Genomic DNA, 115,343 nt, shown 5'->3' with positions numbered 1-115,343 from the left:
TCACGTCCTATTTGCGGTTTCACTACCCAGAAAACACTGTCTTTATGCAGCAGTTTTCCCATACCCGCATTAAGACGGGCCTTAATTTCTACATGGTGGAGATCGTCGCTTAACACCGCGCTCTCCACGATACCGACATCCACGCTGCGACTTTTAATTGTGGTTTTACCCGCAACAATGCCTTCGGCGTTTTCGGTGATTAAGGTGACTTCAGGCCCCTGATGGCTGAAATGGTAGAACAGGATCCACCCGCCAATTAACAGCGTAACGATGGGGACAATCCAGACCGGCGACCAGCGCTTAATCTGTTCCACCTTTGCATGGCCGTGGTTAGTTTCCGTCAAGGCGCGACTCCTTCATATTGTTTTCGCGTACACGATCCCAAGTTAATCGCGGGTCAAAGGTCATGGCAGCAATCATGGTGATAATCACCACCATCGCAAACAGTACTGCCCCCCACGCGGGATAAACATTCATTAATTGCCCCATACGCACCAGCGCAGAGAGCACGGCAATCACAAACACGTCAATCATTGACCAGCGGCCAACAAATTCAACCACTTCATAAATTTTGTGCATCCTGTGGCTGTCACGCCGTCCGCGCCCGCTGGCATCCCAGCAGAGCCAGCCAATCGCCAGCATTTTTAGCGTAGGCACCATAATGCTGGCGATAAAAATCACCAGCGCTACCGGATAAGAACCGTCATCCCACAGCACAATCACCCCCGCCATAATATTAGAGGGATACGCTGTGCCGAGGGTTTCCGTCACCATGATCGGCAACAGGTTGGCGGGGATATAAAGCAGTATGGAGGTAAACAACAGCGCCAGCGTCCACTGCAGGCTGTGCTTTCGTCGCGCCTGCGCCGTTACGCCGCAGCGCGGACAGGTATGCTCAGCTTCAGGCAGAATGGCCGTACAGCATGGGCAGGAACGCAGGCCCTGCTCTAAACCACTGATGCCCACTTCGGGCAGATGAGGTAGCGCGGGTCGGGGGGAGAGACTCTCCCACAACTCGCGCCGGTCAACGCACTGAAAGGCCCGAAGTTGTAACAGACAAAACAACACCCACGGCCAGAAACTGGTCTCCAGGCCAATCTCACCGTAGGCCATCAGTTTGACGAAGCTGACCAGCACGCCCGCCATAAAAATTTCTGCCATGCCCCAGTTACGCAGCTGAAACAGGATGCGTGCCAGACCAATTTTAAGTCGGGTTGGAAAAGGAACCGGATTGACCAGCAGTATAATGGTGATCATGCAGAAAGCCGGGACCGCCTGCACAAAGAGCAGGAACAGCGTCGCCAGGCTGCTGTAATCTTCCGTCACCATGACCTTGGGGATCTGCGAAAGTGTAATCTGGCTGGTCAGCCCCGCAACTTTCATTGAGACGAAAGGAAACAGATTCGCCAGCAGCAGCATAAAGAGTGCTGCCAGCGCATAGCCCGTCGGTCGTTTGCGCGGCTCGTGCCAGTTGGCCGTCAGGGAGGTGTGGCAGCGCGGGCATGATGCACGGCTGCCAACGGGAATGTCCGGCAGCTTAATCATTAAATCGCATTGTGGACAAAGTATCCACGCGTTACTTTTCACTGCTGAACACATCCGTTAGCCCTGCCCTACGCGCCGTTTTTCAGTGACTCAAGCTCTTCCCAGCGCGCAAAAGCGGTTTCCAGCTCCTGCTCAGCCTGCGCCAGATTATCCAGCACCGACTGTGTCTGATCGTGTGCCTGACTGAAGAAGTCCGGGTGACTCATCTTCGCCTGCAGTTCGCCGATGCGCGCCTCCAGCTGCTCCAGTTTTTGCGGCAACTGTTCCAGCTCTCGCGCCAGGTTGTAGCTGAGTTTATTTACGTTACGCTTCGCATCACTCTTCTCTGCGGCAGGCTTAGCGGTATTAGCCGTCGCTTTTGCGGGTGTGGCAGCTCTGTGCTGACGGTAGGCGGCGCGCTGCTGCTGAGCATCGTGATAACCGCCCACAAAGGTGCCGATTTCGCCGTTGCCTTCAAAAATCCAGCACTCAGTGACGGTATTGTCGACGAACTGACGATCGTGACTGACCAGTAAGACGGTGCCCTGATAACCATCAATCAGCTCTTCCAGTAGTTCCAGCGTTTCGACGTCGAGGTCGTTTGTTGGTTCATCCAGAATCATCAGGTTGCTGGGACGCAGGAACAGACGCGCCAGCAACAGGCGGTTACGTTCACCACCCGAAAGTGCGCGCACCGGCGTCATGGCACGTTTAGGATGGAACAGGAAGTCCTGCAGATAGCCCAGCACGTGGCGCGGTTTGCCGTTAACCAGCACTTCCTGCTTGCCTTCGGCCAGGTTGTCCATCACGGTGCGATCCGGATCCAGTTCAGCGCGATGCTGGTCAAAGTAGGCCACTTCCAGCTTGGTGCCGGAATGCACGCGGCCATGATCCGCTTTTAATTGCTGCAGCATCAGACGCAGTAAGGTGGTTTTACCGCAACCGTTCGGTCCAATGAGCGCAATTTTGTCGCCACGCTGAACCTGGGTTGAGAAATCCTTCACCAGCACTTTGCCGTCGACCGCGTAGTCGACATGTTCCAGCTCAAACACAATTTTGCCGGAGCGGGACGCTTCGCCCACCTGCATGTTGGCTTTGCCCATGACTTCGCGACGTTCCGAATGCTCACGACGCAGCGCTTTCAGCGCACGCACACGGCCTTCGTTACGTGTACGACGGGCTTTGATGCCCTGACGGATCCACACCTCTTCCTGCGCAAGCTTGCGGTCGAATTCTGCGTTCTGCATCTCTTCAACGCGCAAGGCTTCTTCTTTGCCTTCCAGATAGAGATCGTAGTTGCCCGGCCAGGAGACCAGCTTGCCGCGGTCGAGATCGACGATACGTGTCGCCATGTTGCGGATAAACGAACGGTCATGCGAAATAAAGATGATGCTGCCGGTGAAGTTCTTCAGGAACGTTTCCAGCCAGTCGATGGTTTCAATATCGAGGTGGTTGGTTGGCTCATCCAGCATCAGCACGCGCGGGTTACTGACCAGCGCACGGCCCAGCGCCGCTTTACGCAGCCAGCCGCCAGAGAGCGACGACAGTTCGGTATCGGGCTGCAGACCAATCTGCTCCAGCACGTCATGGATGCGACTTTCCAGCTGCCACAAATTCTGATGGTCGAGAATAGTCTGCAGACGCGCCATCTCATTGAGGTTTTTATCGCTTGGATCGTCCATCACCACATGGGAAATGGCGTGATAGGCTTTCAGATGCTCAGCCTGCTCTTCAACGCCCTCAGCCACGAAGTCATAGACCGAACCGGTGATGTTACGCGGTGGATCCTGTTGCAGACGCGCAACCACCAGATCGGTTTCATAAATAATGCGGCCATCATCCAGCGGCTGTTCGCCGTTGATGATTTTCATCAGTGTGGATTTACCTGCACCGTTACGGCCCACCAGACAGACGCGTTCGTTCTCTTCAATGTGCAGTTCGGTGTTGTCTAGCAGCGGCGCATCGCTGAAGGAGAGATAAGCGCCGTGGATACTGATTAATGACATGTAATCTTATTCCTTACCGGCGTGAGTGATCAGCCAGCAGTTGTGAATTTGACGGTTACGCGCGAAGTCCTGTGACTGTGTTTTCTGGGTAATATCCTGCGCCTGCAGGCCCAGTGCTTTCAGGCCATCCATGTCCATTTTGAAACCGCGTTTGTTATTGGAGAACATGATGGTGCCGCCGCGTCGCAGCAGGCGCTTCAGGTTACGCATCAGCATCATATGATCGCGCTGAACGTCAAAGCTCTCTTCCATACGTTTTGAGTTGGAGAAGGTTGGCGGATCGATAAAGATCAGGTCAAAATTCTCGTCACTCTCATTCAGCCAGCTCAGGCAGTCTGCCTGCATCAGGCGGTGCTGACGCCCGGTCAGTCCGTTAAGACGCAGGTTGCGCTCCGCCCACTCCAGATAGGTCCGCGACATATCTACCGTGGTGGTCGAACGCGCCCCACCCAGACCGGCATGCACACTGGCGGTGCCGGTATAGGCAAACAGGTTCAGGAAATCTTTGCCCTGGCTCATCTGGCCGAGCATTTTACGGGCAATGCGGTGATCGAGGAACAGGCCGGTATCGAGATAGTCGGTCAGATTCACCCAGAAATGCGCATTAAACTCTTTAACTTCGAAATAGTCGCCCTTTTCGCTGAGCTTCTGATACTGCGCTTTGCCTTTCTGACGCTCACGCGTTTTCATAATCAGACGGTCGGCAGGCAGTTCCAGTACGCTCAGGGTCGCGCTGATCACATCGAACAGGCGCTGACGCGCTTTGTTCGGATCGATCGTTTTCGGTGGCGCATATTCCTGGATAATCACCCAGTCGCCATAGCGATCGACAGCGACGTTGTAGTCTGGCAGATCGGCGTCATAAATGCGGTAGCATTCAATGCCTTCCTGACGCGCCCACTTCTCCAGCTTTTTCACATTTTTACGCAGACGGTTCGCGTAATCTTCCGCAATCTGACCGGCGCTTTCATGGCTGTTGACCGCCAGCTGATAATTTTTCTGAACGCAATCCAGCGGACCGTTTTTCGCTTTGAACTGGCGGTCGGCACGCAGTTGCAGGCAGCTCAGCAGTTCAGGCGAGGCGCTGAACAGCGACAGATTCCAGCCGCCAAAATGCTGCTTCATCAGACGTCCAAGCTGGCTGTGCAGCGCAATGAGGGCGGGTTCGCTCTCCAGACGTTCACCGTAAGGCGGATTGCTCAGCACCGTGCCATGCACAGCCGGATCGACCGGATTGGTCAGCTTCAGCAGGTCCTGTTGAGCAAAGGTAAAGAGTTCATAAACGCCTGCGCGACGGGCATTCGACTGCGCCCACTCCAGCACGCGGCCATTATTATCATAGCCAAAGAAGCGCGCCTGGGTGGCGGCGGTGCCCGCACGGGCACGCGCCTGCGCCTCGGCTTTCACGTCCTGCCACAGAGCCGCATTAAACTGGCTCCAGGCGGTGAAGCCCCAGTGCTTGCGCAGCAGGCCTGGTGCGCGATCGCAGGCGATCAGTGCGGCTTCAATCAGCAGCGTACCGGAACCACACATCGGATCGATCAGCGGCGTGGTCGGCTCCCAGCCAGAACGCAGCACAATCGCTGCGGCCAGCGTCTCTTTCAACGGTGCCTGACCGGTTTGCTGCCGATAGCCGCGCTGATGCAGCGAACTGCCGCTGAGATCCAGCGCAATACTGGCACGATCGTCATTCAGCCAGACGTTGACACGGATATCCGCCTGCTCACGATCGACATTCGGCCGCTCGAGGTTTTGACGGGTAAAGCTGTCCACGATGGCATCTTTCACTTTCAGCGCGCCAAACTGGCTATTACGAATCGAGTCGTTGGTGCCGCTGAAATGCACGACAAACGTTTTGTCGCTGCCGAACATCGTCGGCCAGTCCACGCTCTGTACACCCAGATAGAGATCAAGATCGCTGTAGACGCCAAACTCTCCCAGCGGCAACAGGATGCGTGATGCTAAACGACTCCACATCAGACTTTGGTACATGGCGCGATCGTCGGCTTCGTAGTGAACGCCTCCCTGCACCACTTGCAAATCCTGCGCGCCCAGCGCGTCCAGCTCACTTTTTAACAGCTCTTCGAGCCCACGCGCCGTGCTGGCAAACAGAGAATTCATATCGTCACTTTTTAACTCTTGAGAAAATTGTCGCGCATTATAGCGAATCGGAGACCTATGTCATAAAGTTAGCTTCTTTTGTGTCGCGCGTCGGGTTCAAGGAGAACACCATGATCACGCTTTCCCGCTTATTTATTCATCCTGTGAAGTCGATGCGGGGATTAGCGTTATCACACGCGCTGGTCACTGACAGCGGACTGGCGTTTGATCGTCTGTTTATGGTGACCGAACCTGATGGCACCTTTATTACCGCCCGCCAGCACCCGGAGATGGTGCGCTTTACGCCCGCGATTCTGCCGGATGGCCTGCTGTTGGCGGCGCCAGATGGGAGTCAGTCCCTGATCCGCTTCAGCGATTTCGATGAGCAGGATCATCCCACCGAAGTCTGGGGTAATCATTTTACCGCGCGCATAGCGCCCCTTGCGATAAATCAGTGGCTGAGCCAGTTCTTCCCGCGCGACGTTCAGTTGCGCTGGGTCGGGCCACAACCCAGCCGTCGGGTCAAAAAGTTTGATCACATTCCGCTTAGCTTTGCCGATGGCTTTCCGTTTTTGCTGATCAACAACGCGTCGCTGCATGATCTGCAACAACGCTGCCCGGCCAGCGTCCGAGCCGAACAGTTTCGTCCGAATCTGGTCGTCAGCGGTGCTGCCGCATGGGATGAAGATAGCTGGGCAGAAATTCAGATTGGCGACGTGATATTCGAGGTGCCAAAGCCCTGCAGTCGCTGTGTGCTCACCACGGTCAGCACCGAGACCGGCGTTAAGCATCCCACCGGTCATCCGCTGGCGACGTTGCAGACTTTTCGTACCGCTCAGGATGGCAGTGGTGACATCGATTTCGGCCTGAACTTAGTGGCGCGTAGCAGCGGCGTGGTGCGTGCGGGTGATGAAATGATTGTCCTGAAACGTCATGCATCGCGCAGGTATGGGGCGGGTGAAGTGGTTGAAACGTTGAAACCAGAAAAACAGGCGCCTGAAACCGTGAACATTACTTATCAGGGTCAGACATTCACCGGGGATAATCAGCAGGTGTTACTGGATCAACTGGAGATGCAGGGCTTTCGCATACCCTATTCCTGTCGTGCAGGTCTCTGTGGCAGTTGCAAGCTGAATCTGGTCGCAGGTGAGGTGAAGGCGCTGAAACAGAGTGCCCTGCGTCAGGACGGCACACTGTTAAGCTGTAGCTGTATTCCGGCGGGCGATGTTGAACTGAGATGATCAGACAGCGCGGGCGAAAGGTGCAGCAACGTCCTCATGCCAGGGCTGCAGGCGATCGTTCATCACTTTGATGGCATCGCCGAGCACCATGTTTTTTCCCGCCAGCGTGAGACCTTGCTGCGCCAGCAGACAGAGCGCCGCATTATCACCACTTTCAACCACCAGCAGACGTGCCTGTGTTCCCTCTTCAGCCAGCGTAACCTGTACCATTTCGCCAGGACGAGGCTGCATGGCCGGGGCATATGAGGTGAAATGCCAGCTTTTAGGCATCAGGGGTTTGAGAAAGCGGGCAGCGACCAGTGCGTTTAACACCAACTCAGCACGGTGACTGCCACTGAGTTTGCAATGACGGCAGGTCTCTTCAAACGTGTAATAAAGAGCAGCGTCATCGACACAAAAGCCCGATTCAGCGAAAGCGTCCGGCGTGAGCATTTTGCGGGAATAGCGGGAACGAAACAGCATACCGTCGGCCAGGTCGAGCATCATTCGATCGTGGCTGCTGTCAAAATACCAACGCCAGTTATCATCGGGTTTAATTTTCATCGTGTGCCCTGTATTTACCGCTGCGCCAAAAATCACGCAGAATTCAGCGAAAAAGAAACATAAGGAAAAGCTGAAAAAGCGTGCAACAGGACAAAATATAAACGAGCCGAGGGGATAAATAAAGCCCCCGGCCCGTCATTGTGAGAATTGTCTTAGATATTGGTAACGATATCTTTAATTAAGCCCGGTCCCTGATAAATAAAACCTGAATAAATCTGAACTAATGTTGCCCCGGCGGCGATTTTTTCACGTGCGGCCGTTAAAGAATCAATGCCACCAACGCCAATAATCGGCAGGCGTCCCTGCAGTTCCTGAGAGAGGCGCTGGATAACCGCTGTGCTCCGGGACTGAACTGGCCGGCCACTTAATCCGCCTGCTTCCTCAGCATATTTGAGTCCACTAACCAGCGAACGATCGAGGGTGGTATTGCAGGCAATAACACCATCAATCTGATGACGAATTAAACTGTCTGCGACCTGAATTAACTCCTCTTCCGAGAGATCGGGCGCAATTTTCACGGCCAGCGGAACATATTTAAGGTGACGCTGTTCCAGCTCTTTTTGTTTTTGTTTGATTGAGGAGAGCAGATCATCCAGCGCCTCGCCATATTGCAGCGAACGCAAACCTGGCGTGTTAGGGGAGGAAATATTGATGGCGATATAACCGGCGTGGGCATAGACCTTCTCCATGCAGATCAGATAATCATCTTTGCCCTGCTCGACTGGCGTATCTTTATTTTTACCGATATTGATTCCCAGCACGCCGTTAAAACGCGCTTTTTTCACGTTTTCAACCAGATGATCGACACCCAGATTATTAAATCCCATCCGATTGATAATTCCGCCTGCTTCCACCAGCCGAAACATGCGTGGCTTATCATTACCCGCCTGAGGGCGCGGCGTGACGGTACCGACTTCAACAAAACCAAAGCCCATCGCGGCAAACGCATCAATACACTCTGCGTTCTTATCCAGCCCGGCGGCCAGGCCCAGGGCGTTCTTAAAGGTCAGTCCCATACAGGTAACCGGACGCGACGGCAGAGTCTGGCGATAGAACATCTCAAGTGGCGTGCCGCTCATAAAGCGTAGTTGCTGAAAGGTGAGTTCGTGTGCGCGTTCGGGGTCGAGTTTAAACAGCGCCGGTCGGACGATAGGATAAAACATGCACTCTCCTGAAGGACGGAAGCGATCGTGGAAGTCGGTGCACGGGAAAATGTGCGCCAGAATGGTAAAGTGCTCTGGCGCAAAAGTAAATCGAACTGCGGGGTGGTGGGAAGTTAACTGAAAATCCCTTGATCTTACGCAGCGGAATCGTTTACGGGGTGATTTTCCACCTGCGAGGGGAACAGATATTCCCGGAGGATCCCGTGACGCTGCATGATGCCAAAAATACCGATGCAGACGAACGCTTCTGCCCCGACCATCGACCATGCGGCCCCGATCGCACCAAACTTCCACGCCAGGAAACAGCACAGCGGCACGTTAATCACACCCGCGGCCATCATCACCCACATACGCTGACGCGCTAAACCATGTGGAATCAGAATCTGTAATCCGGCCGGATAAGCAATGTTGCCAAACAGGAAGCAGAGCACAAAGACACGCAGCACATCCGCCGACGGAATAAAGTCCTTACCCAGTAAGATTGAAACCACCAGGTCAGCAAAGAACCAGGTAAAGATCACAATCGACAGACTCAGGGAAAACGACAGCAGCAGGCTTTTGCGCGTCGCTGCAATGGCAGCCCGTTTATCCCGGCCAAACAGATGACTGACGCGCGGGAAGAAGGCGCTGCCAATCTGCTCTGGCACAGAGTTAGCGGCTTTACGCAGACGATCCGCACCGTTATAGATACCCACCATATAGGTGGAGGTAAAGGAGGCAAGAATCACGACGTTGACGCTGTTAAACAGATTGGCACCAGCAATGGCGATAAAGACATCCATGCTGTCGGTGATGCGCTGTTTGATTTCACGCGGTTCAAAACGGTAGCGACCAATGACCTTCATCTCCAGCACAAACTTCAGCGTAATCGCTGCACTGATGATGGAGACAGTGCCAGGGATCAGGGCAGCCAGCCAGGTATCCTGCGGGGATTTTACCAGTAAAAAGGTCAGTGGAATCGCACAGAAGTTCCCGAAGGTAGCGATCATTGCCGTCTTACCCAACTTCTCAAAGCCCTGCATCAGCCAGCCAAATGAAAACAACGAGCCTATCAGCGTGGTGCAGTTCGCCAGGATGATAAAGAACAACGGATGCCAGGCAGGATTGAACCAGGTCGCGGTCAGCAGCGTGCCGCTGGTCACCACCAGCAGCATCAGCTTGGCGTTAAATGTTGACCAGAAAAGCTGAGTGACGCGTTCTTTGTCATCACGATGGTGAGCAATATCTTTGGTGGTAAAGACATTGAATCCCCAGTCAGAGATGGTACTGCAATAGAGCACACAGGCGATCGCCAGTGCCAGCGTACCCATCTGCTCTACACCCAGAACACGGGCAAGATAGGGCAGCGTCGCCAGCGGAAAAAGAAACGACGCACCACGATAGGCCAGCAGGGAGAAAATATTAATAATCAGACTTTTATCAAGAACTTTTGCCATGACGCAACAACCTTATACACATTGCATGTCTCACCTTCTCATTTCGCTAAGGCATAAACAATATCGCTTCACATTTTTCAGAATCAGGCTGTTTTTTGTGATCAGGCCGCGTTTTTCAACTCTTTTTTGACTTTGTAATGCTGCAGCGCAATAAACAGTTCAGGACGATTAAACAATAACCGCTCTTTAAAGCTCTCTGCTTTAACATTACGCCCCAAAAAGCGAATAGCATTCAGCACATATTCAGGAACAGGTGTTCGATTGTAGAGTGATAAATAGATCATCAGACGAAACGAGTGAACTAAATAGGCTTTTTCCAGGGTGTCACGCCATGCTGATTTAACCATCGATCCGGTTAACGTGTTGTAGGCATGCATAAAAGCGTCATAGCGCTGATGGAAAAACTCATTGCTTTTAGTACTGTTGGTCAGTGAACCGTTGCGAATACGCTGTTTATAATAGACCTGATGACTGACCCAGGCCTGCTGACTTTTCATAAAACAGGAAAGGGTAAAATTGTGGTCTTCATGAACACGTTTAACAAAGCGCAATTTATGCTGCTCAATAACGCGTTTGCTGATGACATAACTCCAGGCCGCCGAGGTATAGCTGCCATTACGCAGCAGCGCCAGCAGGACCTCCTGTGGCTTTTGCTGGCCAAAGAGTTCGTGCCTCACTTTTGGTGAAGTGATGTCAATCTGACCATCGCGGAATACACACGATTTAAAACAGAACAGGTCCGTTTCAGGATGCGTTTCCGCCACCCTGGCCAGCTCGGCCACCAGGCCGTCCGCCACGACGTCGTCCGGATCACAGAAAAAGAGAAACTGTCCCTTCGCCTGTGCAATGCCCACATCCCGGGCCTGACCGGCGCCTCCATTTTCAGTGGTAATTATTTTCACCTGAGGAAGATGCGCATAATTCTGTTCAAGTAAGGCTAATGTTCCATCGGTGGAACCATCATTCACAATGAGTATTTCATTGGGCGCTTTAACCTGACGTAATAATGAATCGACGCACTCCACAATATATTTTTCAACATTGTAAGTTGGAATAATTACAGATAATAGAGTGTCAGACATAGGCAATTCTCTGCTGTTAGAAAAAAGACAATACGCGTCACCTGCCAGATGCAGGTCCTGACCAGAGGCGAAACGTCGAAAAGAGTAATGCGCTATTATTATGATAGCTTTCATTTGGCCTGATTATCTTAAACCGGTAATGCGAATAAAGACCAGTCGTAAAAATTATCTTAACGTTTCCTGTGAAAATCACTGTTAATGAAAGTGCATCTATAGTCCGCGTAAATGTCAAAACCGTTGATGATCGATTTAAAATAGCCCGGCAAAGCAGACGTAACCATGTTCAGGAATGTGTAAGAGAACATCTGTAATAGTGAATAACTTCACCATTACTTCATTTTCATTGCAGTTTTCTTTCTGCGATTAATCTTAGCTTCAGGCAGGGGCTTCCGCAGACAGGCAGATTCTGTGCCGCTCAGAGGGGCTGTTATGCTCACCGCTTCGCTTTAACGCTGTATGATTCTCAGGAAGATTGATTAAGCAATCAGACGAAAACGATTTTTTTCAGCACCCTCCCCCGTTTTGACCATCTCGTATCAAACTCCTTAATCAATTCACCGCCTGCCGGAACCTAAATTAAGAATTATCGGAAGCTTATGCGTTACCTTCTGCAGCGGCGTCTTCTATTTGCATTTTTCACCCTTACTTTGCCGGATAAATCATTTAAGCCCACTCCGTAGCTCTGACAGTATGAAGCCATTAGTTCTCAACTTTAGATAATCAATAACTTTTAGTTATAAGGAGTGATGATGCGCGTTATTACGCTGGCTGGCAGCCCACGATTTCCTTCCCGCTCGACTTCATTACTGACGCTGTGTCAGCACAAGCTGGAAGCGCGTGGCATTGAAGTCATTCCCTGGAATATTCACAACTTTCAGCCTGACGATCTGATCAATGCACGTTTTGATGCACCCGCACTCCTGGCCCTCCGTGAAGACCTCGCGTCTGCTGATGGCCTGATCGTGGCGACACCTGTTTATAAGGCGTCCTTTTCAGGCGCGCTGAAAACCCTGCTCGATTTGCTACCTGAACGTGCACTCGAGCACAAGGTTGTGTTGCCGCTGGCCAGCGGCGGCAGTGTCGGCCACATGCTGGCGCTGGATTACGCCCTGAAACCGGTTCTTAACGCCTTAAAGGCGCAGGAGATCCTGCACGGTGTTTATGCCGAGGACAGCCAGATTACCCACTACGATCGTCAGCCGGTTTTACAGGATTCACTGTCACAGCGTCTGGATGAAGCCGTCACTGCGTTCTGGCTGGCGCTGACCCGTCACCACCACCCCGTTGCACAAGCGGTATAAGGAAGAGTTCGATGAAGCAAATAGTTGGAAAGTGGCTGGTGGCAGGCCTTTTACTCATCGCCCCTCTGGTTCAGGCCGCCGAATCCGATCCGGCTGAGATTCGTATCGGCTATCAGAAAGGTTCAGTCAGCATGGTGCTGGCAAAATCACATCAGTTACTGGAGAAGCGTTTTCCCCATACTCAGATTAAGTGGATCGAGTTTCCGGCGGGTCCACAAATGCTGGAAGCGCTGAACATCAACAGTATTGACCTCGGCAGCACCGGTGACCTTCCGCCATTGTTTGCCCAGGCCGCTGGCGCGGATCTGCTTTATGTCGGCTCCGAGCCGCCAAAGCCCAAAGCAGAAGTGATTCTGGTCCCAAAAGAGAGTCCTCTGAAACAGGTCGCAGACCTGAAAGGGAAAAAGGTCGCATTCCAGAAAGGCTCCAGCTCGCACAATTTACTGCTTCGCGCCTTACAGCAGGCGGGCCTGAGTTTTAAAGATATTACACCGGTTTATCTGACACCCGCCGATGCGCGCGCCGCCTTCCAGCAGGGAGATGTTGATGCCTGGGCAATCTGGGACCCCTACTACTCCTCGGTGCTGTTGCAGGGTCATTCGCGTCTGCTGACTGATGGCAGCGCACTTAATCTGACTGGCTCATTCTATTTAGCGACCCGCAGCTATGCCGAAGCCCATGGCGCCTTTATCCAGCAGGTTCTCGATACCTTTAGCGCGGCCGATGCGCTGACAATCAGCCAGCGTCAGCAGAGCACCACACTGCTGGCGCAGGCAATGGGTCTGCCTGAGCCGGTTATCGCCAGCTATCTCAGCCATCGGCCACCAACCCGGATTTCACCGGTGAGCGCTGAAACCGCTGCGGCTCAGCAGCGCACCGCTGACCTGTTCTATGCCAATCATCTGTTGCCCGTAAAAGTGACGATTCAGGATCGCATCTGGCAACCGCATACCGTAACGCAATAAGGAGCAACAATAATGAGCGTATCCATTTTCTGGTTTCTGCCGACGCATGGCGACGGCCACTATCTTGGTACTGCCGAAGGGGCGCGACCGGTTGATCACGCCTATCTGCAACAGGTGGCACAGGCCGCCGACCGCCTCGGCTTCGGTGGCGTATTAATCCCGACCGGCCGTTCATGCGAAGATGCCTGGCTGGTTGCCGCCTCGCTGATTCCGGTCACTCAGCGTCTGCGCTTCCTGGTGGCGCTGCGCCCCGGCGTGATTTCACCGACTCAGGCGGCGCGTCAGGCTGCCACTCTGGATCGGCTCTCCAATGGCCGCGCGCTGTTCAATCTGGTGACCGGCGGCGATCCGGAAGAGCTGGCGGGCGACGGTGTGTTCCTGGATCACCGTGAGCGTTACGCAGAGTCTGCCGAGTTTACCCGTGTCTGGCGTCGGGTGCTGGAAGGCGAAACCGTCGATTATGAAGGCAGGCACGTGAAGGTTCGCGGCGCGCGTCTGATGTTTAAACCGGTGCAGCAGCCTCGTCCGCCACTCTGGTTCGGTGGCTCTTCTGAACCGGCCCAGGAGCTGGCGGCCGAACAGGTCGATGTTTATCTCACCTGGGGTGAGCCGCCTGCACAGGTCAAAGAGAAGATTGACCAGGTGCGCGCCAAAGCCGCTGCTCAGGGACGCACCGTCCGCTTCGGCATCCGTCTGCATGTGATTGTGCGTGAAACCAATGAAGAAGCCTGGCAGGCCGCTGACCGGCTGATTGCCAATGTCGAAGACGCCACTATCGCGAAAGCACAGGCAGCGTTCCAGCGGGCTGATTCTGTGGGTCAGCGCCGGATGGCCGCCCTGCACGGCGGTCGACGGGACAAGCTCGAAATCAGCCCGAACCTGTGGGCCGGCGTGGGCCTGGTGCGCAGCGGAGCCGGTACGGCGCTGGTCGGCGATGGTCCGACGGTTGCCGCACGTATCAGGGAGTATGAAGCGCTGGGCATCGAGACCTTTATCCTGTCGGGGTATCCGCATCTGGAAGAGGCGTATCGCGTTGGCGAACTGCTGTTCCCGCATCTGGATCTGCAGGTTCCCCTGGTGCCTCAGCCGCGGGTGGTTCAGGCGCACGGTGAAGCGGTCGCCAACGATTTTACCCCTGAGAAAAAAGTCGCCCGGGGCTGAGGAGAGCATGATGGCCAGAACCCGAAAACGCCTTGCTGATACGTTGCTACCCTGGCTCCTGCCAACGCTGCTGGTCGTGGTGTGGCAGATAGCCTCACAGACCGGCTGGTTATCAAACCGCATTCTGCCCGCACCGGAGAAGATCGTGACCACCTTCTGGCAGCTGACCGCCAGCGGTGAACTCTGGCAGCACCTGGCGATCAGCAGCTGGCGGGCGCTGATCGGTTTCAGCATCGGTGGATCTCTCGGCCTGCTGCTGGGCTTAATCACGGGCACCTCAAAAACCGGTGAGCGGTTGCTGGATACCTCGCTGCAGATGCTGCGTAATGTGCCGCATCTGGCACTGATCCCGCTGGTGATCCTCTGGTTCGGCATTGATGAATCCGCCAAAATCTTTCTGGTGGCGCTGGGCACGCTGTTCCCGATCTACCTGAATACTTATCATGGCATCCGCAACATTGATCGCGGGCTGGTTGAGATGGCCCGCAGCTATGGCCTCTCCGGCTGGAGCCTGTTTATTCAGGTGATCCTGCCCGGTGCACTGCCCAATATCATGGTCGGCGTGCGTTTCGCGCTGGGTCTGATGTGGCTGACGCTGATTGTCGCCGAGACTATCTCCGCCAGTTCTGGCATCGGCTATCTGGCGATGAATGCGCGTGAATTCCTGCAGACCGATGTGGTGGTGGTGGCCATTATTCTCTACGCCCTGCTCGGCAAACTGGCGGATGTCGCCGCGTTGTTACTGGAACGTGTCTGGCTGCGCTGGCATCCCGCTTACCAACTGAAGGAGGAGAACGCATGAGCCAGACTTTCTCACCGGCCCGCCTCAACACCGGTACGCCGGTTGGCGTCAACGGCGTCAGCAAACAGTATGGCAGTCGCACCATACTCAATAAGATCGACCTGCATATTCCTTCAGGTCAGTTTGTGGCGGTAGTGGGTCGCAGCGGCTGTGGCAAAAGCACTCTGCTGCGTCTGCTGGCGGGACTTGAACAGAGTTCCAGCGGTGAACTGCTGGCGGGCAATGCGCCGCTGCAGTCAGCGCGAGAAGATACCCGCCTGATGTTTCAGGATGCGCGACTGCTGCCGTGGAAAAAAGTGATCGATAACGTCGGTCTGGGCCTGCGCGGACACGAATGGCGCAGCGCGGCAATGGATGCCCTGGCGGCGGTAGGACTGGCCGATCGGGCCAGTGAGTGGCCGGCTGCACTCTCTGGCGGTCAGAAACAGCGCGTGGCACTGGCCAGGGCGCTGATCCATCGACCGGGTTTGCTGCTGCTGGATGAACCGCTGGGCGCACTGGATGCCCTGACGCGCATTGAAATGCAGGGATTGATTGAGTCACTGTGGCAACAGCATCATTTTACTGTGTTGCTGGTCACACATGATGTCAGTGAAGCGGTGGCAATGGCGGATCGCGTGCTGTTGATTGAAGAGGGCGAGATCGGTCTGGATCTGCTGGTGGACCTGCCCCGTCCGCGGCGTCGTGGATCTGCGCGGCTGGCCGAACTGGAAGCGGAGGTACTGGATCGGGTGATGCAGCGCACGGAACGCCCGCAGCCCGTCCGTTACGCGCAACAGCGCTGAAATAAAAAACGCCTGATGCAGAGCATCAGGCGTTTTAACAGCATAGCGTGTCAACCTATGCCAGGACGGGTCATCAGGCGTTCAGTGCCCGGGTAATTTTCTCGTAAAGATCGCCAGAGAGCTTATCCAGCTGCAGCAACTGCTCAAGCGCCTGGCGCATCATCGCCTGACGGTCTTCGTCATAACGTTTCAGACGAATCAGCGGTTCTACCATTCGCGCCGCGACCTGCGGATTACGGGTGTTCAGGTCGGTAAGCATCTCCACCAGGAACTTATAACCGCTGCCATCTTTCGCATGGAACGCGGCCGGGTTAGCCGAGGCAAAGGCCCCCACCAGCGAGCGAACGCGGTTCGGGTTACTCATGGTAAAGGAGCGATGAGTCAGAAGCTGACGCACATTACGCATCACGTTGGCAGCCGGACTGGTGGCCTGCAGAACAAACCATTTGTCCATCACCAGACCATCCTGATGCCAGCGCTCATCGTAGGCCGCCAGCAGCGCATCACGGCACGGCAACTGAGCCGCCACAGCCGCGGAAAGCGCCGCCAGCGCATCCGTCATGTTGGTCGCCTGGTGGTACTGCGTCTGTACCAGCTTGTCTGCCAGCTGCGCATCGCTAAAGGCAAGATAGGTCAGGCAGGTATTTTTCAGGCTGCGCTGACCAATCGCATCATGCTCCACGCGGTATTCAGGCTGCTGATTGGCGTTGTAGATGGCAAAAAACTCATCGGCCAGTTCACGTGCCAGCGTGCGTTGCAGAGCGTCACGCACCAGCGCAATCGCCTGCGGATCAATGGTATCGAACAGCTCGGCAATCTCATTTTCCGACGGCAGGGTCAGAATCAGCGCCGTCAGGGCCGGATCGCAGTCGGTATCCAGTAATACTGCACGGAAGGCGTCGGCGACATGCAGCGGCAGCGACAGATGCTGGCCCTGCTGATAGCGTGCAACGTTCAGACGGATGTAGGTCGCCAGCAGGCTCTGCGCCGCATCCCAGCGGGAGAAGTCGTTGCGGGCATGGCGCATCAGGAAGGTGAGCTGCGCATCACTCCATTTATAATCGAGTTTCACTGGCGCAGAGAATTCGCGCAGCAGTGACGGCACCGGCTGGAAGTAGACGTTATCGAAAATAAAGGTCTGGAACTCTTCGGTGACATTCAGCACATGGTGCACCGGATGGCCGTTGTTCTGTAGCGGGATCACCTTGCCTTCACCGTCATAGAGTTCAATATCCAGCGGGATATGCAGGGGCAGCTTCTCTTTCTGATCGGCGGTCGCTGGCGTGTGCTGCGTGACGTGTAGCGTGTACTGCTCCAGTTCCGGATTGTAATCGTCGCGCACCGTCAGTACCGGCGTACCGGACTGGCTGTACCAGCGGCGGAACTGCGACAGATCGACGTTTGAGGCATCTTCCATCGCCTGCACAAAATCATCACAGGTGGCGGCGCTGCCGTCATGACGATCAAAGTAGAGCTTCATGCCTTTCTGGAAATTCTCTTCACCCAGCAGGGTATGCATCATACGGATCACTTCTGACCCTTTCTCATACACCGTCAGGGTGTAGAAGTTGTTCATCTCAATAACCTGATCCGGACGGATCGGGTGTGCCATTGGGCTGGCATCTTCGGCGAACTGCGCCCCACGCACGATACGCACATTATCGATGCGGTTCACGGCACGTGAACCCAGATCAGAGCTGAACTCCTGATCGCGGAACACGGTCAGTCCCTCTTTCAGGCTGAGCTGGAACCAGTCGCGGCAGGTCACGCGGTTGCCGGTCCAGTTGTGGAAATATTCGTGGCCGATAACGGCTTCAATACCCAGATAATCTTTGTCGGTCGCCGTTTCCGCTTTCGCCAGTACATATTTGGCGTTGAAGACGTTCAGGCCTTTATTCTCCATTGCGCCCATATTGAAGAAGTCCACCGCCACGATCATAAAGATGTCGAGGTCATACTCCAGGCCGAAACGCTCTTCATCCCACTTCATGCTGTTTTTCAGCGAGGTCATCGCCCAGTCGGCACGGTCGAGATTACCGCGATCGACGAAGATCTCCAGCGCCACATCACGGCCTGAACGGGTGGTAAAACTGTCACGCAACACGTCGAAATCGCCTGCCACCAGCGCAAACAGGTAACACGGTTTCGGGAACGGATCTTCCCACTTCACCCAGCTGCGGCCCTGCTCATCCCGGCCGCTGTCAATGCGGTTACCGTTGGAGAGCAGGAATGGATAGCGTTCACCGTCGGCATAAATGGTGGTGGTAAAGCGCGCCAGGACATCCGGGCGATCGAGGTACCAGGTAATATGGCGGAAGCCTTCAGCTTCACATTGGGTGCAGAGCGCCTCGCCCGATTTGTACAACCCTTCCAGCGCGGTGTTCTGATCCGGATGAATATCATTGATGATTTTCAGGGTGAAGCTTTCCGGCAGCTGGCCGATCACCAGTGCGCCCTCTTCTTCACGGTAAGCCGTCCAGGGTTGCCCGTCGATCTCCAGCGCAATCAGCGTTAACGCTTCGCCGTCCAGTCGCAGCTCAGCCTGGCTGTCGCCCAGTCGTTTAACCTGACTGATGGCCGTAACACGGGTGGTGGACGCATCCAGTTCAAAGGTTAAATCGATATCGGTGATGGTGTAATCAGGCGCACGATAATCGTGGCGATACTTGATTTGGGGCTGTTGCGTCATATTGCGTCTCGCGTTGTTATAAGTTTACCGGCAAAGTCTAAGCTTGTTACTACAAGCTTGCCACGCACAATGCACCTAAAGGGTGAAATGGCTACAGTTTGTTAACAAAGGCACAGATTGGCCTCGACCCACCCGACTGAAATATGCTGTGATCGGGTTCAGATAGTGAATTATACTTTCGCGTCTTTATGACTGTGTACAACACCGGGCTCTGCGCCACCGAACAGGATGCTGAAACGCGCCATGACAGGACATGCTTCCCCGATACTGACCTCGCTGCTGGATACGGACGCCTATAAGCTCCATATGCAGCAGGCCGTTTTCCACCGCTATCATGACGTAACGGTGGCGGCGGAGTTTCGCTGCCGCGGCGACGAACTGCTGGGTCTCTACGCTGACGAAATTCGTGACGCGATAACCGCTATGCAACACCTGGCGCTGACTGATGATGAAGCGACCTGGCTGTCTCACCTCCCCTTCTTCCAGCAGGATTACCTCAGCTGGTTACGCCAGTTCCGCTATAACCCGGATCAGGTTGAGGTGCGCAATCACCATGGCAAACTGGATATCCGTATTCAGGGGCCGTGGCGGGAAGTCATTATGTGGGAGGTGCCGCTGCTGGCGCTAATCAGCGAGATTGTGCATCGTCATCGCACACCGCAGGTCACCACCCAGCAGGCAATTGACCATTTACACCAGAAACTCGGCGACTTTAAGACGCAGGTAGCTGACCTGGATATGTCACGCTTCCGCCTGATGGATTTCGGCACCCGTCGTCGCTACTCGCAGGATGTGCAGCAGTCGATCGTCTCAACGCTGAAACAGGATTTCCCGTGGCTGATTGGCACCAGTAACTATGATCTGGCGCGCCGTCTGTCACTGACGCCGGTCGGGACGCAGGCACATGAGTGGTTCCAGGCCTTCCAGCAGATCAGCCCGGTCCTCGCCAATAGCCAGCGCGCGGCGCTGCAGGCGTGGCTCGATGAGTATGACGATCAACTGGGCATTGCGCTGACTGATTGTATTGCCATGGACGCCTTCCTGCGCGATTTCGGTCCGTTGTTTGCCCGTCGCTATCAGGGACTGCGCCATGACTCCGGCGATCCGGTTGAGTGGGGCGAGAAAGCCCTTGCCCACTATCAGAGCCTGGGTATCGATCCGCAAAGCAAACACCTGGTCTTTTCTGACAACTTAAACCTCGACAAAGCCCTGGCGTTATACCGCCACTTTGGCCAGCGGACGAATGTCGTGTTCGGTATCGGTACCCGTCTGACCTGCGACATTCCGGGCGTAACGCCACTGAATATCGTTATCAAGCTGGTGCAGTGCAATGGTAAACCGGTGGCAAAACTCTCAGACAGCCCCGGCAAAACTATCTGTCAGGATAAAGCCTTTGTAAAAGCCCTGCGAAAAGCCTTTGATTTGCCGCTGGTGAAAAAAGCGAGTTAATCCTCTTCTTATCGGGGCGTTGATGCGCCCCGCCTCTGCTGTAATAAATCTGCATTCCCCCTGAATTTTGCTTGTTTCCTGAAGACTCGCAAGTAACATAGCAAAACCCCGGATGGGGCAACTTTTAACTCACTTCTTCTATATAGAGAGATATTTATGAGCGTAGTGCCTGTAGCGGACGTACTGCACGGTCGCGTCGCGGTTGACAGTGAAGTCACCGTACGTGGTTGGGTGCGTACCCGAAGAGATTCCAAAGCCGGTCTTTCCTTCATCGCTGTCTATGACGGCTCCTGCTTTAATCCCGTTCAGGCTGTCGTCAATAATTCTCTGAATAATTATCAGGATGAAGTGCTGCGTCTGACCACCGGCTGTTCCGTTATCGTCACCGGTAAAGTGGTGGCATCGCCGGGTCAGGGCCAGGCGTTTGAGATTCAGGCAACCAGCCTGGAAGTGGTGGGCTGGGTGGAAGATCCGGACAGCTATCCGATGGCGGCGAAACGTCACAGCATTGAGTATCTGCGTGAAGTGGCGCACCTGCGTCCACGCACCAACCTGATTGGCGCAGTGGCCCGCGTTCGCCATACCCTGGCGCAGGCACTGCATCGCTTCTTCCATGAAAATGGCTATTTCTGGGTCTCCACCCCGCTGATTACCGCCTCCGACACCGAAGGTGCAGGTGAAATGTTCCGTGTCTCTACGCTGGATATGGAAAACCTGCCGCGCAACGATCAGGGCAAAGTCGATTTCAGCGAAGATTTCTTTGGCAAAGAAGCTTTCCTGACCGTTTCCGGTCAGCTGAACGGTGAAACCTATGCCAGCGCCCTGTCGAAGATCTACACCTTTGGCCCGACGTTTCGCGCAGAGAACTCCAACACCAGCCGTCATCTGGCAGAATTCTGGATGCTGGAGCCGGAAATTGCGTTTGCGACACTGGATGATGCCGCCGCACTGGCCGAGTCAATGCTGAAGTATGTGTTCAATGCGGTGCTGGAAGAGCGCGCCGATGACATGGCCTTCTTCGCTGAGCGCGTCGATAAAGAAGCTGTAGAACGCCTCCAGCGTTTCATTACCACTGATTTTGCCCAGGTCGACTACACCGACGCGGTTGAAATCCTGATGAATTGCGGTCAGACCTTCGAAAACCCGGTTTCCTGGGGAATCGACCTCTCTTCTGAGCATGAGCGTTACCTGGCAGAGAAACATTTTAAAGCGCCAGTGGTGGTGAAAAACTATCCGAAAGACATTAAAGCGTTCTATATGCGTCTGAACGACGATGGCAAAACCGTGGCGGCAATGGATGTCCTGGCGCCTGGCATTGGTGAGATCATCGGTGGTTCACAGCGTGAAGAGCGTCTGGATGTGCTGGATGCACGACTCGAAGAGATGGGTCTGAATAAAGAAGATTACTGGTGGTATCGTGATCTGCGTCGCTACGGTACCGTGCCACATTCTGGATTTGGTTTGGGCTTTGAACGTTTAATCGCCTATGTCACTGGCGTACAAAATGTAAGGGATGTTATCCCCTTCCCGCGCACGCCACGCAACGCGAGTTTCTGATTTCGGCATTAAATATAAGAAATTCATATATATAACGAGGTCGGCACTGCCGGCCTTTTTTTATTTTTGTAAATTTTGAGTTCACTCACAAAGTTCCGTGTTTTTTACATTTTGTAATACATATTTTCCTGCTGAAACAAGATTACGAGTTTAGTAGCATTTAAGCGCTAGAATTACGGCGGGTGGGATGGAAAGATGCGTGCAGACACAGGAAGACACCAAACTTCGTTAAGGGTTCTGTAAAGATTTCCTGACGGCAGTGGCAGGTGTACAAATAACTCCAATGAGGGTAATGAATAATGATGAAGCGCAATATTCTTGCAGTGGTTATCCCTGCTCTGTTAGCCGCCAGCGCAGCAAATGCTGCAGAAATCTATAACAAAGACGGCAACAAACTGGACCTGTACGGTAAAGCTGTTGGCCTGCATTATTTTTCTGATAACGATGGCTCAGATGGCGACGGCAACAACGGCGACAAATCTTACGTTCGTTTCGGCTTTAAAGGCGAAACCCAGATTAATGACCAGCTGACCGGTTACGGCCAGTGGGAATACAACATTCAGGCGAATAACTCTGAAGGTTCTGACGCACAAAACGGCAACAAAACCCGTCTGGGCTTTGCCGGTCTGAAATTCGGCGACGCTGGCTCAATCGACTACGGCCGTAACTACGGTGTGGTTTATGATGCAATCGGCTGGACCGATATGCTGCCAGAGTTCGGTGGCGACTCAGGATACTCAGATAACTTCATGAACGGTCGTAGCACCGGCCTGCTGACCTACCGCAACACCAACTTCTTTGGTCTGGTAGATGGCTGGGACTTCGCACTTCAGTATCAGGGTAAAAACGAGCGTACCGACACGCGTCGTGCTAACGGCGACGGCTGGGGCGCATCAACCAGCTATACCTCACCAATCGGTGTTGGTGTTGTTGGCGCATACAGCAGCAGCGATCGCACAAACTCTCAGGCAGACGGCACTACCGATATCAATGGTAACGTTGTTGGCCAGGGCAAACGTGCTGAAAACTGGGCAACTGCTCTGAAATATGATGCAAATAATGTTTACCTGGCAGCGATGTACGGTGAAACCCGTAACTCTACACCAATCTCTGTTGTGACTGGTCTGAACAACACCACCAGCGCTGCTTCTGCTAACAAAGCACAGAACATTGAACTGGTTGCACAGTATCAGTTCGACTTCGGTCTGCGCCCATCCATTGCTTATGTTCAGTCTAAAGGCAAGGATATCGAAGGCGTTGGCGATGCTGACCTGATTAAATACATCGACGTTGGCGCGACTTACTACTTCAACAAAAACATGTCTACCTACGTGGATTATCAGATCAACCAGCTGGATGACAATAACGCGCTGGGTCTGAACACCGATGACACTGTAGCAGTAGGCCTGGTTTACCAGTTCTAATCCTGCTTCCGACGTGTTAAAAAACGGGGCTTAAGCCCCGTTTTTTTATGGCTGTCATTCCTGAAATCTGCCCGATACTCCGCTTTTTACTTCGCCTGAAATTCAGCTTCTCCTCGTCGTGAAATGAACACAGTAAAATTGATGATTTTGTCTCGCAAACGGTTGGCATTTCCCTGGCCTGACGTTAACCTGACAGCTCTTTCCGCTAACGTTCACGCTAATGGACCTGACACATGTTTGAATCGATCTCTGCTGCACCCGCCGATCCTATTCTTGGGCTGGCCGATCTGTTTCGTGCTGATGACCGACCTGAAAAAATCAATCTGGGTATCGGCGTCTACAAAGACGAAACCGGCAAGACCCCGGTGCTGACCAGTGTTAAAAAAGCTGAGCAATACCTGCTGGAAAACGAAACCACCAAAAACTATCTGAGCATTGATGGCCTGGCTGATTTCGCCCGCTGCACACAGGCACTGTTGTTCGGTAATCAAAGCCCGCTGATCACGGCAGGCCGCGCCCGTACGGCGCAGACGCCAGGTGGCACAGGTGCGTTACGTGTGGCAGCAGATTTCCTCGCGACGCAGACCTCCGTGAAGCGGGTCTGGATCAGCAATCCGAGCTGGCCTAACCACAACAACGTGTTTAATGCGGCCGGTCTTGAAGTCTGTGAATACCACTATTATGACGCGGCAAACCATACGCTGGATTTTGAGGGCATGCTGACGTCGCTGCAGCAGGTTCAGCCAGGTGATGTGGTGCTGTTCCACGGCTGCTGCCATAACCCGACCGGTATTGACCCAACCGCTGAGCAGTGGCAACAGCTGGCGGAATTGTCACAGGCCAATGGGTGGCTGCCGTTGTTTGACTTCGCCTACCAGGGCTTCGCCCGTGGTCTGGATGAAGATGCAGAAGGCCTGCGCATTTTTGCCGCCTCGCATCAGGAACTGATCGTCGCCAGCTCCTACTCCAAGAACTTTGGTCTGTATAACGAGCGTGTCGGTGCCATCACCGTGGTGGCGGCTGAAGCCAGCGTGGCAGATACGGCGTTCAGTCAGGTGAAATACACCATCCGCGCTAACTACTCCAATCCGCCGGCGCATGGTGCCGCTATCGTCGCCACTATTCTGGGCAACGATACACTGCGAACCATCTGGGAGCAGGAGCTGTCAGATATGCGCCAGCGCATTCAGCGCATGCGTCAGCTGTTTGTGAACACCCTTGCAGAGAAAGGCGCTCAGCGTGACTTCAGCTTTATTATTAAGCAAAACGGTATGTTCTCGTTCAGTGGCTTAACCAAAGACCAGGTAATTCGCCTGCGTGAAGAGTTCGGTGTCTATGCCGTTAACTCAGGCCGGGTGAATGTGGCAGGCATGACGCCAGACAATATGTCGGCACTGTGCGAAGCGATTGTCGCGGTGTTGTAACGCTGACGACGAAACAAAAATGGGCCTGATGGCCCATTTTTTATTGCAGGAAAGATCGCTGATTTTTACTGCAGAAAAGGGTTACTCACGCGCTCATGTCCCAGCGTAGAAATCGGACCGTGACCGGGCAGAAACGTCACATCATCGCCCAGCGGCAGTAATTTTGTGCGGATAGCATTGATAAGCTGCTGATGATCGCCCTGCGGGAAGTCTGTGCGTCCCACCCCGCCATTAAAGATAACGTCGCCTGAAATCAGCAATCGTCCCTGACGGTCAAAGAAGACCACGTGGCCAGGTGAATGTCCCGGACAGTGCAGGACTTCGAGCGTGATCAACCCTACCTGAACGCTCTCCCCCTCTTCAAGCCAGCGATCGGGGGTAAAAGGTGCGCACTCGTCCAGGCCGAACATCCGGCTCTGGGTAGGCAGCGCTTCCAGCCAGAAAGCATCGCGCTTTTGCGGGCCGATAATCGGAATCTGCCAGAAGGCAGCCAGTTCAACGGCAGCCCCGACGTGATCAAGATGTCCATGCGTCAGCAGAATCTGAGCAGGTTTAAGTCCGAGTTGTTCCAGCGTTTGTTTGACAAGTTCGGCATCGCCGCCGGGATCGACCAGCGCGGCTTGGCGCGTGGAGTCGCACCAGATCACTGAGCAGTTCTGGGCAAACGCTGTAACAGGAATAATGTGGTAATTCATAACGCTCCATGACCGGCTCACGCAGCGTTGCCGGTGTCGTTACCAGTGCCTGATCGGCCCGGTATCAATATGTACAAAGTTACTGCGGGGATAATATCCTACACCACCTGCGCGCAGAGATAACGCCGCTTTGCGTACATTGGCGAGCGAAACGCCTTCGATATGAAAATCCATGGCCTGACCCTTGGTGTGATAGCTGTGCTTTGCCACACCTGGACCACTCTCACGTAGCATGTTGTTGGTTGCCAGTGAGCGATAGCCGGACACCAGCTGAATCGGTTTACGCATACCCAGCAGCGCCTGCAGGCGAAAAATCTGATCAAACAGGTGCGGATCGATGCTTTTCACTTTATTGGCGCGATAGTCCCGGAAAAAGTGATTTAATCGTGACAACTCATCCTTGTCGTAACTCTTGCCATTAAAAAACTCAGTTTTAAGGGTTTCACCGGTGTGAAGATTATTAAGCATCAATACACGCGGACGAGACGTAGAAAGCGAGGCCCTTGCGGAAGCAGGCAATAAAGCCAGTCCGGCGGCGGCACTACCACACAGCAGTAGTTTGCGACGAGAAGAATCAATAGTAGACATGTAACGATTTACCTGAGAATGAAGCCCGAGAAATGTGCAAAAAGCGCACAGGCCGAACCATAACTTTCTCTCAGAGAAGCGTCAACCCATCTGCCCATGGTTTGTGAGGCGATCCCCGGAGGGATCGCCATTTGATAAGATTAGTGTAAATGACCGGGACGCTGCTAACGATTTAAAATCAATCACTAGAGCAGTAACTGCTCAGCCCGACTGAGAGCCTGACTGCCCGAACGGGCGGTGTCATCATAATTGTAAATATCTGTGCGGAACTGGGGTTTGCCATCATCAGCGACCCACGCCGTAAGATAATAGAGATTCACTGGAATGCGATGGCGAATCGGAACATAGCGGGTGTCGCCCTCTTTTAACGTGCTGGAAATACGCGCATCGTTCCAGCCCGCGTCCTGCAGTAATAATCCCGCCAGTTCAGATGCTTTATTCACCCGGACACAGCCGGAGCTGAGCGCGCGGATATCACGCTGGAACAGATTATGGTTTGGCGTGTCATGCAGGTAGATCGCATCTGAGCTTGGCATATTAAATTTATAACGGCCCAGCGCATTCGCCTCCCCCGGTGCCTGAATCAGGCGATAAGGGAATGATGAGGCGGTGACCATACGCCAGTCGATCATGCTGGGATCAATCACTTCAGCGTCAGCACTCCAGCCCGACAGCAGGGTATAACCATGCTTGTAAAGATAGGTCGGATCCAGTTTCACTTTTGGAATAATATCTTTTCGCACCAGTGTTGTTGGCACATTCCACGGCGGATTCAGCACCACATTATTGAGTGCGCTGCGCATCAACGGCGTTTTACGGTCCGGACGTCCGACGATGACGCGTGATGAGAGGATCTTATTGCCATTGTTGTAGTAAATCAGCGAGTAGTTGGCGATGTTCACCATGATGCCGTTATGCATATCGTCCGGCAGCAGGCGGAGACGCTGAATGTTCAGCGCGAGTAACGACGCACGCATCTGCGGAGAGACGTTAAGCCACTGACGGGTTCTGGCACCGATAGCCCCATCGCCATCCAGTCCCTGCCACTGCTGGAAACGCTTCACCGCCGCCACCAGCGTCTCATCATAAATATTGGCGGTATTTCCTTCGAGCGTCTGACTCTGTACGTTACCCGGTGATTGTGGTGATGGGGTAAGCAGATTGCTGACTGGCGCGGCAGAAGGACTGACTGCAACAGGCTGATCGCTGTGCGTTACCGGCGAGGCGGCAACGGGTACCGCATCGTCATTGGGTGCCGGCGCATTAACCTGCGCCGTTAACATGCCGCTGCGCTGCAAAATTTCACGCAGCGCAGGAACGTCATCACTGACCTGGCCCGGACGCAGTGTTTCACTGCTTTTCAGCTGCGGCCAGGGCTGCTTATCGCTAAGCAGGGTGATAAGCGCAGCATGCATGGGCTGATACTGTGGATGCTGCGGCTGTAAGGAGGCAATAAATGCATTGTCAGAACCGGCATTGACCGCATTCTGCCACTGATTGACCACCGCCACGGAGGGCTGGGTCAGCCTGTAAGGAACATTGCTGTAGAGCCAGGTTTCACCCTGCGTCGGCACATTCGACACAAATTGCAGATAACCCAGCATCGCATCAGACAACGCAACATCCCGGGCAAAGCCGGTAATGGCGGGGTTGGTCAGACGCTCAATCCAGCGCGTGAACTGCGGCTGAACGCCAGACAGCGCCACTTCTGCCAGCTGCTGCTGAAATTTTTGCACCGCCTGAGGATCCTGCCAGAGCGGTTGCATATGACGGGATGCATAAAGCGTTGCCAGCGGTCCCAGATAAAATGGCTGGTCGGCGCTGGAGAACGCCTGCCGAATGCGCTGCTGACTGTCGGATACGGAGATGGCCGCCTGGCTAGTTCCAGGCAAAGCGGCGATGACAGCAGCCTGCGGTAGCGTAAATGGAACAACGGATAGCGCCAGCGCCAGCAATGATACAACGCGATGATGATGTAATTTTTTTACCCGCAACATCCCTGCCTCCTTATTTTTCAACTTCGCAGCGTTCCCTGTATCCGCTGCGACCGCGCTGTGACTCATCATGTGAGTATACAAACAAAAACGGCATTTGCCTCATGCGACAAATGCCGTAACCAGATTAACGAATGGTTCAGTTTTTGACTACGTTTCCGCCTGTGATTTTTCAGCCGTTAAATCGGGCAATGCATCGGCTTCGCTTCCCGCACGCACCGGCGAAGGATCCGCAGCAAAACCACGCAGGCCAACCACATGCACATGCTCGGTGTTATTAAACACTTTACGCACCAGTTTGTAGGTCGTGCCTTTCTCAGGGCTGATGTTCTCTGGCGCGGCAATCACCAGTTGCATCTCCAGTCGTTCACACAGTTCAAACAGCGTGGCGATGGAGCGGGCATCCAGACGGGCCGCTTCATCAAGGAACAGCAGTCGGCATGGCGAAATGTCTTTGCCGCGCAGACGACGGGACTCCTCTTCCCAGCTTTGCACCACCATCACCAGAATGGACATACCGGTACCAATCGCTTCACCGGTTGAGAGCGCACCGCTCTCTGCACGCAGCCAGCCATCAGAACCCCGGTTAACTTCCACTTCCATCTCCAGATAGTTGCGGTAGTCCAGCAGCTCCTCGCCGATGGTCTGCGGCGTACGCTGCCCCATGTCGATGTGCGGATTAAGACGCTGATAAAGCTTCGCCAGCGCTTCGGAGAAGGTCAGGCGATTACTGTTAAACAGATCCTGATGCTGCTCGTGCTCCTCCGACAGTGTGTCCAGCAGCATGGCATGCGTTTCACGCACATTCACGTTAAGCCGCACGCTGTGCACCTGACCAAAGCTGACGGTCTGCAAGCCCTGGTTGAGCTGACGGATGCGATTCTGTTCGCGCTGGATTGTTTTACGGATGATATTGGCCGCACTGCGCGAACTGATCGCCAGCATCTGCTCACGTGCCGTCAGCTCTTCGGTCAGACGGTTCAGTTCGATTTCCATCTGTTCAATCGCTTCGACCGGATCGTCAGTACGAATAATATCCTGACGGATACGCTCACGCAGATGCTGATAAACCGCAATAAAGAACTGAATCTTACGTTCCGGACGTTTTGGATCTTCCGACAACCGCAGCACGTCGCGCAGATGTTCGTTATCCGCTACCGCCAGACGCAGCGCACCCAATGCTTTATCCGACATCGAGCGCAGTTCATCGCCGCTCAGGTAGGCCAGTTCACGGCGATGCAGACGACGCTCAACGCCATTCTCTTTCACCAGACGCAGTACGGTACACCAGCCCGCTTTGGCGCTGACCACCTGCTCCCGCACCAGATGATATTGACGCTCCAGCTGACGCAGTCGCTTCTGCAGGTTATCCATCTCCGCTTCGCAGAAAGTGAGTTGTTTCTCCAGCTGATTGCGGCGGGCACGGTTGTGACTGAGTGCTGTGTACAGCTCGTCACGACGAACGCGCGCGCGCGCTTCTGCACTGCTGTCAGCCTGGACGCCAATGTCCTGCATTTCCTGCTGCAGCTCTTTCAGCATGTCGCGTTTCGCGTCATAGGCGCTTTTCAGCGAGGCGAGCACCTGCGAGTATTGTGTCAGCTGCGCCTGATGTTCACGCAGGCGATCACGACTGCGACTACGTTCACCTTCAGCCTGCTCCAGACGCTGACGCAGCTTATCGCTTAGGTCATTATTGCCGTTGAGCATGCTGGCTGAGTCGTCATAGCTGAAGTGGGCGCGACGCTGCACCACTTCGGTCAGGGCAAAGGCCTGCTGACGCGCATTACGCTGTTGCTGCTGTGCCTGCTGATAATCCGCCTGCAGCTGCTCGTGCTGTTCCGGGTCGCTCTGCAACACGGCGATAATTGGCTCAAGTTTCGCCAGTTTCGCGCCGTGCTGATGCAGAAAGCGCGCCGCATCCTGCGCCGCATCGACCTGCTCACGAATCTCTTCGCAACGATCGCCCAGCGTATCGTCCAGCAGCAGGTTAACGCGTGGCAGCAGTCGGTTTAGCTGTGACACGCCCTCTTTCGCCAGCTCATACTGCTGGCGCTGCTGCTGATTATTGCTCTCGTGCTGATTCAGCGCCCGTTCCAGTTCAGCACGGCGCGCGCCCAGCTGACGGATCTGCGCTTCCGGGTCAGCGTCAAACGCCACGGCCAGATGACTGCCGATAAAACGGCTGAACGACTGATGCAGACGTTGCGTTTTCTGCACGTCAAACGACAGCGTCGCGTAGCGTTCGGCCAGCTTGTCGCGTTCAAGATGCAGCAGCTCCAGCTGATTTTCACGCGCAGCACGGCCAAACAGCGGTATTTTCGGGAAGCGGGAATAGCGCCACTGACGCTCAGCTACCTTCACAACCACCGCATTCTGCAGCTCATCCACGCTGAAGACGCTGTCATCGAACGACTGCGGATCACCTTCGATCAGATAGAGATCTTCCGGGCAATCCTCGAGCCCGTCCAGCAACTCACGAACACGTGACAGATCCGGCACCACGATCGCATGACGTGACGGACCGTAGAGTGCGGAGAAGTACGGCGCATCATCCAGTGTGACATCATCATAAATTTCAGACAGTAAGACGCCGCCAAAACGTTCTGCCAGCTGGGTCAGTCGCGCATCTTCCGCACCGCCTGGCTGGCTGAGTCGTTCAATCTGCTGCTCGATATCGCGTTTTTGTGCGGCCACTTCGTCGCGCTCGACGGTGGTTTCACGCTCACGCTCCAGCAGCTGCTGCATATATTCGGTGACGTCCTGGCTGCTGTTCAGCGCCTGGCCAGTCTGTTCGCTGAGCTGCGTCAGAATCTCCTGCGCCGCCAGCCAGTGTGGCGCACGGGCGGTAAGGCTGGTGATGCGTTCACGCAGCTGTTCCAGCTCCTGACGCATCATCATGCGCTGCTCACCTGCGTCCGAGACGCTGCTGTTCAGCTGTTCAATCTGTGCTTCCAGTTCCTGCTGCAGGCCAGCCAGCGCATCGGCTTCATAATGCTGCCCCTGGCGCTTGCAGAACTCGGCCAGCAGACGCTCCGCCTCATGCTGTTCGCGCAGGCGCTGTTCCAGCTCATTGAGACGCAGACGCAGCGATGAGAGCTGTTCAGCGTGATGACGCTGATTGCTGGCATCACGCAGCAGTTCGCGACCGGTTTGCCAGGCATCCTGACGGGACACATCACCGGCAATGCTGGTCACCAGCGCCAGCGCCTGTTCGAACTGACTGTGTGCCGCTTCCGCGACGCTCAGCTTCTGTTCCAGACGCAGCAGGCGTTCTGTCGCCTCTTCCTCTTTGGCCTGGAAACTTTCCTGCCATTCAGCGGCATTGTCGATGGTCAGATCGGGCAGCTGGCAGAGCGTGCGGGCGCGTTCCAGCGCCTGCAAGGCCTGCTGATACTGGATGGCGCGGGTTTGCTGCACGTCGAGTGCCTGCTGGAAATCGGCCAGCTGACTTTTCAGCTCATCCACTTCCAGCTCAGCGGCTTCGGCACGCGCTTCATTCTCTTCCTGAATTTCACGCGCTTCGGCGACCACTTCGGTCTGCTCTTCCAGACGCAACGTCAGATCTTCGATATCGGCATCGTAACGCTCAATCTTCTCCTGCTGACGCATCGCCGTCTGCACCAGGTTCAGGTGATCGCTGGCGGCCTGATAATCGACTTCGAGATCATTCTCTGCGCCACTGTGCTCAGCCAGTTCGCGCGCCATCTCAACATGACGATACTGCTCGGTGGCGAGCTGCTTGCGACTGCTGAACAGCTCACTGCGCAGTTGTAACGCACTGTCGAGATGCCCCCGACGCTCGTTGGCGTGGCGCATATAGTCAGCCGAAACGTAGCTGGTCGCCTCGGAGATCAGATGCTTAAAGAGATCGCGGTCAGACTGGGTAACGCGGATTGCCTCCAGCGTCATGCGGTTTTCGCGCAGCGCCGCTTCCATATCCTGAAACGCTTTACGCACGCCGCTGTTTTCAGGCAGCAGGTAATCACGCAGCGATCGGGTGATGGCGCTGGAGATACCGCCATACAGTGAGGCTTCAATCAGGCGATAAAACTTGCTGCGATCGCTGGCAGAACGCAGACGTCGCGGCACCACGCCCAGATCAAACATCATGGCGTGATAATCGGTGATCGAGTTATAAGCGCGGAACTGTACGCCTTCCTGCGCCTCAACCCGCTCTTTCACCTCATTCAGCGGCAATACGCGTGCCTGACGGCTGTTAAGCACTTCCGTCAGCATATCGGTCGGGTTGGTATCGGTTGGCAGGCCATGGATACTGAAAGGTTTAATATCGACCTTTTTATCGCGTCCGGCGACCTGTTGCAGACGGACACCGACCACCACACGCTGATGGCGTGAATTCACGACATCCAGCATGGAGTAACAGACGCCAGCCCGCAGCTTCCCGTGCAGACCTTTGTCACGTGATCCCGACGTTGCGCCCGCTTCGGTGGTATTACGGAAGTGCAGCAATGTTAAATCGGGGATCAGCGCGGTCACAAATGCCGCCATGGTGGTGGACTTACCCGCACCGTTACCGCCTGACAGCGTGGTCACTAATTCATCGAGATCAAAAGTACGGGCAAAAAAGCCGTTCCAGTTGATCAGCGTAAGCGAACGAAACTTTCCGCGCTCAATCATGCCTGTTCTTCCTCTGCGTTCTCACTCGCGTCGCCTTCCTGACCGTCACCTTCGTCGGTGTCGACCGGTGCTGTTGCGTTTTCCAGTAGCATGGCTTCGCCATCACGAATCAGGCGAAGCTGCGCTTCACGGGCGTCATCACCGCTGCGCACGTCGGCACCAAAGCGGAACACGGATTCAGTGATGCGGAATTTGCTGCTGTCGTTACCGTAAAACCACACCATACCCAGACGGCGCAGACGGCTCAGAGAGGTGCGCACTTTCTCCTGCAGTTTGGTGCGATCCAGATCCGAACCGGTGGAACGCTGGTTAACCAGCTTCAGCAGGCGATTCTCGTCCGCCAGCGAGAGCAGCTCGTCGTAGAGCTCCTGCTGGGTAAAAATCCCTTCATTGGCAAGGCGTTCCGGACTGAGGTAGAGATAGCAAAGAATCTTCCCGACCATCATGTCCAGCTCAGAGAGCACGGAACGCGGAATCAACGTCGTTGAACGCGGACGCAGATAGAAAAAGCCTTCCGGCGCACGAATCAACTCAACGTGATAACGGCTGTAAAACTCTTCGAGAAACGACTGGTAGTCCATCAGAAACGCGTGGTTATCCAGCTCTTCGATACCGATATGACGTCCGGCGCGTAACTGGCTATCCAGCGCGGGAAAAATCGGGTTGGCCAGTGCCTGTGCCAGCTTAACCGGCATCACTTGTTCAATATTTGTCGATGACATGTGCCTGCACCTTGGCTCCGTAATCATTGATGGCTTGCCATTCCACAGGCAAACCGGCTAAATCAGCTTCTGCTACGCCAAGGCGCACCGCCTGATCCACCACAATGCGTGCCAGATCGAAATGGCGGGCGCGTGGATACTGGGCCAGGTAGTCGCGCATCACTGACGCGAGGTTGAGCGGTTTTTGTTGCGATTTATAGACCTGCAGCGCTTCTTCAATCATCGCTGCCAGCTGTTCGCGAATTTCGTTGATCTCTTCGTATTCCATCTCCGGCGGCAGTTCGCCCATCACTTCGTCATTCCGCAGCGTCAGCGCTTCATCACGCATGTCATACAGACGGTCGGCGTTGGCGTAGGTCAGCGCCCAGGGCGCGTCGAAGTAATTCTGTACTGATACCCGCAGGCGCTGCGCAAAGACGCGGTTCTTATCCATGTCGATGGCGGTACGGATGAATTTATGGACGTGGCGGTCATAGCCGATCCACAGGTCGATCGCCTGCTGGCCCCAGCTGGTAATCCGGTCGAGTTTGCTTTGCAGATCAAACACCAGCTTATCGACGAAGCCCAGGTCCGGGCTGTCCAGCGTGGCATCCTGAATCCGCAGCAGGTTTTCCTGAAGTTTGTCGCCCGCAGCTTCCAGCGTATCCTGCAGTTCACGCAATGTCCCTGACGTTTCGGAAAGCAGCATTTCACAGCTGGAGATAGCCGCGCGCCAGTCTTTGTTCAGCAGTTCAGCAATATCGTTTTTCACCGCCTGTTGCTGTTCATCCATCAGACGCTGGGTCATATCAATGCTGTCGAAGATCTCCGCCACCGAATATTTCAGCGGCGCAAAAACATTGCGATGCCAGTGGAACTCGTCGCCGTTTTCCTGCGCCGCATCGGCTGCTCGCTTAAGTTCATTGGCCACAATCGACAGCTGCATAGACAGGCGCAGCGTCGAAAATTCTCGCTGACGGATGTAATAGTCAGTGATGCCGATGGCCAGCGGCGTCAGGCGATAGATAGCATTGCCTTCGGTCAGTTCGCTGGTAAAGCGGTTAAGCAGGCGCTGTCGCACCATGTCATTGATGGCGTTGTTGGCGCGAACCAACACGGTTTCGTGGGTTTGTTCGAAAGCTTTACTGACGTGACGGAATGCATCAATCAGATCGCCTTCACTCATTTCGCCATCCATCCGCTCACCATTAAGGGTGGCGATAGCCAGCAAAAAGGCCAGACGTTCCACTGGCAGCGCAAGGGAAAAGTCATTTTTGCGCGCCCAGGAGACCAGTTCAGGTACCGTCTGGGAAAATTCACTCATAATTCGTCCTTCTGCCCGGGTTTACGCGCGGTCACGTGGATGTAACGCCCTAAGCTCAAAAAGGGTTCCTGACGGCAGTAACGCCGCTCCATCTCAATAATTTCGTCGTCGCTTTTTGGTTCGCCCTTCGGCGGCTTCATGTAATCACTGAATACCCGGATCCCGGCACGCTGTTCAATCACAAAACCACACGCCTCCAGCCAGCGATAAACCTGTTCAGGGTCGCGCGGATAATCAGGCGACAGCGTTCGCTTTTTGCGTTTGGTCAGATTGGTGCGCAGATAGCCGAAATTACCCAGCGTTAAGGTGCGCAGTGTCAGGCCGTGCAGATTGTAAAACATCAGCGACATGACGCCTCCTGGACGCAGCAGATCGAACAGCGCTTTCAGCACCGTCTCCGGTTCAGCGACCCATTCAAGCACAGCGTGGAACAATACCAGATCCACCGGCTTATCCAAATGTTCGCCCACCTGCTGAGCGCTAATTTGTCTGAATTGCATGTTATGGCTCACACCCTGCGACACCGCATTTTCCTCTGCCCGGCGTAGCATCTCACCAGAGAGATCGCACAGCAGAACCTGATGGCCCTGTGCCGCAAGCCCGCTGGAGACCTGGCCAATACCGCCGCCCGCGTCCAGCACCGACAGCGGGTGTGACGACAGATCGGGCAGAATCTTCTCCAGCTCGTCCCAAAGAATGGCCTGCCGTATTTTCCCTTTAGTGGTGCCGTAAATATTTTGCGAAAATTTATCCGCGAGATCGTCAAAGTTACGATCCTGCATGGCATGCGCTCCGGTATGCTGCGGTGAGACTTATGCTATTTTGTCACAGGCACCAGAAGAATGAACCTTTCATCCCCATCTTCCCTTCCGGGTGCTCTATTTTCGGACAACAGGACGCATTTTTGATGTTATTTACCCTGAAAAAAGTCATTGGCGGGCTGCTTTTACCCCTGCCGTTTCTGCTTTTGTTGATGGCGCTTGGTATTTTACTGGTTTGGTTTACTGGCTGGCAGAAAAGCGGCAAAACCGTGATCTCGGTCAGCTGGCTGCTCCTTCTGTTGCTGAGTCTGCAGCCGCTGGCGGATCGTCTGCTGCTGCCACTGGACAGCCGCTATCCGACCTGGAACGGCGCAGAGAAGGTGGACTATATTGTGGTACTGGGTGGAGGCTATACCTTTAATCCGGGATGGGCGCCCAGCTCGAACCTGCTGAATAACAGCCTGCCACGCGTGGCAGAGGGTGTGCGCCAGTGGCGGCGTAATCCGCAGTCGACCCTGATTTTTACCGGTGCAGCGGGCGGCACCAATCCGAAGAGCAGCGCCTGGGTAGCGGCACAGGTGGCGGAAAGTCTGGGCGTTCCTCACGAACATATTCAGATCCTTGACCAGCCACGCGATACCGCAGACGAAGCGCAGGCAGTTAAAACTGTGGCAGGCAATCGCCCGCTAATGCTGGTGACCTCCGCGAATCATATGCCACGGGCAATACGCTTTTTCCACGCGGTCGGGTTGAAGCCCATTGCCGCGCCCGCCAATCAGCTTGCGATTACCTCACCGCTGAATGGCTGGGAACGGGCCATACCGTCATCGATCTGGCTAAGTCACAGCGAACGTGCCGTTTATGAAACGCTGGGCACGTTATTGCAACGGCTGAAAACCGAGGATGGCTCAGCCGAGCCAGGGAAGTAACTGTGCGCGAGCATGGTCAAAGCGCGGCCGATCAAAGGTGCCGGTCTGGATAAGCGTGTCGATGCAGTCCCACAGCTGATAAACCCACCGACGCCAGATAAAACCCTCTGAGACCGGCGCCCGTTGCAGGTAATGATGCAGTAGCGCCGTTTCGGCTGGCGATGCATCCAGATGGATCAGGTCATATTCACGCGGTGCCCAGAGAATCGTGCCGGGCTGTGTCATCGCGATTAACTGGTCACTGCGGCTGTTTTTCAGCATGCTCTGCAGCCGCACGTTGCCATGAACCATCACGCAGGGATCATCGAAGCCGCGAAACAGATGCGCCAGTCGCGCGCGGCAGCGGAACAGCACCTGGCGATCGTCCAGGGTAAAGGTGGGTGGACGCAGATAGCTCAGGATCGCCCACAACACTTCAACCCGCTGTGCATACCAGGCGGGCCAGCGGTTCTGCTGCGTGCTGTCCACTGTGCCGACCAGGCCGTGGCTATCAAGCCGGTGCCAGGCCAGCAGTCCCTCGACGACCTGTTCGCAGAACTGTTGCCAGCGCTGAGCATCCCGCGCCGGTGCTTCCGCCGTCACACCATTCAGTCGCGCCATCAGAAGCATTTCATGCACTGGCGGCTGCTGGCTCAGCACCAGACCATAGACCGCGGGTACGGCGACCAGCCCGGCCTGCCCCAGCAACGCCAGTTTTCTGGCTTCCATCGCCGCCCTGCCCTGGTGACGAAAATATTTCGCCACCACTGGCATAGGAAGGCCGTCACGATTGTATAACGCATAGAGCCGGGTGGGTGGATGTTCACTGATCATTTCGAGGCGGCTGATGGTTTCACCCAGCGCCAGCGTGAGTTCTGATTTAAGCTGTTCCATGCGGCATCCTCCTCAGATGAATATCACCCTATCCTGAAGGAAGTGTTGGCCATAAGTTTAGCGGCGGATCAATAACGTGGTGCTGAAACGGGGAGACAGGCTCCCCGCTTGTCAGGCCTGCATGGCAATACGAACACGTTGCAAATCGTCTGGCGTATCCACACCCACGCTCGGGATGGTTTTCGCCACGGCGACATGAATTTTCTCGCCGTACCACAAAACGCGCAATTGCTCGAGCAGCTCAATCTGTTCCAGAGGGCAAGGCGCCCAGGCAACATAGCGGCGAATAAAACCGGCACGATAAGCGTAGATGCCAATGTGCCGCAGCAGCGTGTCACCGATCTGCTCGCGCGAGGCTGCATAGCGTTCACGATCCCACGGAATGGTAGCCCGTGAGAAATAGAGCGCGTAGCCATTCACATCCATGACCACTTTCACCGCATTCGGATTAAAAGCTTCTTCCGCATCCGTAATTGGCACCGCCAGCGTCGCCATGCCCGCTGCTGACCCCGCCAGATTGGTCGCCACCTGACGCACAATCTCTGCCGGGATCATCGGCTCATCGCCCTGGACGTTGACGATGATTTCGTCATCGGCAAACTGATATTTTTCGATCACTTCCGCCAGCCGCTCCGTGCCGGACTGGTGATCGGCGCGCGTCATGCAGACTTCGCCGCCTGCCGCCTCGACGGCCTTTGCCACGTCAGGATGATCGGTAGCAACGATGACACGGCTGGCACCCGATTCACGGGCGCGCTCCATCACATGCACGACCATCGGTTTACCATGGATATCAAGCAGTGGCTTGCCCGGTAAGCGGGTTGACGCATAACGCGCAGGAATGATGGCCGTAAAACTCATGGATGAATCTCTTCGACGGAGAGCGTGCGGGCTTCCGTTTCCAGCAGCACCGGAATGCCGTCACGAACCGGGAAGGCCAGGCCATCAGGTTTGCAGATCAGCTCCTGCTGTGCATTGTTGAAGTAGAGTTTGCCATTGCACACCGGGCAGGCAACGATTTCGAGTAAACGGTGATCCATATGTCCTCCATCAGGGACCGAATGCGTAAGGGTTCAAGCATACCATAGCGCGGCGTATGCGGGATGGAGTAAAACACCATCCCACAGCGGCTGCCGAAAATTTGATTAATCCAGCGTCCACAGGGCTGGCCAGTGCGCTTTAAGCGCATCGGGTACCTGCAGGATGGCGACGCTTTCTGCGCCCTGCCAGGCTGCGAAGCGTTCAATCGCGCGCCGGATATCTGCTGCAAAACGCGCCGTGACACGGGTTTTCTCTTCCAGCCAGAGTTTTTTAATCTCCAGCTGTTTTGACTGACGCAGCATACGGGCATCAAGCCGGCCTTTTATTTGCCCGCGATGGAGGATGGGCAACACAAAATAGCCAAACTTGCGCTTCTCCTCGGGGGTATAGCACTCGATACGGTAGTCGAAGTTAAACAGCTCAAGCGCGCGTTTGCGATCCCAGACCACCGGATCAAACGGAGAAAGCACTGTGCTGTGCGTCGCCTGCAGCGGCGTCTCCAGCAACGGCAGCAGGTCACGATGCAGCCACATCTCGCCCAGACCCTCTGTATTGACGGCGACCAGATCGCCCGCAGCCTCGGCGTCAGCGATAAAGTCTTTTACGGGTGTCCGCTTCAGGCGATAGTAATCCGCCAGCCAGGCCGCGCGGAAAACCCCTAAGCTGCGGGCGCTGTTCATCAGCATCTGACGGGTCGCTTCGGCTTCGCTGATACCATGCAGTTCATCCTGCCAGTCAGGCATTACGCGGCTGCGCAGATCGTAGACGCGCTGAAAATTGCGGCGTTCTGCGACCATCAGCTCACCGGCGCTGAAGAGATTTTCCAGATGACGTTTGTGCGGTTTCCATGCCCACCAGCCTGACTTCGGGTTATCGGCGTGCGTAAAATCGGCGGCGCGCACCGGGCCATTTTCCCGGATCTGCTGCAATAGTTCAGCAATCGCCTGCTGGTGGTCAGCAACCCATTGCGCGTTGTATTTCCAGCCCAGACGTTCAGGCGACAACATGCGATGACGAAGCAGTCTGTAATCGGCGCGGGGAATAAAACAGGCTTCATGCGCCCAGTATTCAAAGAGTTCACCCTGCGCCAGCGCCTTCTCCAGCCATGCCTGAGGATAATTACCCAGGCGACTGAACAGCACCAGATAGGGACTGCGGGCCACCACATGAATGGTATCGATTTGGAGCAGCGACATGCGGGAGATGCAGTTGATCAGATCCTGATACACCGCGCGTTTTGCCGGCGCACGCAGCAGGCCCTGCGCGGCGAGATGAAGGTGACGTGCTTGCTGTAACGAAAGTGAATGCGGGCTGTTCATCCTCTTCCTTATCAGGCATCACCTGAATGGGTGCGGGTATCAGAGCGTGCGGCGACAGAGTTGTTCAATATCAGCCAGTAATGGCGTGACGGATTTACCGGTCAGGTGAGCATCGACCGGCAGATACCACCAGTCAGGCTGAGCAAAGTCGCGGCATTTCACCGCGTCTTTTTCGGTCATCAACAGCTGCTGGCCTGTCTGGAGTAATCGGGTCAGCTCATCCTCGCTGTAGGCATGATGATCGGCAAAGGCGATCTCTGCAACTGGCGTGATGCCCTGCTTTTTCAGCGTGGTGAAAAAACGGGGAGGATGGCCTATACCGGCCATCGCAACTACCGCACCCAGTTGCTCAGCTGGACAGGTTTCCCCGGTCAGGAGATTGGTGGCCAGCCCGGGCTGAAGCTGCATGGCAATCTCGTCGGGCTGCGCGTCGCCACCGTTGATGATGACGGCATCAACCTGCCGCAGACGAGAAGCGCGTTCGCGCATCGGACCTGCGGGCAACCACCAGCCATTGCCAAAGCGGCGTACGCCATCCACCACCACGATCTCGCGATCGCGCTGCAGGGCGTAATGTTGCAGGCCGTCATCAGTGATGACCACATCCAGCGAGCCCTGTTGCAGTAATGCTTCAATCGCCTGTCGCCTTCTGGGCGCCACCGCGACCGGCGCCCCGGTGCGCTGAGCGATTAAAACCGGCTCATCACCGGCCTGTTCCGTGCTGGTCTGTGCGGTGACCAGCAAGGGATACTGATCCGCCTTGCCGCCATACCCTCTGGAGACGACGCCAGCACGCAGGCCGCGCTGCTGCAACGCCTCAACCAGCCAGATCACCACCGGCGTCTTTCCGTTGCCGCCGGCAGTGAGGTTACCCACCACCACGACCGGCAAAGGCGCGCGCCAGCTTTTACGCCAGCCACGCCTGTAACTGAAACGTATCAGGGCCGTGATCGCACCATACAGCAGGCTGAATGGCCATAGCAGTAGCCATAGCGGTGAGCGACCACTCCAGATACGTTCAATCATTGGCCGAATTGCATCTTATGCAGTTGTGCATAGGCACCGCGTTCTGCCAGCAACACCTGATGCGTACCGCGTTCAACAATCTGACCATCTTCAATGACCACGATTTCATCCGCTTTCTCAATGGTTGAGAGACGGTGCGCAATCACCAGCGAAGTACGGTTCTTCTGCAACTCATCGAGTGCAGACTGAATGGCGCGTTCTGACTCAGTATCCAGCGCAGAGGTCGCTTCATCCAGGATCAGAATCGGACAATCACGCAGCAGTGCGCGGGCAATGGCGATACGCTGACGCTGACCGCCAGATAGCAGCACGCCATTCTCGCCAATCACTGTATCCAGGCCTTTATCCATCTTATTGATAAAGTCCATGGCATGCGCCATGGTGGCTGCCTGCTCGATCTCTGCACGGCTATACTGCTCACTCCGCGCATAAGCGATGTTATTGGCAATGGTGTCGTTAAAGAGATGCACATTCTGCGACACCAGCGCGACCTGATTACGCAGCGAACGCAGGCTGTACTCTCTCAGGTCATGTCCGTCCAGCAGGATTTCGCCCTGCTGAATGTCATAAAAGCGGGTCAGCAGGCTCGCCATCGTCGACTTACCAGAACCTGAACGGCCCACCAGCGCCACCGTTTTTCCTGCTGGCAGTGACAGATTGATATTACGCAGTGCCGGAATATCACGGCCCGGATAGGTAAAGGTCACATCACGGAATTCGATATCGCCTTTCGCCCGGGTCATTTCGCGTGTGCCATTGTCCACTTCCTGCTCACTGTCCAGAATAGAGAACAGCGTCTGACAGGCCGCCATGCCACGCTGGAACTGGGCATTAACGTTGGTCAGAGACTTAAGCGGGCGCATCAGGGCAATCATCGAGGAGAAGACCACGGTAATCGTCCCGGCGGTCAGCGTATCCATGACGCTTGGGAAGCTCGCGGCATAAAGTACAAACGCCAGTGCCAGCGATGCGATGAGCTGAATAATGGGATCAGAAATGGAGGATGCTGATACCAGCTTCATTCCCTGCTGACGCATACGGTTACTGACGCGGGAAAAGCGCTCCGATTCGATTTCCTGACCGCCAAAAATCAGCACTTCTTTGTGACCTTTCAGCATCTGCTCAGCGCTGGTTGTCACCTGACCCATGGTGTTCTGCATACTTTTGCTGATGGTGCGGAAACGCTTTGAAACAGTACGGATCGCAAATGAGACGATGGGTGCCAGAACAATCAGGATCAACGACAGCTGCCAGCTGTAGTAGAACATCATAACAAACAGGCCAATAATGGAAGCACCTTCACGCACCACCGTCACCAGCGCGCCGGAAGAAGAGGAGGCGACCTGCTCGGAATCGTAAGTAATGCGTGACAACAGGGTGCCGGTCGACTGCTGGTCAAAGAATGAAACCGGCATTCCCATCATATGGCTGAACAGCCGACGGCGGATATTCATCACGACATTGCCTGAGACCCAGGAGATGCAGTAGCTGGAGATATAACTGGTCACGCCGCGTACCAGCATCAGGCCAATGACCACTAACGGCAGCCATAGCATCACCGACCTGTCAGCTTTACCAAAACCATCATCCAGTAATGGTTTCAACAGTGAGAGCATTAAGGCGTCGCCCGCAGCATTGATAATCAGGGCGACTGAAGCCGCAATTAATCCCGCTTTATTAGGCGCGATCATCGGCCAGAGTCGGCGAAACGTCTGCCACGTAGAGAGATCTTTATCTTGATGCATTATTTATTCACGCTGTTGGAAATAGCCGGCCATTCTACCTGGATTCGCGTTTGACGCCAAACCACTGATGATACCAACGGGGCATTAATTGTTCCCGTAGGGTGTAAACCTGCACGCTGCCCTGCTCTACCCTGATACTGATTTGTCCTGACTGGCCCGTATCCAGCCATGTAAAACCGGCTGTTCGATAGTTTTCCAGAACACTTTTCGCGGGCATACGCCATGCATTGTAGCGTGCGAGCGAGGCAATCGCGGTATGTCCGCCGGTTTTGCGCAGCAGCAATGAGGTCGACGAGGTACGGCTGCCGTGATGCGGTACCTGCAGAATATCCACCTTCAGCCCCTGCTTTTCCAGCGCCACCAACTGACGTTCCGCTTTCGCTTCAATATCGCCGGTTAACATCAGCCGGACCTGACCATCATCAACGATTACCACACAGGAATCGTTATTGTCACCCGGCAAAGGTGCCGTTAGCGGCCAGACTACCTGAAAGTGGAGTTGCCGCCAGCGCCACTGCGTGCCGCGTACGCAGGGTAAATGCGTTTTCTCTGCCAGCGCGCTTCTGACTTCTACCGCTGGCCAGCGTTGCGTAATCGCCTCCAGTCCGCCGGTATGATCGAGATGTTTATGACTCAGGATGATCTGTTTTAACCGTAACTGTTTGCGCTCCAGCCATGGAATGATTACCCGACTCCCCGCGTTATCGTTCTGCCAGCGCGGCCCTGTGTCATACATCACCGCCTCCTTGCCCTGACTGATCACCAGGCTTAATCCGTGCCCGATATCCAGCATATCGATGCGCCAGCCCGGCTCCTGATGGGACTGGCGACTCCATATCATCGCCAGCGCCAACACAAAGCTGCTCAATGGCAAAGAAAAGAAGAACTGCGCACGCCAGAGAATCAGACTTCCCCATACCATAATCGTAAACCAGGTTGTGCCACTCAGCGGCCACCATCCTGGCGGCAGTAAAGCCAGACAATGAAACAGTGCACGCACAGAAAGATCGGCCGCCCCCCAGAAGAAGCCCGATACAGGCGCTATCGGCAGCAGCAAAGCAAACGTTATCAATGGCATGGTAATGAACGAGATGACCGGAATTGCCACCAGATTTGCCAGCAGTGCGGTCAGGCTGATCCCGTTGAATATCGCTACCTGCAACGGCACCATTAAAATCATCATGCCCACCTGCAAATGCAGCAGTAGTACCGGAATCCATCGCTTTTGATGACGGAATCGTGCAGGCAAGGGAAACCAGTGGTACCAGACCAGCAGCATGCCTACAGCCAGTACCGAGAGCCAGAAACTGTCAGACAAAACGGTCAGCGGATCCGTCACCAGCAGCAATGCAATACAGAAGGTCCAGACCTGCCAGCTATTGAGCTGTACACCTGCAAACCGTGTTATTGCCCACAGCGTCAGGGCCAGCAATGCACGCGCTGCGGGAGGCTGTGCTCCTGAGAGCCAGGTATAGGTTGCAGCAAATAGCCAGCTTACGATAAGCGGAAGGAGATAGCCGATACGCCGGGCTGGCAGGATAAATTGCACCCCACGCGTAATGATCCAGCCGGTGCTGGCGGCCAGGGCGATATGCATGCCCGATATCGCCATTAAATGCGCAGTACCAGTATCCCGAAGTAACTGGCGAGTCTGCTGGCTCATTTCATCCCTGATGCCAAAGGAGAGTGCCTCCAGCGTGGCACGTGCAGGCATGGAGTGGGTCCTGTCGCGATGCCATAAAATAAATCGCCAGCGTCCATTACACTGTTCGCTAACGGCAACCTGATTAAGGATCCTGCCCTGGAGCGGCGTATTATTAGCCAGAGCAAAACGCTGCGCATCGAAATCGCCCTCATTGAGACGAGCATGGACTGGTCTCAAACGAAGTCGCATCGTCCAGCGTTGTCCCGGACAATAAGTTTCCGGATCAGTATCGAAATAAAGCCAGGCATAGCGGGGAGGGAATATCATTCTGCTCTCTTCTTCCAGCAGCCGAACCCGGATTTGCTTTCTCTCTTTCCGCAGTTCACTGATCTCAAGCGTAAAGGTGGCGGGACGTACGGAGAGCTGTTCAATATCCCGCACCATCAGACGGGCATCGTTAAAAGCCCATGCCAGCAACAGCAGCGTAATACCGGTCCAGCGAACGGATGGGTAACGGCAATGGAGCAGAGCGAGGCCCATCAGTACCAGCATCACCATCATCTTACCTGAGGGCAGTTGGGCCATCAGCAATAGCGGTAATGTTGCAACGATCACCAGTCGCGCCAGAACGGTCCATGTCAGCATAATCGTATCCATTGTTTCAGTTCGATTATTCTGGGCAATTGAGGTGAAACTAACAGGGAACAATCAGGCAGGCTGGAGCGACCTCACAAACAGAATGCGGCCTTGCAGTGTTGACGACTGTAATCTGGATATCAGTGCTCAGCCTGAATCGCAGGCAAAAAAAAACGACATCCGGAGATGTCGTTTATTGGGTTCGGTATCGGCTTAGCCGTAGATGTTTGCGCGATCGCGCAGCTCTTTGCCTGGCTTAAAGTGGGGAACGTATTTACCTTCCAGATCCACTTTGTCACCCGTTTTCGGGTTACGTCCAGTACGCGGAGCGCGATAGTGCAAAGAAAAGCTGCCGAATCCCCGGATTTCGATGCGCTCGCCCTGTGCCAGCGTAGTGGCCATGTGCTCAAGCATCTCTTTGACTGCATCCTCAACGACTTTCGCCGGTATATGAGTATGCTGTCCCGCCAGTCTTTCGATCAGTTCTGACTTGGTCATGTAACCTCCGGTTTATCCCTACAGGAATGTATGACAGCTTTTACCGAAACCGGGTGGTTGCCCACCCGGTGCTTCAGGTCGATTACTCGCCTTTAGCCGCTTTGAACGCTTCAGCCATAGCGCTAGAGAAATTGCCTTCTTCCTGTTTGGTGTTAACAGTATTGATAGCTTCTTTCTCATCAGCCTGGTCTTTCGCACGGACGGACAGGCTTACGACACGGTTTTTACGATCAACGCCAGTGAACTTAGCTTCAACGTCGTCGCCAACGTTCAGAACCAGAGTTGCATCTTCAATGCGGTCCAGTGAAGCTTCAGAAGCGCGCAGGTAACCCTCAACGCCGTCTGCTAATTCAACTGTAGCACCTTTAGCATCAACTGCAGTCACTTTACCGGTGACGATGGCACCTTTCTTGTTCAAAGTGATGTAGTTGTTGAACGGATCTTCTGCCAGCTGTTTAACGCCCAGAGAGATACGCTCGCGCTCTGCATCAACCTGCAGTACAACGGCAGCGATTTCGTCGCCTTTTTTGTACTCACGAACGGCTTCTTCGCCAGTCGCGTTCCAGGAGATGTCAGACAGGTGAACCAGACCGTCGATGCCGCCATCCAGGCCGATGAAGATACCGAAGTCAGTGATTGACTTGATTTTACCTTCAACACGATCGCCTTTGTTGTGCGTCTCAGCGAACAGCTGCCATGGGTTAGATTTACACTGCTTCAGACCCAGGGAGATACGACGACGCTCTTCGTCAATGTCCAGAACCATAACTTCAACAACATCGCCTACGTTAACAACTTTAGACGGATGGATGTTTTTGTTAGTCCAGTCCATTTCAGACACGTGTACCAGACCTTCAACGCCTTCTTCGATTTCCACGAAGCAGCCGTAATCAGTCAGGTTGGTAACACGACCGGTCAGGCGGGTGCCTTCCGGATAGCGTTTAGCGATAGCAACCCATGGATCTTCGCCCAGCTGCTTCAGACCCAGAGAAACACGGGTACGCTCGCGGTCGAACTTCAGCACCTTAACGGTGATTTCGTCGCCCACGTTAACGATTTCGCTTGGATGCTTAACGCGTTTCCATGCCATGTCAGTGATGTGCAGCAGGCCATCAACGCCGCCCAGATCAACGAATGCACCGTAGTCAGTGAGGTTCTTAACGATACCTTTAACTTCCATGCCTTCCTGCAGGTTTTCCAGCAGCTGATCGCGCTCTGCGCTGTTTTCGGATTCGATAACCGCACGACGTGAAACCACGACGTTGTTGCGTTTCTGATCCAGCTTGATCACTTTGAATTCAAGCTCTTTGCCTTCCAGGTGCAGCGTATCGCGCACCGGACGCACATCTACCAGTGAACCTGGCAGGAACGCACGGATACCGTTGAGCTCAACTGTGAAGCCGCCTTTAACTTTGCCGTTGATAACACCGGTAACAGTTTCAGCGTCTTCGTAAGCTTTCTCCAGCGTGATCCATGCTTCATGGCGCTTCGCTTTCTCACGGGACAGCAGGGTTTCACCGAAGCCGTCTTCCACTGCATCCAGAGCAACATCAACTTCGTCGCCTACCTGGATTTCCAGTTCGCCGGCTGCGTTCTTGAACTGCTCTGCAGGAATTGCAGATTCAGATTTCAGACCCGCATCAACCAGAACGACATCTTTGTCGATAGAAACGACGATGCCACGAACGATAGAACCCGGGCGGGTTTCGATTGTTTTTAAGGATTCTTCAAATAGTTGAGCAAAAGATTCAGTCATATTGATAATCTTCAGGATTCTTCAATTTAACGTCCATCTGACTTCATGTCGGATGGGGTTGTTTCACATGCCCGGCACCTGATCCATGGTACAGGGTGATAAATTCAGTTAAGCCGTAATACCCAGCTTCTCGCGGGCATAGTGTAGCGCTTTTTCGATGACTTGATCGATAGACATCTCGGTAGAGTCCAGAACCAGTGCATCGCCAGCGGCTACTAAAGGTGCGATTGCGCGGTTGCGATCGCGGTCGTCGCGTTCTTTTATCTCGGCTAAAAGGCGGTCAAAGTTAACATTAAAGCCATTGTCCTGCAACTGTAGCATACGGCGCTGAGCACGTTCTTCCGGACTGGCATCCAGGAAAATTTTCACTGGCGCCTCCGGGAAAACCACGGTGCCCATGTCTCGTCCATCAGCAATTAATCCCGGCAGCTCGCGGAAACCGCGCTGGCGGCGTAATAACGCTTCGCGCACCCGTGGAAACGCGGCAACACGTGACGCGGTGTTGCTGACCTCCTGAGTACGGATTTCACCGGTAACATCTTCACCTTCAAGGATGACCTGCATGTCACCATTTTGTGACACAAAGCGCACATCGAGGTGTGCAGCAATCGGCACAAGCGCTTCTTCAGATTCGATGTCGACCTGATGATGCAACGCGGCTAATGCCAGCACGCGATAAATAGCACCGGAGTCCAGCAGATGCCACTGCAGCGATTCTGCCATCGCTTTACACAGTGTTCCTTTTCCCGCTCCACTTGGCCCATCAATAGTTATGACCGGGGCAGTTACTGTCATTATTCCCTCCTGTTGCTGCGTGCTTCCTGACCTTTCGGTCACCATTAATGACTCGCATTATACGCTGCATAGCGCGGCTTGGTTACTGTTTCGCACTAACCGGGTTCGTAATTTTAGTTAATTCAGAGGATCGCTGGGCCGTTACAGCCAGATTAAATCCGGGGAGATCCGGTGCGGAACCGCACCGGAAGAGAGAGATATCAGGCGCTCTGGCTGATTTTAGCCAGCTGAACGAAGTAGTCCGGGAAGGTTTTAGCTGTACAGCCAGGATCAAGAATGGTCACTGGCGTATCTGACAGTGCTACCAGAGAAAAGCACATTGCCATACGGTGATCATTGTAGGTGCCAATATCAGCATGCTTTAGCGTCGCAGGTGGGGTAATACGGATGTAGTCATGACCCTCTTCGACTTCCGCGCCGACTTTACGCAGCTCTGTCGCCATTGCGCTCAATCGATCGGTCTCTTTTACCCGCCAGTTATAAATATTACGTAACTGGGTGGTGCCTTCTGCAAACAGCGCCGTGGTGGCAATGGTCATTGCAGCATCCGGGATATGGTTCATGTCCATATCAATGGCCTGCAGCTTTCCAGCCGTACAGGCAATGTAATCATCGCCCCATTCGATCGCAGCACCCATCTTTTCCAGCACGTCAGCAAACCGAATGTCACCCTGCATACTCTGGCGTCCGATACCGGTGACCCGGACCGTTCCGCCTTTTATGGCTGCAGCCGCCAGGAAATAAGAAGCGGAAGAGGCATCACCTTCCACCAGGTAATCGCCCGGTGACTGATACTGCTGCTGTCCCTTAATCAGGAAACGCTGATAGCTCTGATTCTCAACGTCGACGCCAAAGCACTGCATAAGATTGAGCGTAATGTCGATGTAAGGTTTGGAAACCAAATCACCTTTAATCGTGATGCAGGTATCCTGCTGCGCCAGCGGCGCGGTCATCAGCAGCGCCGTCAGGAACTGACTGGAAACACTGCCATCCACACTGACATCACCGCCGGTAAAACCACCGCGTAAACGCAGCGGCGGATAGTTTTCGTTTTCCAGGTACTCAATGGTTGCGCCACCCTGACGAAGCGCATCGACCAGATGCCCGATTGGACGCTCTTTCATGCGGGGTTCGCCGGTCAGTTCGATATCGTGCTCGCCCAGGCAAAGTGCTGCGGCCAATGGACGCATAGCGGTGCCGGCGTTGCCCAGAAACAGTGACAGCGGTTGAGATGCGTTCAGTGGTCCTGCATTCCCCGTGACTTCACACACGGTACGATCGTCTGAAAGCGTATAGCTTACGCCCAGCGCGGTCAGCGCATTCAGCATATGCTTTACATCGTCGCTGTCGAGCAGGTTGGTGAGACGGGTAGTGCCTTTAGCCAGCGCAGCCAGCAGCAATGCGCGATTAGAAACGCTCTTAGAACCTGGCAGGTTCACGGTGCCATCGACACGCGAAATGGGTTGGAGAGTCAGGGAGTCCTGCATGTGAAACGAAATCCTCAAAAATACAGAGACCTCGCCGTGTGACGAGGTCTGGCATCAGCATTAGTGCTGATATTTTAATAATCAGCCGTGGCGACGTTCAAAATCGACCATGAAATCGGTCAGCGCTTTCACACCTTCCAGCGGCATCGCATTATAGATAGAGGCGCGCATACCGCCTACTACACGATGTCCTTTAAGCGCATGCAATCCCGCCTTAAATGACTCTTCCAGGAACAGCGCATCCAGTGACGCATCCGCCAGCTGGAAAGGAATGTTCATGCGTGAACGGTTTTCTGTCGCCACATCATTACGGTAAAAACCACTGTGATCGATAACGCCATAAAGCAGGTCAGATTTTGCCTGATTAATACGATCAATTTCAGCGACACCGCCCTTCTCTTTCAGCCATTTAAATACCAGCCCCGACAGATACCATGCAAACGTCGGTGGGGTGTTAAACATCGAATCGTTATCGGCCAGTACTTTGTAATCGAGGATTGAAGGCACTGAGGCATGCGCCTGGCCCAGCAGATCTTCACGCACAACCACCAGCGTTAATCCGGCCGGGCCTACATTTTTCTGCGCACCCGCATAAATCACGCCATAACGACTCACATCGATCGGACGAGACAGAATGGTAGAGGAGAAATCAGCAACAACGGTTTTACTGCCGAAGTCAGGCTGTTCATCAATGGCGATGCCATCAATGGTTTCATTCGGGCAAAAATGCAGGTAAGCGGATGCCTCACTTACCGCCCATTCGCTCATCGGCAGGATAGCGCGTTTACCGTCGCGGGTTGTTTTGACATCCAGCGTGCGTGGGGAACAATACTTTTCCGCTTCTTTTATTGCGCTATGCGCCCAGTAGCCGCCATCAACATAGTCAGCAGTTGTCGCCTGACCCAGCAGATTACCGGGTACAGCAGCAAACTGCGCGCGTGCGCCGCCATGACAGAATAAAACTTTGTAATTGGCCGGTATTTTTAGCAGATCACGGAAGTCCTGCTCTGCTTCTTCAGCTACCTGAATAAACTCTTTACTGCGGTGACTGATCTCCATTACAGAGGTACCCAGACCGCGCCAGTTCGTCAGTTCCTGTTCTGCACGACGAAGGACTTCAACCGGTAGCATCGCCGGGCCAGAGCTAAAATTATAAACTTGCGTCATTTCCCCTCACCACTGTCATATCGAACGGTTATGAATAACCATTCGGTTTTATCACTGCATACTGATAGCTGCAATCATAAATCAGGGCGCGGTCACATTTTCTGAATATGCCTCGCCGGAGGTTATGTTACCAATGCAAACCAGCGCGGAATTTTGTGAGGCTTCATCCAGCACCATTAATCCACGTTTGGCCTGAGAGCCGATGTGATAAAAACTAAGCCCGTAAAAATGTCCCGCCCTGATAGCGGTCTGTAAGCAAAATCCGTATCATTGCGCGCTTTACGCACCCCATGACAACAGAGAGAGCGGCACTATGACGCAAACATTTATCCCGGGCAAAGATGCCGCACTGGAAGACTCCATTGCGCGTTTCCAGAACAAGCTGCAGGATCTCGGCTTTAACATTGAAGAAGCTTCCTGGCTGAATCCTGTTCCCCATGTCTGGTCAGTGCATATCCGCGACCGCGATTGCCCGCTCTGCTTTACCAACGGCAAGGGCGCCAGTAAAAAAGCTGCGCTGGCCTCTGCACTGGGCGAATATTTTGAGCGTCTCTCAACTAACTACTTTTTTGCTGACTTCTGGCTGGGCAAAAAGATCGCGAACGGCGACTTTGTTCACTATCCCAATGAAAAATGGTTCGCGTTACCTGAGGATGATTCCTTACCTGAAGGCATTCTGGATGCGCGCCTGAACGCGTTTTACGATCCCGACAATGCTCTGACGGCTTCCGGCCTGATTGATCTGCAGTCTGGCAATGCTGAGCGCGGTATCTGCGCCCTGCCGTTTACCCGCCAGTCGGATCAGCAAACGGTTTACATCCCGATGAATATCATCGGCAACCTCTATGTCTCAAATGGCATGTCCGCAGGTAACACCGCGAATGAAGCACGTGTTCAGGGCCTGTCCGAAGTGTTTGAGCGCTACATCAAGAACCGCATCATCGCGGAAGCAATCAGCCTGCCTGCGATTCCTGATGAGGTGATGCAGCGTTATCCGGAGGTGATCGAAGCGATTGCCCGCCTTGAAGCGGAAGGCTTCCCGATTTTCGCTTATGACGCCTCGCTGGGCGGTAAATATCCGGTGATTTGTGTGGTGCTGTTTAACCCGACCAACGGAACCTGTTTTGCCTCCTTTGGTGCCCACCCCGATTTTGGTGTGGCACTGGAACGAACTGTCACTGAGCTGCTGCAGGGCCGAAGCCTGAAAGATCTTGATGTGTTCACGCCACCGACTTTTGATGATGAAGAAGTCGCTGAACATGCCAATCTGGAGACCCATTTCATTGATTCAAGCGGTCTGATCTCATGGGATCTGTTTAAAGAAACAGCGGACTATCCCTTTGTTGACTGGTCATTTGCAGGCAGCACCGAGCAGGAATTCTCCACACTGATGGCCATCTTTGCCTCGGAAGATCAGGAAGTCTATATTGCTGACTACGAGCATCTGGGTGTCTATGCCTGCCGCATCATCGTACCGGGGATGTCTGATATCTACCCTGCCGAAGATCTCTTCCTGGCGAATAACAGCATGGGCGCTGGCATTCGTGAAACCCTGCTGGCCCTGCCTGAAAGCAACTGGAATCCGGAAGAGTATCTGGATCTGATTGGACAGCTTGATGATGAAGGTTTTGACGACTTCACTCGCGTTCGCGAACTGCTGGGTCTGGCAACCGGTAAAGACAACGGCTGGTACACACTGCGTGTTGGCGAATTAAAAGCGATGCTGGCGCTGGCGGGTGGCGATCTGGATCAGGCACTGATATGGACAGAGTGGACAATGGAGTTTAACAGCTCAATCTTTACGCCAGAGCGGGCTAACTACTATCGTTGCCTGCAGACTCTGCTGTTACTGGCAATGGAAGATGAGCGTGATCCGCTGCAGTATCATCACGCCTTCCTGCGTATGTACGGTGAAAGCGCGATGGAAGCAGCCTCAGCCGCCATCAGTGGTGAACATCCATTTAACGGCCTGCAGGCCGTTGATGATGAACTGCAGGCATTCCCGGCTCATCAGTCCCTGCTTGCTGCTTACGAAAAACTGCAGGCGGCTAAGCGTCTCTACTGGAAAAATGCGTAAGTTATAACGCGACTGATCCAAAAAGAGGATTAACATGGCACCGGCCTTTTCTGGTGCCATAATTTTCTGCCTTCCTTGTGGAACATTAGCTGTATTAAAATCCATTCAATTACATCAAACCATTTTAATTAACATATCAGCCATTAATTATTCATCAGGCAGGCCCTTCAAAAAGGTAAGTCTTTTTAAATTAAAAAAATTTTGCATTTTTAAAATTTATTTAACCAAATAATTTCAAACAGTTAGAGATTTATTTGGCTTTTCCTCTGCGATTTACAGGCTGCCACGTCGGCAAACATGATCCATATCAATTCCTGACCTATACTCCTTTGTTAGTATTTTTCCAGACAACTTCTGGAGTAAGTTAGTGTGAAAACTGACAACCCTTTTAATCTTTTATTACCAGCCGCAATGGCGAAAGTGGCCGAAGACGCCGGTATCTATAAAGCAACCAAACATCCCTTCACCACCTTCTTTCTGGCGATAAACGCTGGCGTATTTATCTCCATCGCATTCGTTTTTTATATTACAGCGACCACCGGCAGCGGCACGATGCCCTATGGCATAGCCAAACTGATTGGCGGTGTCTGTTTCTCACTCGGCCTGATGCTGGTCGTCGTGTGTGGCGCTGACCTCTTTACTTCTACTGTCTTAATCGTCGTCGCCAAAGCCAGTGGCCGCATCAGCTGGGGACAGCTGGCCCGCAACTGGATTAACGTTTACGCCGGTAACCTTGCAGGTGCCCTCTTCTTTGTCGCCCTGATGTGGTTTGCCGGACAGCATATGGTCGCGAATGGCGCCTGGGGATTGAATGTCCTGGAAACCGCCGATCACAAAATGCATCACACATTCATCGAAGCGGTTTGTCTGGGTACGCTGGCGAATTTGCTGGTCTGCCTCGCCGTCTGGATGAGTTACTCCGGCCGTACCCTGACCGATAAGCTGGTGGTAATGATTTTGCCTGTTGGCATGTTTGTCGCCAGCGGTTTCGAGCACAGCATCGCCAATATGTTTCTGATTCCTTATGCCATTGTCATTCGCGACTTCGCGGCACCTGAATTCTGGCAGGCTGCTGGCACCACGGCGGCACAGTTTCACTCGCTTACCGTGAGCAACTTTATTCTCGACAACCTGATTCCTGTGACCATTGGCAACATCATTGGCGGCGGCATTCTGGTTGGGTTGACCTACTGGGTTATCTATCTCCGTAAAGGTGACCAGGTCCATTAAACACATTTTGACGGCACAGGACGTTGACTGTGCCCGACCGTAAAGTCTCTTCATATAAGGCAGGTATATTATGACCGAACTTAATGCAAAACTGGCTTCAGCATGGGAAGGATTTGCTGAAGGCGAATGGCAGAATAGCGTCAATGTGCGCGACTTCATTCAGAAAAACTACACTCCTTATGAAGGTGATGAGTCGTTCCTGGCGGGCGCAACTGAAGCGACCACTAAACTGTGGGAAAGCGTGCTGGAAGGCATCAAAATTGAAAACCGCACCCACGCGCCAGTTGACTTCGACACCGACCTCGCCTCAACGATTACCTCGCACGACGCAGGCTACATCAATAAGTCGCTGGAAAAAATCGTTGGTCTGCAGACTGAGGCACCATTAAAACGCGCGCTGATTCCTTTTGGCGGCATCAAAATGGTCGAAGGTTCATGCAAAGTCTATGGCCGTGAACTCGATCCTTCACTGAAAAAAATCTTCACCGAATACCGTAAAACGCATAATCAGGGCGTGTTCGACGTTTACACCCCGGACATCATGCGCTGCCGTAAATCAGGTATCCTGACCGGTTTACCCGATGCCTATGGACGTGGCCGCATCATCGGTGACTATCGTCGCGTGGCTCTCTACGGCATCGATTTCCTGATGGCGGATAAATTCTCCCAGTTCGCCTCTCTGCAGAACGATTTAGAGAATGGCGTGAATCTGGAAGCGACCATTCGTCTGCGTGAAGAGATCTCGGATCAGCATCGTGCGCTGGCGCAGATTAAAGAGATGGCCGCAAAATATGGCCACGACATTTCGGGCCCGGCAACCAATGCCGTTGAAGCCGTACAGTGGACTTATTATGGCTACCTTGCTGCCGTTAAATCACAAAACGGTGCTGCCATGTCCTTTGGCCGCGTCTCAACCTTCCTGGATGTTTACATCGAGCGTGACCTTAAAGCCGGTAAACTGACTGAAGAACAGGCACAGGAACTGATTGACCATCTGGTCATGAAACTGCGTATGGTTCGCTTCCTGCGTACTCCTGAATATGATGAGCTGTTCTCAGGTGACCCAATCTGGGCAACCGAATCACTGGCAGGTATGGGCGTTGATGGCCGTACTCTGGTTTCAAAAAGTACCTTCCGCTTCCTGAATACCCTGTACACCATGGGTCCTTCACCTGAGCCGAACATGACCATTCTGTGGTCAGAAAAACTGCCAATTAATTTCAAAAAATATGCCGCTAAAGTCTCAATCGACACCTCATCTCTGCAGTATGAGAACGATGACCTGATGCGTCCTGATTTCGACAATGATGACTATGCCATCGCCTGCTGCGTCAGCCCAATGATTGTCGGCAAACAAATGCAGTTCTTTGGTGCACGTGCCAACCTGGCGAAAACCCTGCTCTACGCAATCAACGGCGGCGTGGATGAAAAACTGAAAATGCAGGTTGGACCGAAAGGCGACAAAATCAGCGATGATGTGCTGGACTTCGACACCGTCATGGAGCGTATGGATCACTTCATGGACTGGCTGGCAAAACAGTATGTGACTTCGCTGAACATCATTCACTACATGCATGATAAGTACAGCTACGAAGCCGCGCTGATGGCCCTGCATGACCGTGACGTCTATCGCACCATGGCGTGTGGTATCGCTGGTCTCTCCGTTGCTGCGGATTCACTGTCTGCGATTAAATATGCCAAAGTGAAACCGATTCGTGATGAAGATGGTCTGGCGATCGACTTCGACATCGAAGGTGAATATCCTCAGTTCGGTAACAACGACTCCCGCGTTGATGACCTGGCCTGCGATCTGGTTGAACGCTTCATGAAGAAAATTCAGCAGCTGACCACCTATCGTAATGCCGTGCCGACACAGTCTGTTCTGACCATCACCTCAAACGTGGTGTATGGTAAGAAAACCGGTAACACACCGGATGGACGTCGTGCTGGTGCACCGTTTGGACCCGGTGCTAACCCAATGCATGGCCGTGACCAGAAAGGTGCGGTGGCTTCACTGACTTCCGTCGCGAAACTGCCGTTTGCCTATGCGAAAGATGGCATCTCTTATACCTTCTCAATCGTGCCAAACGCGCTGGGTAAAGATGATAACGTGCGTAAAACTAACCTTGCCGGTCTGATGGATGGTTACTTCCATCATGAAGCGAGCATCGAAGGCGGTCAGCACCTTAACGTCAATGTCATGAACCGTGAAATGCTGCTGGACGCGATGGAGCATCCAGAGAAGTATCCGCAGCTGACCATCCGCGTTTCCGGTTATGCTGTGCGCTTTAACTCCCTGACTAAAGAGCAGCAGCAGGATGTGATTACCCGTACCTTCACACAGTCACTGTAATCACGGCTCAACCCGATATAAAAAGGCTCCTCGCGGAGCCTTTTCCTTAAAAGTCTGTTTTGTTGGTCATCTTTATCAAGGTTCCCACCAGAATCGATTTCCTGCCCTGAGCGCAACAGAGATTGCGCCGTCTGTCCCGGCAGACTCACTGGAGAACACATCGCAATGTCAGTTAACGGTCGTATCCACTCATTTGAATCCTGCGGCACCGTCGATGGTCCCGGCATCCGTTTTATCACCTTCTTTCAGGGCTGCCTGATGCGCTGCCTCTACTGCCACAACCGCGACACCTGGGATACCCACGGCGGCAAAGAGATCAGCGTTGAAGCGCTGATGGCGGATGTGCTTTCCTATCGCCATTTTATGAACGCCTCTGGCGGCGGTGTTACGGCCTCTGGTGGTGAAGCGATTCTTCAGGCTGAATTTGTGCGCGACTGGTTTCGCGCCTGTAAAGCGGAAGGCATTCATACCTGTCTCGACACGAACGGTTTCGTACGCCGCTATGATCCGGTGATCGATGAACTGCTTGATGTTACTGACTTAGTGATGCTCGACCTGAAACAGATGAATGACGATGTGCATCAGATTCTGGTGGGGGTCTCTAATCACCGTACCCTGGACTTTGCCCGTTATCTGCAGAAAAAAGGCAAGAGAACCTGGATCCGTTTCGTTGTCGTACCGGGCTATTCCGATGACGATGACACCGCGCATCGCCTGGGCGAATTCACCCGTGATATGCAGAACGTTGAGAAGATTGAATTGCTGCCCTATCACGAACTGGGTAAGCATAAATGGATTGCGATGGGTGAAGAGTACAAGCTGGATGGCGTAAAGCCGCCGGGTAAAGAGACGATGGAGCGCGTGAAAAACATTCTCGCCAGTTACGGCCACGAAGTGATGTACTAACAATCGGCCACAAAAAAGGGAGCTTAATGCTCCCTTTTGGCCAAATGGCGATCAGGCATGTGCCACTGGCGTAGCCTGATGATTCGTTTTGCGCAGCAGCATAACCAGATAAATCAGCGCCACAGCCGCGATCATCACGAACAATAGCTGGTCAGAATAATTCTGCATCAGAACAGAGGTCATTGCCGGTCCAGCCAGACTGCCTACGGTATAACTCATCAGCAACGCCTGGTTCATTGCAACCAGCTCATGGTGGGCGACCGTCTCACAAGCCCAGGACATCGCCACCGGATAGAGTGTGAAGCCTGCCAGGCCCAGCACAAACAGCGCAGGCGCCATCGCGGCATTGGTCAACATGGCCATCGCGCCCAGGATAACGACAAAAACCTGAACCCGTAGCACCAGCATGCGACCAAAACGATCAGCCAGGCGGCCAACGGGCCACTGGCCCACAATACCTGCGCTGACCAGCAACGCCATCCAGTAACCGACATTTGCGTCACTCATTCCCTGATGTGACAGGTAAAGCGGCATCAGGCCATAAAGCGAGCCCAGAAGGATGCCAGAGATGATGCAGCCATTAATACCCAGGCGGGAACTACGACGACGCAGCATCGGCCAGATGCGGGCCGGAGCCGCCTCTGTCGCTTCACCATTACTGGAAACGCGGGTAAAGACCAGCGGCAGCACGGCGCAGAAGACCAGCGAGGTTACCCACGGGATCACGCTGAGTAATTCCGTAGAGAGTTTGCTGACCAGTAACTGGCCGGTCACAGTACCGATGTAATAGACAACCATGTAGGCCGCCAGCAGTTGTCCGCGATTACGCACCGTGCCGCTGCACAGAAGTGCGCTCTCAACCACCACCCACATCAGCGCACAGCCGACACCCGCGATGAATCGCATTGAACTCCAGGCCCAGAAGCCCGACATCATCGCCAGGCACAGGGTCGCGACGGCAAACATCACGGTAGCCAGGTAATAGCTGCGATTGAAGCCATACTGTCTGATTAACCAGCCAGCCAGCAGCGTGCCTGCGAGATTACCGGTGTAATAAGACGAACTTACTATACCCACCTGCCAGGTTGTCAGTAAGTCATGCGTCAGCCACAGTGGAACGAGCGTATTCAGCACGGCAATTGCGACAGTCATTAACATCAGGCCGCAAAGCAGCAGTATCACGGGGCGTGACCAGGTTGACATAGGGGATAGAAACCAGAGCAAATGAAGGAAATTGCGCGCAGTTTGCCATTAGCTTTTTTAAAGTCAATGGAAGGAATTTAACGGCAGCACATTTTGCTGGCCGACAATTTAATTTACTAATCTTCAGTGGGTTACAATCGTCTTGGGCGACATGCGGCTAAATGCTATCTCTATGAAAAATTAGGTTTTTAAGCACTCCAGCACATCTGTTATCGATAACGTTTATTTGTGATTAAATCAGCGCGACATAAATCCTATTTTTCAGATGCAGGACATAAAAAAACCCGGCCATGGCCGGGTCTTAAGATGCCTGATTGCTTAGCCGATAATTTCGACGCCCTTCATGTAAGGGCGTAAAACTTCCGGTACGGCGATACGACCATCTTCCTGCTGATAGTTTTCCAGCACTGCCACCAGGGTACGGCCGACGGCCAGACCTGAACCATTCAGGGTATGAACCAGACGCGGCTTCTTATCCTGTTTGTTACGGCAACGCGCCTGCATACGACGCGCCTGGAAATCACCCATGTTGGAACAGGATGAAATCTCGCGGTAGGTGTTCTGCGCCGGTAACCAGACTTCCAGATCGTAGGTTTTAGTCGCTCCGAAGCCCATATCGCCGGTACAGAGTAAAACCTTGCGGTATGGCAGGTTCAGCAGTTGCAGAACTTTTTCAGCGTGGCCGGTCAGCTCTTCAAGCGCCTCCATAGACTGTTCCGGGGTAACGATCTGCACCATCTCAACTTTGTCGAACTGGTGCATACGGATCAGACCGCGTGTGTCACGACCGTAAGAACCCGCTTCGGAACGGAAGCACGGTGTATGTGCGGTGAGTTTAACTGGCAGGGTATCCTCTTCGAGGATCTCGTCACGCACCAGGTTGGTCAGCGGCACTTCCGCGGTAGGAATCAGTGCATAGTTGCTGCTGTCTGACTCCTCTTCCAGCGGACGGGTGTGGAACAGGTCTTCGCCAAACTTAGGCAACTGTCCGGTACCGTAAAGCGTTGCGTGGTTAACCAGGTAAGGCACGGAGGTTTCAAGGTAGCCATGCTGCTCAGTGTGCAGGTCAATCATAAACTGACTCAGTGCACGGTGCAGGCGGGCAATCTGCCCCTGCATGACAACAAAGCGCGAACCGGTCAGTTTCACGGCAGCCGCAAAATCCAGGCCTTTAGCCGCTTCACCCAGCTCAACGTGATCTTTAACCTGGAAACTGAACTCGCGCGGCGTACCCCAGCGGCTCACTTCCTGGTTTTCGCTGTCATCTTTGCCCAGCGGCACTTCGTCTGCCGGAATGTTCGGCATTGCCAGCGCGAAGTCACGAATTTGATTCTGCAGTTCGTCCAGTTCTGCTTTAGCGGCATCCAGGCGTTCGCCCAGCGCATTCACTTCCTGGCGCAGCGGCTCGATGTCTTCCCCACGTGCTTTGGCCTGACCGATGGATTTGGATCGGGAGTTACGCTCTGCCTGCAAATTTTCTGTTTCCACCTGCAGTACTTTGCGACGCTCTTCAAGCGAACGCAACGTTTCCACATCCAGTTTGTATCCCCGGCGTGCCAGTTTTTCTGCGACTGCGTCTGGCTCGTTACGCAGCAGATTGGGATCGAGCATGCTTATCCTGTGTATAAAAAGTTGGTTGAAAGAAGGGACGCATTCCTGTGGAATGCGTTGAAAACATTGCCCACATTACCGTAAGGTCTGTTTCAGCGGTAGCGTTTTGTCGGGCTATTTTGATCCTGCTCAGCCAGCCAGCTTAGCTTTTCACCAATCTTACCCTCAAGCCCGCGCTGGGTTGGCGTGTAATAGCGCGGGCTGGCCATTTCCCTGGGAAAATAGACTTCACCGGCAGCATAGGCGTTGGTTTCATCATGAGCATAACGGTACTCTTTGCCCAGCCCCATCTCTTTCATCAGCTTAGTCGGCGCGTTGCGCAGATGTTCCGGCACATCGTAATCAGGATTATCACGCGCATCACGCATCGCGGCTTTAAAGGCGTTATAGACCGCGTTACTTTTCGGCGCACAGGCCAGATAAACAATGGCCTGAGCGATGGCGCGCTCCCCTTCTGCCGGACCCACGCGCGTGAAGCAATCCCAGGCTGCAATCGCCACCTGCATACCGCGTGGATCGGCATTGCCGACATCTTCGGAGGCGATAGCCAGCAGCCGGCGTGCCACATAGAGCGGATCGCCGCCTGCGGTGATGATGCGCGCATACCAGTAGAGCGCTGCATCTGGCGCGGAGCCGCGAACCGATTTGTGCAGCGCCGAAATCAGATCGTAAAAACGATCGCCTTTGTTATCAAAACGCGCGGATCGCTCACCCGAGACTTCGTTAAGCAACTGAGGCGTCAGTTCACGCTGACCTGAGGCGGTGGTTTCGGCCATATCTGCCATCATTTCCAGCGTATTCAATGCCCGGCGTGCATCACCATTAACCAGTTCAGCAATCATCCTGCGGGTATTATCCGGCAGCACGATGTCACTCTCGCCATAACCTCGCGCTTTATCCTGCATCGCCTGATCCAGCACCTGCTCAATATCTTCGAGCGTCAGTGATTTCAGCAGGTAAACGCGGGCGCGTGACAGCAATGCGGAGTTAAGTTCGAAAGAGGGATTTTCGGTGGTGGCACCAATAAAGGTGATGGTGCCATCTTCAATATGGGGCAGAAAAGCATCCTGCTGGCTCTTGTTGAACCGATGGACCTCGTCCACAAACAGAATAGTGCGCCGTCCGGCGTGTTTGTTCTGTCGGGCACGCTCAATCGCTTCACGGATCTCTTTCACGCCGGAGGTCACTGCAGAGATACGCTCTACATCAGCATTACCGTAATGCGCGATGATCTCAGCCAGCGTGGTTTTGCCGGTCCCGGGCGGTCCCCATAAGATCATTGAATGCAGATGCCCGGCTTCAATCGCACGCGGCAGCGGTTTACCCGCGCCCAGCAGATGCTGCTGACCAATGTACTGTTTCAACGTTTCTGGCCGCATACGCGCGGCCAGAGGTTTGAAATTCTCGGTGGAAAAATCCAGGGACAGGTTACTCACCGTGACCTCACTGACGTTGGTCGTCCACCGTCACGCCTTTTGGCGGTGTGAACGTGAATTTATCCGGGCTGATCGCGCCATTCTGCTGGCTTTTCAGCTGGTAATCGCTGCGCTGACCATCCTGCTCAATCGCGCTGAAGCGGTTAATGGTGCCGCTGGACGTCACCTGAATAGTGAACTGTTTCAGGTTGCCGTCGCTGTTTTTCGGGGTCAGTTCGAAATTGTCACCCTGCTGTTTGATGTTATATTGCTTCCAGTCGTTTGACTGGTTGCGGGCAATCAGCATAAACGGCGTGTTGCTGGTGGCATTCTGCAGCAGGCTGACAGTAGCCTGCTCAACAAACGGGTTGTAGAACCAAAGCGATTTGCCGTCGGAGATGATGATACTTTCGTCCGGTGCGGTCATGTGCCAGTTAAACAGGCTGGGACGTTTTACCCACAACTCACCTTCGCCGTCCTGCACATTGGCGCCGCTGCTGTCGGTCACTTTTTGCGTGAAGCTGGCGTGGAAGCTGCTGACCTTATTCAGGCGCTGCTGCAGATCACTGGAAGCATCAGCCAATACGCTGGCTGAAGAAAAGGTGGCCAACAGGCCCAGAGCGATTACGCGTAATTTCATCTGCTTCAATTCCTTATTTAAACGTTCCCATCGATAACTGCATTAAGCCTGGTCGCCGTTCCGCCATCAGAACAGAAGAAAAAACCGAAAGCTGATTCAGATATGGGGCTTAACCGTATAAAAAACAATGAGCCAGTCGGAACTGGCTCAGTGAGTAGTGTTTCAAAACATTTAACTGCTACATGTCGTGTGGGGGCGGAGACAGGACTTCACGGTTACCATTGTGGCCTGGTGCAGAGACAATGCCCTGCGCTTCCATCTGCTCAATGATACGTGCCGCACGGTTATAGCCAATGCGGAACTGACGCTGAACGCCTGAAATCGATGCTCGACGTTTATCAACCACAAAGCCGACTGCCTGGTCGAACAGCGGATCGAGCTCTTCATCACTGTCGATGCCACCGGCACTTTCGCTCTCTTCGCCCGCGGTAATGCTGTCGATATATTGCGGACGCCCACGCGCTTTCCAGTCCTGAACCACGGCATGCACTTCCTGGTCACGAACAAAGGCACCGTGCACACGAATAGGCAGGGAGGAGTTTGGCGGCATATAGAGCATGTCACCCATCCCCAGCAGTGACTCCGCGCCGCCCTGATCGAGAATGGTACGTGAGTCAATCTTGCTCGACACGGTAAAGGCGATACGCGTCGGGATGTTCGCTTTGATCAGGCCAGTAATCACATCCACGGATGGGCGCTGTGTTGCCAGCACCAGGTGGATACCTGCGGCTCGGGCTTTCTGTGCCAGACGCGCAATCAACTCTTCAACTTTTTTACCCACTGCCATGATCAGGTCGGCAAACTCATCGACCATTACCACGATGTAAGGCAGTTTTTCCAGGACCGGCGGCGTCATATCCATACTGTCGCCCGGCTTCCAGAACGGATCGGGAATCGGACGGCCCATCGCTTCAGCCTGTTCCACTTTCTCGTTGTAACCTGCCAGGTTACGCACGCCCAGCGCCGACATCAGCTTATAGCGACGCTCCATTTCGCCAACACTCCAGCGCAGCGCATTGGCGGCATCTTTCATGTCTGTGACGACTTCGGTCAGCAGGTGTGGGATGCCTTCGTAGACCGACAGCTCCAGCATTTTCGGGTCGATCATGATGAAGCGAACTTCTTCCGGCGTCGCCTTATAAAGCATGCTGATAATCATGGCGTTCACACCCACAGATTTACCGGAACCGGTGGTACCGGCTACCAGTAAGTGCGGCATTTTCGCCAGATCGGCGACGACAGGCTGACCCGCAATATCTTTACCCAGCACAACAGCCAGCGGTGACGGATTGTCGCGGAATTTAGGGCAATCCAGTACTTCACGCAGATAGACTGTCTGACGATGCTTGTTAGGCAGTTCCAGACCCACGTAAGGCTTGCCTGGAATCACTTCCACCACACGAACCGCAACCGTGGACAGCGAACGTGCTAAATCACGCGACAGGTTTGAAATACGCGCCGCTTTCACGCCAGGTGCCAGGTCGAGTTCAAAACGGGTAATAACCGGGCCAGGCGAGATGCCAACCACTTCCGCTTTCACACGATAATCACCCAGGCGCGACTCAACCAGACGGGCGGTCTGCTCCAGCGAAAACATGTCCACCGGCTCTTCTTCTTCAGGTGGCGCAGTCAGCAGATCCAGTGAAGGCAGTGGTGTAGACGGTTTCTCCAGAGGCTGTTCATGGCGCATCAGGAACGGATGAATCAGGCTGTCATGCAGCGAAGGTTTCGCTTCTTCAACCGGCTGAGCCGGCACGGCGGCTGGCGAACCATAAGCTGGAGCAGAATAAGCCGGAGCCTGAGAAGCCACTGGCGCACCATAAGCGGGCGCAGAGGGTGCTGCAGGCGCTGCATACACAGGCTCAGACGAGGCTGCTGGCGTACTGTAATCTGATTCTGCCGGGATAAAGCGGTCAGGTGCAGGAACCTGAGCCGGAGCCTGAGGTTGTGAAACCTCACTCACCTGCTGCCATGGTTCGTGTGAAACCGCAGGAGCTTCCGGTTCTGGCGTCGCGGCAATCGTAAACAGCGGTTCAGACGGGCCGTCATCCACCAGATCTTTCATCGGTGAAAAATCAAACGCTGAGGCGGTATCAATATTAAATACCGGCTCTTTTTTCACTTCAGGTTCATAGCGCTGTTGCTGCTGCTCGGCGAACTGACGTGCCAGTGCATCCTGATGCTGAGCATCCTGCTCATCTTCCTCGTCCTGCTGCCAGCTGGTGCCATAACGCTGCTGCTGTTCAGACTGGAAGGCCTGACGCAGTTCAGCCTGCTGCAGCGCCTCTTCAGCATCAGGTGCAGCAGAAACTGATCCAGCCGGGGCCGTTTCGCTCTCTTCCGTTTTTGCTTTCTCTTCAGCCATGCGCTGAGAAGGCAATTTAATGCCATAAGAGGCCAGCTCACGACGGGTTGGCAGTTTTACCGGGTTAGGACGCGGTAGCGCCGGTCCGATGCCCTGCTTAACCTGCGGGTTGGGATTGGTTTCAGGGGCTAAATCGAAAACAGGGGCAGTACGCGTGGTCGCCTGGGCCGCAGTGGCAGCGACGGCGGCCGCAGCTGCAGGCATTGCTGGTGTGTCGCGCCAGTTCCCCATTTTAGGTTCATCGTCGTCGTAAGCACTGAACGACGGCGCAGCCGGGGCCTCGTCCGGCATTTCAAAGTGATAAAGCGGTGGTGAGGTCGCAGATGCAGAAGCACTCTGCGCCGGAGTCGGAGCCGTTGCTGCACCATAGGATGCTGGCGCGCTCTGCACGGCCGCAGGCGCGGGTTGTGCCGTCGGCGATGCTGGCATAGCTGCAGGCGCAGATGCCGCCGCAGAAGACGCTGCAACAGCGGCAGGCGTTACCGGAGCGGCCGGCGCGAGCGTCACCTCTGCGGCTTCCGCCGTTGCCGCTACCGCCGCGCTGGTTGCTGCTGCCGCTTTAGCCAGCAGAGGATCCGGCTGTGACGCCGCAGGCTGGGCGGCTGCACGTGGAGCAGAAAGCAGCACATCTTCATCTTCATTCTGATCGGCAGCATGCAGTTCAGGCACATCCGCGTATTCATGCGCGTCCTGCTCGTCATCCTCTTCCTGCCAGGGTTCATCGTGACGTGAACGGTTGCTGGCAAACGTCAGCACACCCATCACCACGCCACCAATTCTTTCTGCGATGGTGAGCCATGACCAGCCGGTGTAAAGGGTAATGCCCGCCGCCCAGACGCAAAGCAGCATAAGCGTGCCACCCGCTGGACTGAACCAGGGGGCAATCGCATTACTCACCAGGCTACCAATCACGCCGCCTGAGGCGAAGTACCAGATATCATCGGCATTTAGCGCCGCCATACCACAGGTCGTCACCACCAGTGCCAGGACGCCAATTAAGCGCAGCCCGACAGCAAAGTAGTCAAAGTAGTCCTGGCTGTCGCGCTGACGGAAAGCAATCCAGCACAGACCCAGGATGACGGGCGGAATGGCGTACGCCATCACACCAAAGATGAAGAGTAAGGTGTCAGCCAGCCAGGCACCGACGCTGCCGCCGATATTGTGGATAGGTTCATGCCAGGCCGTTTGCGACCAGCTCGGGTCGGAAGGGTTAAAACTGACTAAAGAAACCATCAGGTAGATGGCAAACAACGCCACCAGAATAAGCAACGCTTCCAGCAGACGACGTCCACTGCTCAGCGATTGTAACGAAACGTCTTTATCTTCTGTATATTCCTGGCTCAAGAGGACTCTCCAGGTGCCTGTAAAGTAAGAAGCAACAGCGCCGGGCGAGCCCGACGCTGATCCTGTATGAATTCACAGGAGTGTACCGAAATCTAACAGGTTTTGCACCTGCCCCGCATCAGCGGGTTTTGATCACCAGTCGATTGCTCTGTTTGACCTCTTCCATCACCACGTAAGTTCGCGTGTCGTTTACGCCGGGCAGGCGCAACAGGGTTTCACCCAGCAACTTACGGTAGGCAGACATATCAGGTACGCGCGTTTTCAGCAGGTAGTCGAAATCGCCGGAAACGAGGTGACACTCTTGAGTTTCCTCAAGTTTTTGCACAGCGGCGTTAAATTGCTCAAACACATCCGGCGCACCACGATTCAGAGTAATCTCAACGAATACCAGTAGAGATGCATCAAGGTAGTGCGGGTTCAACTGCGCGGTATAGCCAAGAATAAATCCCTGACGTTCAAGACGACGCACGCGTTCAAGACATGGCGTAGGCGATAAGCCTACGCGTTTGGAAAGCTCTACGTTTGAAATGCGACCATCTTTCTGAAGTTCATTCAGAATGTTCCTGTCAATTCTGTCGAGATCTTTTCCGGGGCGTTTCTTATTGTCTACCATTATTATTGTCTCTCTTAATTCCTTCCCTTTACCTGCCACGCCCTGAAAACGCTCATTGTTCGGGGCATTTCTGAAGTGAGCTAACAGAGCCTGTGTTCTGAAATCTATCGACATGACGCATATTGTCTGTCCACATCATGCGTCATTATCCATATCAGGCTGCTTTTATTCGGCGTTAAGTGCAAAACAGGCGAGGAAAACCTGTTTTGTTCCGATAAATGTTATTCGCTTCTGATAATGTTTTCGCAAAAGCGCAGGCGATTGTCAAAGTAAAATCACCAAATTCAGGACAAGATGCCAGACAGTTAGCTGGGTATCTGTTTTTAAATGAGTATTTTTGCACTTTTGCACCCATTCAGCCCGAGTTTTGCCCCCTTTTGGCGCATTCGCCAGGCAAAACTGCCGTTCATCGTCTACGCCATTTGCAGCTATCGTTAACAAAATTGGCTAAGCCTTGTCATTGTCGCCGGATATTCCCTACAATCGCAGGCTATGTCAGCCGAATGAAACTGAGGAACGCATGAGTACGGCCAAACACAGTAAGTTACTCATTCTGGGCTCTGGCCCAGCGGGTTATACCGCAGCCGTTTATGCTGCACGCGCCAACCTGAACCCCGTATTGATCACGGGTCTGGAAAAAGGCGGACAGCTGACCACGACCACTGAAGTGGAAAACTGGCCGGGCGACCCGCACGATCTGACAGGTCCATCGCTGATGGAGCGCATGCACGAGCATGCCGAAAAATTCAATACTGAGATCATTTTTGATCACATCCACACGGTGGATCTGCAGAATCGTCCGTTCCGCCTCACTGGCGATAGCGGCGAATACACAGCAGATGCGCTTATCATCGCAACGGGTGCGTCGGCACGTTATCTGGGCCTGCCATCTGAAGAGGCGTTCAAAGGCAAAGGCGTTTCTGCCTGCGCAACCTGTGACGGCTTTTTCTATCGCAATCAGAAAGTCGCGGTGATTGGCGGTGGCAACACGGCCGTTGAAGAAGCACTTTATCTGGCGAACATTGCCGCTGAAGTGCACCTGATTCACCGTCGTGACAGCTTCCGCGCTGAGAAGATCCTGATTGACCGCCTGATGGAAAAAGTGCGTAACGGCAATATCGTGCTGCACACTCATCGCACGCTTGAAGAAGTGGTAGGCGATCAGATGGGCGTGACAGGTCTGACGCTGCGTTCTACCCAGAACAGTGATGAGACGGAAGCACTGGAAGTGGCGGGTCTGTTTGTTGCTATCGGGCACAGCCCGAATACGGCCATCTTTGAAGGTCAGCTGGCGCTGGAGAACGGATACATCAAAGTTCAGTCCGGTTTACACGGCAACGCCACCCAGACCAGCATCCCTGGCGTTTTTGCAGCAGGTGATGTGATGGACCATATCTATCGTCAGGCGATTACCTCTGCGGGCACTGGCTGCATGGCTGCGTTAGACGCTGAGCGTTTTCTTGACGGGTTAGTTAAAAACGATCAGTAAGTTGTTAACCCTCTGATCTCAAATGTTCCAGGCGACGGTTTTTCCGTCGCCTTTTTTATTGCTCTCATGCTAGATTCTTGCGCCTGAAGAGATGGAAATGTCTTTCCATTTTCCCCCATCATCGATATTTATCATGGTCTCGCATGGACAAATCGCGGCAGCAGCATCTTACCCGCTGGCTTCGTCAGCAACGTCGTTTCGCCGGTCGCTGGTTGCGACTCAACACGCTGCTCGGCACGGCGAGTGCACTGCTGATCATTGCCCAGGCCGGTTTACTGGCCTCGCTGCTTCAGGCGCTGATTATTGATCAACAGCCGCGCGAAACGCTGACGGTCAGCATCCTGCTATTACTGCTCTGCTTTGTGCTCCGTGCCCTGATTAACTACGCCCGCGAACTGACCGGTTACCGTGCCGGGCAGGCTATCCGCCAGGCTTTACGACAGCAGGTTCTTGACCGGTTATCTGATCTCGGCCCGGCGTGGATTCAGGGAAGGCCAGCCGGTAGCTGGGCAACGCTGTTGCTGGAACAGATCGAAGAGATGCAGGAGTATTACGCCCGTTATCTGCCGCAGATGACACTGGCAGTCGTGATCCCCTGCTGCATTCTGCTGACCATTTTCCCGTTGAACTGGACGGCAGGTCTGATTCTTTTTGCCACCGCGCCGTTGATACCGCTGTTTATGGCGCTGGCTGGAATGGGTGCTGCCGAGGCCAACCGCCGAAACTTTCTGGTACTGGCTCGCCTGAGCGGGAATTTTCTGGACCGCCTGCGCGGCAGAGAGACGCTGCGACTGTTTCATCGTGGTGAAGCAGAGCAGCAGGCCGTTGCCGCCGCCACCACCGATTTTCGCCAGCACACCATGGAAGTGCTGCGCCTCGCCTTTCTCTCCTCCGCCGTACTGGAGTTTTTTGCCTCGTTAGCGATTGCCGTGGTGGCCGTCTATTTTGGTTTCTCCTATCTGGGCGAATTGCATTTCGGTGATTATGGCCAGGGCGTGACGCTGTTTGCCGGCTTCCTGGTGCTGATCCTTGCCCCGGAGTTTTTCCAGCCACTGCGCGATCTCGGTGCGTTCTATCACGCCAAAGCGCAGGCGGTGGGCGGTGCCGATGCGCTTGAAGCCTTTATGCAGGCGACGCCCGACGCCGCGCCGCAGAGAGGCCAGCGCCCTTTCACTACCGATCACGCCATCGCGATAAGCGCTGACGATCTCTGTGTCTGCGCACCTGATGGCCAGGTGCTGTGTGGCCCTCTTACTTTTACCATTGCCGCGGGTGAGCAGATTGCGCTGGTCGGTCAAAGCGGGGCGGGTAAAACGGCACTGATGAACGCTCTGCTCGGGTTTCTGCCCTATCAGGGCTCGCTGAAAGCCAATGGCGTCGAACTGCGCGATATACGACGGAGCGACTGGCATCAGCAACTGAGTTGGGTAGGACAGAATCCTCAATTACCGGCCAGCACCTTGCGCGACAACATCCTGATGAATACCACCTGGGACAGCGAGCGCTTTGCAGCACTGCTGGAAGCGTGCGGCATTAATGAGTTCCTGCCGCGTCTGCCCCTGGGCATTGAGACCCCGCCTGGCGATGGCGGTCATCAGCTGTCGGTGGGCCAGGCGCAACGGGTCGCGGTTGCACGTGCACTCTATAAAACCTCACATTTTTTGCTGCTTGATGAACCGGCCGCCAGCCTGGATGCACTCAGCGAACGCCATGTGATGCTGGCGCTGAACGAGGCGGCAGATCGGCAGACCACACTGATGATTACTCATCAGATCGATACGCTGAGCCGCTGGCAGAGCCTATGGGTGATGGAAGCGGGTAAGCTGGTCCAGCAGGGTAACTGGCAGCAGCTGTCACAACAGCCAGGTGCCTTTAGCGAGATGCTGAAGCATCGCCAACAGGAGATCCGCTGATGTCCGCCTTGCGTCCTTTTCTTCGTCTCTGGTTGCGCCACCCTTTTCGCCTGACGCTGGGCATCGTGCTGGCGATTGTTACCCTGCTGGCCAGCATTGGCCTGCTGACGCTCTCTGGCTGGTTTCTGGCCGCCTCGTCAGTGGCCGGTGTCGCGGGTCTCTATACCTTTAACTACATGCTGCCTGCGGCGGGCGTCCGTGGCGCAGCCATCATTCGCACCGCCGCACGCTATGCTGAGCGGCTGGTCAGCCACGATGCAACGTTCAGGGTGCTTCAGCACCTGCGTGTCCACACGTTCAGCCGCCTGATGGCCCTTTCCCCTGGCCAGCTTTCGCGATTCCGGCAGGCGGACCTGCTCAACCGCTTTGTGGCTGATGTCGATACGCTGGATCATCTCTATCTGCGCGTCATCTCGCCACTGCTTGGCGCTTTTATCGTGAGTGTCGTGGTGACCTTCGGGATGAGTTTTATCAATTTTCATCTGGCACTGACGCTGGGCGGCATCATGTTGAGTACGCTGGTACTGATGCCAGCCCTGTTTTATCGTCTGGGATCGCCGGCAGGTGTTGCCATTGCCCAGGGTCGTGCCCACTGGCGCTTACAACTGATGCAGTGGCTGGCGGCCCAGGCTGAACTGACATTGTACGGTGCCTCGCAGGGATGGCGACAGCAGCTCGATGAAGATGAACAGCGCTGGCAGCAGGCACAAAGTCAACAACAACGCTTACAGGCCGCCGCACAGTGTCTGCTGCTGCTGATCAGCGGTGTAACGGTCACACTGCTGCTCTGGCTGAGTGCCGCCACCATCAGCGAACAGCAGTTACCCGGTTCGCTGATTGCGCTGGTAGTGTTTTGCGCCCTGGCCGCCTTTGAAGCGCTGGCACCGGTAGCAGGCGCCTTCCTGCCTATGTCACAGGTGATAAACGCCGCTCAGAGAGTCAATGACATTATCGACCAGTCTCCTGCGATCACTTTCCCGGCACATTCCGAGGCCCGACCGGGACCTCTTTCGATCGGGATCGATCAGCTCGACTTCAGCTATCCCGACCGTCCGGATAAGGTGCTAAACCGTTGTACTCTCTCGGTAGCAGCCGGTGAGCATATTGCGCTGCTGGGGCCGACCGGCTGCGGAAAATCAACATTGCTGGCGCTGTTAACCCGTGGCTGGGAGAGCCAGCACGGCGTTATCCGTTTAAATGATCGGCCGATTCGCGAATGGTCAGAACCCGCGTTGCGCCAGCGCATCAGCGTGGTAACGCAGCGGGTTCACCTCTTCAGCCAGAGCCTGCGCGATAATTTACTGCTGGCTTGCCCTGATGCCAGTGATGAGCAGTTAACTCGCGCACTCAACGACGTCGGCCTGCAGCGCCTGCTTGAAAATCAGGAAGGCCTGAACGCCTGGATGGGGGAAGGCGGTCGCCCGCTGTCAGGCGGCGAACTGCGCCGGCTGGCGCTGGCGCGCGCATTATTACACGATGGCGATCTCTGGCTGCTGGATGAACCTACTGAAGGGCTGGATGCCACTACCGAGCAGCATATTCTGACGCTGCTCCAGCAGTTGACCGCCGGGAAGACGATGATCATGGTCACGCATCGTCTCAGCGGCCTGGAGCTGATGGATCGCATCTGCGTAATGGATAATGGTGCCATTGTTGAACAGGGTAGCCATGCGGAATTAATCTCAAAAGCGGGCCGCTACTGGCGTTTCCGGCAGCGGATTGCGTTATAGTCATAGCGAAATGCTGATGAGTAACGCAACGCGATGAGACTGGTACAACTGTCACGGGAATCTCTGCAATTTCCCCCACCTGAAATGGCACTTCGTGAGCCAAATGGCTTACTGGCTATGGGTGGGGATCTCTCCCCTGCCCGGCTGCTAAATGCTTATCAGTGCGGCATTTTTCCATGGTTTTCCCCCGGCGATCCCATCCTCTGGTGGTCACCCGATCCCCGAGCAGTCCTGTTGCCCGAGCAGTTTCACCTGAGTCGTAGCATGAAACGCTTTCACAGCCGTTCACCTTATCGGGTAACGATGAACGAGTCATTCGACGAGGTGATCGAGGGCTGCGCTACCGGTCGCGAAGAAGGCACCTGGATTACTTTTGAAATGAAGCGCGCCTGGTTGCGATTGTATGAGCTGGGCCATGCCCACTCCATTGAAGTGTGGGATGAACATCAGCTGGTGGGTGGCATGTACGGGCTGGCGATGGGGCAAATCTTCTGCGGCGAATCGATGTTCAGCCGTCAGCAGAATGCCTCTAAAACCGCACTTTGGGTATTTTGCCAGCATTTTATCCGACATCAGGGCCGTCTGGTGGATTGCCAGGTGCTTAATCCCCATACCGCGTCATTAGGCGCGCAGGAGATCCCGCGCGCTGATTATCTGCAATATGTACAAAGCCTTGCCAGTCAGCCGGTCAGCGATGGATGCTGGCAGACACAAACGCTTTTTTAGTGCTACTGAGATGTTTTGCACACATAAAGGCGCATAAGTGGTATAATAGTCGAGTTTGGTATGTCGTCCGCGCTTCGCAATAACGAGCCGGAATTGCCAGGCTGGGAATCTCAACGCACTCTCGGAACTGTTTTCAATCGTGCGCGTGTTACCGGTTGATACAGATTCTTAGCCCGCTAATCCCCTGCAGACGCCACCATAAACACCCTAATTTTACCGGATGCACGTAACTGACGTGCACCCCGGCAAAGCGTTGGCAAAATCGCCGACGGTTCTTTACATAAATCGTTGAATTGGGCATTATCTTGCCGGTTCAACTGAAAGGTAGTACACCCAGAGGATTCGATGGCCAAAGAAGACAATATTGAAATGCAAGGTACCGTACTGGATACGTTACCTAACACCATGTTCCGCGTAGAACTTGAGAACGGACACGTGGTCACTGCTCACATCTCCGGTAAAATGCGCAAAAACTACATCCGCATCCTGACGGGTGACAAAGTGACCGTTGAGTTGACCCCGTACGACCTGAGCAAAGGCCGCATTGTCTTCCGTAGTCGCTAATTTGCAGTAACTTCATCGCTCTGCATGTTGAAGCGATAAAAAAGGCCGGATATTCATATCCGGCCTTTTTCACATCTGCAGCAAGTGATTAGTGCACAGTGCCTTCGGTTTTGCGTTTCTCAGCACTCAGGAAGTGATAGGTCAGTTCACCTTTCTCACGATCCAGCGCAACAGATACTGAGCCACCATCCACCAGCGAACCAAACAGCAGTTCATTGGCTAACGGTTTCTTCAGGCTGTCCTGCACGGTGCGCGCCATCGGACGTGCACCCATCGCTTTGTCATAGCCCTTCTCAGCCAGCCAGTCGCGCGCTTCATCACTGACTTCCAGCGACACACCTTTCGCATCCAGCTGCGCCTGCAACTCGACAATAAACTTGTCGACCACCTGATGGATCACCGCTGGTGACAGGTGACTGAACCAGATGATGTTGTCGAGACGGTTACGGAACTCTGGCGTAAAGATCTTTTTGATCTCTTCCATCGCATCGGTGCTGTTGTCCTGATGAATCAGGCCAATCGACTTACGTTCCGTCTCACGCACACCGGCGTTGGTGGTCATCACCAGCACCACGTTGCGGAAGTCCGCTTTGCGACCGTTGTTATCTGTCAGCATGCCGTTATCCATCACCTGCAGCAGCAGGTTGAAGACATCCGGGTGCGCTTTCTCGATCTCATCCAGTAACACCACCGCATGTGGATGCTTGATCACCGCATCCGTCAGCAGACCGCCCTGATCAAAACCGACGTAGCCCGGAGGTGCACCAATCAGACGACTGACGGTGTGACGCTCCATGTACTCGGACATATCAAAACGCAGCAGCTCAATACCCAGCGCTTTCGCCAGCTGCACAGTCACTTCCGTTTTACCCACACCGGTTGGCCCGGCAAACAGGAAGGAACCAACTGGCTTGCGATCCTGACCCAGACCGGCGCGGCTCATTTTGATCGCTTCCGTCAGCACCTCAATGGCTTTGTCCTGTCCAAACACCAGCATCTTGAGCCGTTCGCCCAGATTTCTCAGTGTATCGCGATCGGTTGCTGACACACTTTGTTCAGGAATACGGGCAATGCGGGCCACCACAGTTTCAATGTCAGAAACATTGATGGTTTTCTTACGTTTGCTGGCAGGCATCAGGCGCGCACGCGCACCCGCTTCATCAATCACGTCAATCGCCTTGTCAGGCAGATGACGGTCGTTGATATATTTCACTGCCAGTTCCACCGCTGCACGCACCGCTTTCGCGGTATACCGCACATCATGGTGGGCTTCATACTTGGTCTTCAGGCCGCTCAGGATCTGCACGGTTTCTTCAACAGAAGGCTCAGTGATATCGATCTTCTGGAAACGACGCGCCAGAGCACGATCTTTTTCGAAGATGTTGCTGAATTCCTGATACGTGGTAGACCCCATTACCCGAATCTTACCGCCAGAAAGTAACGGTTTAATCAGGTTCGCTGCGTCTACCTGGCCACCTGATGCCGCACCCGCACCAATGATGGTATGGATCTCATCAATAAACAGAATGCTGTGTTCGTCCTGCTCCAGCTGTTTCAGTAGCGCTTTGAAGCGTTTCTCAAAGTCACCACGATATTTGGTGCCTGCCAGCAGTGAACCAATATCCAGCGAGTAGATAGTGCAATCTTTCATCACTTCCGGTACATCGCCCTGCTCGATACGCCAGGCGAGACCTTCTGCGATAGCCGTTTTACCGACACCGGATTCCCCCACCAGCAGCGGGTTGTTTTTACGGCGACGGCACAGCACCTGAATAGTACGTTCCAGCTCTCTGTCGCGACCAATCAGTGGATCAATCCCACCGACGCGAGCAAGCTGATTAAGATTGGTGGTGAAGTTTTCCATACGATCCTCCCCGCCTGCTTGCTCTTCGTTAACCGGGTTTTCAGCGCCTGGCGCCTGGCCCGGTTCGTCTTTGCGCGTACCGTGAGAGATGAAATTCACCACATCAAGGCGGCTGACTTCATGTTTGCGTAACAGATAGGCCGCTTGCGACTCCTGCTCGCTGAAGATGGCGACCAGCACATTCGCCCCGGTGACTTCACTGCGACCGGATGACTGGACATGGAAAACCGCGCGCTGCAGAACGCGCTGGAAGCTGAGCGTTGGTTGAGTATCACGCTCCTCCTCACTGGCAGGCAGCACCGGTGTGGTTTGTTCGATGAAGGCTTCGAGTTCCTGCCGCAGAGCCACCATGTCCACCGTACAGGCTTCCAGTGCCTCTCTGGCCGACGGGTTACTGAGCAATGCCAGTAACAGATGCTCGACGGTCATAAACTCATGACGGTGCTCACGCGCTCTGGCGAAAGCCATATTTAAACTGAGTTCCAGTTCTTGATTGAGCATTAGGCACCTCCCCCAATTATCGCCCTTACCTGTTTCCTATATGGAGACGGGCTCAGGCTTTTTCCAGCGTACACAGCAACGGATGATGGTTTTCCCGCGCATAATTGTTCACCTGGGCCGCTTTTGTTTCGGCGACTTCTGCAGTAAATACACCACAGATCGCCTTGCCGTGATAGTGAACTTTCAACATCAGCTGCGTTGCACGTTCAACATCATAAGAAAAGAACTTTTGCACGACGTCAATAACAAATTCCATAGGTGTATAATCGTCATTATTCAGAATGACTTTATACATAGAAGGCGGCTTTAACCCTTCACGTACTTTGTCTTCGGCCAGATGTTCAAAGTTAAGCCAGTCGTTTGTGTTTGCCATAGTGTTCCGTTGAGATTTTGCTTTTAGCCTTTAAGTGGCTACATGTTGAGAGTTTAACATGCCTGTCAAGCTGCGGGCCGCTGCTGAAAATTTATTCAGAAATAACCTTGCGCGACCTGCATCACAAAATTTGCAATAGCGTTAACTGCCTCAAATTTTGATGATTTTTTCCCCATCCGGCCCGGTGGTTTGCTTGACGCCAGCGGCGCTTTCTCTACATTCTACCTGCACAGGCTGATTGAGTTTTAATCAAATCCGACTCACAGCTTCAAAGACCTCACCTACTTATAAAATGTCTTGCGAGGGAAGTAAAAGCATGGAGACGGGCACCGTTAAATGGTTCAATAATTCCAAAGGCTTTGGCTTTATCTGTCCGGTTGGTGGTGGCGAAGATATTTTTGCGCACTACTCCACCATTCAGATGGAAGGCTACCGAACGCTAAAGGCAGGCCAGCAGGTTCAGTTCGATGTGCATGAAGGTCCGAAAGGCAATCACGCCAGCCTCATCGTGCCGGTTGTTGAGGTACAGGCCGTGGCCTGATACTGAACCCACCTCTGTACAGAGCCCTAAAAATGCCAGCCAGTGCCGCTGGCATTTTTCATTTTTGACAGGCCATGTTTGACAGGCTTAGTCCGCCTGACCCTGCGCCAGCCCAATCACCCGGGCAAACATCTGCCGCATTAACGGCGGGATGGCTTCCGGCCCGCGTTCCGCCGCCGATGTCGCCACTGCGATCGCCAGTTCCGGCTTGGAGCTCTGGTGAATCGCTTTGGTAATAATACGCCTGGAACTCATCGGCGCGTTTAACGGCAGGTGCGCCATTTGATGATAAACATCCTGAAACCCCTGGTGATAGAGAAAGTTTTCCATATCCAGCGCGGGTAACTGCGTCAGAAAACGCGGCTCAGGATCACCCGGCTGTAACTGCGTGCGCGCCGTGCTGGCATATTTATTACCCGCCTGATCGCCATCTGTCAGCACGTGCCAGGCGATCCCCATGCGTCGGGCAAATTTCAGCAGCGGCTTCAGGCCCGATTGCGCAAACTCAATCACTTTCACCCCTTCCGCCGCGAAGTTGTAACCACACTGCTGCGCCAGCTCATTCATAATCCAGACCTCGGTTTCACCTTCGACCAGCAGCCAGCAACGGGCAAACAGGGCCGCCGGTCGATTGACGCGAATATGAAAGCCGATACGCCGACTCTCTTCGGCACTCAGACCTTCCGGACCGATGCGCCAGGCTGCTACGCGTGAGGACTGACGCACCAGACGGCAGACGTTTTCTACCGGCACCTGCGACAGCAGTTCAGCTGAATTGGTCGTGACGATTTTCTGTAGCGGCAGCAGCTTCAGCAGGTTCCAGGCCACGGACAGCATAATCGGATGCAGGCGGGTTTCCGGATCTTCAATCAGCAGCAGCGGCCGCGCACCGGCAGCTAGCGGAACGTCGCCTCGTGCTTCGATCAACAGGGTAAACATCTGCAGCAAAATCAGCTGACGGCTGCGGGAGTCAGTTCCGGCAATCAGCTGATTCAGATGATCCAGCGCCCGCCATCCCTGCACCCCATCGCGCATCTGCGGATCCCGTGACCGGGCCTCACTGCCTGCACCAGGCGGTTGCACCAGAAAATAGTGCTGCATCAATTGCTGCATCGTCTTGAGGCCCTGTCTCAGCACCTCATCGCTGAGTTGCTGAGGATGTTGCTCCAGATCGCGCGCCAGCGTCTCCATGCCCGCCAGCAGCTCAGGATGGGGACCGGTCACGGGCGCTCGGTTCCGCGTTCGCTTGCTGAAACGCGCGTCGCGCAACCGCAATACCGGATAACGCGTCAGCAACAGGTCGATTGCGTCCGCACAATTCTGCTCAGGCAACAGCTGGGCATTTACGTCAACGAAACGGCGACGGGTGTCGATGCCGCCGTCACGCCAGGTGGCGCTGACGCTGTAATAAAGCCGACGCTGGCCCTGCGCATCACGCTGCCAGAAGGTCGAGAGCACCGCGTCCGGATCGCTTCCGTCATCCCGAAAGTGGAACACCACTGAAATACGGCGCATCGGATCGGTCACATCACCCGGTGTAAAATGGAAATCCGCCTCAGTAAAAACATAGGCCGGTTCATAAGGAGAGAGCAGCAGGCTCATGACATCCAGCAGGCTGGATTTACCCCAGGCATTCTCACCAATCAGCAGAGTGGTGTGCGTTAAAGGCAGTGAGAGCTTATTGATACCGCGGAAGCCGCGAATGTCGATATGTTCCAGAATCATAGGCGTCCATCCTCAGTTTATAGACAGCATGGTTGTCGCCCGCGCGCCGGTCAAGCCGCTTTATCAGGGTTTACTCCGTTACGCTTTTTCGCTAGCGTGTGACCTCTTCTTCCAGGGATGGCAATGATATGTACTCCGGACTTCTGATTATTCTGCTGCCGCTAATCGCAGGCTGGCTGTTACCCTTGCGTAAAACCGCCACCCTGCGTCGGGTAAATCAACTGCTGGGCTGGATGGTTTACGTCATTCTGTTCTTTATGGGCATCAGCCTGGCCTTTCTCGACAACCTGAGCAGCAATCTGCTGGCCGTTTTTCATACGGCTCTGGTGGCGGCGTTCTGCATTCTGCTGTGCAATGTACTGGCGTTGCGCGGGCTGGAGAAATATGCACCGTGGCAGCATGCGCACCGGCAGGAGAAGCTTCCCTCGCGGCTGCATATGGCACTGGACTCGCTGAAGCTATGTGGCGTGGTTGTCATCGGTTTTCTGCTAGGTCTGACCCAGTGGTCACTGCTGCACCACGCCTCGACGGCCAGTGAATATGCGCTGATCTTCCTGCTGTTCCTCGTGGGGATTCAGCTGCGCGGCAGTGGAATGACTCTGCGTCAGATTATCCTGAACCGTCGCGGTCTACTGGTTGCCAGTGTGGTGCTGGTCAGCGCGCTGGCAGGTGGCATGATCGCGGCATTACTGCTGGGTGTTCCGCTAAAAACCGGTCTGGCGCTAGCCAGCGGCTTTGGCTGGTACTCTCTCTCTGGCATATTGATGACCGAAGCCTTTGGCCCGGTCATTGGCAGCGCCGCCTTCTTCAACGATCTGGTGCGTGAACTGGTCGCAATCATGCTGATCCCCGCGCTGATTGGCCGTCATCGTTCCAGCGCGCTGGGGCTGTGCGGTGCCACCTCAATGGACTTTACCCTGCCGGTACTGCAGCGGGCGGGCGGCAACGAGATTGTCCCTGCCGCTATTGTGCACGGTTTTGTGATGAGCCTGCTGGCCCCGATTCTGATCGCCCTCTTCTCTGCCTGAATTCGGTCTGAGATGTGCTGAGCTCTGCCAGCGCATTTTTTCACGCCTGCTTTTCTGCCGTGTCGTCTACGCTTCTTTTTTCGATTCTGGTCACGTCACTCTTCATGGCGGGCCGACAAAGGAGAAGATCATGAAACAAACCGTGGCGGCGCTGGTCGCCAAAACGCTGGAAAGCGCGGGCGTAAAACGCATCTGGGGCGTCACCGGAGATTCCCTTAACGGCCTGAGCGATAGCCTGAATCGCATGGGCACTATTGAATGGATGCCGACACGCCATGAAGAGGTCGCCGCCTTTGCGGCGGGTGCGGAAGCGCACATCAGCGGCGAACTGGCGGTCTGCGCCGGCTCCTGCGGACCAGGCAACTTACACCTCATCAACGGCTTGTTCGACTGCCATCGTAACCGCGTCCCGGTGCTGGCGATTGCGGCACACATTCCCTCCAGCGAAATCGGCAGCGGTTATTTCCAGGAAACTCATCCCCAGGAGCTGTTCCGCGAATGCAGCCACTACTGTGAGCTGGTCTCGAATCCTGAGCAGTTACCGCAGGTGCTGGGCATCGCGATGCGCAAAGCCATTCTCAATCGCGGTGTCTCAGTCGTGGTGCTGCCGGGTGATATCGCCCTGAAACTGGCGCCAGAAAGCGCCCGCACTGAGTGGTATCCACCGCAGTTGCCGCAGGTCCTGCCTCAGCCAGCCGAACTGACCCGGCTGGCACAGACGCTGAACGACGCCACTGACATTACGCTGCTGTGTGGCAGTGGCTGTGCCGGTGCGCATCAGGAGGTGGTGGCGCTGGCAGAAGCGCTTAAAGCGCCAATTGTGCATGCGCTGCGTGGCAAAGAACACATCGAATATGACAACCCTTATGATGTTGGCATGACCGGTCTGATCGGTTTCTCATCCGGCTTCCACGCCATGATGAATGCCGGGACGCTGGTATTGCTGGGCACACAATTCCCCTATCGCGCATTCTATCCGGAAAACGCGAAGATCATTCAGATTGACATCAACCCGGGCAGCCTGGGATCGCATTGTCATGTCGATGAAGCGTATGTCGGCGATGTGAAAAGCACGCTGCAGGCGCTGCTACCGCAACTGACGACCAAAAGCGATCGCAAACATCTCGACAGTGCGGTTAAACACTATGGCGAGGCGCGCAAAAGTCTCGACGAACTGGCGCAGCCCAACGACAAACAGCCAATTCATCCGCAATATCTGGCACAGCAGATCAGTCACTACGCCAGCGATGACGCTATTTTTACCTGCGATGTCGGCACCCCAACCGTGTGGGCGGCGCGCTATCTGAAGATGAACGGCCGACGTCGCCTGCTGGGTTCGTTTAACCACGGCTCGATGGCGAATGCGATGCCACAGGCGCTGGGTGCGCAGTCGATCGATCGCAATCGTCAGGTTGTCGCGCTGTGCGGCGACGGCGGCTTCAGCATGCTGATGGGTGATTTTATCTCGCTGGCGCAGCTGAAAATGCCGGTGAAACTGGTGATTTTCAACAACAGCGTGCTGGGCTTTGTGGCGATGGAGATGAAAGCGGGCGGCTATCTTACCGACGGCACCGAGCTGGAAAATCCTGACTTTGCCGCTATCGCCCAGGCCTGTGGCATCCGGGGTATCCGGGTGGAAAAGGCCTCTGAACTCAATGGTGCGCTGGAGCAGGCATTTGCCCACGATGGCCCGGTTCTGGTGGATGTGATTACCGCCAAAGAGGAGCTGGCAATGCCGCCGCAGATCAAAATGGAGCAGGCCAAAGGCTTCAGTCTCTACATGCTGCGCGCCATCATGAATGGTCGCGGTGACGAGGTGGTAGAACTGGCGAAAACCAACTGGCTACGGTAAAACAGAGGTTCCATCCAGGCGGGCGCGATGCCCGCCTTTTTTTTCTCTTCCGCCACATCCAGGAGCATAAGGTGATCGATTTACGCAGTGATACCGTGACCCGGCCCAGCGCCGCCATGCTAAACGCGATGATGTCTGCCGAAACCGGCGATGATGTCTACCGTGACGATCCTACCGTCAATGCGCTGGAAGCAGAAGCCGCACGATTAAGCGGCAAAGCAGCAGCGCTGTTTTTCCCTACCGGCACTCAGGCAAATCTGGTGGCATTGCTCAGCCACTGCGAACGCGGCGATGAATATATCGTCGGTCAGCAGGCGCACAACTACAAGTATGAAGCAGGTGGCGCGGCGGTGCTGGGGAGCATTCAGCCTCAACCGGTGCTGCCCGCCGACGATGGCACTCTGCCGCTCGACGTGGTGGCGGCTGCCATCAAGCCGGACGATATTCACTTCGCCCGCACCCGCCTGCTGAGTCTGGAAAACACCCATCATGGTAAAGTCCTGCCGCTGGCGTATCTGGAACAGGCGTGGACTTTTACCCGTGAGCATAAGCTGGCGCTGCACATTGATGGCGCACGTATTTTCAATGCGGTGGTGGCGCAAAAAACCACGCTGGCTGCGATGGCCCGCTATTGCGACACCCTGACCATCTGTCTCTCAAAAGGCCTGGGCACACCGGTGGGTTCACTGCTATGTGGCGATACAGCCCTGATTGAGCGCGCCCGTCGCTGGCGTAAAATGACCGGTGGCGGCATGCGTCAGGCCGGTATTCTCGCGGCGGCAGGTCTCTACGCATTGGAACACAACGTGACGCGACTCCAGGAGGATCATGACAATGCTGCCTGGCTGGGACAGCAGCTGCATGAGCTGGGCGTGAGCGTTATCGATCAACAGACCAACATGCTGTTTGTGGCGGTGCCGGAAGCTCAGGTCAAACCATTAGGCGAGTGGATGAAAGCGCGCGACGTGTTAATCAGCGTGGGGACACGTACCCGGCTGGTCACCCATCTGGATACTGATCGTGCGGCACTGGAGCAGGTTGTCGCCCACTGGAAAGCGTTTCTGCAACAGTAATCCGCTATTCCGCCGCGCCATACTTCTCCAGTAGCGCGGCCGCTATCGCGGCGGTTTCGGCATCGGGCTGACCGCGATAATCCGCAGGCCGGAAGTGCATCTGAAACGCGGCAATCACTTTCTGCTGCTCACGCTTACTCATCTCCGCCGTCGCCGCATAACCGAAGCGCTGCAGGTTTTCCATGAGTGGCTGCACCGGCACCTGTGCGTGTGGATCCTGACCCGCTAAATAAAACTGCACCCGTCCGGCATCAGGCCATGCGCCCAGTCCGCGCTGCGCCAGCTGGTGCCACGGGAAAAGTGGACCCGGATCCTGCTTGCGCTGCGGCGCGATATCGCTGTGACCGACAATGTTTTCCGGTGGGATGCCGTAGCGCTGTGCAATATCACGCACCAGGGCCTCCAGCGTGATGATCTGCGCGGCGGTAAAGGGCTGCCATTCAAGACCGGTCAGGGTGCGGCGATATCCCCGGTTCACCAGCTCAATGCCAATCGAGGTGTCGTTGATGCGACTGGCTCCGCGCCAGAAACTGGGCCCGGCATGCCAGGCAAGTTGCTGCTCCGGCACCAGCTGCCAGACAATGCCTTTGCCGGCGCGCTGAGGCGGCTGACGGGGGATCAGATAATGGACGCTGACCTCCCGATCGGTGAGGGTCGCCAGCGACGAAGAAAAATCTTCGGCGGTATAGTGGATGACAATCACCTTAACCCGCGGTCGCGCCCCCTGCGCGGGATGCCGCAGATCGGCCCAGTAGCCGTCACGGGATTCTATCCCGGAGTGGCAGCCCGCCAGCAGCAGTGCCAGTATCAGCAACAGCCCGCGTTTCAACGAATGATCACTGCCGTGCCGCTGACGCTGACCATCAGCATGCTGCCATCTTTGCCGACCGTTTCGTAATCGATATCAATACCGACCACCGCGTTGGCACCCAGCGCTTTTGCCTGTTCTTCCAGCTCTTCAAACGCAATCTCGCGTGCTGTACGCAGCTCTTTCTCATACGCGCCGGAACGGCCGCCGACTACATCACGGATGCCCGCAAAAAAATCACGGAAAATGTTCGCACCAAGAATCGCTTCGCCAGTGACCACACCACAATATTCACTGATGCTGTGGCCTTCCAGCGTCGGGGTTGTTGAAAATTTCATCGCATTCTCCTTGTTGAAATCAGGCTAAGGCTCTTTCGACTAAAAAGCACAGCTATACTCTATGCTAAAAAGGGCACCTTGCCAGAGAACCATAAGGAAATCGAGATGAGAAACAACGCGTTTGCGCTAATGATCCCGGCGGCCCTGCTGCTTAGCGCCTGTACCACCGTTGAGCCAGTCATTAAGGATAATGGCCCGCGAACCGCCCCCTGCATTGAAGGCGGTCCTGACCAGGTTGCCCAACAATTTTATGATCTGCGTGTTGAACAGCCCACGCAGGGTCTGCCTGACAGCAACACACTGGCAAAATATCGCCCTTACCTGAGTGATGCGCTTTACCACTCCCTGCAGGCGGCCAGCGGCAGCAATGCCGGCGCACAGTGGCGAAACGGTGATCTCTTCTCCAGCCTGTCACAGGGCCCGACAGCCGCCAGCGTTGCTGATGCATCTACTATTCCAAACCGTGATGCACGCAACATCCCGCTGCGGGTAAAACTGAGCCGCGACGGAAAGGAGTGGCAGGATGAAGTGCTGATGATTCATCAGGGCACTTGCTGGGTCGTTGACGACGTGCGCTACATGGCGAACCCTGTGCATGCCGAGGGTGGAAGCCTGAGCCAGATGCTTGAAAAGTCAAAAAAATAACCTGATATTTTAGCGGTATGAAAAGCGCAGCCACCTCAGGTGACTGCGCTTTTTTATTGCCGCAGCCTGCCCCACGGCATCGGGCTGGCACCAGACACTGCATGATATTGTGCTAAGCTTTTGCTGTTTACCTGTTGTTTTACAAATTTTAACCCACCTTATTTGCATAACTATTCTGGTGACGTTAAAATCCGCGACACTAATAGCTATTCAAATCTGGCGCATGAGTATTCAACTAAACGCAATAAACTGCTTCTACGGTGCTCATCAGGCGCTGTTCGACATCAACCTTGAGTGTCCGCAAGGCGAAACCCTGGTACTGCTTGGCCCAAGCGGGGCGGGCAAGAGTTCGCTGCTGCGGGTCCTTAACCTGCTGGAGCAGCCTCGTTCAGGTCAGTTGCAGATTGCCGGCAATCAGTTCGACTTCACTCAGAAACCCTCTGACGCCGCGATTCGCGAACTGCGCCAGAACGTCGGTATGGTGTTCCAGCAATATAATCTCTGGCCGCATCTCACCGTGCTGCAGAATCTGATTGAAGCGCCCTGCCGGGTGCTGGGCCTCAGCAAAAGTGAAGCGCGTGCCCGCGCCGACAAGCTGCTTGATCGTCTGCGCCTCACGCCTTACAGCGATCGCTTCCCGCTGCACCTCTCTGGTGGTCAGCAGCAGCGTGTGGCGATTGCCCGCGCCCTGATGATGGAACCGCAGGTGCTGCTGTTCGATGAGCCGACGGCCGCGCTGGACCCTGAAATTACCGCACAGATTGTCAGTATCATTCGCGAACTGGCGCAGACCCGCATTACCCAGGTGATTGTGACCCATGAAGTGGAAGTGGCACGTAAAACGGCCAGCCGCGTTGTTTACATGGAGAACGGTCACATTGTGGAACAGGGCGACGCCAGCCGCTTTACACAGCCGCAAACCGACGCGTTTGCTCACTATCTTTCGCACTAAGTCAGGATGCTAAAAATGAAAAAAATGGTACTTGCTGCACTGCTTGCCGGTTTTAGCCTGAGCGCTACCGCGGCACAGACAATTCGTTTTGCGACCGAAGCCTCTTATCCTCCTTTTGAGTATGTGGATGCAGATAACAAGATTCAGGGCTTTGATGTTGATCTGGCTAACGCACTGTGTAAAGAGATCGACGCGACCTGCACCTTCACTAACCAGGCGTTCGACAGCCTGATCCCAAGCCTGAAATTCCGTCGCTTTGATGCGGTGATGGCGGGCATGGATATCACGCCGGATCGTGAAAAGCAGGTCCTGTTCACCAAGCCTTACTACGACAACTCGGCGCTGTTTGTGGCCCAGAAAGGTAAAGTCGCCAGTGTTGAAGCGCTAAAAGGCAAGCGCGTTGGCGTCCAGAACGGCACCACACATCAGAAATACCTGACGGATAAACACAGCGACATCACCATCGTTCCTTACGACAGCTATCAGAACGCGGTACTGGATCTGAAAAATGGCCGCATTGATGCCGTATTTGGTGACACCGCCGTGGTTAACGAGTGGCTGAAGCAGAATGCTGCGCTGGCTGCTGTCGGCGATAAAGTTACAGATAAAGCCTACTTTGGTACTGGCCTGGGTATTGCGGTTCGCACCGGTAACACCGAGCTGCAGACCAAATTCAATGGCGCGCTGGATAAAATCAAAGCGGATGGTACCTACAAGACCATCTACAGCAAATGGTTCCAGCAGTAATCTCCGATGAATGAAATGATGACCCTCGCAAGCGCCGCCGGGATGACCGTCGGCCTTGCTGTTTGTGCTCTCATCGCTGGCCTGGTGCTGGCGATGATTTTCGCTGGCTGGGAGTCACTGCGCCTGAGACCACTGGCGTGGATTGGCACCGGCCTGGTGACGCTGATCCGTGGCCTGCCGGAAATTCTGGTGGTGCTGTTTATCTATTTTGGCGCATCACAGCTGCTGCTCACTCTCTCTGATGGTTTCACGCTGAACTTCGGACTGTTTACGCTGCCGGTTCAGATGCAGATTGAGAACTTTGATGTCAGTCCTTTCCTGTGCGGTGTGATTGCGCTGGCGATGCTCTATGCCGCCTACGCCTCACAGACGCTGCGTGGCGCACTTAAAGCGGTGCCTGTCGGTCAGTGGGAATCGGGACAGGCGCTGGGCATGAAAAAATCGGCCATATTTCTGCGGCTGATTATGCCCCAGATGTGGCGTCACGCCCTGCCCGGTCTGGGCAATCAGTGGCTGGTGCTGCTAAAAGATACCGCACTGGTCTCGCTGATCAGCGTCAACGATCTGATGCTGCAAACCAAAAGTATTGCCACCCGAACGCAGGAGCCCTTTACCTGGTTCCTGGTGGCGGCCGCGATCTACCTGGTGATTACGCTGTTCAGCCAGGCGGTGTTACGCCGCATTGAACTGCGCACGACCCGCTTTGAACGGGGGAACAGCTGATGCTGGCCTATCTGCCTGAACTTCTGAAAGGGCTGCACACCAGCCTGACGCTGACGGCGGCCTCGCTGGTGGTGGCGCTGCTGCTTGCACTGATCTTCACCGTGGTGCTGTCGCTGAAAACGCCGGTGTTTAATCCGCTGGTGAAGGGCTTTATCACACTGTTTACCGGCACGCCGCTGCTGGTACAGATCTTCCTGATCTACTACGGTCCGGGACAGTTTCCGTCGATCCAGCAGATCCCCTGGCTGTGGCATCTCCTGTCGCAGCCGTGGCTGTGCGCGATGCTGGCGCTGTCGCTGAACAGCGCGGCTTACACCACGCAACTGTTTTACGGTGCGGTCCGGGCGATTCCTTCCGGACAGTGGCAATCGTGCGCGGCACTTGGCATGGGTCGCAAACACACCCTGCGCATCCTGCTGCCCTATGCATTTAAACGCGCCCTCTCCTCTTACTCCAATGAAGTGGTGCTGGTGTTTAAAGGCACCTCGCTGGCCTACACCATCACTCTGATGGAAGTCATGGGCCACGGCCAGTTGCTCTATGGCCGCACCTACGACATCACGGTCTATGCTGCGGCAGGTCTGATTTATCTCTGCGTTAACGGTTTACTGACGCTGATGATGCGACTGATCGAAAGACGCGCGCTGGCATTTGAGCGGCGTAACTGAATTCCGGGCGAGGCCTCTCGCCCTTTCCGCCTGAAAAATCACCCTAATTGCATAAAAATTCATTTTATGGCAGGGTATTGCCCTCTCTGGCTGACCACATCACAGGAATCATAAAATGAAAAAATGGATTATTGCCGCTGCGCTGGCAACGCTTACGATCAACGCGCAGGCCGCGGAAAAGATCCGCTTCGCCGCCTCAGCAACCTATCCACCGTTTGAAACGCTGGATCGGGAAAATAATCTGGTGGGGTTTGATATCGATCTGGCCAAAGCGCTGTGTCAGCAGATGAAAGCAGAGTGCACTTTTACCAACAACGCCTTCGACAGCCTGATTCCGTCACTGAAGTTCCGCCGCTATGACGCGGTCATTTCCGGCATGGATATCACCGCTGAACGTAGCAAGCAGGTCGATTTTACCCAGCCTTATTACGCTAACTCCGCCATTGTGATCGCGCAGAAGGGCAAGTTCAGTAGCTTCAGCGATCTGAAAGACAAACGCATCGGCGTTGAAAACGGCACCACTCACCAGAAGTTCCTGCAGGATAAGCATCCGGAAGTGAAAGTAGTGGCGTATGACAGCTATCAGAATGCGATTCTGGATATGAAGAATGGCCGACTGGATGGCGTGTTTGGCGACAGCGCGGTGGTGAATCAGTGGCTGAAAACCAATCCCGATCTCGCTACGGTCGGTGAACATGTGACGGATGCAGACTACTTTGGCACCGGCCTCGGCATTGCGGTGCGGAAAGGCAATACCGCGCTGCGCGATCAGTTCAATCAGGCGCTGACCGAACTGAAAGCCAACGGCAGCTGGCAGCAGCTTAATCAGAAGTGGTTCCCGGAGTAACTCCGGGAATTTCACCGGACTCAGTGGTGACGGCGGGTTAACAGCGTCAGCACTTCAAAATGGGCGGTGTGAGGGAACATATCGAACAGCTGAACCTTCGTGACCTCATACGCGCTCAGCCGGGCAATGTCCTGCGCCATGGTCTGCGGATTACAGCTTGAATAGAGCAGATAATCCGGGGCCATCTGGCTGAGATAATCACACAACGCCTCTCCAATCCCACGACGCGGCGGATTCACCAGCACCAGCTGCGGTACGGCATCGCGTCCGGTCGCAAACGACGTAGAGTCCAGCGCCGCAAACTGCACTTTCTCCAGCCCCAGCATCTCAGCGGAACGTTGGGCGCATTTAATCGCCTCAGCGCTAATCTCAATGCCGGTCAGTTCCATCTCTGGTGTCGCGCAATGCAGGCCAAAACCGCCTACGCCACAGAAGAGATCCCACATACTGTTAACCGGCAGCGCACGCACCCAGTCGCGTGCGGTGGCATAGAGTGCACTGGCAACCTGCGGATTGGTCTGGAAGAAGCTCTGCGGGCGGATCCACAGCGGCACGCCGTTGAAGTTCTCTGCCAGCGACTGCGCGGGCGTCAGCGCAATCTCCTCATCCCCTTCCAGAATCGCCATATGCACCGGCTGAATATTGGCAGAGATCACCGCCAGCTGCGGCAACTGCTGTTGCAGCCAGGGCAATGCCGCACGCAGCTGTTCCAGTTTAGCGGTTGAGCGCAGGACAAAACGGAGCATGATGCCGCCCTGCTGGCTCTCAGTGATCAGCAGGAATTTAAGCTCGCCGCGTTTACGTGCCACGTTATAGGGCGTCAGGCCGGCACGGGCAATAAAGGGTTTTAGCGCCGTAAACACCGGCTGGAAGCTGGCGGGATAGAGCGGACAGTCGCACAGATCGACAGCCTCGCCATCACGATGGATAAGACCCAGCACCGGACGCTCAACACTGCCGCTGACCACCATTTTGGCTTTGTTACGGAATGCCTGTTGTGGTGAGGTTACCGGCGGCAGCCAGGCTGTAACCGGCTGCTCAGCCAGTAACTGCTCAAGCATCGACTGCTTGTCGCTCAGCTGAATGGGATAGGGTTTTTCCAGCCACTGACAGGAGCGGCAACGATTAGCGTCATAAAGCGCGCAGTGCATGGTAAAGCCTTAACGATGGGGTCGGGCGGAGCGCGATTGTATCATCGCTTCCTGAAAAAAGCGCGGCTGCTGGCAGGCAGAAACAGCAGCATCAGCACCAGCAGGTCGGGAATTTTCTGCGACAGCGTATGGTGGATTATCTGGACATTATTGTCGCCATCAATGCTGAAAATTTCCGGGTAGATTCCCCCCAGCGAAGCGAACAGCATATAGATCAGCACAATCACCTGTGTCGCCACATAGCCCCAGCGTCCACGGTTACTGCCGCGCATCAGAATAAAGGCGCAGCGCAGTTCGAACAGGAAGATCAGCTGGCTGGCGATAAAGATGAGTGTAGAGTCCCAGGACTGGGCGCTGCGGTGCACAAAGTTGGCGAGTTCGCTGTAACCCAGCTCGTTTGCCAGCATCAGAACGCTCAGGCAGCGGGTCGCGATAATAGCAATGCCCGCAACCGTCACCGGAACCGGTGCGCCTGAGAGCGTAGCGCTGCTTTTGAAGATGTCTGACATAGTCCGTGACTCCACCTGATCGAAAAACGGGCCGGTTAAACCGGCCCGTTTATATAGTGGCAAAACTCAGGGATTTCAGCCACGTTTAGCTTTCTGAATATCGCTTAAACGCTGTTTTTCTTCGTGCGCCATAAATCGCCAGGCGATAAAACCGACTAAACCGACCACAAACAGGATCAATGAAGCCAGCGCATTGATCTCCGGGTTAACGCCGCGTCGTACGGTGGCGAAAATCGCCATCGGCAATGTCGTCGCGCCCGGTCCGGTCACGAAGCTGGCAATCACCAGATCGTCGAGCGACAGGGTAAACGCCAGCAGCCAGCCGGTGACAATCGCCGGCGCAATCATTGGCACGGTAATCACGAAAAAGACCTTCAGTGGCGTGGCACCTAAATCCATTGCCGCCTCTTCAATTGAGCGGTCCAGCTCACGCAGACGCGAGTTAATCACCACCGCCACATAGGCGGTACAGAAGGTGACGTGTGCCAGCCAGATGGTCAGCATACCGCGTTCACTCGGCCAGCCAAACGCGTTACCCATTGCGACGAACAGCAGCAGCAGCGACAGCCCGGTGATCACATCGGGCATCACCAGCGGCGCGGTCAGCATAAACGCAAAACCGTTGTGTCCCCGGAAGCGACCAAAGCGAACAATAATCACTGCTGCCAGCGTGCCCAACACCACCGCCATCGTGGCAGAAAGTCCGGCGATGCTCAGACTCAACACCACCGCGTCGATCATCGCGCTGTCCTGGAACAACACCCTGTACCAGTGGAACGAAAAGCTCTCCCATACCGTCACGAGCGGGGAGCGGTTGAAGGAGTAAACCACCAGCAGCAGCATCGGCGCATAAAGGAACAGGAAGCAGCAGGCCAGAATAGCGGTACGCCATGGCGAGCGAATAGTTGGCAAATTATTCATGCCTTCTCTCCCATTTCACGGTTTTGATGCTTATGGAACCAGATGATCGGCAGAATCAGGATCAGCAGAATGATCACCGCCAGCGCGGAAGCCACCGGCCAGTCGCGGTTGTTAAAGAACTCCTGCCACAGGATACGGCCAATCATGATGCTGTCCGGGCCGCCCAGCAGTTCAGGAATCACGTACTCCCCTACCGCCGGGATAAAGACCAGCATCGATCCGGCGATGATGCCGCCTTTAGTCAGCGGCACAATCACGCTGAAAAAGGTCTTCAGCGGACGCGCGCCCAGGTCCAGTGAGGCTTCCACCAGCGAGTAGTCGATACGGGTCAGCGCGGTGTAGATTGGCAGCACCATAAACGGCAGATAGCAGTAGACGATACCGATATAGACCGCGCTATTGGTGTAGAGGATCACCAGCGGATGATCGATTACGCCCAGCCACAGCAGGAAGCGGTTCAGAATGCCGTTGTTGTTCAGCAAGCCCATCCAGGCGTAGACGCGAACCAGAAACGAAGTCCACGACGGCAGAATGACCAGCAGCAACAGAATGGTGCGCATCGACGGCTTACTGTGCGCCACGGCCCAGGCGAGTGGATAGCCAATCAGCAGACAGATGACCGTGGAGATCGCCGCTACTTTCAATGACTGCAGATAGGCGTCGATGTAGAGCGGATCGTCAGTCAGCGTCAGATAGTTGCCGAAATTGAGCACAATGCTGAACTGGTCATCTGCCCAGCTCACCAGCTCAGTGTAAGGGGGAATCGCTCGCGCTATGTCTGCGAAGCTGATCTTCAGCACCGTCAGAAACGGCAGCAGGAATAACAGCACCAGCCAGACATAAGGCAGTGCGATCACCAGCTTGCGGCCATGCTGCATTTTTACCCGCGTGGCCCAGCGTTGCAGCGGCGTGCCGACCAGTCGGGCAGGCGCTTTGGCGCGTTGGAAAATCTGGCTCATAGCCGCTCCTTAAACCGTCAACACCACGCAACTGTCGCTTTCCCAGCAGAGGCGGACTTCATCGCCCCAGGTTGGCAACCCTTTGCGGTAGCGATGCGCGTTTTGCAACTGTGCGCTAATCATCTGTCCACTGTGCAGACGGACATGGAAAATAGAGAGGTCGCCGAGATAAGCGATGTGAACCACTTCTCCCACCGCAAAGTTATAGCCATCGGCGGGTACTTCATCGCACAGCATGACTTTTTCAGGACGCAGCGCAACATGCACCGGCACGTTATCGACCACCGAGACATCGGAATCGACTTTCAGCGGATGCATCAGGCCGGGACTGTCGATCACCAGGCCATCCGCCTGACGTTCACGCAGTAACCCTTCGAAGACGTTAACCGAACCAATAAACTCCGCGCTGTAACGGCTGGTCGGATGCTCATAGATCTCTTCCGGCTCGCCAATCTGCACAAATTTACCGCGATTCATAATCGCAATGCGCCCCGCCATGGTCATCGCCTCTTCCTGGTCGTGCGTCACCATCACGCAGGTCGCGCCAACGCGCTCCAGAATATCGACCACTTCCAGCTGCATCCTGTCGCGCAGTTTCTTGTCCAGAGCACCCATTGGCTCATCCAGCAGCAGCAGTTTTGGGCGTTTCGCCAGGCTGCGGGCCAGTGCAACGCGCTGACGCTGACCACCGGAGAGCTGATGCGGTTTGCGTTTCGCAAACTCCTGCATGTGCACCAGCGCCAGCATTTCGGCGACCCGACTGTTTATCTCCCCTTTCGGCAGCCGGTCCTGCTTCAGACCAAAGGCGATATTCTGCTCCACCGTCATGTGCGGAAATAGCGCGTAGGACTGGAACATCATGTTAATCGGGCGCTGATAGGGAGCAACGTGCGACAGATCCTGTCCATCCAGCACAATCTGGCCGCTGGTGGGCGGCTCGAAACCGGCCAGCATGCGCAGCAGCGTGGATTTGCCACAGCCCGATGCACCCAGCAGGGCAAAGATCTCACCTTTATAGATAGTCAGGCTGACATCATCCACGGCGTGCTGGCCGTCAAAGGATTTGGTCAGATTGCGAATTTCCAGCAGCGGCGTTAACGCTTTTGCGGTTTTATTTTGAGGACGGGGAATGGCATCGTTCACAAAGGGTTCTCTCCGGAGCCAGGCGGAACATTGCGGCAAAATTTGCCGCTAAAAATGGCACAACAGAGGCCGGTATTGCGCCTCTGTTGCTGATGCGTGACAGGTCAATCCGTTAAGGACGAACTACTTACCACTTTTTACTTTAGTCCATGCACGCGTACGCACACGATCCAGTTTCGGATCCTGGACTTTCAGCACGAACAATTTCGACATCGCTTCAGGTGTCGGGAAGATACCTGGATTGTTACGGACATCAGCATTGATCAGCGGCAGCGACGCTTTGTTGCCGCTGGCATAGTTCATTTTGTTAGAGACATCGGCGATCACTTTCGGATCCATGATGTAGTTCAGCCAGGCGTAAGCACCGTCGAGGTTTTTCGCATCTTTCGGGATCGCCATCATATCGAAGAAGGCCAGTGCGCCCTCTTTCGGTACGCTGTAGCCCAGGTGCACGCCATTTTTCGCGGCATCAGCACGGTTTTTCGCCTGCAGAATATCGCCCGACCAGCCGATGGCGACACAGATGTTACCGTTAGCCAGATCGTTGATGTACTGCGACGAATGGAAGTAGCGGATATTCGGACGCAGTTTCAGCAGCAGGTCAGTAGCCGCGCCGGAATAGTCTTTAGCATCAGAGGAATTCGGATCTTTGCCCAGATAGTTCAGTACCGTGGCGAAAATCTCTTCCGGTGCATCCAGGAAGGAAACGCCACAGCTTTTCAGTTTCTCCAGGTTTTCTGGCTTCAGCACCAGATCCCAGCTGTTGACTGGCGCATCGGCGCCCAGTGCGGCTTTAACTTTATCGATGTTATAGCCAATACCCGTGGTGCCCCACAGATATGGAATGGCATATTTGTTACCCGGATCGTGTTGCGCCACTTTTTCCATCAGTGCCGGATCGAGGTTTTTATAGTTAGGCAGTTTGCTCTTATCCAGCGGCTGGAATACCCCGGACTGCAGCTGACGCGCCAGGAAACTGGAAGATGGCACCACAACATCGTAGCCGGTACTGCCCGCCATCAGTTTGCCTTCCAGCACTTCGTTGGAGTCAAACACATCGTAGACCACTTTGATGCCGGACTGCTTTTCAAAGTTCGGCACGGTATCTGGCGAAATATAATCGGACCAGTTGTAGACGTGCAGCGTTTTATCTTCCGCCATGCTGCTGGCCGACGCGGCCATCAGCGCAGCAGCTACCACAGCTGACAGCCATTTCTGACGTGAGTTGAACATATTTTTCCATCCTCCTGAGCGGGTCATTACAACGCTGCAAATCAGAGATCCCTGCATTGCGTTCCGGACAAAACGTCAGTGACACAATGAATCATTATTCAGCGGGAGTTTAATAGCAAAAACCTATAGCTGAGACGCAGTTACGCGCCTGTTACAGCCCCGCAAGCATAGCCCCACCCGTCATGCTGTACCAGACCTCAGCGTAAAAAACGCCTGAAACCGATATTTTATGCATGTTTAAGCTATGAGGTTCGGCTTTGATGGCATAAACCACGACAAATATCTGGCGTTAAAGGGCAAAGTGCAGAATAAAAAAAGGCGGCGGCGGATAGCGGTCATAAAAAAGCCGTCTCAGGGACGGCTTAGTGGGCGACCCTGTCGGGCTTAGTGCAGCACAGAATGGACGCTGGTCACCGGAACGTGCTCTTCTTCTTCGCCCACAATCAGCAAATTGTTGGCAAAGGCTTCCAGAATGACCATGGAGATCTGCTCTTCACTCTGCTTCATAAAGTGTGAGAACTGACCAAACGTTAATCCTGCCGTGGTGGTCATTGACTGACAGACAATGAGCTTCGGCAGATTATCATCCTGAATGTCGATAAATGCTTTCACCGTCAGTGAACTGGCATTGATTTGCGACAAATCGCCGACCAGCGGAATCAGCGCCGTTGGCTTCACTTCAGCCAGCGCCGAAAACAGAATGACGTTGTCGACCAGATCGATTTTGGCGTCAAACACCCCATCAAAGTTTTGCATGTGAGGCAGATGAAGTGCCTGACAGGCATCGCATTCGAACCAGGTGATATTTTGCTGATCCAGCCAGCGACGCAGCAGGTCGATATCCGGAACGACAAGAGAATCCATCGTAAAATCCCAGTGGGGTGATAAACAGGCGACTTAGCTTACGGAAAAATGCGCGGCGATGCCACGAAAACTGCTGAAAAGCGCGCGTCAGCCAGCGGTTTTAGGACGGAGCCCGGGGATAGCCTGCTGCTCGATCCGCTGGATCATTAACGCGGCGATGTTAAGGTCGCTGCTGGTTTCGATGCCCTCCAGACCTGGCGAGGCGTTAACTTCCATCACCAGTGGGCCACGATGAGCGCGCAGAATATCGACGCCCGCCACTTCCAGTCCCAGTGTGGCTGCCGCTTTCACGGCCATCTGCCGCTCCTGTGACGTGATCTCGACGGGATACGCTTTGCCACCACGATGCAGGTTGGAACGGAAATCGCCCTCTTTCGCGACACGCTCAATCGCGGCCACGACCTGATTGCCGATCACCAGACAGCGAATGTCACGTCCCTGCGCTTCTTTAATAAACTCCTGCACCAGAATATGGGCATTCAGGCCGCGAAAGGCATCAATAACACTCTCTGCCGCCTGACGTGTTTCGGCCAGCACGACACCAATGCCCTGGGTTCCTTCTACCAGCTTGACCACCAGCGGTGCGCCGCCCACCATGGCAATCAAATCATCGGTATCATCGGGCGAAGAGGCAAAGCCGGTCACCGGCATGTCGATGCCTTCTCGTGCCAGCAGCTGCAGCGAGCGCAATTTGTCACGGGTGCGGGTAATGGCGGCGGACTCATTCAGCGGATAGCTGCCACACATTTCAAACTGCCGCAGTACCGCCGCGCCATAAAAAGTGATGGCGTTACCAATGCGCGGGATAACGGCATCGAAATGACCCAGCGGTTCACCACAATAGTGAACCGCTGGCGAGGCAGGATTGATATTCATATAGCAGGAGAGCGGATCGATGACCTGTACTTCGTGGTCGCGCGCAGCGGCCTCATCACGCAATCGTCGGCTGGAATAGAGCGTTTCGTCACGTGACAGGATGGCTATCTTCATCGCTGCTCTCCCTTTCTGAATTAACGCGTGGCCCAGCCCTGTTGATGCAGATAATCGAGCATAAACGGACGCGTCTCTTTAATGATCAGCCGCTGGATTAGCTCGCTCCAGGTTTCACTACGCTGGTTACTGTCGCGCTGCTGATAATAGAGTTCTGTGCGGCTATCGTATTCTGCCAGCACCGCCGGATCCAGTGGCTGATAGCGATTCTCATGTACCAGCATCGCATGTGGCATACGCGGTTTGACGTCCGGCTTCGATTCCGGATGACCCAGGCAGAAACCAAACAGCGGCAGCACAAACTTCGGCAGGCCCAGCAGTTCTGTCACTTCCGCAATGCTGTTACGAATCCCGCCGATAAAGACGCCGCCCAGATCCAGTGATTCCGCTGCGACCATGGCATTCTGCCCCATCAGCGCGGTGTCGACGCAGCCCAGCAGCAACTGCTCGGCACGGCCCAGTTGTGCATCCGGGCAAATCTGCAGGTGGCGATTAAAGTCCGCGCAGAAAATCCAGAACTCAGGCGCATCTGCGACCCACGTCTGCCCGCCGGTCAGCGTTACCAGCTTGTCACGCAGCGCTTTGTCGGTGATACGGATAATAGAGGAGCACTGTAAAAAGCTGGATGTGGACGCCGATTGCGCCGAATTAATAATCGCTTCACGCTGCTCTTCGCTGACCGGCTGGTCAGTAAAGGCGCGGATCGAACGGTGGCTGCACAGTAAATCAATGGTCGGTGTCATAAAGTCTCCAGCAAAATTATCTTTTTTTATCAATCTGATTGAACAGCTGTGGTGCTATCGCTTTCGCGGTGCGCCACATTAACAGCCAGGCAGCAGGCAGCATCAGAACCACGCCAGCGATGAACAGCACAGTGGCCAGCGTTTTAACGTCAGCCATGTCTGGCAGCGGAAGCCAGTGGTTGATCAGCAGCAGCGCGCCTAAAATCAACAGGCCACCTGCCGCCTCCATCACCACCACAAACCGGGGCAATCTGGCTACACTCTGCATCACATCCTCCTGCCTTAGCGGCTTACTGAGCGTCAATTATGGTCAACAACCCAAAAATTGCGCGGGATATAGAGGCCGCTGCTGCGAAAAAGCCCCTGTTTCAGATGCTTCCTGAACGCGCGGCAATAGCGTGCGGGCATCAGACTAACAGGCAAATCCTGCTTTCCTTAAGCGATACGAGCGGGCATGATGGTGCCCATTCTCTGTTTCGTTATGTGACATACATCACATAATAGTCGCTGCAAGGAGTTCTTTATGATTGCTGTTATTTTTGGTCGTCCGGGCTGTCCTTACTGTGTGCGTGCCCACGAACTGGCCGATAAACTGACCGCTGAGCGCGATGATTTTAGCTACCAGTACGTTGATATTAACGCAGAAGGCATTACAAAAGCCGATCTGGAAGCCAGCGCCGGTAAACCGGTCAGCACCGTCCCACAGATTTTCGTGGACGAAAAACATATCGGTGGCTACACCGAGTTCGCTGCATGGACTAAAGAGAATCTGGGATTTGTCGCGTAAGCGCAAAGGGCCGGAATGAAAAAGGCGAGGCAGAAAATTCTGTCTCGCCTTTTTTGCTCTCTGGCTGTGGGAAATCAAACGGCACCCTTCAGTTGAGTGACGCCATGACAATCTGCATCAATCGCACCAGCAATGCCCCGCAACCTGCCCAGAACAGGGCGCTCAGGCTCCAGGCCACTAAAAAGAATCCGCTACTGTGAATAAACAGGCTGTTGTTTAACAGCAGTGCTGCCAGTAACGTTCCCCAGAGTCCCATCAGCAGCGTGCTTTTTAGCGGGCTTTCCACCTGCATCAACGCCATCACAATACCGGGCAACATAAAGAGCAGTAATTCGGGCTGACCACGAAGCGGGCCGGGACCGACTTGCCAGAAACGACAGGTAAAAACAAACACCAGACTATACAACACCACGCCGCACAGGCGGGTTGTCCAGAGATAAGAGCGCTGCGGCATACTACCCCACTGATTAAAAATAACCCCGACAATAACCTGCTGATATCCCTGATGCGTTCAGATGGAAATAAAAAGAAACAGTTCGTTGTGGCAACGAATGAAAACAGCCAATGGCTGAGAAAGATAATTGTGATTAGAATAGCGCCGCGGTAAAGGTTCCATTTACAGCATTGATACAACAGAACCTCAACGGCCTGCTCACGATAACGAAAAACAGGCTACTCTTCAATAGCTTACATGTAAACAAGAAGTTAAACAGTGAATATTAACGTCGCAGGATTGTTAAGCGGAAATGACATTTTGTTATTATTTGTCGTTTTAGCGCTTGGCCTTTGTCTGGGTAAGTTGCGTCTTGGCTCCGTTCAGCTGGGAAATTCGATTGGCGTATTAGTCGTTTCGCTCTTATTAGGCCAGCAACACTTCACGATCAATACCGATGCATTGAGCCTGGGCTTTATGCTGTTTATTTTTTGTGTCGGCGTTGAAGCCGGTCCCAACTTTTTTTCCATTTTCTTCCGCGACGGCAAAAATTATTTCATGCTCGCCATCGTCATGGTGGTCAGCGCACTGCTGCTGGCGCTGGGGCTGGGCAAACTCTTTGGCTGGGATATTGGCCTCACCGCTGGCATGCTGGCCGGTTCGATGACCTCAACGCCGGTACTGGTCGGCGCGGGTGATACCCTGCGACAAAGCATCACCGATCCAAAGCAGCTCGCACTCATGCAGGATCAGCTGAGCCTCGGCTATGCCGTAACCTATCTGATTGGCCTGGTGAGTCTGATTTTTGGCGCACGCTACCTGCCCCGTCTGCAACATCAGGATCTGCCCACCTGTGCCCAGCAAATTGCCCGGGAACGCGGTCTGGATGCGGACAGCCAGCGCAAAGTCTTTCTTCCCGTCATTCGCGCCTATCGCGTGGGCGCGGAACTGGTGGCGTGGAGCGGGGGCAAAAACCTGCGTGAACTGGGCATCTATCGTCAGACCGGTTGCTACATTGAGCGTATTCGCCGCAACGGTATTCTCGCCAGTCCCGATGGGGATGCGGTACTGCAGCTGGGTGATGATATCTCGCTGGTCGGCTATCCCGACGCACATGCCCGGCTCGACCCCAGCTTTCGTAATGGTAAAGAGGTGTTTGACCGCGATCTGCTGGATATGCGCATCGTAACCGAAGAGATCGTGGTGAAGAACCATAATGCGGTAAACAAGCGCCTCAGTAAGTTAAACCTCACCGACCACGGCTGTTTCCTGAACCGGGTGATACGCAGTCAGATTGAGATGCCGATTGATGACAGCATTATACTGAACAAAGGTGATGTGCTGCAGGTCAGCGGTGAGGCACGACGGGTCAAAAGTGTGGCCGATCGCATTGGTTTCATCGCGATTCACAGTCAGATGACCGATCTTTTAGCTTTCTGCGCCTTCTTTATCGTGGGTCTGATGATTGGCCTGATTACTTTCCAGTTCAGCAATTTCAGTTTTGGTATTGGTAACGCAGCGGGTCTGCTGTTCGCCGGTATCATGCTCGGCTTCCTCCGTGCCAACCATCCGACCTTTGGTTATATTCCGCAGGGCGCGCTGACGATGGTGAAAGAGTTCGGGCTGATGGTGTTTATGGCGGGAGTAGGATTAAGCGCTGGCAGCGGCATTAATCACGGCCTGAGCAGTGACGGTGCCCTGATGCTACTTTGCGGCCTGCTGGTGAGCCTGATTCCGGTGATCATCTGCTATCTGTTTGGTGCCTATGTGTTGCGGATGAACCGCGCCCTGCTGTTTGGTGCCATCATGGGTGCGCGAACCTGTGCACCGGCCATGGAGATTATCAGTGATACCGCACGCAGCAATATTCCGGCGCTGGGGTATGCCGGAACCTATGCCATTGCCAACGTATTGCTCACGCTGGCGGGGACACTGATTGTGATCATCTGGCCAATTTTGCCTTTATAAAATTTTTTTGCCTGCGTCCAGAACTTTATAGTTAAGCGATAGTCATAATAAGTGCCACTGCTTTTCTTTGAAATCCCCAAATTGTGGAGCCCGCTGGTCTTTTTCCTGGCGGGTTTTTTTATGCCCTTTTTTCCTCCCTGCGCCACTCACCAGCACCACAAACTGACCCGAAACGGTCATAAAACTTAAACAGTTGTGCAACTCATTATCAGATTCGGAGCCTTTCCGTAGACGAATTGCGTCTTAAAAAGCAGGATGGTGCGCTGTTAAGTTAGCTATTTGTGCTGAGGAATGTATCCCGAAATGGAAGAGCTGAACCACTCACTGTTTACTGCCATCAATGCCACGCCGGCGTCACCCGCCTGGTTAATACACCTCGCGACCTTTATTGCCAAAGACCTGATTGCCATTGTGCCGCTGTTAATTGTGGCGATGTGGCTCTGGGGACCGCGCGATCAGGTTTCTTCACAACGGGCGCTGGTTCTGAAAACCGGTATGGCGCTGATTTATGCGCTGGCAATCTCCTGGTGTGTCGGCCATCTGCTGCCGCATCCCCGCCCTTTTGCCATTGGTTACGGCTATCAGTTCCTGCACCACGCCGCCGATGACTCCTATCCCAGCGATCACGGCACCACGATTTTCACCTTTGCGCTGGCCTTTATCTTCTGGCATCGCCTCTGGTCGGGCGTAGTGCTGATGATAGCGGGTTGCGCTATCGCCTGGTCGCGGGTCTACCTGGGCGTTCACTGGCCAATGGATATGCTGGGTGGGTTCCTGGTGGGTCTGCTGAGTTGCCTGGCGTCTCATCTGGCGTGGCAGTTCTATGGCGAGCGGATGCTGGCGGTGATCAACCCGCTCTATCGGGCACTGTTTGCCGTGCCGATTCGTAAGGGCTGGACGCAGGATTAAAAAGGGACTTGTTAGCGTTCCTGAGATTGCTGACAAAGTCTGGACTGGTTGCTGTAAGACTGAGCCTGCACAGGAAACACGGTCAGATCGGAAAGACGCAAAACTGCCATCCATGGCTCGCTCCGCCCGCGCGATTACGCCCCTCATCCCTGAGGGGCGCCCGTAAAGGGGCCAACGCGTTGCGTTGTTCAAAAACGCTCCCGGCGTTTTTAGTACGCCCCTCATCCCTGAGGGGCGCCCGTAAAGGGGCCAACGCGTTGCGTTGTTCAAAAACGCTCCCGGCGTTTTTGTCTATGGCGCGGGACGCTTGCCTCCTTTGACCGTGTTCCCTGCACGTTAAGCTAATTCATTGCTGCCAGATGCATCCTGATTTGGTTTTGCCAGCAGTCAGCAGGGACGCCTCAGCGTCCCTCAGACTTATGAAAACCACTTCCCGAACCAGCCGTTGAACTTCATCATCACGAAATCAATCATCCGGCTGAAGAAGCCGCCTTCCGGCACGTCCTGCAGCACCACCAGCGGACGCTGCTCAATCGTTTTGCCATCCAGCTGGAAGTCGATGGTGCCGACCACCTGATTCTTCTTCAGCGGCGCTTCAAGCTGCGGCGCATTGAGTTTGAAACTCGCCTTCAGGTTCTTCATCTGCCCTTTTGGAATGGTCAGTGCGGCATCTTTCGCCACGCCCAGATTCACCTGACTCTTGTCACCAAACCAGACCCGCTGCTGCGCAAACGGCGTATCCGCTTTTATCGGTGTTACTGTTTCAAAGAAACGGAAGCCCCACGTCAGCAGCTTTTCACTTTCACGAAAACGAATCGCATCGCTGGCGGTGCCGAGCACTACAGAGATCAGACGCATATCGCCCTCGGTCGCCGAAGCCACCAGGTTATTACCGGCACCAGAGGTATGGCCGGTTTTAACGCCATCCACTTTGAGGTTAGTGCTCCACAACAGACGGTTGCGGTTGATCTGGCGAATATTGTTAAAGGTGAACTCTTTCTCTTTATTCAGGGCGTACTCTTCAGGCACATCGCGGATTAGCGCCTGAGCAATCAGCGCCATATCCCGCGCAGTGCTGTACTGCCCTTCTGCATCCAGACCATGCACCGTCATAAAGTGGGTGTTCTGCAGTCCCAGCGCCTTCACGTAGTTATTCATCAGGCCGATGAACGAATCCTGACTGCCTGCCACATAATCCGCCAGCGCGATACAGGCATCATTACCGGACTGAATCACAATTCCTTTATTCAGCTCATGCACCGGAATGCGGTCGCCAGGCTTGAGGAACATCAGCGAAGAGCCGCGCAGCTTAGGATTGCCAGTCGCCCAGGCATCCTGTCCGACGGTGACCAGATCATCCGGTTTGATTTTGCCTGCTTTAATTGCCTGACCCACGACGTAGCTCGTCATCATCTTAGTCAGACTGGCGGGATCGAGACGCTGATCGGCACTGGATTCAGTCAGCACTTTACCGCTGGCGTAGTCGATCAGAATCCACGCTTTAGCATCAATGCCGGGCGCGGCGGGAGCCTGCTCAGCAAAAACGCTGATGGGGGCAAGAATCAGTAATGAGGTGGCAGCAAAGTGCCGCAGGCGAGATGAGAAGCGAGTGTTTGTCATGAGCTTGGCCGGATTGTCCTTGTTAAATCGAAATTCCAGGGGCAGAAAATTCTCACTCAAACGCTACCCCCTGACGGCAGTGAAAAAAACCGTCGAATCGTAAAGTTTTTTAGAGTTTAGTAGAGTAACCCTGGCATAAACGCCGCGCGCGTGCCCCTTTTTTCCGATTCTGTCGCCACCAAAACTGCGTGAAATTCCGATTTTTCGCAGAAGAGTTAAGCCCGTCACAAATATCAGCTAACCTGAACGCCAGTCAGCCGAGGAGACCGACCATGGACTTAGCCCTTTTTGATCTTGATGAAACACTCATTTGTGAAGACAGCACCAGCCTGTGGCTGCGCTGGCTGGTATCACAGGGATTTGCTCCCAGCGAACTGATTGATCAGGAACAGGCATTAATGAATCAGTATTATGCCGGTACGCTTTCGATTGAAGAGTATATGAGTAAGACGCTCTCACCGCTGGCGGGCATGGCGACGCTGACCGTTGAAGGCTGGGTGCGTCGCTTCATTCAGCGCGACATCCTGCCTCGTGTCTATCCGGCCGCCCGCGAGCGGATCGAATGGCATCGGGCGCGCGGCGACCGGGTGATGATCATCTCTGCCAGCGGCGAGCATCTGGTGGTGCCGATTGCTGAGAAACTCGGAGCCTGCGGCGCGCTGGCGATTGGTGTTGAAATCGTGGACGAGCGTTACAGCGGCAACACCTACGGCACCATGACCTATAAAGAGGGCAAAGTGACCCGACTGGGTGACTGGAAAGCGCTGCAGCAGCAGGAGCACTTTGAGCTCACCTGGGCCTACAGTGATTCAATGAACGACCTGCCGCTCCTGGAGCAGGCCGATCATGCCCATGTCATCAACCCGGATGCGCAGCTACACCAGGAAGCGTTAAACCGTGGATGGCAGGTTTATCACTGGGCTCGCTGATTCAGCGTCGTGTCCATCGGGCGTAATTTTTGCAGACAGCCTGGGCGCTGAACAATCGGAACGCACATGGAGTACGCGAGGGTTGCGAGCAGAGCCAGGTGCAGACTGAAAAATTAACTCACCTGATGGACAAGGTTTTTAGCCGCGGGATGCGCCAGCGTCCTGCGCTAATCCCACTCTCAACAGCTTGCCATTGGCCTCATCGGTCAGCACATAGAGATAGCCATCCGGCCCCTGTCGCACATCACGAATCCGCACATTCTGATCCCCCAGCAGCCGCTGCTCCTCCACCACTTTTTCGCCGTTAATACTCAGACGAATCAGGTTTTTCTCTTTCAGTGCACCGATGAATAGCGAGTTTTTCCACTGGGGAAAACGGGCGCTGTTATAAAACGCCATGCCGCTGATAGCCGGAGAAACTTTCCAGTGATACAGCGGCTGTTCGGTGCCCGCGACATGAGTGCCTTTTGACTCCGGCACGTTGTCGCCATTGTAGTCAATGCCGTACGTCGCCAGCGGCCAGCCGTAATTCTTGCCCCGGGCCATGATATTCACTTCATCGCCGCCTCGCGGGCCATGCTCGTTTTCCCATATCATGCCGGTCCAGGGGTTAAGCGCCAGTCCCTGCGGATTACGCAGACCATAGGCCCAGATTTCTGGCCGTGCGCCGGCCTTTTTCACAAACGGGTTATCGTCAGGCACGCTGCCATCAGCATTCAGCCGCAGCAGCTTGCCCTGAAGCTTATCGAGATCCTGCGCCGCACTGCTGACAAAATTATCGCCGAATGCAATCCAGAGATAACCCTGGGTATCAAAGGCCAGCCGGGTGCCGATATTGTTTCCGCTGGAGAGCATCGGCGTCTGCCGAATCACCTCACGAAAATCGCTGAGCTGCCGGTTATCCTGGCTCAGCGTCCCGACGCCCACTACCGCGCCCGCTTTGCCGCTGCTGTTCGCCTCGGTGTAGCTCAGCCAGACGCGACGGCTGGTCGCAAAATCGGGTGCCAGCACCACGTCCAGCAAACCACTCTGCCGTTCTGCCCAGACTGTCGGCACCCCTTTGATTGGCTGCGACAGACCGCTCTCCGGGCTCCAGCTGCGCAACTGTCCGCTACGTTCGGTAATCAGCAGGGTTTTGTTGTCGGGCAGAAAGGCAACGGACCATGGATGTTGTAACTTATCCTGTAATACCTCAACTTTCACGTCAGCGGCAAACAGCGGCGAAGCGCAGAATAGCGCGCTACTCAGCAGCAGAGCGGTCGAAAAACGGGACATAGGGATCTCCTGACAGGATGGCTTGACCTTAAGCGTAGTCATCCGTCGCGGGGTGAACCTGAGGATTTACAAAAGATTAAACAGGAAACCCGCTGCAGGACGCAGCGGGTGAAAGGCATTACTCGAAACAGGTATCCGGATTATCCGACAGGGTGATGAACTGCTTGCCACCCTGGGTCAGCGCCATAATGGTGCCGCTTTCGATATCGTAGACCCAGCCGTGCAGACGCAGCTTGCCATTACGCAGGGCAACGGAGACCGACGGATGGGTTTTCATGTTGTTGAGCTGGGCGATAACGTTCTCTTTGACCATTTCGTTCAGCTTCTTCTCTGGCGAGTCATACTGACGCTGCTCAACCACCGCTTTTGCCGCATCGGCATAACGCAGCCAGTGCTCAACCGCTGGCATGGTATCCATGCAGGCGCAGGAGGCGATGGCATTCATGGCACCACAGTTAGAGTGACCACAGATGATGATGTCGGAGACACCCAGTGCGACAACCGCATATTCGATAGTGGCAGAGACACCGCCTGGCTCCGGGCCGAATGAGGGAACGATGTTGCCCGCATTGCGGATAACGAACAGCTCTCCTGGCTCCTGCTGTGTTACCAGTTCAGGCACCAGACGGCTGTCTGAACAGGAGATGAACAGCGCTTTAGGATTTTGATTTGACGCCAGGCTTTTGAAAAGATCCTTCCTTTCAGGAAACACATTCTGCTGGAAATTCAGAAATCCGTTGATGATCTCTTTCATTATTTAGCTCTCACATTATCCATTTCATTACCTGAGGAGCATAGCCTCCTCAGTGGGGTTTGCTGGTTTATTATTAATGAAAACAAGTGAATATCAACCCGAGTTTTGCAGTCAGCCCTGGACCATCGCCACTGTCAGCGTTTCGCTTATCGGTCAGTCAGAAGCATCCTGGTTGATTTCTTTTTATAGCACGGGAAGTTACTGGAAAAGGTAACGTTTGATCTGTCTGCTTTTTTTACCTGAGATCGCGCTCCGCTTTTACGCGTTTTTTCACTACTTTACGCACGACATAGCAGGTGGACGTACTTTCACTTTTACGTCAGCGGATGTGGCACACGCTGGAGGGCCGCCTGAACCGCAATGCTGCGCGACAGGCCGCCGGGGGGAATCAGCACTCAGCCATACTGTTGCTGATGCGCTTTTTTACGTTTCAGATAGTCCTCATCTTCCCGAAGTTTATCCCAGTACGCTTTGAAAATGGCCGCCGCTGCGGCTTTCTCTTCGTTGACGCCGCGCGGCAGCTCTTTGCCGTCTGCGTCATACTTGCGTCCGCCTTTATGATTGCTGTAGCGACGCGCTCGGGTATACCCCATCTGGATAAATTTGCGCGCCATATCCATACCGACAAAATCATCCTGACGCCGGTAATCCTCAAACAGCGCCATGATTTTCTCAGCCGACTCTTCAGCAATGGGGACAGTGCGAAAACGCCAGTGCGGCAGAATTTCGCTCTTATAAGGCTCGACCATCAGCACACCCTGCTCGCCTCGCCCGACCTGATAACGCTCGGGATGCTGGCGGAAATCAATCGTGCTGAAGTCCTGATCATAATCGAAAGGTTTCATCTCTTTAGTTTAGGATCAAGTGCGTCACGCAGCCCGTCTCCCAGTAAATTAAATGCCAGAACCGTGAAGAAAATGGCCAGACTGGGGAAAATCGCTACATGAGGCGCAATCACCATGTCGGCACGCGCCTCATTCAGCATCGCGCCCCACTCAGGTGTGGGCGGTTGTGCACCCAGCCCCAGAAACGACAGGCTGGCAGCGGTGATGATCGAAGTGCCGACCCGCATGGTGAAATAGACCACAATCGGCGATACCGTACCGGGCAGGATATGCCGCATCAGAATGGTCCAGTCAGACGCGCCAATACTGCGTGCTGACTCAATATAGGTCTGATGCTTCAGCACCAGCGTATTGCCGCGCACCAGGCGGGCAAAGGCGGGAATACTGAAGATAGCCACCGCCACAATCACGTTGCTCATGCCGCTGCCCATGATCGCCACCACCGCAATTGCCAGCAGGATGCCGGGAAACGCGAACAGCACGTCACAGATGCGCATGGTAATGCGGTCCCACCAGCCTTCGTAATACCCGGCAAGCAGCCCAAACAGCGTGCCAATCAATGCGCCGATCACCACCGAAAAGAAACCGGCAATCAGGGAAATACGCGTCCCGACCAGCACCCGGCTGAAAATATCACGACCCAGCGAATCGACACCAAACAGGTGAATCAGGGACGGGCCCTCATTGAGCCGGTCATAATCGAAGTAGTTCTCTGCGTCGAACGGCGCAATCCACGGAGCGATAACCGCCAGCACAATCAGCAGCAGTACAAACGCGCCGGCCAGCAGCGCCACCGGCTGCTGCCGGAAGCGCCGCCAGAACTCTCGCCATGGCGTACGAACCCGGTTCTCCGCAATCAGCGGCATTGTTTTCAGGGCCGCTTCACGTCGCCAGTTTTTCATCGCGACTCCTTAAAGCGAATAGCGGGATTGATCACCGCATAGAGCATGTCGACAAACAGATTGATCAGAATAAACTCCAGTGAAAACAGCAGCACCTCTGCCTGAATAACCGGATAGTCGCGCATCGCCACCGAGTCGACCAGCAGACGGCCCAGTCCCGGCCAGTTAAACACCACTTCGACGACGATCGATCCCCCAAGCAGAAAACCAAACTGCAGCCCCATCATCGTCACCACCGGGATCATCGCGTTGCGAAGGCCGTGTTTCACCACCACCAGCGACTCGCGTACCCCTTTAGCCCTGGCGGTGCGCATGTAATCTTCCTGCATCACCTCCACGAACGACGCGCGGGTAAAGCGTGCCATTACCGCCGCCACCGCCGCACCTAAGGTGATCGAGGGCAGAATGTAATGTTTCCAGCTGTCAGCACCGACGGTTGGCAGCCAGCCCAGCTCCACTGAGAAGACCTGCATCAGCAGCATGCCCAGCGCAAAGGCGGGAAACGAGATGCCCGATACCGCCAGCGTCATCCCCAGCCTGTCAGGCCAGCGGTTGCGCCAGACAGCCGAAACAATGCCGATGGTCATGCCAAAAATCACCGCCCAGATCATGCTGGCCAGCGTCAGCCACAGGGTCGGCATAAAGCGCGAGGCGATCTCATCCGCAACCGGCCGTTTCGAGACCATCGACTGGCCGAAATCGCCCTGCAGCGCATTCAGTATAAAGTGCCAGAACTGCTGCGGCAGCGGCTGATCCAACCCCAGCTCCTGACGCACCAGCGCCACCACCGAAGCATCGGCTTCCGGCCCGGCAATCAGGCGTGCGGGATCGCCCGGCAGCATATGAACAAACAGGAACACCAGCACCGCCACTATCAGCAGCGTCGGGATCAGCCCCAACAGTCGTTTGAGAAAATAGTTAAACATGCAACATCCTGCAGCTGCGGCCAGCCACGCAGGCTGGCCGGCTCCGTTACTTCAGAGTGGCCTCATCAAAATTGAATGAGGTATCGGGCATCACATAAAAACCGCTGAGGTTTTTGCTGTTGGCAGAAACCAGCTGCTCCACCACCAGCGGGATCCACGGATGGTCCTGCCAGATGGTGTCCTGCGCATCTTTATACAAGCGCGCTTTCTCTGCACGGTCAGTGGTTTTCAGCGCATCGGCCAGATCTTTATCCACCTTAGGATTGCTGTAAAACGCCGTGTTAAAGATCGCCGGTGGCCAGGCTGCGGTAGCAAACAGTGGCGTCAGCGCCCAGTCTGCTTCGCCCGTTGAAGCGGACCAGCCGGTGTAGAACATCCGCACGCCGCTCTCTTTCTGGCCCTTGCCCTCCACTTCTGCGGCACGCTGGCCCGCATCCATCGCCGTGACTTTTACCTTCACGCCAACCTGCGCCAGCTGCTGCTGAGTGAACTGCAACACTTTCTGCGCGGTGCTGTGGTTATGTGATGACCAAAGCGTAGTTTCAAACCCGTTCGGATAACCCGCCTCTTTCAGCAACGCACGGGCTTTGGCTGGATCGTAGCTGATGGCCGGATAGGTCTGCGCAAAGTCGACGGCAGGCGGCACGATGCCGGTAGCGGGCGTGGCGTAACCGGAGAAAGCCACCTTCGCCAGCGCCTGACGGTTGATGGCATATTCCAGCGCCTCACGTACCTTCGGGTTGTCGAACGGCTTCTGAGTGACGTTGAGGCTGATGTAACGCTGCATAATGGAAGGTGAGGTCACCACATCCAGCTTGCTGTTCTTTTCCAGCAGTTTCACCTGCTCATAAGGCACCGGGAAGGCAAAGTTTGCTTCGCCGGTCTGCAGCATCGCCGCACGGGTGTTGTTGTCCACCACCGGACGCCAGGTGATGCTGTCCAGCTTCGGATAGCCCGGCTTCCAGTAACCGTCCCACTTCTTCACTTTCACAAAATCGGTCTGGTTCCAGGTTTCAAACACAAACGGTCCGGTTCCTACCGGATGGAAACCGATCTCTTTGCCATATTTTTTCAGCGCGGCTGGCGAAATCATCGCCGCCGCCGGATGGGCCAGGTTGTTGATAAAGGCAGAGAACGGCTCTTTCAGCGTCACTTTTACCGTCGTCGGATCCACGACTTCCGTACTGGCGATGCGTTTAAACAGGTTGTAGCGCTTGAGATGGTTATCCGGGTTGCTGGCACGATCGAGGTTGACCTTGACCGCTTCCGCATTGAAATCCGTGCCATCCTGGAACTTCACGCCAGGACGCAGCTTGATGGTATACGTCAGGCCGTCGGCGCTGGCCTGATAGCTCTCTGCCAGCACGTTAGTCAGTTTCATATCCTTATCGAAGCCAAACAGACCCTGATAGAAGGATTTCGCGACCGCCTGCGACAGTGTGTCATTGGCGTCATAGGGATCGAGCGTGGTGAAGTTGGACGCGACGGCAATCACCGCATCCTGTGCTGCCCAGGCGGGCAATGTCATTGCGCTGCTTAACACGCCAGCTGCCAGTAACCCTTTACGCATCGTCATCTGCATCTTGTTCTCCTGTAATCCCTGTCGGGTTGGTCGCCGGGGCGACATTGTCACTGTTCAGGTCGCGCTGATAATGTGGCGGGCGACGAAATGGCCCGGAGCCACCTCCATCAGCGGCGCCACTTCAGGTTCATCCCCTAACGCATGGATCGGGCTGGGGATCTCATCGACCAGTAAGGCGCGTTCACGACGCCGGTGAGCCGGATCGGCGACCGGCACCGCTGCCATGAGTTTTCGGGTGTAGGGATGCTGAGGCTGTTCAAACACCGCCTGACGCGGCCCCATCTCGACAATCTGACCGAGATACATCACCGCCACGCGGTGGCTGATACGCTCCACCACCGCCATATCGTGGGAAATAAACAGGAAGGCGATGCCAAACTCGCGCTGCAGGTCGAGCATCAGATTAATAATCTGCGCCTGAATCGACACATCCAGCGCCGAGACGGACTCGTCGGCAATCACCACTTTGGGGTTCAGCGCCAGCGCGCGGGCTATACAGATGCGCTGACGCTGCCCGCCAGAAAATTCATGCGGATAACGCTGAGCATGTTCCGGCAGCAGTCCCACTTTATCCAGCAACCAGGCAACGCGCTGCTCCGCCTCGCGACGCGGCATCGCCTTGTGGACCAGCAGCGGCTCCATAATGGAGAAGCCGACCGTCAGCCGGGGATCCAGCGAGGCGTAGGGATCCTGGAAGATAAACTGAATATCACGCCGCAGATGGGCCAGCGCGGCACCGGAGAGATGATCTATTCGCTGGCCGTCAAACGTCAGCGTGCCGCCCTGACTGGCCACCAGCTTCAGCAGCGAGCGGCCGGTGGTCGATTTACCACAGCCAGACTCCCCCACCAGTGCAAGCGTCTCACCGGCATAGAGATCAAAACTGACTTTTTCGACGGCATGAACCCGGCTTTTAACCCGATTCAGCAGACCACCGCGAATATCAAAGCGGGTGACCAGATCGCGCACCTGCAAAATCGGCGGCTGCAGGCGGCGTACCGTATCCTGCGGCACGTCATCAACGGCATCATTGTGCAGCAAGGGGAATTTGGCGGGCAAAGGCTGCCCCTGCATCGAGCCGAGTTTTGGCACCGCCGCCAGCAGCGCCTGTGTATAGGGCTGCTGTGGTGCGCTGAACAGCTCGGCGACCGGAGCATTTTCCACTACTTCGCCGCGATACATCACCTGCACCCGGTCGGCCATTTCGGCGACCACGCCCATATCGTGAGTGATAAAAATCACTCCCATCTGCATCTCTTTTTGCAGCACGCGGATGAGCTGCAGAATCTGCGCCTGAATGGTGACGTCGAGCGCGGTAGTCGGTTCATCGGCAATCAGTAACGCCGGCTTGCAGCAGAGCGCCATCGCAATCATCACGCGCTGGCGCATCCCACCCGACAACTGATGCGGAAAGCGGGATAAGACATTCTGCGCATCGGGAATGCGCACCAGATCCAGCATCCGGCGCGCCTCTGCCAGCGCCCCGGCGTGGCTCAGACCCTGGTGCAGACGAATGGATTCGGCAATCTGCTCGCCCACGGAGAAGACCGGATTCAGTGAGGTCATCGGCTCCTGAAAGATCATCGCCATATCCGCGCCGCGTACCCGGCGCATCTGACCTTTTGAGGCGCGCATCAGATCCAGCACGTCGCCGTTGCGACGGCGCAATTGCACTTCTCCGCTGACGATTCCGCCCGCCTGCTCAATCAGTCTCATCAGCGCCAGCGAGGTGACCGATTTCCCCGAACCTGACTCCCCCACCAGCGCCAGCGTTTCGCCCCGAAACAGATCGAGTGACAAATGACGCACCGCATCCGTGACGGTGTCTTCGTGCTGAAAACGCACATTGAGATCGCGCACCGCGAGTACCTGTTCAGGGGCCAGCGGCGATAACGTTTGCCTGTCGCTCATCACTGCCCCTTAACTTTCGCGATATATCGCGACGTCCGCCGCTTCGCCGACGCGCCCAACACCCCGATACATGCCTTCGCTGTTAAACGGCAGCGCCACGTTACCTGCACGATCCACCGCAATCAGCCCGCCGCTGCCGCCCAGTTCCAGCACGCTGTCATGAATGACATTAACCGTAGCCTGCTGCAGCGAACGTCCGGCGTAGCGCATCTGCGCAGCCACATCGTAGGCCGCCAGCGTGCGCATAAAGACTTCACCGGTGCCGGTACAGGAGACGGCCACGCTGTCGTTGCTGGCGTAGCAGCCCGCACCCGGTAGCGGTGAGTCGCCGACCCGCCCGGCCTGTTTATTGGTCATACCGCCCGTTGAGGTAGCTGCAGCCAGGTTGCCTGCCAGATCCAGCGCGACGGCGCCTACCGTACCGAACTTGCGGTCCGGATCGAGCGGGTCGTCGCTGTGCGCGGCACCATCGTGGTCCAGCACCGCGGTATCGCTGTTCAGCGCGCGCTGCAACTGCTCCCAGCGTTCCGGCGTTGAGAAGTAATCTTGTGCAACCATTTCCAGCCCGTTCGCTACGGCAAACTGCTCTGCACCCTCGCCGATAAACAGCACATGCTCGCTTTTTTCCAGCACGGCACGTGCCGCCAGCACCGGATTACGCACCCGCGTCACGCCCGCGACCGCGCCCACATCCAGCGTACGCCCATCCATGATGCAGGCATCAAGTTCATGAGTGCCCTGATGGGTGAACACCGCGCCTTTACCGGCGTTGAAAAGTGGACACTCCTCCAGCAGTCGCACGGCCTCCGTCACCGCATCCAGTGCGCTGCCACCCTGAGCCAGTATCTGCTGACCCTGAGTAACAATATCGTGTAGCGCCTGACGATAGTGTTGTTCTTTTTCAGCGCTCATTGCTGCGCGCGAAATTGCACCCGCGCCGCCGTGAATGGCGATCACTGCATTGACCATAACGCTTTACCCTGTGGTTGCATCAGGACGAAAAACACTGATTTAAAATGGTTTTCACCCATTTTGGGTGATTTTTGACTATAGAAAGCCTGCTAAGTGTTGTAAAGCGGAAACTGTTCCTGTGGTTATAACCTTTTCTTACCACCCTGATTCATTTTTGCCATAACAACCGGCGCGTCTGACCGACACCGATGTGACTCAGCGGCTAATCCGACTCATAATAGGCAGCATCTGAGTTAACCAGGCTGGACTGTTTATGGAAAGTTTTACTGCAGGTTTGATCTCCCTTGAGGAGGCGCAACAAAAAATGCTGTCACAGCTGACGCCCGTTACCGACTCACTGAGCGTGTCGCTGGCCGACGCGGTCGGCCGCATCACGGCAAAAGCCGTCACCTCCCCGATCGCCGTGCCGCCCTTTGATAACTCTGCGATGGATGGCTACGCCGTCAGGCTGGCCGATGTCAACAGCGGCCAGCCGTTACCCGTCGCGGGCAAAGCCTTTGCGGGCGCGCCGTTCAGCGGTGAGTGGCCGCAAGGCAGCGTGATTCGCATCATGACCGGTGCCCCAGTGCCCTCAGGCTGTGAAGCGGTGGTGATGCAGGAACAGACCGAATCTCAGGGCGATGCGATTGTGATTACCGCGCCCGTGCGTCCAGGACAAAACATCCGCCTGACCGGCGACGACATTCAGCCAGGTCATGTGGTGCTGGAAGCGGGAACACGTCTGGGTGCCGCCGAGCTGCCGCTGCTGGCTTCGCTGGGTATCGCGCAGGTGAGCGTGCTACGTAAACTGCGGGTCGCTATCTTCTCCACCGGTGATGAGCTTCAGCCGGTCGGTGAGCCGCTGGCAGAGGGCCAGATTTACGACACTAACCGTTTTGCGGTCTCGCTGATGCTGCATAAGCTCAACTGTGAAGTCATCGACCTTGGCATCATCAAAGATGATCCTGCTGCCCTTCGCGCCGCATTTGAGGAAGCCGATCGGCAGGCGGATGTGGTGATCAGCACCGGCGGCGTCTCGGTCGGCGAAGCGGACTTCACTAAAAATATGCTGGAAGAGCTGGGCGCGATTAGTTTCTGGAAACTGGCGATTAAGCCTGGCAAACCATTTGCCTTTGGTCGTCTTAACAGCAGCTGGTTCTGCGGTCTGCCCGGCAATCCGGTCTCCGCCGCCGTGACCTTCTATCAGCTGGTACAGCCGCTGCTTGCCACCCTTACCGGCCAGCAAAAATCCGCCTTGCCGCCCCGTCAGAAAGTGCGCAGCGCCTCGCGACTGAAAAAGTCGCCGGGCCGCCTCGACTTCCAGCGCGGCATCCTGCGCCAGAACGCACAGGGTGATCTGGAGGTGGAGACGACCGGAATGCAGGGTTCACACGTCTTCAGCTCTTTTGCCCAGGCGAACTGTTTCATCGTGCTGGAACGTGAACGCGGAAACGTTGAGCCGGGCGAATGGGTTGAGGTAGAACCGTTCAACGCCTTGCTGGAGGCATAAATGGTGCCTGAATTAAGCGATGAGGAGATACTGCGTTACAACCGGCAGATTGTCCTGCGCGGCTTTGATTTCGACGGTCAGGAGCGGCTTAAAGCGAGTCATGCGCTGGTTGTCGGGCTGGGCGGACTCGGCTGCGCCGCCGCGCCCTATCTGGCGTCTGCGGGCGTCGGCAACCTGACACTGCTCGACTTCGATACCGTGTCGCACTCTAATCTGCAACGGCAGATTCTGCACCATGACGTGGATATTGGCCGCGCCAAAGTGGACTCTGCCGCGCAAAGCCTGGCCGCTATCAATCCGCACTGCCTGCTGCATCCGGTCAATGGACAGCTGGAGGACGCAGCGCTGCTGGCGTTGATTGCCCGGCAGCAGGTGGTGCTGGACTGCACCGACAATGTTGCGGTGCGTGAGCAGCTTAACCGGCTCTGTCGGCAGCAGCGGGTGCCACTGGTCTCGGGCGCCGCAATTCGGATGGAAGGTCAGATCAGCGTATTTAACTGGCAGCCCGGCACGCCCTGCTATCGCTGCATCAGCCGCCTGTTTGGCGAACAGACCCTGAGTTGCGTGGAAGCGGGCGTCATGGCCCCGCTGGTTGGCGTCATTGGTGCAATGCAGGCGATGGAAGGGATTAAAGTACTGACCGCCTTTGGCACACCCGCCACCAGCCGGTTGCTGATGTACGATGCGATGAGCGCGGAGTTCCGCAGCATGAAAGTCGCGCAGGACGCGCACTGTGAAGTGTGTGGCGGTGGAGATTAACCTTCTGCAGATATCCGTTCGCAGACAGCTCAAAACTTAAAGCGAAGGGAGCATACGCCTGTAGCAAAGCATCGCGCCGCCCGGATAAAAACGCCGGGAGCGTTTTTTGAACAACGCAATGCGTTGGCCGGGTTACGAGCGCACCTCAGGGATGAGGTGCGTAATCGCCTGCGCTGAGCATGCCAGGGATGGGGTCTTTTATGTCTTTGCGAAACACGTATGCTCCCTGAAGCCCGCTCAGCTGATAAGAGTGTGAATGCTTAGCGATCAGATTGAGATCTGCTTCAGGAACACGGGCAGATCGTAAAGTCGCTTAAACCATCCATGGATGCTCGGCCCACGCCGTCCCTGGCGCGGGACGCTTTCCTCCTCTGACCGTGTTCCCTGCGCCTTGAGCATTTGCGTTGCTGTCAGATAACCTATGAGCGTGGCATTCAGCCCAACCCACACCCTCTGACAATCAATAAGCATTCAGCTCTCTCATCAGCACAAAAAAACGGGGTGGCCTGCGCCACCCCGTTTTTATCAGACGATACCCTGACTGCGCAGGTAATCTTCATAATTACCGGTGAAGTCCACCACCTTGTCTGCTTTCAGCTCAATCACGCGGGTTGCCAGCGAGCTGACAAATTCGCGGTCATGTGAAACAAACACCAGCGTGCCTTCATACATCTCCAGCGCCATATTGAGTGATTCAATCGACTCCATATCCAGGTGGTTGGTCGGCTCATCCATAATCAGAATGTTCGGTTTTTCCATCATCAGCTTACCGAACAGCATACGACCCTTCTCACCACCCGAAAGCACTTTCGCCGGCTTCTTAATATCATCCTGCGAAAACAGCAGACGACCCAGAATACCGCGAATGGTCTGCTCATCATCGCCAGGCTGTTTCCACTGACTCATCCAGTCAAATACTGTCAGGTCATTGGCAAAATCATCGGCATGATCCTGAGCGTAATAACCAATGCGTGCGTTCTCTGACCATTTAACAGTGCCATTATCTGGCGTAAGCTGACCCACCAGTGATTTCAACAGCGTCGACTTACCAATACCGTTGGCACCGATGACCGCCAGTTTCTCACCGACTTCCAGCAGCAGATTTAAATTCTTAAACAGCGGACCGTTATCAAAGCCTTTCGTTAAACCTTCCACTTCCAGCGCATTACGGAACAACTTCTTGTCCTGCTCAAAGCGGATAAATGGGTTCTGACGACTGGAAGCTTTCACTTCATCCAGTTTAATTTTATCCATCTGCTTGGCGCGTGATGTCGCCTGACGCGATTTAGAGGCGTTAGCACTAAAACGACTGACGAACGATTGTAAGTCAGCAATCTGCGCTTTCTTCTTCGCGTTATCTGATAACAGACGTTCACGTGCCTGCGTTGCAGCGGTCATATATTCGTCATAATTACCGGAATAAACCCGCAGCTCGCCATAATCCAGATCGGCCATGTGAGTGCAGACCATATTAAGGAAATGACGGTCATGCGAAATGATAATCATGGTGCTGTCACGCTCGTTCAGCACCTGCTCCAGCCAGCGAATAGTGTCGATGTCCAGGTTGTTCGTCGGTTCGTCGAGTAACAAAATATCGGGATTTGAAAACAGCGCCTGTGCCAGCAACACACGCAA

General features: G+C 54.8%; 96 protein-coding genes (2 of these 96 cut by a window edge). 36 read left to right on the top strand and 60 right to left on the bottom strand.

The window, feature by feature from the left end:
- The 4 genes in view from pqiB to rlmKL are tightly spaced (at most 14 nt apart) and all read right to left on the bottom strand, a layout consistent with a single transcriptional unit that may run on beyond the window.
- On the bottom strand, nt 1–344 hold the start of the coding sequence (gene pqiB, locus Q7C21_RS09605; RefSeq protein ID WP_008925873.1) for an intermembrane transport protein PqiB. The gene continues 1,300 nt to the left of window position 1, outside the view; only the first 344 of its 1,644 coding nucleotides appear in the window; its start codon is at nt 342–344; the stop codon falls past the left edge of the window.
- Complete coding sequence (gene pqiA / locus Q7C21_RS09600) at nt 331–1,599, bottom strand: membrane integrity-associated transporter subunit PqiA (RefSeq protein ID WP_008925872.1); 1,269 nt, start codon at nt 1,597–1,599, stop codon at nt 331–333. The genes pqiB and pqiA overlap by 14 nt, the downstream gene beginning before the upstream one ends.
- 14 nt (nt 1,600–1,613) lie before the next feature.
- Complete coding sequence (locus Q7C21_RS09595; protein ID WP_375150650.1) at nt 1,614–3,530, bottom strand: ABC transporter ATP-binding protein; 1,917 nt, start codon at nt 3,528–3,530, stop codon at nt 1,614–1,616.
- Between the two features lie 6 nt (nt 3,531–3,536).
- Entirely contained in the window at nt 3,537–5,651 is a 2,115-nt protein-coding gene (rlmKL, locus tag Q7C21_RS09590) for a bifunctional 23S rRNA (guanine(2069)-N(7))-methyltransferase RlmK/23S rRNA (guanine(2445)-N(2))-methyltransferase RlmL (protein ID WP_008925870.1), read from the bottom strand.
- Nucleotides 5,652–5,761: 110 nt separating this feature from the next.
- On the opposite strand from rlmKL, the gene Q7C21_RS09585 reads away from it, so the two are divergent.
- Complete coding sequence (locus Q7C21_RS09585) at nt 5,762–6,871, top strand: YcbX family protein (protein ID WP_008925869.1); 1,110 nt, start codon at nt 5,762–5,764, stop codon at nt 6,869–6,871.
- On the opposite strand, the gene Q7C21_RS09580 is transcribed toward Q7C21_RS09585, so the two are convergent.
- From Q7C21_RS09580 to Q7C21_RS09565, 4 genes are all read right to left on the bottom strand, one after another.
- Nucleotides 6,872–7,414, bottom strand: coding sequence for a cell division protein ZapC (locus Q7C21_RS09580; protein WP_008925868.1), 543 nt, complete (start codon nt 7,412–7,414; stop codon nt 6,872–6,874). It lies immediately after the preceding gene.
- Between the two features lie 152 nt (nt 7,415–7,566).
- A complete protein-coding gene (gene pyrD, locus Q7C21_RS09575) occupies nt 7,567–8,577 on the bottom strand; it encodes a quinone-dependent dihydroorotate dehydrogenase (protein ID WP_008925867.1) in 1,011 nt (336 codons plus the stop codon).
- A gap of 134 nt (nt 8,578–8,711) precedes the next feature.
- Nucleotides 8,712–10,013: a flippase gene (locus Q7C21_RS09570; protein ID WP_039660951.1), complete on the bottom strand. Its 1,302-nt coding sequence runs from the start codon at nt 10,011–10,013 to the stop codon at nt 8,712–8,714.
- A gap of 101 nt (nt 10,014–10,114) precedes the next feature.
- The gene (locus tag Q7C21_RS09565; protein ID WP_008925865.1) at nt 10,115–11,095 is read right to left on the bottom strand and encodes a glycosyltransferase family 2 protein; all 981 of its coding nucleotides are present in this window, start codon (nt 11,093–11,095) and stop codon (nt 10,115–10,117) included.
- A gap of 749 nt (nt 11,096–11,844) precedes the next feature.
- Between Q7C21_RS09565 and ssuE the strand changes: the two genes are divergently transcribed.
- Genes ssuE through ssuB form a run of 5 tightly spaced genes read left to right on the top strand, consistent with a single transcriptional unit; the run spans nt 11,845 to nt 16,109 of the window.
- Nucleotides 11,845–12,396: an NADPH-dependent FMN reductase gene (gene ssuE / locus Q7C21_RS09560; protein WP_008925864.1), complete on the top strand. Its 552-nt coding sequence runs from the start codon at nt 11,845–11,847 to the stop codon at nt 12,394–12,396.
- An 11-nt stretch (nt 12,397–12,407) separates the two neighbouring features.
- The gene (locus Q7C21_RS09555; RefSeq protein WP_039660948.1) at nt 12,408–13,361 is read left to right on the top strand and encodes a sulfonate ABC transporter substrate-binding protein; all 954 of its coding nucleotides are present in this window, start codon (nt 12,408–12,410) and stop codon (nt 13,359–13,361) included.
- Between the two features lie 12 nt (nt 13,362–13,373).
- Nucleotides 13,374–14,522 carry an FMNH2-dependent alkanesulfonate monooxygenase gene (gene ssuD, locus Q7C21_RS09550; protein ID WP_375150649.1) on the top strand — a complete coding sequence of 383 codons (1,149 nt, stop codon included), beginning with the start codon at nt 13,374–13,376 and terminating at the stop codon, nt 14,520–14,522.
- 10 nt (nt 14,523–14,532) lie between these two features.
- On the top strand, nt 14,533–15,324 hold the full coding sequence (gene ssuC / locus Q7C21_RS09545) for an aliphatic sulfonate ABC transporter permease SsuC (protein ID WP_008925861.1): 792 nt from the start codon (nt 14,533–14,535) through the stop codon (nt 15,322–15,324).
- Nucleotides 15,321–16,109 carry an aliphatic sulfonates ABC transporter ATP-binding protein gene (gene ssuB, locus Q7C21_RS09540; protein WP_375150648.1) on the top strand — a complete coding sequence of 263 codons (789 nt, stop codon included), beginning with the start codon at nt 15,321–15,323 and terminating at the stop codon, nt 16,107–16,109. Before ssuC ends, ssuB begins: the two co-directional genes overlap by 4 nt.
- A gap of 73 nt (nt 16,110–16,182) precedes the next feature.
- On the opposite strand, the gene pepN is transcribed toward ssuB, so the two are convergent.
- Nucleotides 16,183–18,798 carry an aminopeptidase N gene (gene pepN / locus Q7C21_RS09535; protein ID WP_105099342.1) on the bottom strand — a complete coding sequence of 872 codons (2,616 nt, stop codon included), beginning with the start codon at nt 18,796–18,798 and terminating at the stop codon, nt 16,183–16,185.
- A 243-nt stretch (nt 18,799–19,041) separates the two neighbouring features.
- Between pepN and pncB the strand changes: the two genes are divergently transcribed.
- The 4 genes from pncB (at nt 19,042) to Q7C21_RS09515 (ending at nt 24,652) form a co-directional block, all read left to right on the top strand.
- Complete coding sequence (gene pncB, locus Q7C21_RS09530) at nt 19,042–20,247, top strand: nicotinate phosphoribosyltransferase (protein ID WP_008925858.1); 1,206 nt, start codon at nt 19,042–19,044, stop codon at nt 20,245–20,247.
- A gap of 156 nt (nt 20,248–20,403) precedes the next feature.
- Nucleotides 20,404–21,804, top strand: coding sequence for an asparagine--tRNA ligase (gene asnS / locus Q7C21_RS09525; RefSeq protein WP_008925857.1), 1,401 nt, complete (start codon nt 20,404–20,406; stop codon nt 21,802–21,804).
- 299 nt (nt 21,805–22,103) lie between these two features.
- Nucleotides 22,104–23,228, top strand: a complete 1,125-nt coding sequence (ompF, locus tag Q7C21_RS09520; RefSeq protein ID WP_039660940.1) for a porin OmpF — start codon at nt 22,104–22,106, stop codon at nt 23,226–23,228.
- A 233-nt stretch (nt 23,229–23,461) separates the two neighbouring features.
- Nucleotides 23,462–24,652, top strand: coding sequence for an amino acid aminotransferase (locus Q7C21_RS09515; RefSeq protein WP_140915850.1), 1,191 nt, complete (start codon nt 23,462–23,464; stop codon nt 24,650–24,652).
- 65 nt (nt 24,653–24,717) lie between these two features.
- Here the strand turns inward: Q7C21_RS09515 and Q7C21_RS09510 are convergent, their stop codons facing one another.
- From Q7C21_RS09510 to cmoM, 7 genes are all read right to left on the bottom strand, one after another.
- The gene (locus tag Q7C21_RS09510) at nt 24,718–25,347 is read right to left on the bottom strand and encodes an MBL fold metallo-hydrolase (protein WP_375150647.1); all 630 of its coding nucleotides are present in this window, start codon (nt 25,345–25,347) and stop codon (nt 24,718–24,720) included.
- Between the two features lie 39 nt (nt 25,348–25,386).
- Nucleotides 25,387–25,935 (bottom strand): YcbK family protein, encoded by a 549-nt coding sequence (locus tag Q7C21_RS09505; RefSeq protein WP_003849393.1) that lies wholly within the window; start codon nt 25,933–25,935, stop codon nt 25,387–25,389.
- A gap of 185 nt (nt 25,936–26,120) precedes the next feature.
- A complete protein-coding gene (gene ldtD, locus Q7C21_RS09500) occupies nt 26,121–27,932 on the bottom strand; it encodes a L,D-transpeptidase (RefSeq protein ID WP_140033560.1) in 1,812 nt (603 codons plus the stop codon).
- Between the two features lie 147 nt (nt 27,933–28,079).
- Complete coding sequence (gene mukB, locus Q7C21_RS09495) at nt 28,080–32,567, bottom strand: chromosome partition protein MukB (protein WP_140033561.1); 4,488 nt, start codon at nt 32,565–32,567, stop codon at nt 28,080–28,082.
- Nucleotides 32,564–33,289 (bottom strand): chromosome partition protein MukE, encoded by a 726-nt coding sequence (gene mukE / locus Q7C21_RS09490; RefSeq protein ID WP_375150646.1) that lies wholly within the window; start codon nt 33,287–33,289, stop codon nt 32,564–32,566. Before mukE ends, mukB begins: the two co-directional genes overlap by 4 nt.
- Nucleotides 33,270–34,592, bottom strand: coding sequence for a chromosome partition protein MukF (gene mukF, locus Q7C21_RS09485; RefSeq protein ID WP_003849384.1), 1,323 nt, complete (start codon nt 34,590–34,592; stop codon nt 33,270–33,272). The genes mukE and mukF overlap by 20 nt, the downstream gene beginning before the upstream one ends.
- Nucleotides 34,589–35,374: a tRNA uridine 5-oxyacetic acid(34) methyltransferase CmoM gene (gene cmoM / locus Q7C21_RS09480; protein ID WP_008925851.1), complete on the bottom strand. Its 786-nt coding sequence runs from the start codon at nt 35,372–35,374 to the stop codon at nt 34,589–34,591. The genes mukF and cmoM overlap by 4 nt, the downstream gene beginning before the upstream one ends.
- 125 nt (nt 35,375–35,499) lie before the next feature.
- Here cmoM and elyC point away from each other — a divergent pair, with 125 nt between their 5' ends.
- Nucleotides 35,500–36,282 (top strand): envelope biogenesis factor ElyC, encoded by a 783-nt coding sequence (gene elyC / locus Q7C21_RS09475; RefSeq protein WP_003849380.1) that lies wholly within the window; start codon nt 35,500–35,502, stop codon nt 36,280–36,282.
- On the opposite strand, the gene Q7C21_RS09470 is transcribed toward elyC, so the two are convergent.
- From Q7C21_RS09470 to serC, 12 genes are all read right to left on the bottom strand, one after another.
- The gene (locus Q7C21_RS09470) at nt 36,262–37,155 is read right to left on the bottom strand and encodes a phosphotransferase (protein ID WP_078804226.1); all 894 of its coding nucleotides are present in this window, start codon (nt 37,153–37,155) and stop codon (nt 36,262–36,264) included. The two genes, elyC and Q7C21_RS09470, sit on opposite strands and share 21 nt — an antisense overlap.
- Before the next feature lie 111 nt (nt 37,156–37,266).
- Nucleotides 37,267–38,016: a 3-deoxy-manno-octulosonate cytidylyltransferase gene (gene kdsB, locus Q7C21_RS09465; protein ID WP_003849376.1), complete on the bottom strand. Its 750-nt coding sequence runs from the start codon at nt 38,014–38,016 to the stop codon at nt 37,267–37,269.
- Nucleotides 38,013–38,195 carry a Trm112 family protein gene (locus Q7C21_RS09460; protein WP_003849374.1) on the bottom strand — a complete coding sequence of 61 codons (183 nt, stop codon included), beginning with the start codon at nt 38,193–38,195 and terminating at the stop codon, nt 38,013–38,015. Before Q7C21_RS09460 ends, kdsB begins: the two co-directional genes overlap by 4 nt.
- Nucleotides 38,196–38,300: 105 nt before the next feature.
- A complete protein-coding gene (locus Q7C21_RS09455) occupies nt 38,301–39,515 on the bottom strand; it encodes a winged helix-turn-helix domain-containing protein (RefSeq protein ID WP_375150645.1) in 1,215 nt (404 codons plus the stop codon).
- A 39-nt stretch (nt 39,516–39,554) separates the two neighbouring features.
- Nucleotides 39,555–40,541 (bottom strand): tetraacyldisaccharide 4'-kinase, encoded by a 987-nt coding sequence (lpxK, locus tag Q7C21_RS09450; protein ID WP_140033564.1) that lies wholly within the window; start codon nt 40,539–40,541, stop codon nt 39,555–39,557.
- Nucleotides 40,538–42,286 (bottom strand): lipid A ABC transporter ATP-binding protein/permease MsbA, encoded by a 1,749-nt coding sequence (gene msbA, locus Q7C21_RS09445; RefSeq protein ID WP_003849365.1) that lies wholly within the window; start codon nt 42,284–42,286, stop codon nt 40,538–40,540. The genes lpxK and msbA overlap by 4 nt, the downstream gene beginning before the upstream one ends.
- Before the next feature lie 34 nt (nt 42,287–42,320).
- Nucleotides 42,321–44,576: a DNA internalization-related competence protein ComEC/Rec2 gene (locus tag Q7C21_RS09440; protein ID WP_375150644.1), complete on the bottom strand. Its 2,256-nt coding sequence runs from the start codon at nt 44,574–44,576 to the stop codon at nt 42,321–42,323.
- A gap of 204 nt (nt 44,577–44,780) precedes the next feature.
- A complete protein-coding gene (gene ihfB / locus Q7C21_RS09435; RefSeq protein ID WP_003849360.1) occupies nt 44,781–45,065 on the bottom strand; it encodes an integration host factor subunit beta in 285 nt (94 codons plus the stop codon).
- An 82-nt stretch (nt 45,066–45,147) separates the two neighbouring features.
- A complete protein-coding gene (rpsA, locus tag Q7C21_RS09430) occupies nt 45,148–46,821 on the bottom strand; it encodes a 30S ribosomal protein S1 (protein WP_003849352.1) in 1,674 nt (557 codons plus the stop codon).
- Nucleotides 46,822–46,929: 108 nt separating this feature from the next.
- A complete protein-coding gene (cmk, locus tag Q7C21_RS09425) occupies nt 46,930–47,616 on the bottom strand; it encodes a (d)CMP kinase (protein ID WP_008925844.1) in 687 nt (228 codons plus the stop codon).
- Between the two features lie 200 nt (nt 47,617–47,816).
- The gene (gene aroA / locus Q7C21_RS09420) at nt 47,817–49,103 is read right to left on the bottom strand and encodes a 3-phosphoshikimate 1-carboxyvinyltransferase (RefSeq protein ID WP_003849347.1); all 1,287 of its coding nucleotides are present in this window, start codon (nt 49,101–49,103) and stop codon (nt 47,817–47,819) included.
- An 81-nt stretch (nt 49,104–49,184) separates the two neighbouring features.
- The gene (gene serC, locus Q7C21_RS09415; RefSeq protein WP_003849345.1) at nt 49,185–50,270 is read right to left on the bottom strand and encodes a 3-phosphoserine/phosphohydroxythreonine transaminase; all 1,086 of its coding nucleotides are present in this window, start codon (nt 50,268–50,270) and stop codon (nt 49,185–49,187) included.
- Nucleotides 50,271–50,583: 313 nt separating this feature from the next.
- Between serC and ycaO the strand changes: the two genes are divergently transcribed.
- From ycaO to pflA, 4 genes are all read left to right on the top strand, one after another.
- Nucleotides 50,584–52,347: a 30S ribosomal protein S12 methylthiotransferase accessory factor YcaO gene (gene ycaO, locus Q7C21_RS09410; protein ID WP_003849343.1), complete on the top strand. Its 1,764-nt coding sequence runs from the start codon at nt 50,584–50,586 to the stop codon at nt 52,345–52,347.
- A 369-nt stretch (nt 52,348–52,716) separates the two neighbouring features.
- Nucleotides 52,717–53,577, top strand: coding sequence for a formate transporter FocA (focA, locus tag Q7C21_RS09405; RefSeq protein WP_003849342.1), 861 nt, complete (start codon nt 52,717–52,719; stop codon nt 53,575–53,577).
- A 70-nt stretch (nt 53,578–53,647) separates the two neighbouring features.
- Nucleotides 53,648–55,930, top strand: coding sequence for a formate C-acetyltransferase (gene pflB / locus Q7C21_RS09400; protein ID WP_033761664.1), 2,283 nt, complete (start codon nt 53,648–53,650; stop codon nt 55,928–55,930).
- Nucleotides 55,931–56,095: 165 nt separating this feature from the next.
- The gene (gene pflA / locus Q7C21_RS09395; RefSeq protein ID WP_008925842.1) at nt 56,096–56,836 is read left to right on the top strand and encodes a pyruvate formate lyase 1-activating protein; all 741 of its coding nucleotides are present in this window, start codon (nt 56,096–56,098) and stop codon (nt 56,834–56,836) included.
- A 51-nt stretch (nt 56,837–56,887) separates the two neighbouring features.
- Here the strand turns inward: pflA and Q7C21_RS09390 are convergent, their stop codons facing one another.
- The 6 genes from Q7C21_RS09390 to lrp all read right to left on the bottom strand — a co-directional run bounded on the left by Q7C21_RS09390 (nt 56,888) and on the right by lrp (nt 66,027).
- The gene (locus Q7C21_RS09390; RefSeq protein WP_003849339.1) at nt 56,888–58,039 is read right to left on the bottom strand and encodes an MFS transporter; all 1,152 of its coding nucleotides are present in this window, start codon (nt 58,037–58,039) and stop codon (nt 56,888–56,890) included.
- 318 nt (nt 58,040–58,357) lie between these two features.
- A complete protein-coding gene (serS, locus tag Q7C21_RS09385; RefSeq protein WP_008925841.1) occupies nt 58,358–59,650 on the bottom strand; it encodes a serine--tRNA ligase in 1,293 nt (430 codons plus the stop codon).
- A 92-nt stretch (nt 59,651–59,742) separates the two neighbouring features.
- A complete protein-coding gene (locus Q7C21_RS09380; RefSeq protein ID WP_375150643.1) occupies nt 59,743–61,086 on the bottom strand; it encodes a replication-associated recombination protein A in 1,344 nt (447 codons plus the stop codon).
- Between the two features lie 7 nt (nt 61,087–61,093).
- Nucleotides 61,094–61,705 (bottom strand): outer membrane lipoprotein chaperone LolA, encoded by a 612-nt coding sequence (gene lolA / locus Q7C21_RS09375; RefSeq protein WP_003849334.1) that lies wholly within the window; start codon nt 61,703–61,705, stop codon nt 61,094–61,096.
- 178 nt (nt 61,706–61,883) lie between these two features.
- Nucleotides 61,884–65,414, bottom strand: coding sequence for a DNA translocase FtsK 4TM domain-containing protein (locus tag Q7C21_RS09370; RefSeq protein WP_375150642.1), 3,531 nt, complete (start codon nt 65,412–65,414; stop codon nt 61,884–61,886).
- Between the two features lie 118 nt (nt 65,415–65,532).
- Nucleotides 65,533–66,027: a leucine-responsive transcriptional regulator Lrp gene (lrp, locus tag Q7C21_RS09365; protein WP_006118610.1), complete on the bottom strand. Its 495-nt coding sequence runs from the start codon at nt 66,025–66,027 to the stop codon at nt 65,533–65,535.
- Nucleotides 66,028–66,547: 520 nt separating this feature from the next.
- Between lrp and trxB the strand changes: the two genes are divergently transcribed.
- The 5 genes from trxB (at nt 66,548) to infA (ending at nt 72,449) form a co-directional block, all read left to right on the top strand.
- Nucleotides 66,548–67,516 carry a thioredoxin-disulfide reductase gene (gene trxB, locus Q7C21_RS09360; protein ID WP_003849329.1) on the top strand — a complete coding sequence of 323 codons (969 nt, stop codon included), beginning with the start codon at nt 66,548–66,550 and terminating at the stop codon, nt 67,514–67,516.
- Nucleotides 67,517–67,659: 143 nt separating this feature from the next.
- Nucleotides 67,660–69,429: a cysteine/glutathione ABC transporter permease/ATP-binding protein CydD gene (gene cydD / locus Q7C21_RS09355; RefSeq protein ID WP_375150641.1), complete on the top strand. Its 1,770-nt coding sequence runs from the start codon at nt 67,660–67,662 to the stop codon at nt 69,427–69,429.
- Nucleotides 69,429–71,159 carry a cysteine/glutathione ABC transporter ATP-binding protein/permease CydC gene (cydC, locus tag Q7C21_RS09350; RefSeq protein ID WP_078804220.1) on the top strand — a complete coding sequence of 577 codons (1,731 nt, stop codon included), beginning with the start codon at nt 69,429–69,431 and terminating at the stop codon, nt 71,157–71,159. The genes cydD and cydC overlap by 1 nt, the downstream gene beginning before the upstream one ends.
- Nucleotides 71,160–71,192: 33 nt before the next feature.
- Nucleotides 71,193–71,885: a leucyl/phenylalanyl-tRNA--protein transferase gene (gene aat, locus Q7C21_RS09345; protein ID WP_003849322.1), complete on the top strand. Its 693-nt coding sequence runs from the start codon at nt 71,193–71,195 to the stop codon at nt 71,883–71,885.
- A gap of 345 nt (nt 71,886–72,230) precedes the next feature.
- Nucleotides 72,231–72,449: a translation initiation factor IF-1 gene (gene infA, locus Q7C21_RS09340; protein ID WP_002211347.1), complete on the top strand. Its 219-nt coding sequence runs from the start codon at nt 72,231–72,233 to the stop codon at nt 72,447–72,449.
- A gap of 88 nt (nt 72,450–72,537) precedes the next feature.
- Here the strand turns inward: infA and clpA are convergent, their stop codons facing one another.
- On the bottom strand, nt 72,538–74,814 hold the full coding sequence (gene clpA / locus Q7C21_RS09335) for an ATP-dependent Clp protease ATP-binding subunit ClpA (RefSeq protein WP_003849320.1): 2,277 nt from the start codon (nt 74,812–74,814) through the stop codon (nt 72,538–72,540).
- 52 nt (nt 74,815–74,866) lie between these two features.
- Nucleotides 74,867–75,187 (bottom strand): ATP-dependent Clp protease adapter ClpS, encoded by a 321-nt coding sequence (gene clpS / locus Q7C21_RS09330; RefSeq protein ID WP_003849318.1) that lies wholly within the window; start codon nt 75,185–75,187, stop codon nt 74,867–74,869.
- A gap of 316 nt (nt 75,188–75,503) precedes the next feature.
- Between clpS and cspD the strand changes: the two genes are divergently transcribed.
- Nucleotides 75,504–75,728, top strand: coding sequence for a cold shock-like protein CspD (cspD, locus tag Q7C21_RS09325; protein WP_003849316.1), 225 nt, complete (start codon nt 75,504–75,506; stop codon nt 75,726–75,728).
- Nucleotides 75,729–75,815: 87 nt separating this feature from the next.
- Here the strand turns inward: cspD and Q7C21_RS09320 are convergent, their stop codons facing one another.
- A complete protein-coding gene (locus Q7C21_RS09320) occupies nt 75,816–77,453 on the bottom strand; it encodes a DUF2813 domain-containing protein (RefSeq protein ID WP_375150640.1) in 1,638 nt (545 codons plus the stop codon).
- A 128-nt stretch (nt 77,454–77,581) separates the two neighbouring features.
- On the opposite strand from Q7C21_RS09320, the gene Q7C21_RS09315 reads away from it, so the two are divergent.
- The 3 genes from Q7C21_RS09315 to ltaE all read left to right on the top strand — a co-directional run bounded on the left by Q7C21_RS09315 (nt 77,582) and on the right by ltaE (nt 81,406).
- On the top strand, nt 77,582–78,481 hold the full coding sequence (locus Q7C21_RS09315) for a lysine exporter LysO family protein (RefSeq protein ID WP_375150639.1): 900 nt from the start codon (nt 77,582–77,584) through the stop codon (nt 78,479–78,481).
- A 130-nt stretch (nt 78,482–78,611) separates the two neighbouring features.
- A complete protein-coding gene (gene poxB, locus Q7C21_RS09310; protein WP_140033571.1) occupies nt 78,612–80,333 on the top strand; it encodes a ubiquinone-dependent pyruvate dehydrogenase in 1,722 nt (573 codons plus the stop codon).
- 71 nt (nt 80,334–80,404) lie between these two features.
- On the top strand, nt 80,405–81,406 hold the full coding sequence (gene ltaE, locus Q7C21_RS09305; RefSeq protein ID WP_039660921.1) for a low-specificity L-threonine aldolase: 1,002 nt from the start codon (nt 80,405–80,407) through the stop codon (nt 81,404–81,406).
- 4 nt (nt 81,407–81,410) lie between these two features.
- On the opposite strand, the gene Q7C21_RS09300 is transcribed toward ltaE, so the two are convergent.
- Nucleotides 81,411–82,235 (bottom strand): N-acetylmuramoyl-L-alanine amidase, encoded by an 825-nt coding sequence (locus tag Q7C21_RS09300; RefSeq protein ID WP_039660920.1) that lies wholly within the window; start codon nt 82,233–82,235, stop codon nt 81,411–81,413.
- Nucleotides 82,232–82,552, bottom strand: coding sequence for a heavy metal-binding domain-containing protein (locus Q7C21_RS09295; protein WP_375150638.1), 321 nt, complete (start codon nt 82,550–82,552; stop codon nt 82,232–82,234). The genes Q7C21_RS09300 and Q7C21_RS09295 overlap by 4 nt, the downstream gene beginning before the upstream one ends.
- 105 nt (nt 82,553–82,657) lie before the next feature.
- Here Q7C21_RS09295 and Q7C21_RS09290 point away from each other — a divergent pair, with 105 nt between their 5' ends.
- The 6 genes from Q7C21_RS09290 (at nt 82,658) to artJ (Q7C21_RS09265) (ending at nt 87,134) form a co-directional block, all read left to right on the top strand.
- The gene (locus Q7C21_RS09290; protein ID WP_003849298.1) at nt 82,658–83,197 is read left to right on the top strand and encodes a lipoprotein; all 540 of its coding nucleotides are present in this window, start codon (nt 82,658–82,660) and stop codon (nt 83,195–83,197) included.
- 223 nt (nt 83,198–83,420) lie between these two features.
- Nucleotides 83,421–84,149: an arginine ABC transporter ATP-binding protein ArtP gene (gene artP / locus Q7C21_RS09285; protein ID WP_003849297.1), complete on the top strand. Its 729-nt coding sequence runs from the start codon at nt 83,421–83,423 to the stop codon at nt 84,147–84,149.
- 15 nt (nt 84,150–84,164) lie between these two features.
- The gene (gene artJ, locus Q7C21_RS09280) at nt 84,165–84,896 is read left to right on the top strand and encodes an arginine ABC transporter substrate-binding protein (protein ID WP_003849295.1); all 732 of its coding nucleotides are present in this window, start codon (nt 84,165–84,167) and stop codon (nt 84,894–84,896) included.
- Between the two features lie 6 nt (nt 84,897–84,902).
- Nucleotides 84,903–85,619 carry an arginine ABC transporter permease ArtQ gene (artQ, locus tag Q7C21_RS09275; protein WP_003849293.1) on the top strand — a complete coding sequence of 239 codons (717 nt, stop codon included), beginning with the start codon at nt 84,903–84,905 and terminating at the stop codon, nt 85,617–85,619.
- Nucleotides 85,619–86,287 carry an arginine ABC transporter permease ArtM gene (gene artM / locus Q7C21_RS09270; RefSeq protein ID WP_375150637.1) on the top strand — a complete coding sequence of 223 codons (669 nt, stop codon included), beginning with the start codon at nt 85,619–85,621 and terminating at the stop codon, nt 86,285–86,287. The genes artQ and artM overlap by 1 nt, the downstream gene beginning before the upstream one ends.
- A 115-nt stretch (nt 86,288–86,402) precedes the next feature.
- A complete protein-coding gene (gene artJ, locus Q7C21_RS09265) occupies nt 86,403–87,134 on the top strand; it encodes an arginine ABC transporter substrate-binding protein (RefSeq protein ID WP_105099355.1) in 732 nt (243 codons plus the stop codon).
- Nucleotides 87,135–87,154: 20 nt separating this feature from the next.
- Here the strand turns inward: artJ (Q7C21_RS09265) and rlmC are convergent, their stop codons facing one another.
- The 10 genes from rlmC to Q7C21_RS09215 form a co-directional block, all read right to left on the bottom strand.
- A complete protein-coding gene (gene rlmC, locus Q7C21_RS09260; RefSeq protein WP_078804217.1) occupies nt 87,155–88,285 on the bottom strand; it encodes a 23S rRNA (uracil(747)-C(5))-methyltransferase RlmC in 1,131 nt (376 codons plus the stop codon).
- Nucleotides 88,286–88,326: 41 nt separating this feature from the next.
- Nucleotides 88,327–88,794, bottom strand: a complete 468-nt coding sequence (locus Q7C21_RS09255) for a YbjO family protein (RefSeq protein ID WP_008925827.1) — start codon at nt 88,792–88,794, stop codon at nt 88,327–88,329.
- Between the two features lie 75 nt (nt 88,795–88,869).
- A complete protein-coding gene (potI, locus tag Q7C21_RS09250; RefSeq protein ID WP_078804216.1) occupies nt 88,870–89,715 on the bottom strand; it encodes a putrescine ABC transporter permease PotI in 846 nt (281 codons plus the stop codon).
- Nucleotides 89,712–90,674, bottom strand: a complete 963-nt coding sequence (potH, locus tag Q7C21_RS09245; protein ID WP_061062029.1) for a putrescine ABC transporter permease PotH — start codon at nt 90,672–90,674, stop codon at nt 89,712–89,714. Before potH ends, potI begins: the two co-directional genes overlap by 4 nt.
- A 9-nt stretch (nt 90,675–90,683) precedes the next feature.
- Complete coding sequence (gene potG, locus Q7C21_RS09240; RefSeq protein ID WP_003849280.1) at nt 90,684–91,817, bottom strand: putrescine ABC transporter ATP-binding subunit PotG; 1,134 nt, start codon at nt 91,815–91,817, stop codon at nt 90,684–90,686.
- A 123-nt stretch (nt 91,818–91,940) separates the two neighbouring features.
- Nucleotides 91,941–93,050 carry a spermidine/putrescine ABC transporter substrate-binding protein PotF gene (gene potF / locus Q7C21_RS09235; protein ID WP_375150636.1) on the bottom strand — a complete coding sequence of 370 codons (1,110 nt, stop codon included), beginning with the start codon at nt 93,048–93,050 and terminating at the stop codon, nt 91,941–91,943.
- A 384-nt stretch (nt 93,051–93,434) separates the two neighbouring features.
- A complete protein-coding gene (locus tag Q7C21_RS09230; protein WP_003849273.1) occupies nt 93,435–93,914 on the bottom strand; it encodes a YbjN domain-containing protein in 480 nt (159 codons plus the stop codon).
- Between the two features lie 87 nt (nt 93,915–94,001).
- Nucleotides 94,002–94,904, bottom strand: a complete 903-nt coding sequence (rimK, locus tag Q7C21_RS09225; RefSeq protein WP_003849271.1) for a 30S ribosomal protein S6--L-glutamate ligase — start codon at nt 94,902–94,904, stop codon at nt 94,002–94,004.
- 20 nt (nt 94,905–94,924) lie between these two features.
- Complete coding sequence (nfsA, locus tag Q7C21_RS09220) at nt 94,925–95,647, bottom strand: oxygen-insensitive NADPH nitroreductase (RefSeq protein ID WP_003849269.1); 723 nt, start codon at nt 95,645–95,647, stop codon at nt 94,925–94,927.
- A gap of 16 nt (nt 95,648–95,663) precedes the next feature.
- On the bottom strand, nt 95,664–95,915 hold the full coding sequence (locus tag Q7C21_RS09215; RefSeq protein ID WP_003849267.1) for a DUF1418 family protein: 252 nt from the start codon (nt 95,913–95,915) through the stop codon (nt 95,664–95,666).
- 255 nt (nt 95,916–96,170) lie between these two features.
- On the opposite strand from Q7C21_RS09215, the gene Q7C21_RS09210 reads away from it, so the two are divergent.
- On the top strand, nt 96,171–96,434 hold the full coding sequence (locus Q7C21_RS09210) for a GrxA family glutaredoxin (RefSeq protein WP_003849263.1): 264 nt from the start codon (nt 96,171–96,173) through the stop codon (nt 96,432–96,434).
- Between the two features lie 88 nt (nt 96,435–96,522).
- On the opposite strand, the gene ybjM is transcribed toward Q7C21_RS09210, so the two are convergent.
- The gene (ybjM, locus tag Q7C21_RS09205; RefSeq protein ID WP_003849260.1) at nt 96,523–96,888 is read right to left on the bottom strand and encodes an inner membrane protein YbjM; all 366 of its coding nucleotides are present in this window, start codon (nt 96,886–96,888) and stop codon (nt 96,523–96,525) included.
- A gap of 258 nt (nt 96,889–97,146) precedes the next feature.
- Between ybjM and Q7C21_RS09200 the strand changes: the two genes are divergently transcribed.
- On the top strand, nt 97,147–98,835 hold the full coding sequence (locus tag Q7C21_RS09200) for an aspartate:alanine antiporter (RefSeq protein ID WP_003849258.1): 1,689 nt from the start codon (nt 97,147–97,149) through the stop codon (nt 98,833–98,835).
- 303 nt (nt 98,836–99,138) lie between these two features.
- Nucleotides 99,139–99,744, top strand: coding sequence for an undecaprenyl-diphosphate phosphatase (ybjG, locus tag Q7C21_RS09195; protein ID WP_039661079.1), 606 nt, complete (start codon nt 99,139–99,141; stop codon nt 99,742–99,744).
- 417 nt (nt 99,745–100,161) lie between these two features.
- Here the strand turns inward: ybjG and Q7C21_RS09190 are convergent, their stop codons facing one another.
- Nucleotides 100,162–101,364: a serine hydrolase gene (locus tag Q7C21_RS09190; protein WP_375150635.1), complete on the bottom strand. Its 1,203-nt coding sequence runs from the start codon at nt 101,362–101,364 to the stop codon at nt 100,162–100,164.
- Between the two features lie 272 nt (nt 101,365–101,636).
- On the opposite strand from Q7C21_RS09190, the gene Q7C21_RS09185 reads away from it, so the two are divergent.
- Nucleotides 101,637–102,293: an HAD family hydrolase gene (locus Q7C21_RS09185; RefSeq protein ID WP_375150634.1), complete on the top strand. Its 657-nt coding sequence runs from the start codon at nt 101,637–101,639 to the stop codon at nt 102,291–102,293.
- A gap of 138 nt (nt 102,294–102,431) precedes the next feature.
- On the opposite strand, the gene Q7C21_RS09180 is transcribed toward Q7C21_RS09185, so the two are convergent.
- From Q7C21_RS09180 to Q7C21_RS09145, 8 genes are all read right to left on the bottom strand, one after another.
- Complete coding sequence (locus Q7C21_RS09180) at nt 102,432–103,568, bottom strand: PQQ-dependent sugar dehydrogenase (protein ID WP_003852322.1); 1,137 nt, start codon at nt 103,566–103,568, stop codon at nt 102,432–102,434.
- A gap of 118 nt (nt 103,569–103,686) precedes the next feature.
- Nucleotides 103,687–104,322: a carbonic anhydrase gene (locus tag Q7C21_RS09175; protein ID WP_003852320.1), complete on the bottom strand. Its 636-nt coding sequence runs from the start codon at nt 104,320–104,322 to the stop codon at nt 103,687–103,689.
- Between the two features lie 395 nt (nt 104,323–104,717).
- Nucleotides 104,718–105,167, bottom strand: coding sequence for a DUF4385 domain-containing protein (locus tag Q7C21_RS09170; RefSeq protein ID WP_003852318.1), 450 nt, complete (start codon nt 105,165–105,167; stop codon nt 104,718–104,720).
- Entirely contained in the window at nt 105,164–106,069 is a 906-nt protein-coding gene (gene gsiD, locus Q7C21_RS09165; protein ID WP_003852316.1) for a glutathione ABC transporter permease GsiD, read from the bottom strand. The genes Q7C21_RS09170 and gsiD overlap by 4 nt, the downstream gene beginning before the upstream one ends.
- Nucleotides 106,066–106,995, bottom strand: coding sequence for a glutathione ABC transporter permease GsiC (gene gsiC / locus Q7C21_RS09160; RefSeq protein ID WP_140033575.1), 930 nt, complete (start codon nt 106,993–106,995; stop codon nt 106,066–106,068). The genes gsiD and gsiC overlap by 4 nt, the downstream gene beginning before the upstream one ends.
- Before the next feature lie 46 nt (nt 106,996–107,041).
- Nucleotides 107,042–108,577 carry a glutathione ABC transporter substrate-binding protein GsiB gene (gsiB, locus tag Q7C21_RS09155; RefSeq protein ID WP_003852312.1) on the bottom strand — a complete coding sequence of 512 codons (1,536 nt, stop codon included), beginning with the start codon at nt 108,575–108,577 and terminating at the stop codon, nt 107,042–107,044.
- A gap of 54 nt (nt 108,578–108,631) precedes the next feature.
- Nucleotides 108,632–110,488 carry a dipeptide ABC transporter ATP-binding protein gene (locus tag Q7C21_RS09150; RefSeq protein WP_375150633.1) on the bottom strand — a complete coding sequence of 619 codons (1,857 nt, stop codon included), beginning with the start codon at nt 110,486–110,488 and terminating at the stop codon, nt 108,632–108,634.
- Between the two features lie 9 nt (nt 110,489–110,497).
- Complete coding sequence (locus tag Q7C21_RS09145; protein ID WP_003852309.1) at nt 110,498–111,457, bottom strand: isoaspartyl peptidase/L-asparaginase family protein; 960 nt, start codon at nt 111,455–111,457, stop codon at nt 110,498–110,500.
- 256 nt (nt 111,458–111,713) lie between these two features.
- Between Q7C21_RS09145 and moeA the strand changes: the two genes are divergently transcribed.
- Entirely contained in the window at nt 111,714–112,949 is a 1,236-nt protein-coding gene (gene moeA, locus Q7C21_RS09140; RefSeq protein WP_375150632.1) for a molybdopterin molybdotransferase MoeA, read from the top strand.
- Entirely contained in the window at nt 112,950–113,708 is a 759-nt protein-coding gene (gene moeB / locus Q7C21_RS09135) for a molybdopterin-synthase adenylyltransferase MoeB (RefSeq protein WP_375150631.1), read from the top strand.
- A gap of 525 nt (nt 113,709–114,233) precedes the next feature.
- Here the strand turns inward: moeB and Q7C21_RS09130 are convergent.
- Nucleotides 114,234–115,343: the 3' portion of an ABC-F family ATPase gene (locus Q7C21_RS09130; RefSeq protein ID WP_008925818.1), read on the bottom strand. 483 nt of this gene lie beyond the right edge of the window; only the last 1,110 of its 1,593 coding nucleotides appear in the window; its start codon lies off the right edge, out of view; it ends in the stop codon at nt 114,234–114,236.

Source organism: Pantoea sp. ANP04 (genome assembly GCF_041982285.1).
GTDB classification, from domain to species: Bacteria; Pseudomonadota; Gammaproteobacteria; order Enterobacterales; family Enterobacteriaceae; genus Pantoea; species Pantoea eucalypti.
Note: the sequence above shows the minus strand (reverse complement) of the source record. Positions and strands in the feature narration are given on the sequence as shown.

What these genes read in the sequence shown, in the direction of transcription:
- pqiA (WP_008925872.1), bottom strand. Translation starts at nt 1,599, where the DNA reads ATGTGTTCAGCAGTGAAAAGTAACGCGTGGATACTTTGTCCACAATGC.
- Q7C21_RS09595 (WP_375150650.1), bottom strand. Translation starts at nt 3,530, where the DNA reads ATGTCATTAATCAGTATCCACGGCGCTTATCTCTCCTTCAGCGATGCG.
- rlmKL (WP_008925870.1), bottom strand. Translation starts at nt 5,651, where the DNA reads ATGAATTCTCTGTTTGCCAGCACGGCGCGTGGGCTCGAAGAGCTGTTA.
- Q7C21_RS09585 (WP_008925869.1), top strand. Translation starts at nt 5,762, where the DNA reads ATGATCACGCTTTCCCGCTTATTTATTCATCCTGTGAAGTCGATGCGG.
- Q7C21_RS09580 (WP_008925868.1), bottom strand. Translation starts at nt 7,414, where the DNA reads ATGAAAATTAAACCCGATGATAACTGGCGTTGGTATTTTGACAGCAGC.
- pyrD (WP_008925867.1), bottom strand. Translation starts at nt 8,577, where the DNA reads ATGTTTTATCCTATCGTCCGACCGGCGCTGTTTAAACTCGACCCCGAA.
- Q7C21_RS09570 (WP_039660951.1), bottom strand. Translation starts at nt 10,013, where the DNA reads ATGGCAAAAGTTCTTGATAAAAGTCTGATTATTAATATTTTCTCCCTG.
- Q7C21_RS09565 (WP_008925865.1), bottom strand. Translation starts at nt 11,095, where the DNA reads ATGTCTGACACTCTATTATCTGTAATTATTCCAACTTACAATGTTGAA.
- ssuE (WP_008925864.1), top strand. Translation starts at nt 11,845, where the DNA reads ATGCGCGTTATTACGCTGGCTGGCAGCCCACGATTTCCTTCCCGCTCG.
- Q7C21_RS09555 (WP_039660948.1), top strand. Translation starts at nt 12,408, where the DNA reads ATGAAGCAAATAGTTGGAAAGTGGCTGGTGGCAGGCCTTTTACTCATC.
- ssuD (WP_375150649.1), top strand. Translation starts at nt 13,374, where the DNA reads ATGAGCGTATCCATTTTCTGGTTTCTGCCGACGCATGGCGACGGCCAC.
- ssuC (WP_008925861.1), top strand. Translation starts at nt 14,533, where the DNA reads ATGGCCAGAACCCGAAAACGCCTTGCTGATACGTTGCTACCCTGGCTC.
- ssuB (WP_375150648.1), top strand. Translation starts at nt 15,321, where the DNA reads ATGAGCCAGACTTTCTCACCGGCCCGCCTCAACACCGGTACGCCGGTT.
- pepN (WP_105099342.1), bottom strand. Translation starts at nt 18,798, where the DNA reads ATGACGCAACAGCCCCAAATCAAGTATCGCCACGATTATCGTGCGCCT.
- pncB (WP_008925858.1), top strand. Translation starts at nt 19,042, where the DNA reads ATGACAGGACATGCTTCCCCGATACTGACCTCGCTGCTGGATACGGAC.
- asnS (WP_008925857.1), top strand. Translation starts at nt 20,404, where the DNA reads ATGAGCGTAGTGCCTGTAGCGGACGTACTGCACGGTCGCGTCGCGGTT.
- ompF (WP_039660940.1), top strand. Translation starts at nt 22,104, where the DNA reads ATGATGAAGCGCAATATTCTTGCAGTGGTTATCCCTGCTCTGTTAGCC.
- Q7C21_RS09515 (WP_140915850.1), top strand. Translation starts at nt 23,462, where the DNA reads ATGTTTGAATCGATCTCTGCTGCACCCGCCGATCCTATTCTTGGGCTG.
- Q7C21_RS09510 (WP_375150647.1), bottom strand. Translation starts at nt 25,347, where the DNA reads ATGAATTACCACATTATTCCTGTTACAGCGTTTGCCCAGAACTGCTCA.
- Q7C21_RS09505 (WP_003849393.1), bottom strand. Translation starts at nt 25,935, where the DNA reads ATGTCTACTATTGATTCTTCTCGTCGCAAACTACTGCTGTGTGGTAGT.
- ldtD (WP_140033560.1), bottom strand. Translation starts at nt 27,932, where the DNA reads ATGTTGCGGGTAAAAAAATTACATCATCATCGCGTTGTATCATTGCTG.
- mukB (WP_140033561.1), bottom strand. Translation starts at nt 32,567, where the DNA reads ATGATTGAGCGCGGAAAGTTTCGTTCGCTTACGCTGATCAACTGGAAC.
- mukE (WP_375150646.1), bottom strand. Translation starts at nt 33,289, where the DNA reads ATGTCATCGACAAATATTGAACAAGTGATGCCGGTTAAGCTGGCACAG.
- mukF (WP_003849384.1), bottom strand. Translation starts at nt 34,592, where the DNA reads ATGAGTGAATTTTCCCAGACGGTACCTGAACTGGTCTCCTGGGCGCGC.
- cmoM (WP_008925851.1), bottom strand. Translation starts at nt 35,374, where the DNA reads ATGCAGGATCGTAACTTTGACGATCTCGCGGATAAATTTTCGCAAAAT.
- elyC (WP_003849380.1), top strand. Translation starts at nt 35,500, where the DNA reads ATGTTATTTACCCTGAAAAAAGTCATTGGCGGGCTGCTTTTACCCCTG.
- Q7C21_RS09470 (WP_078804226.1), bottom strand. Translation starts at nt 37,155, where the DNA reads ATGGAACAGCTTAAATCAGAACTCACGCTGGCGCTGGGTGAAACCATC.
- kdsB (WP_003849376.1), bottom strand. Translation starts at nt 38,016, where the DNA reads ATGAGTTTTACGGCCATCATTCCTGCGCGTTATGCGTCAACCCGCTTA.
- Q7C21_RS09460 (WP_003849374.1), bottom strand. Translation starts at nt 38,195, where the DNA reads ATGGATCACCGTTTACTCGAAATCGTTGCCTGCCCGGTGTGCAATGGC.
- Q7C21_RS09455 (WP_375150645.1), bottom strand. Translation starts at nt 39,515, where the DNA reads ATGAACAGCCCGCATTCACTTTCGTTACAGCAAGCACGTCACCTTCAT.
- lpxK (WP_140033564.1), bottom strand. Translation starts at nt 40,541, where the DNA reads ATGATTGAACGTATCTGGAGTGGTCGCTCACCGCTATGGCTACTGCTA.
- msbA (WP_003849365.1), bottom strand. Translation starts at nt 42,286, where the DNA reads ATGCATCAAGATAAAGATCTCTCTACGTGGCAGACGTTTCGCCGACTC.
- Q7C21_RS09440 (WP_375150644.1), bottom strand. Translation starts at nt 44,576, where the DNA reads ATGCTGACATGGACCGTTCTGGCGCGACTGGTGATCGTTGCAACATTA.
- ihfB (WP_003849360.1), bottom strand. Translation starts at nt 45,065, where the DNA reads ATGACCAAGTCAGAACTGATCGAAAGACTGGCGGGACAGCATACTCAT.
- rpsA (WP_003849352.1), bottom strand. Translation starts at nt 46,821, where the DNA reads ATGACTGAATCTTTTGCTCAACTATTTGAAGAATCCTTAAAAACAATC.
- cmk (WP_008925844.1), bottom strand. Translation starts at nt 47,616, where the DNA reads ATGACAGTAACTGCCCCGGTCATAACTATTGATGGGCCAAGTGGAGCG.
- aroA (WP_003849347.1), bottom strand. Translation starts at nt 49,103, where the DNA reads ATGCAGGACTCCCTGACTCTCCAACCCATTTCGCGTGTCGATGGCACC.
- serC (WP_003849345.1), bottom strand. Translation starts at nt 50,270, where the DNA reads ATGACGCAAGTTTATAATTTTAGCTCTGGCCCGGCGATGCTACCGGTT.
- ycaO (WP_003849343.1), top strand. Translation starts at nt 50,584, where the DNA reads ATGACGCAAACATTTATCCCGGGCAAAGATGCCGCACTGGAAGACTCC.
- pflB (WP_033761664.1), top strand. Translation starts at nt 53,648, where the DNA reads ATGACCGAACTTAATGCAAAACTGGCTTCAGCATGGGAAGGATTTGCT.
- pflA (WP_008925842.1), top strand. Translation starts at nt 56,096, where the DNA reads ATGTCAGTTAACGGTCGTATCCACTCATTTGAATCCTGCGGCACCGTC.
- Q7C21_RS09390 (WP_003849339.1), bottom strand. Translation starts at nt 58,039, where the DNA reads ATGTCAACCTGGTCACGCCCCGTGATACTGCTGCTTTGCGGCCTGATG.
- serS (WP_008925841.1), bottom strand. Translation starts at nt 59,650, where the DNA reads ATGCTCGATCCCAATCTGCTGCGTAACGAGCCAGACGCAGTCGCAGAA.
- lolA (WP_003849334.1), bottom strand. Translation starts at nt 61,705, where the DNA reads ATGAAATTACGCGTAATCGCTCTGGGCCTGTTGGCCACCTTTTCTTCA.
- lrp (WP_006118610.1), bottom strand. Translation starts at nt 66,027, where the DNA reads ATGGTAGACAATAAGAAACGCCCCGGAAAAGATCTCGACAGAATTGAC.
- trxB (WP_003849329.1), top strand. Translation starts at nt 66,548, where the DNA reads ATGAGTACGGCCAAACACAGTAAGTTACTCATTCTGGGCTCTGGCCCA.
- cydD (WP_375150641.1), top strand. Translation starts at nt 67,660, where the DNA reads ATGGACAAATCGCGGCAGCAGCATCTTACCCGCTGGCTTCGTCAGCAA.
- cydC (WP_078804220.1), top strand. Translation starts at nt 69,429, where the DNA reads ATGTCCGCCTTGCGTCCTTTTCTTCGTCTCTGGTTGCGCCACCCTTTT.
- aat (WP_003849322.1), top strand. Translation starts at nt 71,193, where the DNA reads ATGAGACTGGTACAACTGTCACGGGAATCTCTGCAATTTCCCCCACCT.
- infA (WP_002211347.1), top strand. Translation starts at nt 72,231, where the DNA reads ATGGCCAAAGAAGACAATATTGAAATGCAAGGTACCGTACTGGATACG.
- clpA (WP_003849320.1), bottom strand. Translation starts at nt 74,814, where the DNA reads ATGCTCAATCAAGAACTGGAACTCAGTTTAAATATGGCTTTCGCCAGA.
- clpS (WP_003849318.1), bottom strand. Translation starts at nt 75,187, where the DNA reads ATGGCAAACACAAACGACTGGCTTAACTTTGAACATCTGGCCGAAGAC.
- cspD (WP_003849316.1), top strand. Translation starts at nt 75,504, where the DNA reads ATGGAGACGGGCACCGTTAAATGGTTCAATAATTCCAAAGGCTTTGGC.
- Q7C21_RS09320 (WP_375150640.1), bottom strand. Translation starts at nt 77,453, where the DNA reads ATGATTCTGGAACATATCGACATTCGCGGCTTCCGCGGTATCAATAAG.
- Q7C21_RS09315 (WP_375150639.1), top strand. Translation starts at nt 77,582, where the DNA reads ATGTACTCCGGACTTCTGATTATTCTGCTGCCGCTAATCGCAGGCTGG.
- poxB (WP_140033571.1), top strand. Translation starts at nt 78,612, where the DNA reads ATGAAACAAACCGTGGCGGCGCTGGTCGCCAAAACGCTGGAAAGCGCG.
- Q7C21_RS09295 (WP_375150638.1), bottom strand. Translation starts at nt 82,552, where the DNA reads ATGAAATTTTCAACAACCCCGACGCTGGAAGGCCACAGCATCAGTGAA.
- Q7C21_RS09290 (WP_003849298.1), top strand. Translation starts at nt 82,658, where the DNA reads ATGAGAAACAACGCGTTTGCGCTAATGATCCCGGCGGCCCTGCTGCTT.
- artP (WP_003849297.1), top strand. Translation starts at nt 83,421, where the DNA reads ATGAGTATTCAACTAAACGCAATAAACTGCTTCTACGGTGCTCATCAG.
- artJ (WP_003849295.1), top strand. Translation starts at nt 84,165, where the DNA reads ATGAAAAAAATGGTACTTGCTGCACTGCTTGCCGGTTTTAGCCTGAGC.
- artQ (WP_003849293.1), top strand. Translation starts at nt 84,903, where the DNA reads ATGAATGAAATGATGACCCTCGCAAGCGCCGCCGGGATGACCGTCGGC.
- artM (WP_375150637.1), top strand. Translation starts at nt 85,619, where the DNA reads ATGCTGGCCTATCTGCCTGAACTTCTGAAAGGGCTGCACACCAGCCTG.
- artJ (WP_105099355.1), top strand. Translation starts at nt 86,403, where the DNA reads ATGAAAAAATGGATTATTGCCGCTGCGCTGGCAACGCTTACGATCAAC.
- rlmC (WP_078804217.1), bottom strand. Translation starts at nt 88,285, where the DNA reads ATGCACTGCGCGCTTTATGACGCTAATCGTTGCCGCTCCTGTCAGTGG.
- Q7C21_RS09255 (WP_008925827.1), bottom strand. Translation starts at nt 88,794, where the DNA reads ATGTCAGACATCTTCAAAAGCAGCGCTACGCTCTCAGGCGCACCGGTT.
- potI (WP_078804216.1), bottom strand. Translation starts at nt 89,715, where the DNA reads ATGAATAATTTGCCAACTATTCGCTCGCCATGGCGTACCGCTATTCTG.
- potH (WP_061062029.1), bottom strand. Translation starts at nt 90,674, where the DNA reads ATGAGCCAGATTTTCCAACGCGCCAAAGCGCCTGCCCGACTGGTCGGC.
- potF (WP_375150636.1), bottom strand. Translation starts at nt 93,050, where the DNA reads ATGTTCAACTCACGTCAGAAATGGCTGTCAGCTGTGGTAGCTGCTGCG.
- Q7C21_RS09230 (WP_003849273.1), bottom strand. Translation starts at nt 93,914, where the DNA reads ATGGATTCTCTTGTCGTTCCGGATATCGACCTGCTGCGTCGCTGGCTG.
- rimK (WP_003849271.1), bottom strand. Translation starts at nt 94,904, where the DNA reads ATGAAGATAGCCATCCTGTCACGTGACGAAACGCTCTATTCCAGCCGA.
- nfsA (WP_003849269.1), bottom strand. Translation starts at nt 95,647, where the DNA reads ATGACACCGACCATTGATTTACTGTGCAGCCACCGTTCGATCCGCGCC.
- Q7C21_RS09215 (WP_003849267.1), bottom strand. Translation starts at nt 95,915, where the DNA reads ATGCAGAGTGTAGCCAGATTGCCCCGGTTTGTGGTGGTGATGGAGGCG.
- Q7C21_RS09210 (WP_003849263.1), top strand. Translation starts at nt 96,171, where the DNA reads ATGATTGCTGTTATTTTTGGTCGTCCGGGCTGTCCTTACTGTGTGCGT.
- ybjM (WP_003849260.1), bottom strand. Translation starts at nt 96,888, where the DNA reads ATGCCGCAGCGCTCTTATCTCTGGACAACCCGCCTGTGCGGCGTGGTG.
- ybjG (WP_039661079.1), top strand. Translation starts at nt 99,139, where the DNA reads ATGGAAGAGCTGAACCACTCACTGTTTACTGCCATCAATGCCACGCCG.
- Q7C21_RS09190 (WP_375150635.1), bottom strand. Translation starts at nt 101,364, where the DNA reads ATGACAAACACTCGCTTCTCATCTCGCCTGCGGCACTTTGCTGCCACC.
- Q7C21_RS09185 (WP_375150634.1), top strand. Translation starts at nt 101,637, where the DNA reads ATGGACTTAGCCCTTTTTGATCTTGATGAAACACTCATTTGTGAAGAC.
- Q7C21_RS09180 (WP_003852322.1), bottom strand. Translation starts at nt 103,568, where the DNA reads ATGTCCCGTTTTTCGACCGCTCTGCTGCTGAGTAGCGCGCTATTCTGC.
- Q7C21_RS09175 (WP_003852320.1), bottom strand. Translation starts at nt 104,322, where the DNA reads ATGAAAGAGATCATCAACGGATTTCTGAATTTCCAGCAGAATGTGTTT.
- Q7C21_RS09170 (WP_003852318.1), bottom strand. Translation starts at nt 105,167, where the DNA reads ATGAAACCTTTCGATTATGATCAGGACTTCAGCACGATTGATTTCCGC.
- gsiD (WP_003852316.1), bottom strand. Translation starts at nt 106,069, where the DNA reads ATGAAAAACTGGCGACGTGAAGCGGCCCTGAAAACAATGCCGCTGATT.
- gsiC (WP_140033575.1), bottom strand. Translation starts at nt 106,995, where the DNA reads ATGTTTAACTATTTTCTCAAACGACTGTTGGGGCTGATCCCGACGCTG.
- gsiB (WP_003852312.1), bottom strand. Translation starts at nt 108,577, where the DNA reads ATGCAGATGACGATGCGTAAAGGGTTACTGGCAGCTGGCGTGTTAAGC.
- Q7C21_RS09150 (WP_375150633.1), bottom strand. Translation starts at nt 110,488, where the DNA reads ATGAGCGACAGGCAAACGTTATCGCCGCTGGCCCCTGAACAGGTACTC.
- Q7C21_RS09145 (WP_003852309.1), bottom strand. Translation starts at nt 111,457, where the DNA reads ATGGTCAATGCAGTGATCGCCATTCACGGCGGCGCGGGTGCAATTTCG.
- moeA (WP_375150632.1), top strand. Translation starts at nt 111,714, where the DNA reads ATGGAAAGTTTTACTGCAGGTTTGATCTCCCTTGAGGAGGCGCAACAA.
- moeB (WP_375150631.1), top strand. Translation starts at nt 112,950, where the DNA reads ATGGTGCCTGAATTAAGCGATGAGGAGATACTGCGTTACAACCGGCAG.